Source organism: Haloechinothrix halophila YIM 93223 (assembly GCF_000504245.1).
In the GTDB taxonomy this organism is placed as follows: Bacteria; Actinomycetota; Actinomycetes; order Mycobacteriales; family Pseudonocardiaceae; genus Haloechinothrix_A; species Haloechinothrix_A halophila.
Window position 1 is genome coordinate 1,568,312 of the sequence record NZ_KI632509.1, and the last position, 113,293, is coordinate 1,681,604.

The 113,293-nt window shown below is 68.3% G+C and carries 104 protein-coding genes and 1 riboswitch (1 of these 105 only partly in view); of the genes, 48 read left to right on the top strand and 56 right to left on the bottom strand.

The features are described 5' to 3' along the window. Positions 1-1,599, bottom strand: the 5' portion of a protein-coding gene (locus tag AMYHA_RS07280) for a C69 family dipeptidase (RefSeq protein WP_231104647.1). Its footprint begins 51 nt before the window's first position; only the first 1,599 of its 1,650 coding nucleotides appear in the window; the start codon lies at positions 1,597-1,599; the stop codon falls past the left edge of the window. Between the two features lie 258 nt (positions 1,600-1,857). Here AMYHA_RS07280 and AMYHA_RS07285 point away from each other — a divergent pair, with 258 nt between their 5' ends. Further along, on the top strand, positions 1,858-2,289 hold the full coding sequence (locus tag AMYHA_RS07285; RefSeq protein ID WP_034269293.1) for a VOC family protein: 432 nt from the start codon (positions 1,858-1,860) through the stop codon (positions 2,287-2,289). 10 nt (positions 2,290-2,299) lie between these two features. On the opposite strand, the gene AMYHA_RS07290 is transcribed toward AMYHA_RS07285, so the two are convergent. Further along, positions 2,300-2,899 carry a YdeI/OmpD-associated family protein gene (locus tag AMYHA_RS07290; RefSeq protein WP_034269296.1) on the bottom strand — a complete coding sequence of 200 codons (600 nt, stop codon included), beginning with the start codon at positions 2,897-2,899 and terminating at the stop codon, positions 2,300-2,302. Between the two features lie 169 nt (positions 2,900-3,068). Here AMYHA_RS07290 and AMYHA_RS07295 point away from each other — a divergent pair, with 169 nt between their 5' ends. Beyond that, on the top strand, positions 3,069-5,663 hold the full coding sequence (locus AMYHA_RS07295; protein WP_157361888.1) for a penicillin acylase family protein: 2,595 nt from the start codon (positions 3,069-3,071) through the stop codon (positions 5,661-5,663). A gap of 47 nt (positions 5,664-5,710) precedes the next feature. Here AMYHA_RS07295 and AMYHA_RS07300 read toward each other — a convergent pair whose 3' ends face one another. The 4 genes from AMYHA_RS07300 to AMYHA_RS07315 all read right to left on the bottom strand — a co-directional run bounded on the left by AMYHA_RS07300 (position 5,711) and on the right by AMYHA_RS07315 (position 10,387). Beyond that, positions 5,711-7,138 (bottom strand): amidase family protein, encoded by a 1,428-nt coding sequence (locus tag AMYHA_RS07300; protein ID WP_034269300.1) that lies wholly within the window; start codon positions 7,136-7,138, stop codon positions 5,711-5,713. A gap of 80 nt (positions 7,139-7,218) precedes the next feature. Beyond that, complete coding sequence (locus AMYHA_RS07305) at positions 7,219-8,013, bottom strand: SDR family NAD(P)-dependent oxidoreductase (protein ID WP_034269302.1); 795 nt, start codon at positions 8,011-8,013, stop codon at positions 7,219-7,221. Then, positions 8,010-8,894 carry an SMP-30/gluconolactonase/LRE family protein gene (locus AMYHA_RS07310; protein ID WP_051399629.1) on the bottom strand — a complete coding sequence of 295 codons (885 nt, stop codon included), beginning with the start codon at positions 8,892-8,894 and terminating at the stop codon, positions 8,010-8,012. The genes AMYHA_RS07305 and AMYHA_RS07310 overlap by 4 nt, the downstream gene beginning before the upstream one ends. Then, positions 8,891-10,387 carry a M81 family metallopeptidase gene (locus tag AMYHA_RS07315; RefSeq protein WP_034269305.1) on the bottom strand — a complete coding sequence of 499 codons (1,497 nt, stop codon included), beginning with the start codon at positions 10,385-10,387 and terminating at the stop codon, positions 8,891-8,893. The genes AMYHA_RS07310 and AMYHA_RS07315 overlap by 4 nt, the downstream gene beginning before the upstream one ends. A 371-nt stretch (positions 10,388-10,758) precedes the next feature. Between AMYHA_RS07315 and AMYHA_RS27515 the strand changes: the two genes are divergently transcribed. Next, positions 10,759-12,738, top strand: a complete 1,980-nt coding sequence (locus AMYHA_RS27515) for a PA domain-containing protein (protein WP_034269307.1) — start codon at positions 10,759-10,761, stop codon at positions 12,736-12,738. A 160-nt stretch (positions 12,739-12,898) separates the two neighbouring features. Here AMYHA_RS27515 and AMYHA_RS07325 read toward each other — a convergent pair whose 3' ends face one another. Both AMYHA_RS07325 and gabT read right to left on the bottom strand, forming a co-directional pair. Beyond that, positions 12,899-14,326 carry an aldehyde dehydrogenase family protein gene (locus AMYHA_RS07325; protein ID WP_034269310.1) on the bottom strand — a complete coding sequence of 476 codons (1,428 nt, stop codon included), beginning with the start codon at positions 14,324-14,326 and terminating at the stop codon, positions 12,899-12,901. After that, positions 14,323-15,651 carry a 4-aminobutyrate--2-oxoglutarate transaminase gene (gene gabT / locus AMYHA_RS07330; protein WP_034269313.1) on the bottom strand — a complete coding sequence of 443 codons (1,329 nt, stop codon included), beginning with the start codon at positions 15,649-15,651 and terminating at the stop codon, positions 14,323-14,325. Before gabT ends, AMYHA_RS07325 begins: the two co-directional genes overlap by 4 nt. A 76-nt stretch (positions 15,652-15,727) precedes the next feature. Between gabT and AMYHA_RS07335 the strand changes: the two genes are divergently transcribed. Further along, entirely contained in the window at positions 15,728-17,182 is a 1,455-nt protein-coding gene (locus AMYHA_RS07335) for a PucR family transcriptional regulator (RefSeq protein WP_034269316.1), read from the top strand. A gap of 34 nt (positions 17,183-17,216) precedes the next feature. Here AMYHA_RS07335 and AMYHA_RS07340 read toward each other — a convergent pair whose 3' ends face one another. Then, on the bottom strand, positions 17,217-17,711 hold the full coding sequence (locus tag AMYHA_RS07340) for a DUF6410 domain-containing protein (RefSeq protein WP_034269319.1): 495 nt from the start codon (positions 17,709-17,711) through the stop codon (positions 17,217-17,219). 143 nt (positions 17,712-17,854) lie between these two features. Between AMYHA_RS07340 and AMYHA_RS07345 the strand changes: the two genes are divergently transcribed. After that, positions 17,855-18,091: a FitA-like ribbon-helix-helix domain-containing protein gene (locus AMYHA_RS07345; RefSeq protein WP_034269321.1), complete on the top strand. Its 237-nt coding sequence runs from the start codon at positions 17,855-17,857 to the stop codon at positions 18,089-18,091. Continuing rightward, complete coding sequence (locus tag AMYHA_RS07350) at positions 18,088-18,489, top strand: type II toxin-antitoxin system VapC family toxin (protein WP_034269324.1); 402 nt, start codon at positions 18,088-18,090, stop codon at positions 18,487-18,489. Before AMYHA_RS07345 ends, AMYHA_RS07350 begins: the two co-directional genes overlap by 4 nt. A gap of 20 nt (positions 18,490-18,509) precedes the next feature. Here AMYHA_RS07350 and AMYHA_RS07355 read toward each other — a convergent pair whose 3' ends face one another. The 3 genes from AMYHA_RS07355 to AMYHA_RS26880 all read right to left on the bottom strand — a co-directional run bounded on the left by AMYHA_RS07355 (position 18,510) and on the right by AMYHA_RS26880 (position 19,524). Further along, the gene (locus AMYHA_RS07355) at positions 18,510-18,986 is read right to left on the bottom strand and encodes a sigma-70 family RNA polymerase sigma factor (RefSeq protein ID WP_231104648.1); all 477 of its coding nucleotides are present in this window, start codon (positions 18,984-18,986) and stop codon (positions 18,510-18,512) included. Beyond that, positions 18,983-19,180 (bottom strand): type II toxin-antitoxin system HicA family toxin, encoded by a 198-nt coding sequence (locus tag AMYHA_RS26295; RefSeq protein ID WP_231104649.1) that lies wholly within the window; start codon positions 19,178-19,180, stop codon positions 18,983-18,985. Before AMYHA_RS26295 ends, AMYHA_RS07355 begins: the two co-directional genes overlap by 4 nt. 167 nt (positions 19,181-19,347) lie before the next feature. Beyond that, positions 19,348-19,524: a hypothetical protein gene (locus tag AMYHA_RS26880; protein WP_157361890.1), complete on the bottom strand. Its 177-nt coding sequence runs from the start codon at positions 19,522-19,524 to the stop codon at positions 19,348-19,350. Between the two features lie 210 nt (positions 19,525-19,734). On the opposite strand from AMYHA_RS26880, the gene AMYHA_RS07360 reads away from it, so the two are divergent. Then, complete coding sequence (locus AMYHA_RS07360) at positions 19,735-20,703, top strand: 2-hydroxyacid dehydrogenase (RefSeq protein WP_231104650.1); 969 nt, start codon at positions 19,735-19,737, stop codon at positions 20,701-20,703. Between the two features lie 147 nt (positions 20,704-20,850). Then, positions 20,851-23,733, top strand: coding sequence for a patatin-like phospholipase domain-containing protein (locus tag AMYHA_RS07365; RefSeq protein ID WP_157361892.1), 2,883 nt, complete (start codon positions 20,851-20,853; stop codon positions 23,731-23,733). On the opposite strand, the gene AMYHA_RS07370 is transcribed toward AMYHA_RS07365, so the two are convergent. The 5 genes from AMYHA_RS07370 to AMYHA_RS07390 form a co-directional block, all read right to left on the bottom strand. After that, positions 23,718-24,908 carry an MFS transporter gene (locus AMYHA_RS07370; protein ID WP_169732903.1) on the bottom strand — a complete coding sequence of 397 codons (1,191 nt, stop codon included), beginning with the start codon at positions 24,906-24,908 and terminating at the stop codon, positions 23,718-23,720. The two genes, AMYHA_RS07365 and AMYHA_RS07370, sit on opposite strands and share 16 nt — an antisense overlap. A gap of 10 nt (positions 24,909-24,918) precedes the next feature. Beyond that, positions 24,919-25,716, bottom strand: a complete 798-nt coding sequence (locus tag AMYHA_RS07375) for an ABC transporter ATP-binding protein (RefSeq protein WP_157362481.1) — start codon at positions 25,714-25,716, stop codon at positions 24,919-24,921. A gap of 116 nt (positions 25,717-25,832) precedes the next feature. Continuing rightward, positions 25,833-26,627, bottom strand: a complete 795-nt coding sequence (locus AMYHA_RS07380; protein WP_157361894.1) for an ABC transporter permease — start codon at positions 26,625-26,627, stop codon at positions 25,833-25,835. Next, positions 26,624-27,451, bottom strand: a complete 828-nt coding sequence (locus tag AMYHA_RS07385) for an ABC transporter permease (protein WP_051399630.1) — start codon at positions 27,449-27,451, stop codon at positions 26,624-26,626. Before AMYHA_RS07385 ends, AMYHA_RS07380 begins: the two co-directional genes overlap by 4 nt. Continuing rightward, positions 27,448-28,410: an ABC transporter substrate-binding protein gene (locus tag AMYHA_RS07390; protein WP_034269332.1), complete on the bottom strand. Its 963-nt coding sequence runs from the start codon at positions 28,408-28,410 to the stop codon at positions 27,448-27,450. Before AMYHA_RS07390 ends, AMYHA_RS07385 begins: the two co-directional genes overlap by 4 nt. Positions 28,411-28,512: 102 nt before the next feature. Between AMYHA_RS07390 and AMYHA_RS26885 the strand changes: the two genes are divergently transcribed. Next, positions 28,513-28,671, top strand: coding sequence for a hypothetical protein (locus AMYHA_RS26885; protein WP_157361896.1), 159 nt, complete (start codon positions 28,513-28,515; stop codon positions 28,669-28,671). A gap of 34 nt (positions 28,672-28,705) precedes the next feature. Here AMYHA_RS26885 and AMYHA_RS07395 read toward each other — a convergent pair whose 3' ends face one another. Both AMYHA_RS07395 and AMYHA_RS07400 read right to left on the bottom strand, forming a co-directional pair. Next, positions 28,706-29,683 carry a type IV toxin-antitoxin system AbiEi family antitoxin domain-containing protein gene (locus tag AMYHA_RS07395; protein WP_034269334.1) on the bottom strand — a complete coding sequence of 326 codons (978 nt, stop codon included), beginning with the start codon at positions 29,681-29,683 and terminating at the stop codon, positions 28,706-28,708. A 191-nt stretch (positions 29,684-29,874) separates the two neighbouring features. After that, a complete protein-coding gene (locus AMYHA_RS07400; protein ID WP_034269337.1) occupies positions 29,875-30,696 on the bottom strand; it encodes an IclR family transcriptional regulator in 822 nt (273 codons plus the stop codon). A 157-nt stretch (positions 30,697-30,853) separates the two neighbouring features. Between AMYHA_RS07400 and AMYHA_RS07405 the strand changes: the two genes are divergently transcribed. Further along, positions 30,854-32,026 (top strand): 4-hydroxybenzoate 3-monooxygenase, encoded by a 1,173-nt coding sequence (locus AMYHA_RS07405; protein WP_034269339.1) that lies wholly within the window; start codon positions 30,854-30,856, stop codon positions 32,024-32,026. A 1-nt stretch (position 32,027) separates the two neighbouring features. Here the strand turns inward: AMYHA_RS07405 and AMYHA_RS07410 are convergent, their stop codons facing one another. From AMYHA_RS07410 to AMYHA_RS07435, 6 genes are all read right to left on the bottom strand, one after another. Beyond that, positions 32,028-33,056, bottom strand: a complete 1,029-nt coding sequence (locus tag AMYHA_RS07410; RefSeq protein ID WP_034269342.1) for a LacI family DNA-binding transcriptional regulator — start codon at positions 33,054-33,056, stop codon at positions 32,028-32,030. Next, positions 33,049-34,680, bottom strand: a complete 1,632-nt coding sequence (locus tag AMYHA_RS07415) for a glycoside hydrolase family 13 protein (RefSeq protein ID WP_034269345.1) — start codon at positions 34,678-34,680, stop codon at positions 33,049-33,051. Before AMYHA_RS07415 ends, AMYHA_RS07410 begins: the two co-directional genes overlap by 8 nt. A gap of 10 nt (positions 34,681-34,690) precedes the next feature. Further along, complete coding sequence (locus tag AMYHA_RS07420) at positions 34,691-35,527, bottom strand: sugar ABC transporter permease (protein WP_034269348.1); 837 nt, start codon at positions 35,525-35,527, stop codon at positions 34,691-34,693. Continuing rightward, complete coding sequence (locus AMYHA_RS07425) at positions 35,524-36,531, bottom strand: carbohydrate ABC transporter permease (protein WP_034269351.1); 1,008 nt, start codon at positions 36,529-36,531, stop codon at positions 35,524-35,526. The genes AMYHA_RS07420 and AMYHA_RS07425 overlap by 4 nt, the downstream gene beginning before the upstream one ends. Further along, positions 36,531-37,820, bottom strand: coding sequence for an extracellular solute-binding protein (locus AMYHA_RS07430; protein ID WP_034269354.1), 1,290 nt, complete (start codon positions 37,818-37,820; stop codon positions 36,531-36,533). The genes AMYHA_RS07425 and AMYHA_RS07430 overlap by 1 nt, the downstream gene beginning before the upstream one ends. A 117-nt stretch (positions 37,821-37,937) precedes the next feature. Beyond that, positions 37,938-39,353, bottom strand: coding sequence for an alpha-amylase (locus tag AMYHA_RS07435; protein ID WP_034269357.1), 1,416 nt, complete (start codon positions 39,351-39,353; stop codon positions 37,938-37,940). A 229-nt stretch (positions 39,354-39,582) separates the two neighbouring features. Here AMYHA_RS07435 and AMYHA_RS07440 point away from each other — a divergent pair, with 229 nt between their 5' ends. The 3 genes from AMYHA_RS07440 to AMYHA_RS07450 all read left to right on the top strand — a co-directional run bounded on the left by AMYHA_RS07440 (position 39,583) and on the right by AMYHA_RS07450 (position 43,681). Beyond that, positions 39,583-40,614, top strand: coding sequence for an NAD(P)H-dependent flavin oxidoreductase (locus tag AMYHA_RS07440; RefSeq protein WP_034269359.1), 1,032 nt, complete (start codon positions 39,583-39,585; stop codon positions 40,612-40,614). Positions 40,615-40,650: 36 nt separating this feature from the next. Beyond that, the gene (locus tag AMYHA_RS07445; protein ID WP_157361900.1) at positions 40,651-41,274 is read left to right on the top strand and encodes an MBL fold metallo-hydrolase; all 624 of its coding nucleotides are present in this window, start codon (positions 40,651-40,653) and stop codon (positions 41,272-41,274) included. Positions 41,275-41,341: 67 nt separating this feature from the next. Continuing rightward, positions 41,342-43,681 carry a DUF6351 family protein gene (locus AMYHA_RS07450; RefSeq protein WP_157361902.1) on the top strand — a complete coding sequence of 780 codons (2,340 nt, stop codon included), beginning with the start codon at positions 41,342-41,344 and terminating at the stop codon, positions 43,679-43,681. A 100-nt stretch (positions 43,682-43,781) separates the two neighbouring features. Here the strand turns inward: AMYHA_RS07450 and AMYHA_RS07455 are convergent, their stop codons facing one another. From AMYHA_RS07455 to AMYHA_RS07500, 10 genes are all read right to left on the bottom strand, one after another. After that, positions 43,782-44,408, bottom strand: a complete 627-nt coding sequence (locus tag AMYHA_RS07455) for a class I SAM-dependent methyltransferase (RefSeq protein ID WP_034269361.1) — start codon at positions 44,406-44,408, stop codon at positions 43,782-43,784. A gap of 150 nt (positions 44,409-44,558) precedes the next feature. After that, the gene (locus AMYHA_RS07460) at positions 44,559-45,869 is read right to left on the bottom strand and encodes an HNH endonuclease (protein ID WP_034269363.1); all 1,311 of its coding nucleotides are present in this window, start codon (positions 45,867-45,869) and stop codon (positions 44,559-44,561) included. A gap of 138 nt (positions 45,870-46,007) precedes the next feature. Next, positions 46,008-46,601 (bottom strand): hypothetical protein, encoded by a 594-nt coding sequence (locus AMYHA_RS07465; protein ID WP_034269366.1) that lies wholly within the window; start codon positions 46,599-46,601, stop codon positions 46,008-46,010. 258 nt (positions 46,602-46,859) lie between these two features. Next, positions 46,860-48,434, bottom strand: a complete 1,575-nt coding sequence (gene fadD8, locus AMYHA_RS07470) for a fatty-acid--CoA ligase FadD8 (RefSeq protein WP_034269368.1) — start codon at positions 48,432-48,434, stop codon at positions 46,860-46,862. A 16-nt stretch (positions 48,435-48,450) separates the two neighbouring features. After that, entirely contained in the window at positions 48,451-49,644 is a 1,194-nt protein-coding gene (locus AMYHA_RS07475; protein WP_034269370.1) for a thiolase C-terminal domain-containing protein, read from the bottom strand. After that, positions 49,644-50,807: a thiolase domain-containing protein gene (locus tag AMYHA_RS07480; RefSeq protein WP_034269373.1), complete on the bottom strand. Its 1,164-nt coding sequence runs from the start codon at positions 50,805-50,807 to the stop codon at positions 49,644-49,646. Before AMYHA_RS07480 ends, AMYHA_RS07475 begins: the two co-directional genes overlap by 1 nt. Next, positions 50,804-51,874, bottom strand: a complete 1,071-nt coding sequence (locus AMYHA_RS07485) for a lipid-transfer protein (RefSeq protein ID WP_034269376.1) — start codon at positions 51,872-51,874, stop codon at positions 50,804-50,806. The genes AMYHA_RS07480 and AMYHA_RS07485 overlap by 4 nt, the downstream gene beginning before the upstream one ends. Then, on the bottom strand, positions 51,867-52,346 hold the full coding sequence (locus AMYHA_RS07490; RefSeq protein WP_034269379.1) for a Zn-ribbon domain-containing OB-fold protein: 480 nt from the start codon (positions 52,344-52,346) through the stop codon (positions 51,867-51,869). Before AMYHA_RS07490 ends, AMYHA_RS07485 begins: the two co-directional genes overlap by 8 nt. After that, the gene (locus tag AMYHA_RS07495) at positions 52,343-52,786 is read right to left on the bottom strand and encodes a Zn-ribbon domain-containing OB-fold protein (RefSeq protein ID WP_034269382.1); all 444 of its coding nucleotides are present in this window, start codon (positions 52,784-52,786) and stop codon (positions 52,343-52,345) included. The genes AMYHA_RS07490 and AMYHA_RS07495 overlap by 4 nt, the downstream gene beginning before the upstream one ends. Next, the gene (locus tag AMYHA_RS07500) at positions 52,783-53,610 is read right to left on the bottom strand and encodes an SDR family oxidoreductase (RefSeq protein WP_034269386.1); all 828 of its coding nucleotides are present in this window, start codon (positions 53,608-53,610) and stop codon (positions 52,783-52,785) included. Before AMYHA_RS07500 ends, AMYHA_RS07495 begins: the two co-directional genes overlap by 4 nt. Positions 53,611-53,877: 267 nt before the next feature. Here AMYHA_RS07500 and AMYHA_RS07505 point away from each other — a divergent pair, with 267 nt between their 5' ends. Beyond that, the gene (locus tag AMYHA_RS07505; RefSeq protein WP_034269389.1) at positions 53,878-54,777 is read left to right on the top strand and encodes an AurF N-oxygenase family protein; all 900 of its coding nucleotides are present in this window, start codon (positions 53,878-53,880) and stop codon (positions 54,775-54,777) included. A 4-nt stretch (positions 54,778-54,781) separates the two neighbouring features. Then, positions 54,782-56,323, top strand: coding sequence for an FAD-dependent oxidoreductase (locus AMYHA_RS07510; protein ID WP_034269392.1), 1,542 nt, complete (start codon positions 54,782-54,784; stop codon positions 56,321-56,323). Positions 56,324-56,407: 84 nt separating this feature from the next. Here the strand turns inward: AMYHA_RS07510 and AMYHA_RS07515 are convergent, their stop codons facing one another. Continuing rightward, positions 56,408-57,097, bottom strand: coding sequence for a potassium channel family protein (locus tag AMYHA_RS07515; RefSeq protein WP_051399633.1), 690 nt, complete (start codon positions 57,095-57,097; stop codon positions 56,408-56,410). A gap of 50 nt (positions 57,098-57,147) precedes the next feature. Here AMYHA_RS07515 and AMYHA_RS07520 point away from each other — a divergent pair, with 50 nt between their 5' ends. The 6 genes from AMYHA_RS07520 to AMYHA_RS07545 all read left to right on the top strand — a co-directional run bounded on the left by AMYHA_RS07520 (position 57,148) and on the right by AMYHA_RS07545 (position 64,728). Further along, on the top strand, positions 57,148-58,341 hold the full coding sequence (locus tag AMYHA_RS07520) for a low temperature requirement protein A (RefSeq protein ID WP_084037553.1): 1,194 nt from the start codon (positions 57,148-57,150) through the stop codon (positions 58,339-58,341). Between the two features lie 126 nt (positions 58,342-58,467). Continuing rightward, complete coding sequence (locus AMYHA_RS07525; protein ID WP_034269395.1) at positions 58,468-60,348, top strand: propionyl-CoA synthetase; 1,881 nt, start codon at positions 58,468-58,470, stop codon at positions 60,346-60,348. A gap of 31 nt (positions 60,349-60,379) precedes the next feature. Next, the gene (locus AMYHA_RS07530; protein WP_034276262.1) at positions 60,380-61,372 is read left to right on the top strand and encodes a pirin family protein; all 993 of its coding nucleotides are present in this window, start codon (positions 60,380-60,382) and stop codon (positions 61,370-61,372) included. Between the two features lie 114 nt (positions 61,373-61,486). Continuing rightward, positions 61,487-61,669: riboswitch (cobalamin riboswitch) on the top strand. Positions 61,670-61,793: 124 nt separating this feature from the next. Further along, a complete protein-coding gene (locus AMYHA_RS07535) occupies positions 61,794-62,861 on the top strand; it encodes a FecCD family ABC transporter permease (RefSeq protein ID WP_051399634.1) in 1,068 nt (355 codons plus the stop codon). Beyond that, entirely contained in the window at positions 62,858-63,697 is an 840-nt protein-coding gene (locus tag AMYHA_RS07540; protein ID WP_231104651.1) for an ABC transporter ATP-binding protein, read from the top strand. The genes AMYHA_RS07535 and AMYHA_RS07540 overlap by 4 nt, the downstream gene beginning before the upstream one ends. Then, a complete protein-coding gene (locus AMYHA_RS07545) occupies positions 63,694-64,728 on the top strand; it encodes an ABC transporter substrate-binding protein (RefSeq protein ID WP_034269398.1) in 1,035 nt (344 codons plus the stop codon). Before AMYHA_RS07540 ends, AMYHA_RS07545 begins: the two co-directional genes overlap by 4 nt. Before the next feature lie 210 nt (positions 64,729-64,938). Here the strand turns inward: AMYHA_RS07545 and xylB are convergent, their stop codons facing one another. Both xylB and xylA read right to left on the bottom strand, forming a co-directional pair. Beyond that, positions 64,939-66,360, bottom strand: a complete 1,422-nt coding sequence (xylB, locus tag AMYHA_RS07550; protein WP_034269400.1) for a xylulokinase — start codon at positions 66,358-66,360, stop codon at positions 64,939-64,941. Further along, the gene (gene xylA, locus AMYHA_RS07555; RefSeq protein ID WP_157361904.1) at positions 66,357-67,535 is read right to left on the bottom strand and encodes a xylose isomerase; all 1,179 of its coding nucleotides are present in this window, start codon (positions 67,533-67,535) and stop codon (positions 66,357-66,359) included. Before xylA ends, xylB begins: the two co-directional genes overlap by 4 nt. A gap of 64 nt (positions 67,536-67,599) precedes the next feature. Between xylA and AMYHA_RS07560 the strand changes: the two genes are divergently transcribed. From AMYHA_RS07560 to AMYHA_RS26900, 6 genes are all read left to right on the top strand, one after another. Then, positions 67,600-68,799 carry an ROK family transcriptional regulator gene (locus AMYHA_RS07560; RefSeq protein ID WP_034269402.1) on the top strand — a complete coding sequence of 400 codons (1,200 nt, stop codon included), beginning with the start codon at positions 67,600-67,602 and terminating at the stop codon, positions 68,797-68,799. A gap of 256 nt (positions 68,800-69,055) precedes the next feature. Beyond that, a complete protein-coding gene (locus AMYHA_RS26890; protein ID WP_157361906.1) occupies positions 69,056-69,397 on the top strand; it encodes a hypothetical protein in 342 nt (113 codons plus the stop codon). 147 nt (positions 69,398-69,544) lie between these two features. Continuing rightward, positions 69,545-70,987, top strand: coding sequence for an acyl-CoA synthetase (locus tag AMYHA_RS07570; protein WP_051399635.1), 1,443 nt, complete (start codon positions 69,545-69,547; stop codon positions 70,985-70,987). Positions 70,988-71,198: 211 nt separating this feature from the next. Then, complete coding sequence (locus tag AMYHA_RS07575) at positions 71,199-71,522, top strand: hypothetical protein (RefSeq protein WP_051399636.1); 324 nt, start codon at positions 71,199-71,201, stop codon at positions 71,520-71,522. Between the two features lie 6 nt (positions 71,523-71,528). Continuing rightward, positions 71,529-71,687 carry a hypothetical protein gene (locus tag AMYHA_RS26895; protein ID WP_157361907.1) on the top strand — a complete coding sequence of 53 codons (159 nt, stop codon included), beginning with the start codon at positions 71,529-71,531 and terminating at the stop codon, positions 71,685-71,687. A 19-nt stretch (positions 71,688-71,706) separates the two neighbouring features. Continuing rightward, positions 71,707-71,847 (top strand): hypothetical protein, encoded by a 141-nt coding sequence (locus AMYHA_RS26900; protein ID WP_157361909.1) that lies wholly within the window; start codon positions 71,707-71,709, stop codon positions 71,845-71,847. A 10-nt stretch (positions 71,848-71,857) separates the two neighbouring features. Here the strand turns inward: AMYHA_RS26900 and AMYHA_RS07580 are convergent, their stop codons facing one another. Together AMYHA_RS07580 and AMYHA_RS07585 are read right to left on the bottom strand one after the other, a co-directional pair. Beyond that, the gene (locus AMYHA_RS07580; protein WP_034269410.1) at positions 71,858-72,625 is read right to left on the bottom strand and encodes an SDR family oxidoreductase; all 768 of its coding nucleotides are present in this window, start codon (positions 72,623-72,625) and stop codon (positions 71,858-71,860) included. After that, entirely contained in the window at positions 72,625-74,124 is a 1,500-nt protein-coding gene (locus AMYHA_RS07585) for a PQQ-binding-like beta-propeller repeat protein (protein ID WP_034269413.1), read from the bottom strand. The genes AMYHA_RS07580 and AMYHA_RS07585 overlap by 1 nt, the downstream gene beginning before the upstream one ends. Before the next feature lie 66 nt (positions 74,125-74,190). Between AMYHA_RS07585 and AMYHA_RS07590 the strand changes: the two genes are divergently transcribed. The 9 genes from AMYHA_RS07590 (at position 74,191) to AMYHA_RS07630 (ending at position 83,284) form a co-directional block, all read left to right on the top strand. Continuing rightward, positions 74,191-74,733 (top strand): TetR/AcrR family transcriptional regulator, encoded by a 543-nt coding sequence (locus AMYHA_RS07590; RefSeq protein WP_084036917.1) that lies wholly within the window; start codon positions 74,191-74,193, stop codon positions 74,731-74,733. Between the two features lie 102 nt (positions 74,734-74,835). Next, a complete protein-coding gene (locus tag AMYHA_RS07595) occupies positions 74,836-75,399 on the top strand; it encodes a dihydrofolate reductase family protein (protein WP_034269419.1) in 564 nt (187 codons plus the stop codon). A 24-nt stretch (positions 75,400-75,423) separates the two neighbouring features. Continuing rightward, positions 75,424-75,840 carry a VOC family protein gene (locus AMYHA_RS07600; protein WP_034269421.1) on the top strand — a complete coding sequence of 139 codons (417 nt, stop codon included), beginning with the start codon at positions 75,424-75,426 and terminating at the stop codon, positions 75,838-75,840. A gap of 273 nt (positions 75,841-76,113) precedes the next feature. Beyond that, a complete protein-coding gene (locus AMYHA_RS07605; protein WP_231104652.1) occupies positions 76,114-78,552 on the top strand; it encodes a molybdopterin cofactor-binding domain-containing protein in 2,439 nt (812 codons plus the stop codon). A gap of 24 nt (positions 78,553-78,576) precedes the next feature. Beyond that, positions 78,577-79,053 carry a (2Fe-2S)-binding protein gene (locus AMYHA_RS07610; RefSeq protein WP_034269423.1) on the top strand — a complete coding sequence of 159 codons (477 nt, stop codon included), beginning with the start codon at positions 78,577-78,579 and terminating at the stop codon, positions 79,051-79,053. A gap of 244 nt (positions 79,054-79,297) precedes the next feature. Further along, positions 79,298-80,872, top strand: a complete 1,575-nt coding sequence (locus AMYHA_RS07615) for a DUF4331 domain-containing protein (RefSeq protein WP_231104653.1) — start codon at positions 79,298-79,300, stop codon at positions 80,870-80,872. A gap of 75 nt (positions 80,873-80,947) precedes the next feature. Further along, on the top strand, positions 80,948-82,273 hold the full coding sequence (locus tag AMYHA_RS07620; RefSeq protein WP_034269426.1) for a tetratricopeptide repeat protein: 1,326 nt from the start codon (positions 80,948-80,950) through the stop codon (positions 82,271-82,273). 172 nt (positions 82,274-82,445) lie between these two features. Beyond that, the gene (locus AMYHA_RS27810; protein WP_231104654.1) at positions 82,446-82,610 is read left to right on the top strand and encodes a hypothetical protein; all 165 of its coding nucleotides are present in this window, start codon (positions 82,446-82,448) and stop codon (positions 82,608-82,610) included. Between the two features lie 128 nt (positions 82,611-82,738). Then, entirely contained in the window at positions 82,739-83,284 is a 546-nt protein-coding gene (locus tag AMYHA_RS07630; protein ID WP_157361911.1) for a sigma-70 family RNA polymerase sigma factor, read from the top strand. A 15-nt stretch (positions 83,285-83,299) separates the two neighbouring features. Here AMYHA_RS07630 and AMYHA_RS07635 read toward each other — a convergent pair whose 3' ends face one another. The 7 genes from AMYHA_RS07635 to AMYHA_RS07665 form a co-directional block, all read right to left on the bottom strand. Then, complete coding sequence (locus tag AMYHA_RS07635; RefSeq protein ID WP_196776856.1) at positions 83,300-83,665, bottom strand: hypothetical protein; 366 nt, start codon at positions 83,663-83,665, stop codon at positions 83,300-83,302. Positions 83,666-83,787: 122 nt separating this feature from the next. Next, positions 83,788-84,510, bottom strand: coding sequence for a class F sortase (locus AMYHA_RS07640; RefSeq protein WP_034269437.1), 723 nt, complete (start codon positions 84,508-84,510; stop codon positions 83,788-83,790). A 37-nt stretch (positions 84,511-84,547) separates the two neighbouring features. Continuing rightward, a complete protein-coding gene (locus AMYHA_RS07645; RefSeq protein ID WP_034269439.1) occupies positions 84,548-85,330 on the bottom strand; it encodes a hypothetical protein in 783 nt (260 codons plus the stop codon). 310 nt (positions 85,331-85,640) lie between these two features. Beyond that, positions 85,641-86,057, bottom strand: coding sequence for a cupredoxin domain-containing protein (locus tag AMYHA_RS07650; protein WP_051399640.1), 417 nt, complete (start codon positions 86,055-86,057; stop codon positions 85,641-85,643). A 45-nt stretch (positions 86,058-86,102) separates the two neighbouring features. After that, positions 86,103-87,131: a fatty acid desaturase family protein gene (locus AMYHA_RS07655; RefSeq protein WP_034269442.1), complete on the bottom strand. Its 1,029-nt coding sequence runs from the start codon at positions 87,129-87,131 to the stop codon at positions 86,103-86,105. Then, entirely contained in the window at positions 87,128-87,742 is a 615-nt protein-coding gene (locus tag AMYHA_RS25595; protein WP_157361914.1) for an RNA polymerase sigma factor, read from the bottom strand. The genes AMYHA_RS07655 and AMYHA_RS25595 overlap by 4 nt, the downstream gene beginning before the upstream one ends. Before the next feature lie 203 nt (positions 87,743-87,945). Then, on the bottom strand, positions 87,946-88,560 hold the full coding sequence (locus AMYHA_RS07665; protein ID WP_169732904.1) for a GAF domain-containing protein: 615 nt from the start codon (positions 88,558-88,560) through the stop codon (positions 87,946-87,948). A gap of 327 nt (positions 88,561-88,887) precedes the next feature. Here AMYHA_RS07665 and AMYHA_RS07670 point away from each other — a divergent pair, with 327 nt between their 5' ends. Then, positions 88,888-89,625, top strand: coding sequence for a GAF and ANTAR domain-containing protein (locus tag AMYHA_RS07670; protein ID WP_034269445.1), 738 nt, complete (start codon positions 88,888-88,890; stop codon positions 89,623-89,625). Between the two features lie 86 nt (positions 89,626-89,711). Next, entirely contained in the window at positions 89,712-90,491 is a 780-nt protein-coding gene (locus tag AMYHA_RS07675) for a GAF and ANTAR domain-containing protein (RefSeq protein WP_084036923.1), read from the top strand. Between the two features lie 47 nt (positions 90,492-90,538). Here the strand turns inward: AMYHA_RS07675 and AMYHA_RS07680 are convergent, their stop codons facing one another. After that, complete coding sequence (locus tag AMYHA_RS07680; RefSeq protein ID WP_034276285.1) at positions 90,539-91,282, bottom strand: DNA alkylation repair protein; 744 nt, start codon at positions 91,280-91,282, stop codon at positions 90,539-90,541. Between the two features lie 193 nt (positions 91,283-91,475). On the opposite strand from AMYHA_RS07680, the gene AMYHA_RS07685 reads away from it, so the two are divergent. Then, positions 91,476-91,712 carry an LLM class flavin-dependent oxidoreductase gene (locus AMYHA_RS07685; RefSeq protein WP_051399644.1) on the top strand — a complete coding sequence of 79 codons (237 nt, stop codon included), beginning with the start codon at positions 91,476-91,478 and terminating at the stop codon, positions 91,710-91,712. An 89-nt stretch (positions 91,713-91,801) separates the two neighbouring features. Here AMYHA_RS07685 and AMYHA_RS27520 read toward each other — a convergent pair whose 3' ends face one another. From AMYHA_RS27520 to AMYHA_RS07705, 4 genes are all read right to left on the bottom strand, one after another. Beyond that, positions 91,802-93,436, bottom strand: coding sequence for a protein kinase domain-containing protein (locus AMYHA_RS27520; protein WP_051399645.1), 1,635 nt, complete (start codon positions 93,434-93,436; stop codon positions 91,802-91,804). Continuing rightward, entirely contained in the window at positions 93,433-93,675 is a 243-nt protein-coding gene (locus AMYHA_RS28485; RefSeq protein ID WP_456236140.1) for a hypothetical protein, read from the bottom strand. Before AMYHA_RS28485 ends, AMYHA_RS27520 begins: the two co-directional genes overlap by 4 nt. A 241-nt stretch (positions 93,676-93,916) precedes the next feature. Next, positions 93,917-94,660 (bottom strand): ABC transporter permease, encoded by a 744-nt coding sequence (locus tag AMYHA_RS07700; protein ID WP_034269454.1) that lies wholly within the window; start codon positions 94,658-94,660, stop codon positions 93,917-93,919. Further along, the gene (locus AMYHA_RS07705) at positions 94,657-95,409 is read right to left on the bottom strand and encodes an ABC transporter ATP-binding protein (RefSeq protein ID WP_051399646.1); all 753 of its coding nucleotides are present in this window, start codon (positions 95,407-95,409) and stop codon (positions 94,657-94,659) included. The genes AMYHA_RS07700 and AMYHA_RS07705 overlap by 4 nt, the downstream gene beginning before the upstream one ends. A 131-nt stretch (positions 95,410-95,540) precedes the next feature. On the opposite strand from AMYHA_RS07705, the gene AMYHA_RS07710 reads away from it, so the two are divergent. The 9 genes from AMYHA_RS07710 to AMYHA_RS07750 all read left to right on the top strand — a co-directional run bounded on the left by AMYHA_RS07710 (position 95,541) and on the right by AMYHA_RS07750 (position 106,688). Beyond that, positions 95,541-96,716 carry a sensor histidine kinase gene (locus AMYHA_RS07710; RefSeq protein WP_051399647.1) on the top strand — a complete coding sequence of 392 codons (1,176 nt, stop codon included), beginning with the start codon at positions 95,541-95,543 and terminating at the stop codon, positions 96,714-96,716. After that, complete coding sequence (locus tag AMYHA_RS07715) at positions 96,713-97,315, top strand: response regulator transcription factor (RefSeq protein ID WP_034269457.1); 603 nt, start codon at positions 96,713-96,715, stop codon at positions 97,313-97,315. Before AMYHA_RS07710 ends, AMYHA_RS07715 begins: the two co-directional genes overlap by 4 nt. A gap of 151 nt (positions 97,316-97,466) precedes the next feature. Further along, a complete protein-coding gene (locus AMYHA_RS07720; protein ID WP_051399648.1) occupies positions 97,467-100,367 on the top strand; it encodes a PQQ-dependent sugar dehydrogenase in 2,901 nt (966 codons plus the stop codon). A 39-nt stretch (positions 100,368-100,406) separates the two neighbouring features. Next, entirely contained in the window at positions 100,407-101,762 is a 1,356-nt protein-coding gene (locus AMYHA_RS07725) for a ThuA domain-containing protein (protein WP_034269460.1), read from the top strand. A 174-nt stretch (positions 101,763-101,936) separates the two neighbouring features. Beyond that, positions 101,937-102,671 (top strand): (Fe-S)-binding protein, encoded by a 735-nt coding sequence (locus AMYHA_RS07730; protein ID WP_034269463.1) that lies wholly within the window; start codon positions 101,937-101,939, stop codon positions 102,669-102,671. After that, a complete protein-coding gene (locus AMYHA_RS07735; protein WP_034269466.1) occupies positions 102,668-104,149 on the top strand; it encodes a lactate utilization protein B in 1,482 nt (493 codons plus the stop codon). The genes AMYHA_RS07730 and AMYHA_RS07735 overlap by 4 nt, the downstream gene beginning before the upstream one ends. After that, a complete protein-coding gene (locus AMYHA_RS07740; RefSeq protein WP_034269468.1) occupies positions 104,146-104,742 on the top strand; it encodes a LutC/YkgG family protein in 597 nt (198 codons plus the stop codon). Before AMYHA_RS07735 ends, AMYHA_RS07740 begins: the two co-directional genes overlap by 4 nt. Positions 104,743-104,903: 161 nt before the next feature. Beyond that, complete coding sequence (locus AMYHA_RS07745) at positions 104,904-106,175, top strand: competence/damage-inducible protein A (protein WP_034269470.1); 1,272 nt, start codon at positions 104,904-104,906, stop codon at positions 106,173-106,175. Positions 106,176-106,223: 48 nt separating this feature from the next. Next, entirely contained in the window at positions 106,224-106,688 is a 465-nt protein-coding gene (locus AMYHA_RS07750; RefSeq protein ID WP_034269472.1) for a GNAT family N-acetyltransferase, read from the top strand. A 14-nt stretch (positions 106,689-106,702) separates the two neighbouring features. Here the strand turns inward: AMYHA_RS07750 and AMYHA_RS07755 are convergent, their stop codons facing one another. The 4 genes from AMYHA_RS07755 to AMYHA_RS07770 all read right to left on the bottom strand — a co-directional run bounded on the left by AMYHA_RS07755 (position 106,703) and on the right by AMYHA_RS07770 (position 113,280). Continuing rightward, positions 106,703-107,839, bottom strand: a complete 1,137-nt coding sequence (locus AMYHA_RS07755) for an XdhC family protein (RefSeq protein ID WP_034269475.1) — start codon at positions 107,837-107,839, stop codon at positions 106,703-106,705. A gap of 9 nt (positions 107,840-107,848) precedes the next feature. After that, on the bottom strand, positions 107,849-110,575 hold the full coding sequence (gene ppdK / locus AMYHA_RS07760; RefSeq protein WP_034269478.1) for a pyruvate, phosphate dikinase: 2,727 nt from the start codon (positions 110,573-110,575) through the stop codon (positions 107,849-107,851). Between the two features lie 18 nt (positions 110,576-110,593). Continuing rightward, positions 110,594-111,586: an LLM class flavin-dependent oxidoreductase gene (locus AMYHA_RS07765; protein ID WP_051399649.1), complete on the bottom strand. Its 993-nt coding sequence runs from the start codon at positions 111,584-111,586 to the stop codon at positions 110,594-110,596. Between the two features lie 188 nt (positions 111,587-111,774). Then, positions 111,775-113,280: a purine-cytosine permease family protein gene (locus AMYHA_RS07770; RefSeq protein ID WP_157361919.1), complete on the bottom strand. Its 1,506-nt coding sequence runs from the start codon at positions 113,278-113,280 to the stop codon at positions 111,775-111,777. Positions 113,281-113,293 lie beyond the last annotated feature (13 nt).

The following is a 113,293-nucleotide window of genomic DNA, read 5'->3' on the forward strand; positions in this document are numbered from 1 at the left end:
CGGGTAGTCGTCGATGCCTTCCCGGAAGCAGAACACGATGTCGGTGAGGACGGCGTCGCGGTTCATGCTCTGACTCTCCGGCCGGTACGTCTCGCCAGGCGTGTCGCGACCGGTGGGCATGCGGATGCCCCACCTGTCTCGCGTCTGGGCCTCGACATCGGCGACGAGGTCCTCGCCGAGATCGAGCGCGTCGAGCAGTCGGTCGTTCACGTAGTCGGTCAGTCCCTGGCGAGCTTCGGCGTCGCGGCCTGCCTGGTACCGCAGCAGTGCCTGCCGCTCGACCCGGCGCTGTTCTCTGATCAGTCGCCGCTCGAACCGTTCGATGTCCGCGGTGACCGGCTTGAGGAACACGCGCGGGTGTTCGCAGGTGTGATACATCAGCCGCTTGAAGGTGCGGGTCGCGTAGCGCGTCGCTTCCAGCGGCGCGTAGTCGGCCGCGATGTGGGTCGATGCCGAATCGTGGGTCAGGTACCGGTGTTGCTTGTACTCCGGTGGGACGTCGTTGGCACCGATGTAGATCGGCACGTACGGCGTCGTCACCGCACCGGTGACCGCTGTCCACAGCGCGTTGAGATCGGCATGCTCGACGTCGGCCAGCCGCGCGACGTGCCCGTAGCCGGAGCGGTCGTGTGACCAGCGCGGGTCGCGGACGTAGGCCAGCATGTCTTCGAGCGACACCGGGCCGAGGTCCTCGCGCAGCTCTCGCTCCAGGTCGCCCTGCACGTTGTTGCCCCAGGGGTGCGTGGGCGTCACGACGCGATCGTTGGGCTGCCAGCCCGCGTAGACCTCCTGCGGGTCGAACTCGTCGTTCCGCTCGGGATCGAACCAGCCCTGCTCCACCGCGAAGTCGATGAAGTTGTCCGACGCCAGGTATTCGTCGGGGTGGTCTTGGTAGTCGAGCGGGAAAGGGTTGAGGTAACCGGGAAAGGACACCCGTGTCTCGTTAGGGCCCAGTCGCTCGGCGGCCCACAACCCTTGACTGCCACCGTAGTTGACGAGGACCCAGCCCTCGTCTTTGTCGGCGAACAGGTGCGAGTTGCCGCCGTAGGTCGAGTAGCCGTACTCGTCGATCAGTCCGCCGACGATCTCGACCGCTTCCCGCGCGGTCGACGCGCGTTCCATGGCGATGCGCGACAGGTCGCTGTAGTTCGGGCCACGCTGCGGTGTCTCGGTGTGCGCGAGCAGTCGCTGGCTGGATGGCGACCAGATGTCGCGCGCCGCGACACCGTGCTCGTTCAGCCCACCGTTGCTCAACGGTGCGGGGAACCCAGCCCACTCGGAATAGTTTGACGCGATGTACTTGTTCGTCTCGCTTGCTTGCGGGATCTCGGTCAACTCCCCAGGGTAGCCAGCCTCACCGGTCACGCCGACCGTCGTCGTCGCGCCGTCCGGGAACTGTTGCCGGGGCACGATCTCGAGCCAGTGGCTCGACGGCTCATGACCGAACCCGCCGAGCAGCACCGAGCCGTCCTCGGTCAGGTTCTTGCCGACGTAGAACCCGATGCTCTTGGTGCCGTCGTCGGCAAGCGGCCGGTTCTTGGCGGCGACCTGCATGTGGCCCTGCCCGAGGTCGGCGGAGGCGGTACTCAACGGAGCCACGAGCAGGGCCACCGCCACGGCGACCACCGACCTCGGCGTGGATTTTCTCGATAAATTTTGCGAAGTGCGCAGCATGTCCAACACATCCTCCTAGCTGGAACAGGAGCGACGAAACATACGTGCGTGGCGAGGCGGAATCAATGTGCGTGGTGAGTTGCTGCAATTTTGCCCGGAACCGGTGCGACCGCCGAGGCGGCACCGCGACCAGCGGCCAAGCAGCAGTCATAGTGTCGGCCGGTCGGCATAGGCTGCCGACTCATGGAGCAACGAATCAGCCTCATCACCCTGGGCGTCACCGACCTGGCACGCGCCCGCGACTTCTACGAACGCCTCGGCTGGCGCGGCCAGGAGGTCGAGGAGACGGTGTTTCTGCAGGCAGGCGGTAGCGCCCTTGTGTTGTGGGGCAGGGACAAGCTCGCCGCGGACTGCGGGATCGAGAACGAAGGGCCTGCTGGGTTCAGCGGCGTGGTGCTGGCGCACAACGTACGGTCGCAGGCCGAAGTGGACGACGTCATGCGGGACGCGGCGGCAGCGGGCGCCACCATCACCCGGCCCGCTGGCGAGACGTTCTACGGCGGCTATGCCGGGGTCTTCACCGATCCCGATGGTCATCCATGGGAGATCGCCTACAACCCCGGCTTCCCGCTCGCCGAGGACGGTTCGCTCACCATTCCGGACCTCGGCGCGTAGCGCCATGCTGTTATTCGTTCAGTGTTCGCCGCTGGGGATACAGCGTCTCGCCTCTGGCGAGCATCGCCACGAACTGGTCGATGCGGCGGGCCCTGGTCTCGGGACGCTTGGCCGTGGTGATCCGGTGCAGGATCGCGTAGCGGTTGCGGCTGGTGAGGACGTCGAACATCGCCTGTGCCTCCGGCTCCTCGGCTAACGCCGCCGTGAGATCGGCGGGCACCGACATGGTGGTTGAACCGTCGTAGGCGGCGTCCCAGCGGCCGTCCGCCTTCGCGCGCTCAACCTCGGCCACACCCGCGGGGTGCATGCGCCCCTCGGCACGCAGGCGTTCGATGATGCGCACGTTGCGCTTGGACCATGTGCTGCGAGGCCGCCGAGGTGTGAAGCGCTGCAGGTACGTGGCCTCATCGCGGCGTCGCACTTGACCGTCGACCCAGCCGTGGCACAGTGCTTCGTCCAGCGCCTGGTCGTAGCGGAGGCAGGTGGGCTCGGTCGTGCCTTTCTTGGCGAGCACCAGCCATACCCCGGGTGAGGTGGCGTGATGCTCACTGAGCCAGTCGCGCCACGCGGCGGGACCGGCGACGGTCAGTTCCTCCAGTTCGGCGGCCACGATGTGGAGTGTGGCAGAACGACTTGCGGCGCGGGGTGCGTATCGGGATATCAGCGCATACGGGACGTCCGTAGCTATTCGTGGACCTTGTCGTTAGACCACATCAGGAGAACATGAGCCGTGCTCGTGTCTTCCTGGGTTTGGTGGCGACACGGGGAAGGTCGATGTGGTGAAGCGACACGAAGCGCGGAATCGAGTGCGTCGCAGGATGGTCGCGGTGCTGGCGGTGCTGGCGCTCGGGATCAGCCTGGGGGCGCCATCGGCGGGTGCCCAGCAGCATCCGGACGACACCGTGAGTGGCGGCAATGTCATGCCACCCGGCAACACTGGGCACGTTCCCTCGACCGAACTGGTGACCGCGCTCAACGGCGAGTACCACCCGGAGAACGCCTCCGACCAGCGCGATCTCTACGTCGACTGGGGGCGCAAGGACTGGTCGTTCGCCACGCCGACCAGCTCCGGCGGCACGGGCAAGGACGCCATCGGCCCCGCGTACCACCCGGCGGATCGGGAGGATGTCAGCGTCCGCAGGGACGGCTGGGGCGTGCCGCGGATCTTCGGCGAGTCCGACGAGGCCGCGCAGTTCGGCGTCGGCTACGCCATGGCGGAGGACCGGCTGTTCCAGGCGGATGTCTTCCGGCACGTCGCGCGTGGCGAGATGGCGGAGTTCCTCGGCGGCCAGGAGTGGTACGACTACGACCGCGAGTGGCGCAAGGAGTTCTACACCGACGCCGAGCTGCTCACCATGCTCAACCGCTTCTACGACGAGCGGGAGATCGGCCTGTTGCAGGCCTACCTCGACGGCATCAACGCCTACATCGACGAGGCGCTGCGTGACCCGGAGAAGCTGCCAGCGGAGTACGCGGCGTTGCAGATCGTGCCGGAGAAGTGGGAGCTGCGGCACTCCGCCGCGGTGTTCGTGTTGCAGGCGCGGGACTCGGTGGAGAGCTTCGGCAAGGAGCTGTTCAACGCCGCGTTCCTCAGCGACCTCGAGCAGCGGCTGGGCCGCGCCGATGCGGAGCGGGTGTTCGGTGACGTGCGCTTCTATCGCGATCCGGGCGCCTACACCACGGCGCCCCGGTCGGCGGGCCGTTTCCCGTACGAGGGCGGCGGTTTCGACGGGCTCGACGCTCCCGGTGTCGCGATGCCGGACAACGACGAGGCTGCCGCCACGGTCGCCCAGCGCGACACGGTGATCCGCGACGCGCTCAAGCAGGTGGGCCTCGCCCGCAAGCAGGCGTCCAACGCCATCGCCGTCAGCGGGAAGAAGACCGCCGACGGGCGGCCGATCCTGCTCGGCGGGCCGCAGCTGGCCTACCTCGCGCCCGGCATCTTCTGGGAGTTCGAGGTGCACTCGCCGAACCAGGACGCGCGCGGCGTGGGCTTCGCGGGCACGGCGGGCACGGTGCTGATCGGCAAATCTCCGACGCACTCCTGGTCGATCACCTACGGCTACACCGACCAGGTGGACACCTTCCTGGTGCCGCTCGACCCGGCGCGTCCAGACACGCACTACCTGCGCGACGGCCAGAGCAAGCCGCTCGAGGGCTACACCTCGACGGTGCGGTGCCGCACCTACACGCCGGGCCTGATCGGGTCCGATCCGGAAAGCGCGACCTGCGACGGTCTGCCCGCCGGGCAGAGCGACGTCGAGGTGGAGCGGGTGCCGGAGTACGGGCCGGTGATCGGCAGGGTCGACGTCGACGGCGCGCCGCACGCGGTGGTGAAGGTGCGCGCCCACTGGAAGCGCGAAATCGCCAACGGCAAGCCGTTCCTCGCGTTCAACCAGGCGACGACGATGGCCGAGTTCCGTGAGGCGCAGCGGCATTTCACCATCAGCCTGAACGTGAACTACGTCGACGACCAGGGCAACGCCGGCTTCTGGCACGTCGCCAAGCCGCCGATCCGGGCCGACGGCACCGACGTCCGGCTGCCGACGATCGGCGACGGCCGGTTCGACTGGCAGGGCACCATGGCGCTGGACGACGTCCCGCACGCCATCAACCCCGCGCAGGGCTTCACCGCGAACTGGAACAACCAGCCTGGGCGCGGCTGGCACAACGGCGATCAGAACTACTGGGGCGACCTGCAGCGAGTGGAGATGCTCTCGCGCCGGATGGCGGAGCTGGCCAAGCGTGGCGACATCACACGGGACGACGTGTGGCGCGTGAATCGGGAGGCGGCGTTCGAGGACGGTCGCTGGCACGACTTCGTGCCGTTGCTCGAGCAGGCGTACGCCGACGGTGATGGGTCCACTGTGGACGCCGCGCTGGCGCGGGTGCGTGCGTGGGACGGGCAGCGCACCGCGTCCCAGGACGCCGAGGGCACCTGGGTCTACGACGACGCCGCGACGACGATCTTCGACGCCTGGATGCGGCAGCTCCAGCGGCGGGCGCTCGCTGACGACCTCGGGGAGGAGTACTACGACGGCGCGCGCAGGCTCGGCCCGGAGTTCGCGCCAGCGTATTACCACCTGTACTCGACGGTGCTGCTGAAGATTCTGCTCGGTGAACGAGCGCCGCTACGGGCCGAGCACGACTGGCTGAACGGCGCCGACCGCGATTCGGTGATCCGGGAGGCGTTCGATGCGGCGGTCGCCGAGCTGGAGCAGGAGTACGGCGGTGCGCCGGAGAGCTGGCGCGGGCCCGCGGTGATGACGACCTACCAGTCGTTGGGGCTGCTGTCGGTGGCGCCGCACCCATTCGCCAACCGGGGCACGTACAACCAGCTCGCGGCGGTGGACGTCCAGGGTTCTCGGGAGTAGGCCGAGTCGGTGGCCGTGCTGTCTGGGCTGTCCGGGTCGCGGCGCCGCTAGGGCGCGCTGAATCCGCCGGTCTCCTGTTCGAGCGCCTCGGCGAGGTCGAGCAGGAAGTGCTCCTCGTGCCAGCCGCCGATGAGCTGGACGCCGACGGGCAGCCCGGTCTCCGTCCGGGTGACCGGTGCCGCGACGGCGGGCAGGTGCAGGTCCGTTGCCAGCGACACCCAGTCGAACAGGTGTGGATAGGCGACATCCGTGCCGTCGACGTCGATGGTGCGCTCCGGCAGCGGACCCTTGTGCTGATGCGGGAACGCGGGCACCGCCGCGACCGGTGCCAGGATGGCGTCCCACTGGGTGAACCATTCGGCGAACTGGTCTTTCAGCGCTTGCCGGGCCGCCATCGCCCGCGCGACCGCGCGATAGGAGGCCGTGGAGTGGACAGCCATCGCCGTCATGCCATAGGGGTCGAGCGCGCTCTCGCCGGAGGCGATGTGCGCGTCCCTGGTCTGCTCCAGCTTCGCGTAGACCGCGGCGGGCAAGCCACTGCCGATGATCGGATACATCAGCGCGAAGTAATTCTCGATCAACTCGTCCGCGGCGAAGGGAAGCGTGGTGGCCTCGACGGTCGCTCCCTGCCCGCGGAGGTCGTCAGCGGCGCGTGCCACGACGTCGCGCACATCCCGCGACACGGGGAAGGCCGGATCGTCCAGCCACAGCGCGATGCGTGCCCCGCGGACATCGCGGGGCTGCCGAGGCGCGCTGTCGTGCAGGGCGTCGTAGAGCAGCCTGAGGTCATCCGCCGTGCGTGCCATCGGCCCGCCGACGCCGAGGTCGTGATCGACGTGGTGTCCCGGTGGCGGCGGGATGTGGCCTCGCATCGACAACACGTTCCACGTCGGTTTGAGGGCGTACACACCGCACCAGTTGGCGGGGTGGCGTAGCGACCCGCCGATGTCGGAGCCCAGCTCGGCTGGGGTGACGCCCGTGGCCAGCGCGGCCGCGGCGCCACCGGACGACCCGCCTGCCGTGCGTGCCTCGTCGTACGGATTGTTCGTCGTGCCGTGCACCGAGTTGTACGTCTGGACGTCGCCGAGCATGAGTGGGACGTTGGTCTTGCCCCAGATGACCGCACCCGCCGCGCGCAACGACGCGACGAGTGCGGCGTCCTCGCAGTGCGACGGCCGGTCGGTGAAGGCGGGATTGCCCGCCGTCGCGGGCATGCCGTCGACGTCGTAGCCGTCCTTGATCGTCATCGGCAGCCCCGCGAGCGGACCGAGCTGTTCGCCTCGTGCCCTGGCGTCGTCGATGGCCGCGGCATCGGCCCGCGCCCGCTCGAGGTCGGTCGCGATGACGGCGTTGATACTGCCGTGGATCGCTTCGTTGCGGCCGATGTGCTCGTCGAGCAACTCCCGCGCGGATACCTGGCCCGCGGTGAGTTGCTCGAGTAGCTCGCGTGCCGAGCGATAGATCGCGTCCGCCATTGCCCCACTCCCCGTCGTCGCCGTGATCCCGCTTGACTCTGGCCAACGACGGCGAGCACGTCAAGTGAGCGACAGTCGCGCTAGAGCGGTGTCCAGCCGCCGTCGACGGTGAGGGCTTGGCCGGTGATGAAGTCGCTGTCGGGGCCGAGCAGGAAGCTGACGACGCTGGCGACGTCGTCGGCCGTGCCTCTGCGTTGCAGGATCTGGTTGTCGAGGACCGTGGCCGTCACGGCGTCTTGGTCCGGGTAGGCTTCCAGCTCCTCCTCGGTCTGGATCGCCCCGGGGACCACGCAGTTCACCCGGATGCCGCGCTGGCCCAGTTCTTGTGCGAGGGAGCGGGTGAAGCCGAGGATGCCTGCCTTGGTGGTGGCGTAGTGCAGCGAGTTCGGGGCGCCGAGTCGCGCGAGCACGCTGCTGATCGTGACGATGCCACCCCCAGAGCCCGTGCCGCCCGGGCCGTCCGGTGCCGGTGGGTCGGTGCCGAAGGCGCGGCGACAGCACAGGAACGCTCCTTTCAGGTTGACGTCCATGATGCGGTCCCAGGTGTCTTCGGTGATCTCGGTCCACGACTCCCGCCCGGTCGCCGCGGCGTTGAGGACCAGTGCGGTCACTGGCCCCAGCTCCTGCTCGCACCGGGAGAACAGCTCGTCGACGGCGGTCGCGTCGCTGATGTCGGCCGGATACACCACGGCACGCCCACCCGCGTGCTCGATCTCAGCGGCGACGTGCTTGGCCACCGACAGCATCGCCTCGTCCGGATAACTGTTGATCGCCACCGCCATGCCGTCGGCGGCGAGCCGGCGCGCGGTCGCGGCACCGATACCGCGCGACGCGCCGGTCACGAGCGCGACACCAGCCGGCTCGCGCGGACTCATGGCGAGTCCCCGGTGAACCGCGGCGACCGGCGCCCTCGCGCGGGAAGGTCCACCGCGTACAGCAGACCACCACCGGGCGCGTTCTCGTGCGCCGCACTGGTGATGAACAACGTCGACAACGGCGTCGCGGGGGACCGGCTCCCGAACGCGCAGCTGGTCGGATAGCGGGTGGGCACGGTGACGATCCCGGTCTGCTCGCCGGTCGTCGCGTCGATGCGCCAGACCTGCCCGCACCCCCAGATCGCGAGCCAGATGTCGCCGTCGTCGTCGACTGTCAACCCATCCGGCAGTCCGACCTCGGGCGGGACTGTGCACAGCCGCCGCCTGTCACCGAGCGTGCCGGATACGACGTCGCAGTCCCACGCCGTGAGCGTGCCCGCCACGGAGTCAACGTGGTAGAGCACGCCCCCATCCGCCGACCAGTCGATGCCATTCGACATCCCGATGCCGGTGAGCACGGTGGTGACCGTCGTGCCGTCGAAGCGGAAGAGCGCGCCCCTGCCGCTGCCGTCCCGCACCGCCGACCCCGCCCAGCACGCGCCACCCGGATCGATCGCGCCGTCATTCATCGACATCGCCTCGTCGTGCAGGGTCGTAGCCAGCTCATCGACCCGCCCGCTCACCGGATCCAACACCCCGAAACCGTTACCAGTCACCGCGCACAACGTGCCGCCCGAACTCCGCTCAATCGCCGTCACCGTCCGGGTAACGCCGACAACCGACTCGACACCGTCCAGCCCGCGGGTGAACAACCGCCGCCCAGCCACATCCAGCCAACGCAACCCCACATCGTCATCCCACAACGGAGACTCACCGAGTTCGGCGACGCTCTGGGCCACCGGCGTTGCCGTTGACCGGAGCAGGGAGGATGTGCCGCTCATCGCTGCTCCATCCCGGTGCTGAACTCGGCGTCCTCGAACGGATACAGCGGCCTTCGTCGGTGCCGATAGGGGAAGCGTTCGATGCCCATGGCGGTGATGCCGTCGGTGTCGACGGTGAGCATGCGGTTGGCGATAGGGCCGTAGGCGGCGCGCGGTGAGTTGACGCCCTTGGCGACGACGATGTGATAGTCGGCCGGGTCGATCCCGAGGCACCGGTGCTGCTGGAGGCTGGACGCCAGGACCTGCCGTGACGTGAGCACCAGCGTGTGCCCGTCGGTAGTGTCGAGCACCGCTGTGGGGCCCATGTCGAAGAACCGGAAGCCACCGTGGGTCGGGCTCTGGTCCTCGTACTGACCGGCGGAGATGAGCCGGACGGTGCCCTCGACCGAAACTGGCTGCCCTGGCGAGTGCGGATGTCGCGCGCCGACGGTGGTGCGCACCCTCGCTCCGGTGCCCGCCACGGTGCATTCCGCCACGGCGGTGGGATCGGCGAGCGTCTGCAGGAACGACCCCGTGCCCCGGTGTTGCGCCGCGGCGAGCAGCACCGTCGAGTCGCCGGGGGCGCCGCCGCCGATGTTGTCGCCGACGTCGAGGAGCACGACGGGCCCGACCGCCTCGCGAGCCGCGGTGTCGAGGGCTTCGTCGACGCCGAGCTCGCGCGCCTGCAGCTCGGAGCGCGCGGCCCAGATCGCTTCCGCCAGCTCGGTGGCGGCCTGGACAGCCGCGTCCTGGTCGCCGTCGTGGCTGGCCAGTGCTGACATGCCCATGTACGGCACGTCCGCGTAGGGGAAGCCCTGGATGACGCTGGCGTCGAGCATGCCGGGGCGGCCAGCGATACCCGCGGCGGTGGCGATCAACTCGGCCATCGGTTCCTCCGACGTGTCCTGCCGGGTGATGTTGGCGACGAGCGGCAACGGCACGAGCGCCTGACGCGGCCTCACCTCGCCTCTTACGGTGCGGACCACGATGTCGGCGCAGGTCAGCGCCTGCTTGCGGGCATCGACGTGCGGGTTGGTCTGAAACACGGTGGCGACGTCGAGTGCGTCGATCAGCCGGGGAGACAGGTTGGCGTGCAGGTCGAAGGTGGCGCCGAGGACGACGTCATGTCCGACGTGCTCCCTGACCCGTGCGGCGATCTCGCCGTCGGCGTCGGGAATGTGCTCCGCGACGGCGGCACCGTGGAGCACCAGCAGCACCGCGTCCCATGGCCCGTGGTTCTTGATGCCGTCGAGCATGTCGGTGAGCAGATCGTCGAAGACCTCGCCGGTGATCGGGCCGGTCGGGTTGACGTAGGCGAACAGCAGCGGCACGACGTCGACGCCCTGCCACGCATCGGCCGCGAGGAAGCCACCCATGGTGGTGCCTGCCTCGCCGTGCTCGCGGACGATCTCGTCGCCGTGCAGCACGCCACCATCGGTGTAGAGGTCACGATCGGCCTTGACCGGGGAAAACGTGTTGGCCTCGTGGAACAGACCAAGGGTCGCGATCCGCATGAAGGAAACCTTCTGTCACTCCGCACTGTATCCCCAGCAATAAAACACATGTTTCATCTAACTGTGTGTCTATGTCAAACGGACTCGGCTGTCCTGAACGGATGCGTGCGGCGCGCTGGCTTCGCCGGGCACATGTCCGCGAGAAACGGTCAAAGCGCAACGAAACCGGCGTCAATCGCGCACTATCCCCGGCGAAGTCGAGTAACCGCGCTCCGCGGGCTGGGACGTCGCATTCCCGTCGAGTGGCGCCGTTTCGAAAGTCGCTCACTTTAGTCCGAATGGCGGTGTTGATCGTCACAACGACCGGATCAACTTATGGGCCGCCGGGTGAACGGACCCCGGCGGCCTATCGACACGAGGAGAGCGAGGGCATGAAAGCTACTTCTGCGAAACGATGGTGGCTACCACCCGTAGCCGCGCTCGTCGTCGCGCTACCGCTGGCGATCCCGGCATCGGCGCACGACGACAGCATCCAGGGTGACGGCGGCGCGCTGTATGGCGCCGCCGACGTCTACACGCGTCACCAGCTGTCCGGGCACCAGACGGCGGAGCCAGGCGAGTCCGGCCCGGACGCGCGCGCCGTTGGGTTCGACCATGTCTCGAGCTACACCTTCGACGAGGACGGCGACGGCGAGGTCGACACCGGAATCGGCTCGATCACCGACGTCTGGGAGCACGACGGTTACGCCTACGTCGGCACCTTCTACGAGCCGGACTGCTCGCGGTTCGGCACTCGCATCGTCGACATCAACGACCCGGCGAACCCGGCCTACGTCGGCAACCTGGAGTCCATGCCCAACACCAGGGTCAACGACGTCAAGGTGACGTCGATGGACAGCCCGCATTTCAGCGGAGACATCCTCGCCGCGACCCAGGAGCCGTGCTTCGAGACCCGCGGCGACGGCGGGAGCAAGGAGAACAAGGGCGGCGTCGTGCTCTACGACGTGTCCGACCCGGCCAAACCTGAGTTGCTGAAGAAGGCCTACATCAAGGGCCGTTCCGGAACCGATGGCAACTTCGGCGTGCACAACACCTACTTCTGGGAGTCCGACGGCCGGACCTACCTCGGCATCGTCGACGACGACAATGTTCGTGACTTCCACATCCTCGACGTCACCAAACCGGCCAACCCGGTCGAGGTGGCGGCGGTCGGCTGGCCGGACTGGCTTGACGCGACCACCGACCCGCAGGGCGCGAACGGCCTCGGTTCGTTCGCGTCGACGTTCCTGCACGACATCTGGGTGGAGGAGCACGATGGCAAGACCATCGGCTATCTGTCCTATTGGGACGCCGGGCTGATCCTGCTCGACCTGAGCGACCCGGCCAACCCGGTGTTCCTGGGTGACAGCGACTACGACACCACCGGTCCCGAGGGTGACGCCACTGGTGAAGAGGGCAATAGCCACGTCGCCGTGCCAGCACCCGCCGAGGACGGCCGGTACGTCCTGATGGGTGACGAGGACTTCTCGCCGCACCGCTCGGTGGCTACCTACGATCCCGCCGCGGGCGACCCGGTGGAGGTCAATGCTGCGGAGGGCGCCTTCACTACGCCGCTGGCCGAGCTCGACCCCAACCCACTGCCCGAGGAAATGGTCAGCGCGGGCGGTGAGCTGTGCTCGCAGAACGGCATCGACATGACCGGCAAGGTCGCGCTGATCTCGCGGGGTAGCTGCACCTTCCAGCTCAAGGCCGAGAACGCCAAGGCGCAGGGCGCCATCGGCATGGTCGTCTACAACGACGCCGCGCGCGGCGACTCGCTCGTGCTGATGGGCGGCAGCGGGATCGACGACTTCTTCGGCTTCTTCGTCGGCAACAGCGACGGCGTCGCCATGGAGAACGCGGTCGCGGCGGGCGCCACGACGTTCAACGTGCAGAACCTGTTCGACGGCTGGGGCTACCTGCGCTCCATCGACACCCGGACGGGCGAGGACAAGTTCGCCGAGGTGGACTCGTTCGCACCGCCGAGCACGTTCCAGGACCCGCCGCTGCCCGGTGACTACACGATGCACAACATCGTGATGGGCCCACAGGGCACGGAATTCGCCGACACCGCGTTCATCTCGTGGTACTCCGACGGCATGATCGCGCTGGATGCCTCCGACCCATCCAACCTGGACTGGACCGGGCAGTGGATCGGTTGCTACGGCCAGTCCGACTGCCAGCCGACACTGGACAGCAACGGCAACGCCCAGGCGGCCGCGACCAACTTCTGGGGCGTGTACCCGACCGTCATCGACGGCGAGGTCTACGTCCTCGGTAGCGACCGCAACAACGGCCTTGTCGTGCTCAAGCCGAGCCTCGGCGGCGACGCCGGTGAGGGCCTGCGGCCTGGCAACGGCGGCACGCCGTAACGGCTAAGTCCCTGACTCGGGCCGGGAGCGCTTCGGCGTTCCCGGCCCGTTGTCGTGTCCGGCCTGGCTTCGCCAGGGAAATGGTCGCGAGAACCGGACATGTAGTCCCTAATCCGGAGCGGATCGCGCCATTTCCCCGGCGAAGCCGATGGACTGCCCGCTACAGCTGGAGTCCGGTGAGGACGGTGACGCGCTCCTCGGTGAAGTCAGCCATCGCGGCCGCAGGGCCCTCGCGGCCGACGCCGGAGTCCTTCACCCCGCCGTAGGGCATCTGGTCAGCCCGGAAGCTCGGCACGTCGCCCACCACGACCCCGCCGACGTCCAGCGTGGCGGACGCCTGGAACGCGGTCGGCAGATCGCGGGTGAACACGCCGGTTTGCAGACCGAACCGCGAGTCGTTCACCCGGTGCAGTGCCTCGTCGACCGAGGTGACCGGGTTCAGGCAGACCACGGGGCCGAACACCTCGTCTGCCATCACGGATGCGTCCTCGCCGACGTCGGTCAGCACCGTCGGTTCCACGGTCGCGCCCTCGCGCCTGCCGCCGAGACGCCGCCGTGCACCAGCGGCGATCGCGTCGTCCACCCAGGACTCGACGCGCTCGGCGGCCGCGACGTCGATCAGCGGTCCGACGTGCGTGTGCTGCGAGCGCGGATCGCCGGTGCCCAGCGCACCGACCTGTTGCACAACCCGCTCGGCGAGGTCATCGAAGATGTCCGCGTGCGCGTACACCCGCTGCACCGCGATGCACGACTGCCCGGCCTGATACATCGCGAACGTGGCGATTCGCTTCGCGGCGAAGTCCAGATCCGTCCAGTCAGGACATACGACCGCCGCGGCGTTGCCGCCCAGCTCCAGCGCGACGTGCTTGCGTGGCACCGCGTCCCTGATCCGCCAGCCCACCGGCACCGAGCCGGTGAACGACACCACCGGCAGCCTCGGATCGCTGACCAGCTCGGCGGCGACCTCGTTGCCGACCGGCAGGATCGACCAACTACCGGCGGGCAGGTCGGTTTCGGCCAGCACCTCGCCGAGCGCCAGTGCGGTGAGCGGGGTCGCGGGGGCTGGCTTGAGCACGATCGGCGCACCGACCGCGAGCGCGGGCGCCACCTTGTGTGCCACCAGGTTCAACGGGAAGTTGAACGGCGTGATGCCGAGGACCGGGCCACGCGGCACCCGCCTCACCATCGCGATCCGCCCGGTCGCGCCGGGGTCGGTGTCGAGCCGCTGCAACTCGCCGGAGAACCGGCGGGCCTCCTCGGCGGCCCAGCGGAACGTCGACGCGGCCCGGCCCACCTCCGCGCGCGCCCAGGTGATTGGCTTGGCCGACTCGGCGGTGATCAGCTGCGCGAACTCCTCGGTGCGCTCGGTCAGTGCGCGCGAGACGTGGTCCAGCGCCGCGGCACGGGCATGGGCGGGCAGCGCTGCCGTCTCCGCACGGGCCTCGTGCGCGGCGGCTACCGCGCGCTCGACGTCCGGTGTGGACGGTACGCAGTGGACACCCGCCTTGGAACCGTCGTAGGAGTGGTAGACCGGGGCGGTCTCGCCGCTGGTCACCGGCTTGCCCGCGATCCAGAATGGCGTGCTCATCGGGTTGCCTCCTCGCGGGTCGCGGTTTCCAGTGCCGACAGACCCTCGTCCAGCAGGTCGGCGGGCAGTGTCAGCGGTGGCAGCAGCCGAACCACGTTGCCGTAGGTGCCGCAGGTCAACACCACGACCCCGGCCGCGTGACACGCCGTGGCGATGCGCTTGGTGATATCCGGATCGGGCTCGTGCGTGCCGGGGCGAACGAACTCCACCGCCAGCATCGCGCCCCTGCCCCGGACGTCACCGATGACGCCGGTCTCTTCGGCCAGTGCGCGCAGCCGGGGCAGGACCATGTCGCCGATCGACCGCGCGGCATCGGCCAGGTTTTCCGTGCGCATGGTCTCGATCGCGCCAAGTCCGGCCGCGCAGGCGATCGGGTTGCCGCCGTAGGTGCCGCCGAGCCCGCCGGGGGGCACGGCGTCCATCAGCTCGGCCCGTCCGGTGACGGCGGCCAGCGGGAGGCCGCCAGCGATGCCCTTCGCGGTCGCGACCAGGTCGGGCACGACGTCCTCGTGTTCGCAGGCGAACCACGCGCCGGTGCGGCAGAAACCGGTCTGCACCTCGTCGGCGACGAACACCGCGCCGTTGGCCGTGCACCAGCGTGACAGCGCGGACAGGAACCCCGGCGCTGGCTCGATGAACCCGCCTTCGCCCTGGATCGGTTCGATCACGACAGCGGCGACCGAGTCGCCTCCGAGCTGCTTCTCGATCCGATCGATCGCGGCGGCGGCCGCCTGTTCGCCGGTCAGGCCGTCGTGGCACGGGTAGGACCCAGGAACCCGGTACACCTCGGGCGCGAACGGGCCGAAACCGTGCTTGTACGGTACGGATTTCGCCGTGAGCGCCATGGTCAGGTTGGTGCGGCCGTGGTAGGCGTGGTCGAACACGACGACGGCCTGCCGTCCGGTGGCGACCCTGGCGATCTTCACCGCGTTCTCCACTGCCTCGGCACCGGAGTTGAACAGCACCGAGCGCTTCTCGTGGTCGCCGGGCGTGAGCTGGTTCAGCGTTTCGCACACCTCGACGTAGCCCTCGTAGGGCGTGACCATGAAACAGGTGTGGGTGAACCGCTCGGCCTGCTCGCGCACCCGCTCGACGACGGCGGGTGCCGCGTGGCCGACGTTGGTCACCGCGATGCCGGAGCCCAGGTCGATGAGGGTGTTGCCGTCGGCGTCAGTGAGCAGCCCGCCGTTCGCGGACGTCACGTACGCCGGCAGCACCGAGCCCACCCCGGCCGCGACGGCGCTGGTACGTCGCTGGTGCAGCGCACGCGATTCGGGGCCGGGGACCTCGGTACGGAGCCGGGAGGAAGTGGTCGTAGCCGTCATGCGCCTCAGCATGCGCCACGGGCGCCGGCCCGTCAGGGTGCCAAGTTGGACAAGATGACGGTTAGAATTCGACACTATGGCACTTGCCCTGCGCGACTTGGTGGCGCAACGTCCGCTTGACCTGCGGGTTCTCGCGAGTGAGCATGCGCTCGACCGGGAGATCGCCTGGGTACATCCGACCGAACTGGCCGACCCCACCGCGTTTCTCGACGGTGGCGAGCTGCTGCTCACCACCGGACTCACCATCGACGACGTCTCGGTGACCGACTACGTGCGACGCCTGGTGGCCGCCGGGGTCACCGGGGTCGGCTTCGGCAGCGGCCTCAGCCACGCCGAAGTCCCGCATGCGTTGATCGACGCCGCCGCCGAGCAGGGGCTGCCGCTGGTTGAGGTGCCGCACGGGACGCCGTTCATCGCGATCACCAAAGCCGTCTCCGCCGCCGTCGCAGCCGACGAGTACGCCGCTGTGGTGCGCACGGGGAAGGGGCAGCAGGAGCTGACGCGCACGGCGCTGAGCAGGCGCGGACCCGGCGCGCTGGTACGCAAGCTCGCGCGGCTGGTTGACGCCTGGGCGTTGTTGCTGGATTCCTCGGGTGTGGTGCGCGAGGCGGCGCCCGCGTCCGCACGGTCGCGCGCCGACGCGCTGCGCGCGGAGCTGCGACAGGTGCGGGCCGGGTCCCGGCTGGCGACCGTTGACGGCGACGAGGTGCTGCTGCAGGCGCTGAGCACGAGAGGGCGCGGGTTCCTCGCGGTGGGCGCACCGGCCGGGCTGGACAACGCCGACCGGCACATCGTGACCACAGCGGCGTCGCTGCTGTCGCTATCACTGGAACAGGACCGCGTTCACGGTGAGAGCCTGCGCGGGCTCCGGTCAGGGCTCGCCGCGCTGCTGCTCGCTGGCCAGCAGAAGCTGGCACTGGACACCATCGGCACGGTGTTTGGCTCGCTGTCGGGACCGCCGTGGCAGGTGGTGTCGCTGCTGGGCCACGCGCGGGCGCGGGCTGCGGCGATGGACGTGCTGGAAACCGAGCTGCCGCGGGTCTTCGCCGCCGAGCACGATGACGGGGTGCTCGTCATCGGTGACGACGTCGCTGGTGTCACCCGGCTCGCGGAACGCATCAGCGGCCTGCACGCGGGAGTAGCGTCCACAGCGGACATCGAGGCCGGCTACCGGCAGGCGCATCAGGCCGCGGACGCGGCGCGCACGGCGGGCAAACCCGTGCTGCGCTACGACGAACACGCTGCGGGAGGGCTCCTCGGACTGCTGGCGCCCGAGATGGCGCTGGCGTTCGCAGACCGGATGCTTGCCCCGTTGCGTGACCACGACGCGGCGGGGCGCGGTGAACTGCTGACGTCGTTGCGTTGCTGGCTGGAACACAACGGCCATTGGGACCGCGCGGCCACCCAGCTCGGGGTGCACCGGCACACGCTGCGCAACCGGCTGGCGAAGGTGACGCAGCTGATCGACCGTGATCTCGACAGCCCAGGCGTTCGCGCCGAGTTGTGGCTCGCTCTGCACGCCGAGGGCTGAGTGAGGGGTGCGTCGACGGCGCGGCCAGGAGTGCTTACGCCGTCTCGTCCCGCTCTTCCACCCGATCGATCGGGGAGTAGATCGGGCACCAGATCGCGTCCTCGCGTCGCAGCACGACGTTCGGCAACGCCAGCAGTTCGCACCCGCCGTAGCCGCGCGCCGCGGCGAGCAACATGGACAATCCAACGAAGACGAAGACGTCCCACCGATTCATCGGGGAGATGAACGTCAACACGGTCGCGACGCCGATCACCACCAGCATCACGATGGCTGTCGCGCCCGCTTGTTCCAACGACCAGCCCGTGCGCACCCGCCGGATGTCTGCCACATCCCGACGCTGATACAGCCAGTCGACACCAGCGGCCGCAGCGATCGCGATGACCGGGAACACGACCACGATCGCGAGCGCGTCCCACCACCCGATCCCGTTGTCCGGCCGGTCGAACAGGGTGGGCAGGACGATGAACGCGAGGCCACCAATGACGCGCGCCACGGTGCCCGCTGGGCCGATCTGACGGCGGTTGCTCATCGCGCTCCTCTTCGCTGTCGCTGCTACACGGTACGAGTTCGCTGGCCCAAGGTGCGTCAGTGACCCTGCCAGGATCGGGCCCCGGTACGTCCGCCCGAAGGCCCAGCAGCGCTATTTCAGCGCTATAGCGCTATCGTGGTGCTATGGCCACGATCCAGGTCCGGGATCTACCGGAAGAGGCGTACGAAACGATCCGGCGGCGTGCGCGCGCTGCCGGACAGTCCATCCAGGCATATATGCGTGATCAGATCGTCGATCTCGCCAGCAAGCCGACGAAAGAAGAGGCATGGGCTGCCGTCGAGTCGGCACTTGCCGCTGAAGACTCGCCGGGCGCGGAACTCGACGACATTATCGCTGACCTGGCAGCGGATCGCCGGTGAAAGATCAGGTCATTGACGCGTCCGCGCTCGCGTACGCGTTTCTCGGCAAGACGTCGACGGCTGCCGATCTCCGCACTCAACTGCGTGAGTTCCGATGTCACGCGCCACACCTGATCGATGCGGAGCTGGGCAATGTGCTGCGCAAACGCGCTCGTGCCGGGGACATCACGGCGGCGGAGGCGTTGACGGCGCTGCGAGCCGCACGGGTGATCATCGACTATCGCTACCCGCATACTGGCACGCTCGCCGAACACGCCTGGGGACTGCGTGACAACCTGTCCTTTTACGACGCGCTCTACGTCTCCCTCGCCACGCGTCTCGAACTGTCATTACTGACCGGAGACAAGCGACTCAGCAATGCACCTGGGCTTACGTGCGACGTCGAACTGTTGGGATGAAATGGCGGCGGACCTGTTCGTCACGGGCGCTCGGGTTCGACCGCGCTATTCGAGGCCGCCACCCGCGCAGACGCGGACGGAGCGGCCTTCGAGCTCGCGACCGCCTTGTGACCCGGCGTATCGCTCTTGCTGAGTAGCTGACTCACTCGCTGCGGCGACATGCCGAGTACGGCTGCGATCTCCCTGCCGGTCAGGCCGGTTTCGCTGAGTTTCCTGGCGACGTCTCGCTGCTGGGCCGCGGCTTTCTGCTGCTGTCGCGCGGCAGTCCTGACCTGCTCGCGCGCGGTGCGTACTTGCCGCGATAGGTCAGCATCGAGTTCTGGCACGACATCGACATCGAACGAGTTCTCATCATTGATGTCGAGCTTGAACGCGATGTACTCCCGTGCCATGCTCTCCGCCACGGAGAGTGAGCGCGCCTGTGTTACGCCGACGCCGTCAATGTGCAGCTCCCAGCCACGTGACCAGCGCTTGGCTGTAACGATGTACGTGGTCACTGCAACCATCCCTTCGGCAGGCAGCTCAAACTTCTGATTGTCTCGCGCACAACACCAGGGGAGACGATCTTGTGGTGCGGAACGACGGTCAGGTGCCTACCGCAGGGGCACACCCATTTTTCATGACTGCCTCGTGTCGATTTGTGGGTGCAGCCGTGTGTGGTGAGCGCCCGCTGGACGTCCCGGTACTTCATCTCCTTTACCACGCAGCGTAGTCTATCCCGGCTAGTCAATCAACATCAATGCGGTCTAGATGCTTAGGCGGTCCACGCCTCGTGAAGCGGCGTGAGGGAGATGACCTCGCATGCGTGTTGGATGTGTAGCCGCTATGGAGCGGCCAACGTCCTGCGCGGTACCGGTCCTACGCCGCCGCCAGTTTCCGCGACGCGAGTTGGTCCAGCAGGGAGTTCATCTCGCCCTCGGCTTCAAGCATCGTGGTGATATCACAGTCCACCCGTGCTTGCTTGAGCCGCAACCATGCCTGCCACACCTTGTGCTGCAGGTGCTCGGTTGAGGGGCGGTTCGTTGTGGTGCTCATGTCGCCTGCCTCGGTGTCGGGGGAACCATCTGGCTTCCTGTCGTTGTCAGCCGCGACTACGTTTCCAGCGTGTCGTAGCCAGTGTGGTTTTGTACCCGGAAAGCTACGTAATTTTGTTACGTATTCGGATCCAACGGCGGATCGGATGGGTCACGCCGCGAGTACTGGTCGCACGTGGCATTACCGCCCCGTCGTGGCATGGTGGAGCGCGTGACCGATCCCGTGATCGTGGTGACCAGGAAGTGGCCGGAATCGGTGGAGGCCGAGCTGTGCAAGCGCTACCCATCGGTGCGGCTCAACGCCGACGACGTCCCGCTCGACCAGGACGACCTGCGCGACGCGCTCCAGCATGCGGACGTCGTGCTGCCCACTGTCTCCGACCGGCTACCCGCCGAGCTGTTCCAGCCGCCCATCCGCACCCGGTTCCTCGGCAATTTCGGCGTCGGCTACCATCACATCGACGTCGATGCCGCCGCCGCGGCTGGCGTTGTCGTGACCAACACGCCCGGCGTGCTCACCGATGCCACCGCCGACATCGCCATGACGCTGCTGCTCATGGCCACGCGGCGGGCTGGCGAGGGTGAGCGGGAGCTGCGCGCTGGCGCGTGGACCGGCTGGCGTCCGACCCACCTGCTCGGCACCGAGGTCACCGGCAGGACGCTCGGCATCCTGGGCATGGGCCGCATCGGCGCCGCGGTCGCCCGCCGCGCGCGTCATGGCTTCGGGATGCCCGTCGTCTTCCACGACAACAAGGACGGCGTCGCGGTCGACGGCGTCCCCGACGCCACGCAGCTCGATTCGATCGACGAGGTGCTGGCGGCCGCCGACGTGGTGTCGGTCCACGTACCGGGACGTGCCGCCAACCGCCACCTCATCGACGCCACCCGGCTGAAGCGGATGAAACCAACGGCGTTCCTGATCAACACCGCGCGGGGCGACGTCGTCGACCAGCGTGCGCTCGCCGATGCGCTGTGGGACGGCACCATCGCCGGCGCCGGCCTCGACGTGTACGAGAACGAGCCAGACGTGCCCGCCGAGCTGCGGGCGCTGGACAACGTCGTGCTGCTGCCGCACATGGGCAGCGCGACGGTGGGGACCCGCACCGCGATGGGCATGCGCGTGCTGGACAACCTCGCGGCGTACCTCGATGGGCGCGAACCGCCGAACCGGGTGGCCTAGGTGTTCCCGCGCCGACGGCACTCCCGAGCCGACAGCGATCCCGCGTAACGAATCGGGCGAGTCGGTAACTTACCGCAGCCGGAAGGCGACTCTTGGGTGAACACCGAGCGTCACGCTTGGTCCTGACGGGTGCCAAAGGAGGCAGCCATGGACCGAGACAACCAGCCGCCGACCGAGCCGACCGGGCCAGCAACGCAACAGCCGACCTCGCCGCCGACCGGCCCCGGCCCCGCAGCGGGCCGGGTTCGCACACCCGGCAGGGCGGCCGCGATCAGCATCGCGCTCGCCGCGCTCGCGTTCCCGCTCGCGGGCTGGGGGCTCTATGCCGCGACCGCTCCTCGGGTGGATGTCATCGCCATCGCACTGGGCGGGAGCGGCCAGCCGCTCCCGCTGCCAGACGGCCTCCCCGGGGCACTGTGGTGGGACTTCGCGTTCCTCGCCTGCTACGGCGCCGGGCTGCTGCTCGGCTCGACGGCCGCGCGCTGGGTCGCCAGCACGCCACGTCAGCGCCGCATGGCAGGCTTCGCCCAGTTCGCCGCCGTGACGGTGGTCGTCGCGGGTGTCGTCAAGAACGTCCTGCTGCTGACACACACGACCAGCGCTATATGGCTCCTCGACATCGCTACCGCGGCCACCGTGCTCATGGTCGCCGCACTGCTACCCGCCGCGCCGGTCGCGCTCGCCGGCGCCGTCATCGTGCTCAAGCGGGCCCGGCCGCACCCCGCGTCGCGGATCATGGCGCTGCGCGCTGACGACGTCCGGCCCGGCGAGCCGCTCGAACTGGACGACCCGCCGGTGCTGCGGGAGACCACGGCGGATAGCGGCGACGCCGCGCGGTGGCGCGCCGGGTATCGGGTGCCCGGCGTCGACCCCGTCGACGTCAGCAGGCGTTTCGCCCAGGGGGATGACACCGTTGGCTTCTGTCTCTCCGGTGGCGGCATCCGAGCGGCGAGCGTCGCGATGGGTGCGCTGCAGACGTTGCGATCCGAGTTGCTCGGCGCCAGGTACTTGGTGTCGGTCTCCGGTGGCGGCTACACCGCCGGTGCGCTGCAGCAGGCGCTGACCGACGCCGTCAACGACGAGAGGTTCACCGGCACCAGCGATGACACGGTGCTGCGCGACCCGGAGCACGCTTACCAGCACGGCACCGCCGAGGAGAACCACGTCCGGCGCCACTCGGCCTATCTCGCCGACACCCCGTGGGAGGTGGTCGCCGCGCTGGGCGTGCTGGCGCGCGGGCTGCTGCTGTCGCTGTTCCTGCTGTTCGCGCCAGCTGTGGTGCTCGGTGTGCTCGCGGGCTGGTTTTACCGGACCGTGCCGCTCACGCCGATCGGCGACGTCGTTCCGCAGCCGCGCGCCGGGGCGCTGTACCTGCTCGTGGCATTGGTCGTCGTGGTGTTCCTGCTGTCGCGGTACGCGCAGGTCGCGGCGCGTACCCCGCAGGGGGAGCGGGCACAGCGGGCGGCCAGCGCGCTGACCGGTCTGACCCTGGTATTCGCCGCGCTCACGCTCGTGATTCCCAGCCTCATCGGCATCGCGGAGTGGATCCTTGCCGAGCGGGAGCTGACCATCGCGGTCGGCGGGCCGATCGGCACCGTCGTGCTGACTTACCTCACCACCCTCGTGTCGATCGTGTGGAAGCACCGGACGCGCATCACCGGTCGGTTCGGCAACCGCGGGAAGGACGGCGAGGTCGTCACCGGGGCAGTACCGAGCGGCTTGCTGCAACGGGTGCTCGTCGTCGTCACCCTCGGCGTGCTCGGCGCCGCGTGGCTGCTGCTGTTCGCCGGGTCGGCCACGGTCAGCGGCGATGCCGCGCTGTGGACGGCTGGCGTCGTCGGCGTGTTGCTGCTGGCGATCGGGATTGGCTTCGACGAGACGTCGCTGAGCCTGCACCCGTTCTACCGGGAACGGCTCGCTGACGCGTTCGCGGTGCGTGCCGTGCGCCGAGGCCGTGACGACCGGATTGTCGCCGTGCCGTATCGGAGCACGGAGCTGACCTCGCTGTCGACGTACGGCGCGAGAGGGGAGGGGCTCCGGTTCCCGCAGGTGATCTTCGCCGCCGCCGCGCATCTCACCGGGGAGTCGCGTACCCCGCCCGGGCTGAACTGCGTGTCATACACGATGAGCGCCGACTGGGTCGGCGGGCCAGACGTCGGCTGGACGGCGACGCCGTGGCTGGAGAACGTCGTCGCGGAGCGCTTCCGGCGTGACCTCACGGTCCAGGGCGCGGTCGCGAGCAGCGGGGCGGCGTTCGCCTCAGCCATGGGCAGGGCGGCGCGCTGGTACCAGACCTTGCTCGCTGTCTCCGGCGCGCGGCTCGGGACGTGGCTGCCGAACCCGGGCTACTTGCATGCCAGTGCGAACTCCGGCGACTGGGCGCGGCAGCCGTTGCCGACGGCGCGGCGGTTGCCGTACCTGCTCAAGGAGGTCTGTGGCATCCACTCGCACGACGACCGGCTGCTGCACGTCACCGACGGCGGTCACTACGACAACCTCGGTCTGGTGGAGCTGTTCCGGCGTCGCTGCACCATGATCTACTGCATCGACGCCAGCGGTGACCGGCCGCCGACCGCGACGGCGCTGGCCGAGGCGTTGCGGCTGGCGCAGCACGAACTGGGCGTGCGGGTGGAGCTGGACCAGCCGTGGCCTGGCGACATCGAACCGGGCAGCGGCACGGCGTTACCGCCGGAGAACCCGCTCAGCGCGCTGAACGCGCGGCTGGTGACGAGCCCGGTGATCCGGGGGACGGTGCTCTACCCGCCCGAGTCCGGACTCGACGGCGTGGCGGGCCGGATCGTGATCGCGAAGGCGCTGCTGTGGCCGGAGTTGCCGTACCCGCTGCTCGCGTACGCCGCGAAGCACCCGGAATTCCCGCACGACAGCACGGGCGACCAGTGGTTCGGCGAGGCGAAGTTCTCCGCGTACACCGAGCTGGGACGACGTCTTGGCGAGCGGGTCCTGCACCCGCGGGCCGCCGCGCGGGCCGCCGCCCGGCAGGCCGTCGGCACTGCTCAGTCGTCCACGTAAACACCGGCGCGGCCCGCGGCGATACCCGCCGCGCCGAGGGCAGCGGCGATGCCGAGCAACGCGAGCAGCGGCACCGTCCAGCCGCCGGTAACGTCGAGCAGCACGCCCATGACCAGGGGGCCGGACGCGCCGAGCGCATACCCGGCACCCTGGGTGAGCCCGGACAGCGCGGCCACCGACTCCGACCTACGCGCCCGCAGGATGACCAGTGTGAAGGCGAGTGAGATGCCCGCTCCCTGGGCCAAACCCGCGAGGACACTCCATAGTGGCCAGACGTCGGGCAGCAGGAGCAGCCCGGCCAGCGAGGACAGCCAGAGCGCGGCCACCAGCATCGCCAGCCCACGCTGACCGGCGAGCCGGGTGGCCAGCGGCGGGACGATGAGCGTCGTCGTGATGCCGATGAGCTGGAACAGCGACATGGCGGCACCGCCGGTCGCCTCGCTGGTTCCCGCGGTATCGACGAGGACGGTCGGCAGCCACGCGGTCATCGCGTAGTACAGCGTGGACTGGCAGCCGAGGAACAGTGCGAGTACCCAGGCGAGCGGGTGCCGTACCACCGAAGCGCGGCCGGTTTTCCGGCCAGCCACGGCACCGGCGCGCTGGGGCAGCGCCGTCGTCCAGGCGAACCAGGCAGCCACGGCGAGCACGCCCCAGCCGCCCAGCGCGATCCGCCACCCAGCGGCGTCCGCCACCGGTGCGGTCAGTGCCGCGGTGAGCGCGGCGCCACCGGCGAGCGCGGCGGTGTAGAGGCCGGTGACGCTGCCGACGCGGTCGGCGAAATCGCGTTTGATCACCACCGGCACCAGCACGTTGCCCACCGTGATGGCCACGCCGATCAGGACGGTGCCCGCCAGCACCGCTGGCTGGCCGTCGACAGAGCGCACCAGCGTGCCGAGCGCGATGCCAGCAAGGCCGATGCCGATCGCACGCTCCGGTCCGGTACGGGCGGCGAGCAGGGTGGCCGCTGGCGCGGCGATCGAGAAGCACAGCACCGGGATCGACGTCAGCAGCGATGCGGCGCCCGCGCTCAGCCCCAGCGCGTCCTGAATACGTGGCAGTACCGGCGAGACGGCCGCGATCGGCCCGCGCAGGTTCAGCGCGACGAGGATGGCCGCCGTGAGTAGCAGCCAGCGGCGCACCGGGACGCCATGACGTCGCGGAGTGCTGGTCGTCATTCCTCGGGCGCTACGACGTCGCGGTCGGTGTGCTTGGCCGGTTGCCCTGCTTCGCCTGCTGCACCCGCTCATAGACATGCGCCCGCAGCTCGGTGAAGCGGGGCAGGCTACGGGTGGTCAGCTGATCGCGTTCGGCAGGCAGGTCGATGGTGACGTCCTCGAGCACGACGGTCGGCGAGCTCGACAGGATGACGACCCGCTGGCCGAGGTAAACGGCCTCGTCGATGTCGTGGGTGACGAACAGGACGGTGACACCGAGTCGCTCCCACAGCGCGCGCACGAGGTCTTCCAGCTCGCCCCTTGTCTGGGCGTCGACGGCCGCGAACGGCTCGTCCATCAGCAGCACGTGCGGCTCGTAGGCGACCGCGCGGGCGATCGCGACACGCTGCTGCATGCCGCCGGACAGTTGCCACGGGTGCGCGGTGTGGAAGTCGGCGAGCCCGACGGCGGCCAGCGACTCCGTGGTCAGCCGTTTCCGCTCGGCGCGCGAGATGCCCTTCTCCTTCAGCGGCAGCTCGACGTTCTGCCACACGGTCAGCCACGGGAAGAGGCTGCGCCCGTATTCCTGGAACACCACCGCCATGCCTTCCGGTGGCCCTGATACCCGCTTGCCCTCGAGGACGACCTCGCCGGACGTCGTCTCGAGCAGCCCGGAGATGCACCGCAGGAGCGTGGTCTTGCCGCAGCCGGACGGGCCGACGAGGCACACCAACTCGCCGGGGTCGACGCCGAAGGTCAGGTCACGAACCGCCTCCACCGAACGCTTCCCGCTGGCGTAGACCTTGCGCAGGCCGCGGACGTCGAGCATGGGGGTGTGCTGTCCGGTGTCGTCGGTGCTCATGGCGGGCTCCGGAGTGCTGCGGGTGAGGGTGCTGACAATACTCATGATGTCGCTGTCCTTCGGGGTCTTTCTCGGGCTTTGGGTCATGCGCCGGACTGCTGGGTGTCTCGCTGGCCGAAGTACCAGGCAAGGACGCGGGTCTCGACCAGGCGGAACAGCAGCGAGAGCGCGACCCCGATCAGGCCGAGCAGGATGATGCCGCTCCACATCTGCGGCAAAGCGAAGCTGCGCTGGAACTGGATGATGGTGAAGCCGAGTCCGTTGCTCGCCGCGAACATCTCACTGATGACCATGAGGATGATCGCGATGGACAGCGCCTGCCTCGCGCCCGTCATGATCTGCGGGCTCGCGCCGCGCAGGATAAGCGTGGTCAGCCGCGTCCTGGTGCGGAACCGGTAGCACGCCGCGGTGTCGCGCAGTACCTCGTCGATGGACCGGACGCCCTCGACGGTGTTGAGCAGGATCGGCCAGATCGCCCCGGAGACGATGACCAGCACCTTCATGCCGTCGCCGATCCCGGCGAACAGAATGAGAATCGGCACCAGCACCGGCGGCGGGATGGCGCGGAAGAACTCCAGCACCGGTTCCACTGTGGCTCGCAGCGTCGTCGACGAGCCGATGGCGACGCCGATGCCGATGCCAAGCGCGAGCGCGGCGAGGTAGCCGACGCCGAGCCGCGCGAGGCTCGGCAGGACGTCGCTGGTCAGCTTGCCTTCCAGCCACGTGGGTCCGAACACCTCGACGATGGTGCGCAGCGGCGGCCAGTAGAAGTTGGTGCTGTTCGCTGTCGCCAGCCACCACGCGGTGATCAGTACGGCAGGCAAACCCGCGATGAGCAGCAGCCTGCGCCCTGCGCGCCAGAGCATGGACGTGGTCATGCGGCGACCTCCCTGCGGATGGACGGATGCCAGCGCAGCGCCCGCCGCTCGGTGAACCGGGCGGCGAGGTTGACGCCGACACCGATGACGCCGGTGACGATCACCAGCGCGTACATGGTGTCGACCGCGCCGGAGCTCTTGGCGACGGCGATGGCGTTACCGAGCCCGGGGCTGCCGATGATGAGCTCACCGGTGATCTCCAGGATCAGGGCGACGGCCGCCGCCAACCGGAAGCCGGTCATCACGTAGGGCAGCGCGGTCGGCCAGAGCACGGTGCGGACCTGCCGCCACAACGAGAACCGGTAGGACCGTGCGGTGTCGCGGGCGATCGGGTCGACGTCGGTGACGCCGTAGAGCACCTGCACCAGCACCTGCCAGAAGCTGGCGTAGACCACAAGCAGCAGCGTGGAGCGCATATCGGTGCCGAAAAGCAGCACGGCGAGCGGGATCAGCGCCACCGAGGGGATGGGCCGCAGGAATTCGATGGTGGACGCCGTGGCGGCGCGCAGCGCGGGAACGCTGCCGATCAGGATGCCCGCGCTGACACCGGCGGCCATCGCGATGGCCAGTCCGATGATCCAGCCGCGCAGCGTGGCGACAAGGGCGTCCCAGAAGGCGGGGCTGGCGAGTTGGTCGCTCAGCGCCACCGCCATCTCAGTGAACGGCGGCAAGAACCGGGCGTCAACGACACCCGCGCGAGGCAGGAGTTCGAGCAGCAGGATCAAACCGGCGAACCCGGCGGCGCCGAGTGCGCCGTGTGGGATGCCGCGCCCGCGGCGGGTGTCAGTCGCCGCGGGCGCGGTCGTCGGGGGTGCGGTCGTCATGGCAGCAGCTCGGCGACGTCCGGTGCGGTGTCGATGAGGCCATCGCTCACCGCGAGGTCGGCAAGTCGCTGCACCGGCTCGGTCTTGATCTCCGGGGACCATCGGGGCAGCGTCAGGTCCGCCGCTGTCCCGGTGTCGATGTCGGTGTAGCCGCCGAGGATGTCCCTGGCCTCGTCTGGGTGTTCCTGGGCGTAGGACAGCGACTCGTTCATCGCCTCGGTGAACCGGTCGACGAGGTTGGGGTTGGCGTCGATCAGCTGTTGCGAGGTGAAGTACGCGGCCACCATCAGGTCCTCGTGGGTCTCGGCGAAGTTCGCGGCGACGGTGCGCGCACCCTGGTCGGTGGCGATGGTCAGGAACGGCTCGACCACCCATGCCGCGTCGACCCTGCCTTCCTGCACCGCGGCGGGCATGTCAGGGAAGGGCAGCTCGACGAACTTGATCGTGGACGGGTCGCCGCCCGCCTGTCGCACCACTTCCCTGATGGTGGTGTCGCCGATGTTGTTCAGCGTGTTGACCGCGACGGACTTACCCGCAAGGTCGGCGGCGTCGCTGATATCGCTGTCCTTGGGTGCGACGACGCCACCGAAGTCCTCGCTGGGATCGCCGGTCGTGCTGTTGCCGGACGCGACGACCTGGACCGGCAGCCCCTTGGACCGCGCCAGCAGCAGCGAGGTCACATTGGAGAATCCGAATTGGAACTGACCGCTCATCACGCCGGGAACGATCGCGGCGCCGCCTTGGCTGCTCTCCAGCGTCAGGTCGATCCCCCGCTCCGCGAAGAAACCCTGTTCCTTGCCGAGGTAGATCGGCGCGACGTCCACGATGGGGATGACGCCGACGGTGACCGCGTCGTTGCCGTCCGGGCTTTGGGTATCCGAGCTGCCGGACCCGCATCCGGTGGCCAGCAAGGCCAACGTGGCGGCAGCGGCACTCGCTCGGCGGAATCGCTTCAGCATGGGACTTCCTGTTCGAGGTGAGGGCGGTGTGTGGGGCGTAACGTAAGGTCCTGTAACCGGCGCAACAACGCTTCGTTTCCACTGAGTGGAAGATGCCACGTTGTGCTGCTGTCTAACCGGATCCGGCTCGCCCGCGGCTGCGACGTCGCCGTGACTTCGTCGGTGGCGCGAAAGTCGATCTACTTCCCGCGCACTGTGACCAACGAGACCGGACGAATCGGGCACGACGTGGCCACAGCGCGCAGGGAGTTGATCAACTAGCGAGCGGTCCGCGTTGGTGTTCCCGGGCCGCGGTTCAACTGGCGAGTCGTCCGCGCTGGCGTTCTAGGCCGCGATCCAACGCCGCGCACAGGCGGTACGCCAATCGGCGCGGGTTGGTCGCGTCTTCCCAGCCCCAGCGGATGATCTCGTAGCCGAGGTCGGCGAGCCGTTCCTCGCGCCGCTTCTCAGCGCGCAGGTGCTCACGCATCGTCCACCGGTCCGGTGTCGCTGGCGATACGCCCTTGTCGGCTGGGCCAAGGTACTTCGCGAGGCCATCGGCTTCACCGACAACGCGCGCGTGCTCCCAGAGAAAATCTGCTCGCCCGATGGGGCCGGCAGCGTCGCCAAGCGTGACCTGGGTCCGGGGCATGGGCAGGCCTTGCTGATGGATAGCGATCCGCGACACCGACTCCAGGACGGACTCGCACGCGGCATCGGCGAATGTCACCGCGCGCCGGGCCCCGTCGATGCCCGGCCAGCCACGGCAGTCCCGCAATACCTGAATGAGTTCTCCTTGAGAGGCCAACCCGCTGTGCAGTGCCGCATCGGCCGCGACGACGCCGTGGGCGAATCCGCATTCCCTGGCCAGGTCGACGACGGTGCGGGCGGCTGAGGTGATGGGCACTCCGTGGCAGCGGACGCGGTGCTGTGGCGGGAGAGCGGTCGTCCGCAGTACGTAGTCGTCGCGGTGGCCGCTGGCTGACTCGATGGCGAGGACGATGTCCGTCGGTGCGCGACCGAGCAGGGGTAGCCCGAGTATCCTCGCGGCCGACGTCCCGGCCGCCACGGCATCGCGGTCGAGCGCCAGCAGTGTGCCGAACGCGGCGAGCGCGTGCTCGCGTTCGTCGTCTCCGGCGGAGGAGGCAAGGGCTGACGCTGTGGCGTAAACGCCGCGTCGCAGCGGTATCCACTCTCCGCGCCGGAGCAGCCGCCGGATGTCGGCGTCGGAGTGGCCCGCCGCGCGGGCATGCGCACGAGTGAATACCGCGCTGACAGCACTGTGATCATGCACGTACGGAACGTAGCGACAGCCTCTGACAATCTGCTGAAGTTGATCTACTTCCCGCGCGTTGTGGCCACGTCGTGCCCGATTCGTCCGTTCTCGTTGGTCATGGCGCGCAGGGAGTTGATCGACATTGCTGGGTGTCATCGGTGCGCGGCCAACTGCCGACGACCTCCAGCGCATCGACTGGCTTTGCGGCGTCAACGGCCGTTGCCGGTCGACAACGGCGGCAGGTCGTGCAGGAAGCCCGGTGCGGGGTCATCCGCGGTCTCGGTGAGCCGCCGCGCGATGGCGTTGGCCGCGTTGCGCAGGGTCGGAACCAACTTGGGTAGGTCAGCGCGAACCGAATGCACCACGATGCCGAGGGAGATAGCGGGCGCGCCCTGCTCGCTCGGCACGGGCACGGCGACCGAGCACGACCCGAGCGTCATCTCCTCGGTGGTTCGCGCGTAGCCGCGCTCGGCCGTGTTGCGCAGCTCGCGCAGCAGCCTGCCGCGCTCGGCGATGGTGTAGCGGGTGAATCGGGGTAGCGGCCGCTCACAGTAGGCCTTGATGAACGCCTCCTCGGCGTTGGCGAGCAGTGCCTTCCCGACACCGGTGGAATGCATCGGCAGCCGGGTGCCGATCCGCGAGATGATCGGCACCGACTGGTGTCCTGACAGCTTCTCGACGTAGAGGGCGTCGAAGCCATCGCGGACGGCGAGGTGGATGTTCTCCCTGGTGGCTTCGTAGAGGTCCTGCATGAACGGCAACGCGATCTCTCGCAGCCTGCTCGACACCGGGGCGAGCAGGCCTGCCTCCCACAGCCGCAGGCCGATGCGGTAGTAGCCGTCGTCGTCGCGGTCGAGCGCGCGCCATGCCTCCAGTTCGGCGGCCAGCCGGTGCGTGGTGGCCAGCGGGAGGTCGGCGCGACGTGCCAGCTCGGACAGGGTCAGCCGGGGATGCGTGATGTCGAACGCGCCGAGCAGGGCGAGCGCCCTTCCGGTCACCGACTGCCCTTGTTTCCCGCTGTTGCCTGCCATGACGTTCCTTCGGTGGTCTCCTGCTGGCCGGAAGACTGACCAGCCATCCAGGATGGATCCAGTGTCAGGGGTGATTCTGCCGCATCGGGGTAGTCAGCTTCCATTGAGCGGAAGCACGCTCTGGTCCGGGCCGCGCGGTACCGGGTTAGGTGGGCGCATGCGTACTCACGTCGGAATCGTCGGTGCGGGTCCGGCCGGGCTGATGCTGTCGCACCTGCTGGCCGCACAGGGCATCGACTCGGTCATCGTTGAGACCCGCAGCCGCACGGCGATCGAGGAGACCATCCGTGCCGGGGTGCTGGAGCAGGGCACGGTCGATCTGCTGACCAACACCGGCGTCGACTCCCGGGTGCTCACCGAAGGCGCCAGGCATGACGGCATCGAGCTGCGGTTCGGCGGCAGCGGTCACCGCATCGACTTCGCCGGGCTCGCGGGCCGGTCGGTATGGCTGTACCCGCAGCATGAGGTGCTCAAGGACCTCATCGCGACGCGGCTGAAGGCCGGTGCCGACATCCGATTCGAGGCCAGTGACGTCGCGTTGCGCGATGTCACCACCGACCCGGTCATCTCCTTCACCGACGCCGACGGCACGCCCATCGAGCTGCGCTGCGACGTGATCGCGGGGTGTGACGGCTCAGCGGGCATCAGCAAGCACACCATCCCGGACGCCGAGCGCACGGACTACTTCAAGGCCTACCCGTTCGGCTGGTTCGGTGTCCTTGTCGAAGCGCCGCCGTCGGCGCCCGAGTTGATCTACGCTCACTCCGAGCGCGGCTTCGCGCTCATCAGCACCCGGACACCCGAGGTGCAGCGCATGTACTTCCAGTGCGATCCAGCGGCGAACGCTGACGACTGGAGCGACGACGAGATCTGGGCCGAGCTCCAGGCCAGGGTCGCTGGCGACGGCTTCCAGCTCACCGAGGGCCGCATCTTCCAGCGCGGCGTCATCCCGATGCGCAGCTACGTCTGCCACCCGATGCGCTACGGCAACCTGTTTCTCGCTGGCGACGCCGCGCACACCGTGCCACCTACCGGGGCGAAGGGCCTCAACCTCGCCGTCGCCGACGTCGTCGTGCTCGCGAAGGCACTCGAGGAGTACTACGCGAACGGGTCCACCGAGGGGCTGGAGCGCTACTCCGCCACCGCGTCGCGCCGGGTGTGGCGCGCCCAGCACTTCTCATGGTGGATGACATCGATGCTGCACACACCGCAGGACGGCTTGCCGTTCGACTACCACCGCCAGCTCGGTGAACTCGACCTGGTCACCAGCAGCACCGCCGCCGCGACGCAGCTCGCCCAGGCCTACACCGGCTGGCCACTGGAGTACTAGCTCACGACTCCGGGCACGCCGCGGTTGACCCCCGCACCACCAGCTCCGGCTGGAACAGATACTCCCCGGTCGGCACGTCGACGCCCGCGATCTCGTCCAGCAACGTGCGAACCGCTGCCGTCGTCATGGCGGACACCTGCTGCTGGATCGTCGTCAACGGCGGATCGGTGAACGCGATCAGCGGGGAGTCGTCGTAGCCGACCACGGAGAAGTCCCGTGGCACGGACAGCCCGCGCTTGCGCGCCGCCCGGATCGCGCCGAGCGCCATCAGGTCGCTACCGCACACCACCGCCGTGCAGCCCTGGTCCAGCAGCGACGATGCCGCCGAGTGCCCGCCTTCCACGGAGAACAGCGAGTGCGTGATCAGCTTGTCGACGTCGGCTGAGCCGGACACCGGCGCCATCAGCCGCCGGAACTCCGCGGCTTTGCGCTGCGTGGGCACGAACCGCTCCGGGCCGACGGCCAGCCCGATCCGCTCGTGTCCTAGCTCGCGCAGGTGCGTCACCGCCAGCCGCACCGCGACGCCGTCGTCGTCGGAGAAGAACGGCGCGCGCACACCCGGCGCGTAGCCGTTGACGAACACCACCGGCACGCCGCGCTCGATCAGCCGGGTGTAGCGGCCATGGTCTGCGGTCGTGTCGGCATGCAGCCCTGATACGAACACGATCCCGGACACGCCCCTGTCGGTCAGCGTCTCCAGGTGCTCGTCCTCGGTCGCCCCGCCCGGCGACTGCGTGCACAGCACGGACTGGTAGCCGCGCAGGCTCAACATGCTGTCGATGACCTGCGCGAACGCCGGGAAGATCGGGTTGTCCAGCTCGGGGATGAGTAACCCGATCAGCCCCTTGGTGCGCTGCCGCGTCCGCAGCGGACGCTGGTAGCCGAGCTGGTCCATCGCCGCGAGCACTGCCTGCCGAGTGCTCGCGGCGACGCCTGGCTTGCCGTTGACGACACGGCTGACCGTCGCCTCGCTGACCCGCGCCTGCTCGGCGATGTCAGCCAGCCGCAACGCGTCGGGCTGCTCAGTCATCGGCGTCTCCGGTCCACCACGCGGCACTGTCCGGGGGCAACGTGACGGTCTCGCCAACGGCGTCGGCCACGTCGCGGGCGACGAACTCGTCGTTCGGGCTACTCGTCAACAGTAGTCGCCCCGGCCGGGGCACTATCACCGGCGACGCGCCGAAGTTGACCGTGCAGGTGAACCCGGGCTCGCGACGGAACACCAGCACAGCGCTGCCGGAGCCGGAGCTGGTGTCGGGGTTGGTGTCGGGGTCCACCCAGCGCAGCGGTCCGTCCGGCAGCTCCCGCCGCAATCGCAGCGCCTCCCGGTACAGCGACAACGTCGAGTACGGGTCGTCGGCCTGCGCCTCGACGGTCAGCGACGCCCACTCCGGCGGTTGCGGCAGCCAGGACGATGCGCCGAAGCCAAACGGCGGCTCGCTGCCCGACCATGGGATCGGCACCCGGCAGCCATCCCTGCCGCGCTCGGTGAAGCCCGAGCGAGTCCACTTCGGATCGGCGAGGACGTCGTCGGGCAGGTCGGTCACCTCTGGCAGTCCCAGTTCCTCACCCTGGTACACGTACGCCGAGCCCGGCAGCGCCAGCGTCAGCAGCGCCGCCGCCCGTGCCCGCCGCAAGCCGGTTTCCCCGCCACCGTATCGGGTCACGTGCCGCTCGATGTCGTGGTTGGACAGCACCCAGGTGCTCGGTGCGCCGACCCGGTCGACGGCGTCCAGCGACTCGTCGATCACCTGCCGGAACTCGTCCGCCGCCCAGCGCGCCTCGACGTAGTGGAAGTTGAACGCCTGATGCAGCTCGTCCTGGCGCAGGTAGCGCGCGAGCCGTTCCGCGTTCGGCGCCCACGCCTCGGCGACGCCGATCCGCTCGCCGGGGTAGGAGTCCAGGATCTTGCGCCACTCGCGGTAGATCTCGTGCACGCCGTCCTGGTCGAAGTACGGCAGCTCCGCGCGGCCGAGCAGCCCGATCTGCTGAGTACGACCGGTGTCAGGCAGGCCGTCCGCCTTGATCATGCCGTGGGCGACGTCGATACGCAGCCCGTCGACACCGAGGTCAAGCCAGAACCGCAGGATGTCGGCGAACTCCTCGCGCACCTGCGCGTTCTGCCAGTTCAGGTCGGGCTGGGCTGGGTCAAACAGGTGCAGGTACCACTGCCCGTCAGCCACCTGGGTCCACGCCGGACCGCCGAACACCGACTCCCAGTCGTTCGGCGGCTCGGCGCCGTCCGGACCGCGCCCGTCGCGGAAGATGTACCGGTCCCGCGCGGGCGACCCAGGCTCCGCCGCCAGTGCCTCCTGGAACCAGGGATGCTCGGACGACGTGTGGTTCGGCACGATGTCGGTGATCACCCGCAGGCCCAGCGCGTGCGCGTCCGCGATCAGCGCCTTCGCGTCGTCGAGGTCGCCGAACAGCGGGTCGACGTCGCGGTAGTCGGCGACGTCGTAGCCGCCGTCGGCCATCGGGGAGGTATAGAACGGCGTCAGCCACAGCGCGTCGACTCCGAGGTCGCGCAGGTGGCCGAGCCGCCCGCGCACCCCAGCCAGGTCGCCGACACCGTCGCCATTGGCGTCGGCGAAGCTGCGGACATAGACCTGGTAGATCACCGCGGTGCGCCACCAGCCCGAGTTCTGCGTCATCGATATCCTTTCAGCTCTTGACTCCGCCGGTGGTCAGACCGGCGATGAGATGGCGCTGGACCAGGAAGAACACCACGGCCGCCGGGATCATCACGAGCATCGACGCGGCGGTGAGCATGCCCCACTCCGCGGTGAAGTCGCTGACGAACGTCGCCATGCCGACCGGCAGCGTGTAGCGGCCTTCGCTTTGCAGGAACACGCTGGCGAACGCGACCTCGCCCCACGCGGTGATGAACGAGTAGAACACCGTCACCGCGATGCCTGGTTTGGACAGCGGCACGATCAGCCGCCAGAACGTGCCGAACGGGCTCAGCCCGTCGATGAGCCCCGCCTCGTCGATCGAGATCGGGATCGTGTCGAAGTACCCCTTGAGCATCCAGCCGCAATACGGCACGGCGACGGTGCACTGCGCCAGGATCAGCCCGCCGTACGAGTTGAGCAGCCCGAGGTCACTCAGCACGTTGTACAGCGGCACGATCAGCACCGCGGCCGGGAACATCTGCGTGATGAGGAACATCCACATCAGCGGACGCTGACCGGGGAACCGCATCCGCGACGCCGCGTAGCCCGCCGTCGCCGCGATGAACACCGCCAGCGCCGTGGTGCCCGCCGCGACGATCAGCGAGTTCGCGAACCACGTCGCGAACTGCGTGTTGGCCAGCACGTCGATGTAGTTGCCCAGGCCCAGCGTGCCGAGGGTGTCCGGCTGTGACCAGGTGTTGCGATCGGTCTGCAACGACGTCAGCCCCACCCACGCCACCGGGAACACCGCGGTCGCGCTCGCGAGGACAAGGGTGGTGTGCAGGGCGGCCGAGGACAGTCGACTTCTGGTGCCGCGCGCGCTCATGCCAGTCGCTCGCTTGTCTGCCGCTCAAGCCAGCGGCGGTAGAGGGAGGCGAACACCACCAGCATCGACGCGATGATCGCGCCGTAGGTGGCGGCACCCGCGTAGTCGCGGATGCCCTGGAACGCCCGCTCGTAGGCCTCGGTGACCAGGATGTTCGTCGCCCCGCCTGGTCCGCCGCCTGTCAGCAGCGCGATCACCGGGAACTGGTTGAACGTCCAGATCGTGCCGAGCAGGATCACCGTGCCGGACACCGGCCGCAGCCCAGGCAGCGTGACCGCGTGGAACCGCTGCCACGCGGACGCACCGTCCATTTCGGCCGCCTCGTACAGCTCCTTCGGCACCGTCTGCAGCCCGCCGAGCAGGGCGACCATCATGAACGGCACGCCGAGCCAGACGTTGACCATGATCACCGCGAACTTGGCGGCGACCGGTTCGCTGAGCCAGCCGACGCCGTTGAAACCGAGGCCCTGCAGCACGGCGTTGAGCACGCCGCCCTTGTCGTTGAGGATCAGCCGCCAGCCGAACGCCGCGACGAACGGCGGCACCGCCCACGGCAGGATCAGCAACATCCGGTACACCCCGCGCATCCGCATCGCCCGATTCAGCAGCAGCGCCAGGCCGAGGCCGAGGGCGTAGTGCAGCGTGACACAGGCGACCGTCCACTCCAGCGTCCAGACCAGTCGCGAGTAGAACGTGCCCTCCGCGCCGGAGAGAACGTCGATGTAGTTGCCGAGCCCGACGAAGTCGTAGGTTGGCTCGATCTCGTTCTCGCCGATGGTGCGGCCGACGTTCATCTCGTTCGCGTTGGTCAGCGACAGGAAGATGCCTCGGCCGAGCGGGTAGAGCACCAGCACGCCGAGCACCGCGACGACCGGTGTGACCATCGCGAAGGCGTACCAGTGTTTGCGCAGCCAGTTGGCGCGGAAGGGGTTGCGGACCCGCCGCCGGGGCGGCACCGGTGCTGGTGCCGCCCCGGCCTCAGGGCGTGTGGTCAGTGTCGTCATCACTCGAAGCCGGGGACCGCGCCCTTGGCCTTCTGCTGCGCCTGGCTCAGACCGTCCTCAATGGACGCCTGGCCACCCATGATCTGTTCGTAGAACGGGGTGAACGTGTCGTAGAGGTCACCCGCGCCCGGTGCCGCTGGCCGGGGGACAGCGCCCTCCAATGGCTCCTGGAACGCGGCGATGATCTCGTTGTTCGCCACCTCGGGCATGTCGTACACCGACGCGCGGGTGGGCAGCGTGTTGTTCTCCGCCGCCACGTGCGCCTGGCTCTCCGCCGAGTTGAGGAACTTGACGAAGAGGTACGACGCCGCGAGGTCCGGTGAGCCCGCGTAGACGACGAGGTTATGCCCGCCGACTGGGCCGCCCTGGCCTTCCGGTCCTGCCGGGACCGTGGCGATACCGAGGTTGTCCTTGTCCTTGAACGCCGTGCCGGACAGGATGTCCGAGACCGCCCACGGCCCATTGAGGATCATGCTCGCCTTGCCGCTCTTGAAGGCGTTCTGCATGTTGGTGTACTTGTTCGCGCTGGTGTCGATGGTGCCGACACCGTCGGCGGACAGCTCCTCCACGGTCTCGATCGCCGAGGCGACCTCGGGGCTGTCGATGGTGATCCGCTTGCCCGCGACGTCCGCGTAGTCGCCGCCCTCGCCGTAGACGAACGGCAGCAGAAAGTACGAGTCTGCGCTGAGGAAGATGCCGTCCGTGCCGGAGACCTCCTTCTCCAGCGTCGTAGCGGCGTCCTTGAGCTCGTCCCACGTCTCCGGCGGGCCGTCGATGCCAGCCTTCGCGAAGTGCTCCTTGTTGTAGAGCAGCGAGAGCGTGTCGGTGACCTCGGGGACGCCGTACGTCGTGTCCTCGTACTGCGTGCTGGCCATCGGCGTGTCGAGGTAGTCGTCCGCGCCGTCGAGGGCTGGTGTGCCGTCCAGCGGCTGCAGGTAGCCGAGCGCGGCGAACGTGGGGGTCCAGCCGACGTCGGCCCGCATCACGTCGGGCGCGCCGTCCCCGGCCTGCGCGGCCGTCTTGAACTTGTCGTCCGCGCCGTCAAACGGGACGTTGACGTACTCGACGTCGATCTTCGGGTACTTCTTCTCGAACTTCTCGATCAGGTCCTTGAAGGCGGGTGCCTCGTTCGTCGCGTCCGAGGTGTCCCACCAGGTGACGGTGCCGGACACCGACTGCGGGTCGTCGATCGCCTTGTCGGCCGCCTGTTGTTCGCTGCCGCCGCCACAGGCTGCGACGGTCAGCGCGGTGGTCGCGGCCAGCGCCGCGATGCTGCTACGTCGTGTCATGGTTCTCCTCATTGAGACCGGATGCCGAGACCGGATGCCGGAAAAGGTAGCCGGTCGGATGTAAGAGTTGCAAGAGTTTGCAGAAACTTTCAGAGCGCGAGAGGTGCCCGGTGCCGATCAGCGGTGGATCGCCACCGCGTCCTTTGCGCCGACGGTGACCGTCGCGTTCCCCGAGGCGTCCACGGTGATCTCGGAGCCGTCGCCGTGGATGACGTCGGTGTAGGTGCCCTCGGGCAGGCCGGTCTGGAACGTCCTGGTCAGCGGATCGTCGGAGTTATTGATCGTCACGAACCCCCGGGTGCCCTTGCTGAACGCGATCACGTCGGAGCCGTCGCTCCACCAGTTCCCCACCGGCAGGTGGGCCGCGGCGTTGTGCCAGCCGACCATGCCGAGCATCGCCCGGTCGCGGTGGAAGCACGTCCACGCGCCGCTGTCGCACTCGGCGTCGGTGACGTGGCCGCTGTCGGTGGCGGGCGGCGACTCGTCGCGCTCGGTGAAGGCGTAGCCGGAGAACACCTGCGGCGTGCCGTAACCCCAGGCCAGCGAGAACACGTTGGCAAGCGTGTACGCCTGTCCGTCCTTATAGGACAGTGTGCTGCCGTTGCGCTCGGTGTCGTGGTTGTCGGTGAAGGTCACCGATTTCTCGCTCGGTTGCAGGCCCCAGCGCTTGCCGAACGTGCGCAGGTTGGCGATATTTCCCTCGAACTGTTCCTTGAGCTTGTGGCCGTAGGTGAACTCGAGCAGATCGCCGTTGTCCTGGTACGGCGAGAGCCGCACCGCACCACCCGGGATGACCTCCTGGAACAGGTAGACGTCCTCGGGCAGCCGGTCGGCGATAGCGCCGATGTCGTCGGCGGGCATGTGCTTGGCCGCGTCAACGCGGAAACCGTCCACACCCATGCTGACCAGGTCGTTCAGGTATCCGGCGATGCGGTCGCGTACCGAGTCGTCACCGGTCTTCAGATCGGCGAGTCCGAGCAACTCGCAGTACTGCACCTCGGTCTTGTTGTCGTAGTCCCATACCTCGCCTGCCGGGTTAGGGCAGTCCTCCGGGTAGCTGTGGAAGTCGGGCCGGGAGTACAGGCCGTCGTAGGTGTACTTGTCGGGGAACGTCGAGCCGCCGTAGCCGGTGCCGCCGTCGTTCTGGCCGGTCATGTGGTTGATGACGGCGTCGACGTAGACGTTGACGCCAGCCGCGTCGCAGGCGGAGACCATGGCGGCGAACTCGGCGCGGTCGCCGAGCCTGCTGGTGAGCTCGTAGCTGACCGGCTGGTAGACCTCCCACCAGGGGTGGTCGTACTGCGGCAAGCTCGCTGACTCTTGCGGCGGCGAAACCTGTACGCCGCCGAAGCCGTTCGGGCCGAGGACAGTGGTGCACTCCTCGGCGACCGAGTCCCAGTTCCACTCGAACAGGTTCGCGATGACGTCGCGATTGGGATTGCCAGGTGGGGCGGCGGTTGCCGGTGCGGCGGCGAGCAGGCTGCCGCAGGTAACAGCGGTCGCGGCCAGTGCCGCGGGCAGGGTGAGACGCACGAGACCTCCAGTAGTGCGTGAACCAGTGGGGACGTGACGCGCGTCGCACAGAGAATGACGCGGTCTGCAAGTGATGTCAATAACTTGCATGAAACTTTCAAGCGCGCTGTTGGTCGTTCCCTGCGCCCGCGCCGGTGTGAGCGTTGACATGTCGCCCTGGGCGATCGACGGTTAGCGTGTCCCGGTCGAGTCGCCCATGCGGCCCTGTGGGTACGGGAGGGGAAGTCCGATGTTCGATCTCACCGAGTTGCGCACGCCCATCGTGGCGGCGCCCATGGCGGGCGGCACCTCCACGCCGGAACTGGCCGCGGCGGTGGGCCGTGCCGGAGGTCTTGGCTTCCTCGCGGCCGGCTACGCGACACCGCAGGCGCTCGCCGCACGGATCCGCGAGCTGCGCGAGCGCTCCGACGCGCCGTTCGGGGTCAACCTGTTCGTGCCGGGGCCGGTGCCGGACGTCGCTTCGATCGCCGCCTACCGGGAGGAGCTGGCCGCCGAGGCAGCGCGCTACGACGTCGACCTGCCGGAGCCCGATCCCAGTGATGACGACCGGTGGGACGAGAAAATCGCGCTGCTGCTGTCCGATCCGGTACCGGTGGTGTCGTTCACGTTCGGTGCGCCACCTGCCGACGTAGTCGCCGACCTGCACCGGGTCGGCACATATGTTGTCGCGACCGTTACGTCGGTGGCCGAGGCGCGTGCCGTCGCATCGCTCGGGGTGGACGCGCTGTGCGTGCAGGGGCCGGAGGCCGGTGGGCACAGCGGGATGCACGATCCGTACGGGCCGCCACCTGCGGTTCCACTGCTCGACCTGCTCGCCGCGACGCGGGAGACGACGTCGTTGCCCCTGATCGCCGCGGGCGGCATCGCTACCGGCCCCGACATCGCGGCTGCCCTCCGCGCGGGCGCGCAGGCGGTGCAGCTGGGAACGATGTACCTGCGCACGCCGGAGTCCGGGGCGAAACCCGCTCACAAGCGAGCGCTGGCCGACCCGCGGTTCTACGCCACGGTGATGACCCGCGCGTTCTCCGGACGTCCCGCGCGCGGGCTCCACAATCGGTTCATCGCGGAGCACGACGCCACGGTGCCGGTCGGGTATCCGCTGGTCAATCAGCTGACCCAGCCACTGCGGGCCGCCGCGGCATCCCAGGATGACCCGGACGGCATGAGCCTCTGGGCAGGCACCGGTTATCGCCACGCTCCGGACACGCCTGCCGAGACCCTGACCAGCGAGCTGTGGGAGTCCGCCCAGACGGCCCGGTAGCCGCGAGTTCCGCGCTCTAGTACTGCGAGTTCTGACTTGCGGTGGCGTAGCGATCGCACCGGTGCGGTGCGCGGCGACCGCGTCATCCTGTCGTGGGTCAGTGTCGCCACGCTGGCGGCGTCGATCCGTGGGCACGTCGTCCTGCTGGACAGCTACATCCACAAACGTGAGGACGAACCCAACTACGTGCCGACCACGCTCGACGAGCTGGTCGCGCTCGACCCGTCGCACGTGTTCATCGGCCACGGGCACTTCGACCACGCGGACACCGCGGGCGAGATCGCGGTGCGCACGGACGCGACTGTGGTCGACACCGGCGAACACTGCGCGCAGGCGCGTGAGCAGGCAGCGGCCTACAGCGGACCGGAAACCACGATCGACTGCCGAAGCATGGTTCCCGAGGGTGCAAGCCCTGGCTTCCGGGCCGACAGCGACCGGCTGCTGAATGGCGTCGGTGTCAGTGCGATCAAGCACGTGCATTCCGCCGCCGAGCCTCCGGATCCCAGCCGGGATGCGACCAACGTCGTGCTTCCCATACCGGATCCCGGGTCCGCGCTGCTGTATCCGCCCGGTCCCGGTGCGTTCGCGCACTCGCCCGAAGGCGACGAGGGTGGCAGCGTGCTGTCACGGCACGGTAAGTCGGAACTCACCGGTCTGTAAGCCGGGACTCGCGGCACCGGATCTCGGGACTCGCGCCCAGAGCCACAGATGCGATTACTGTTCGTGTTTGCCGTCACCGTGGCGCCGGGTCGGCGTTATGGAGGGCATGGGTGCGTTTGGCTGGATGTCCCGAGTCCGCCGCCGTGGTGCGGTCCTGTTGCTCGCGGCCGCGATGGCCGCCGGAACGGGCGGGCTGATCACGCCCGCATCGGCGGCGCCGAACGGCGGGTTGCGGATCGACGTCCTCTCCAACCGCGCGGATCTCATCTCTGGCGGTGACGCGCTGGTCGCGATCGCGCTACCGGACGACGTCGACCCGTCGCAAGTGCGGGTCCACCTAGGCAACCGCGATGTCACGGACGCCTTCGCGTTGCGGCCGAACGGCCAGTTCGCGGGGCTGGTCACCGACCTCCCGCTCGGCGACAACACGCTGCGGGCCACGGGCGGTGGCGCGTCGGACGACGTCGTCATCACCAACCACCCGAACGGCGGCCCGGTGTTCTCCGGCCCGCACGTTCAACCGTGGCGGTGTCAGGACGGCGCGCGGGACGAGAAGTGCAATCAGCCGCCCGAGTATCGGCTTCTCTACAAGTCGACCGACCCGACCAAGACCGATCTGCAGCCGTACGACCCGGACAACCCGCCGTCGGACGTCGCGACGACCACCACGGACCAGGGTGTCGAGGTGCCGTTCATCGTGCGGCAGGAGATCGGCTACCAGGACCGCGACCAGTACAAGATCCTGCAGTTGTTCCAGCCGGGCGAGTCGTGGCAGCCGTGGGCGCCGCAGGAGCAGTGGAACCACAAGGTGCTTGTCCCGCACGGCGGCAACTGCGGTACCGACCACGCCTCGGGCGAGGCGCCGCTCGCGGACTACTCCGGCTCTTTCAACGAGGTTCCCGGTTACACCGACAGCTACGTGACCGCGCTCGGCAGGGGATTCGCGGTGATGTCGACCGCGCTGAACAACCTTGGCCACAACTGCAACCTGCTCACCCAGGCCGAGTCGCTGGTCATGGCCAAGGAGCGCCTGGTCGAGCAGTACGGCACCATCCGCTACACGATTGGCACCGGCTGCTCCGGTGGCTCGATCGTGCAGAACACCATCGCTAACGCCTACCCGGGCGTCTATCAGGGGCTCGTCACCACCTGCTCGTACCCGGACGCGATGAGCACACTGGCGCAGTTCCTCGACTACCACCTGCTGCGGCTGTACTTCGAGGACCCGTCGAAGTGGGACGTTCCCTGGTCACCGACCCAGTTCGGCCAGGTCGAGGGACACCTCTCGCATGCCAACGCCGTCGTATCCGACGAGCTGTTCACCAAGCGACTGTCCGACCCGACCCACCCGTGCGAGGGTGTGCCGGACACCGAGCCAGGCGACGAGGGCACCCGCTACGACCCGGAAACCAACCCGGGCGGGGTGCGCTGCTTCCTGTTCGACTACATGATCAACGCGCTCGGCCCGAGGGAACCGGACGCTTGGGGTCCGCAGGAGCAGCGGATCGGACGCGGCTTCGGTGGCATCCCCGCAGGCAACGAAGGTGTCCAGTATGGACTGGAAGCGCTTGAGCGCGGCGAGATCACCCCGGCGCAGTTCGTCGACCTGAACGAGAAGGTCGGCACGCTCACCATCGACGGCAAGCCCACGCCCGGCCGGTACCCCGGCGACCGGCCCGCCCTGGACAACGTCTATCGCAGCGGGCTGGTCAACGCTGCCAACAATCTCTCCGGCGTCGCGATCATCAACCACGGTGGGCCCGATCCCGGTGCGGCGCACGACTATGGTCACGCATTCTGGACCAAGTCGCGGCTCGAGCGCGAGCAGGGCCACACCCGCAACTTCGTCATGTGGTTCGGTGAGGCGCCGCTGATCGGCGACCCGGACTGGGCGACAGAGGCGATGCTGGCGATGGACGAATGGCTGTCCGAAGTGGAGGCCGACGCCAGTGCCCAGCCGCTGCCGGACAAGATCGTCGACAACCGGCCGGACGACCTGCAGGACCGCTGCTCCAACCTGCCAGGACTGGAGCAGATCACGGTGCCCGGCGTCGGCACGGTCTGCGAGCGTCCGGAACGGCAAACACGTTATGGTACCCCGCGCACCATCGCGGGCGGCCCGGTCACCAACGACGTCAACGCCTGCCAGCTCAAGCCACTCCGGCGGACGGACTACTACCCGGTCGCGTTCACCGACGCGCAATGGCGGCGGCTGACCGAGACGTTCCCGGACGGCGTGTGCGACTACTCCGAACCCGGCGTCGGGCAGGGCGGCACCCGCACCTGGCAGACCTATCAGGACGCGGGCGGCGACGTCGTCTACGGCGGAACGTCGTTGGGTGCCCGGCCCGACGGGTCGGGCGTCGGCACGATGAGTGAGTCGTTCGTGCCGTTGCTCGACCAGTGACCCGGGTGACGCGGGCGGCGTAGTCGGCGCGGGTGGCTCGACCAGCGACGCGGCCGACGTCGAGCGTGGGTGGCTCGGCCAGGCGCGGGGCGGTGTGTGGTCAACGCGGGCTGTGCGGGCGCAACTCGGCGAACCAGCGGAGTTCGCGGTGCCAGGTCTCGGCGCAGGTCAGCCCGGCGCGTGTCGCCAGCGCACGTAGGGTGTCCACGCCGAGCCAGGCCCACGGGAACCAAGCGCTGTCGCCGTGGCGGCCTGCGATCCTGACCTGCTCGCGATGTAGCCCGAGACCGGGTGGTCCTGCCTCGATCAGCACGGTGCCATGCCGTGCGACCAGGCGGCGGGCCCGGCGCAGCAGGGCTTCCGGGTCGCCGCCGATGCCGATGTTGCTGTCCGCGAGCAGCACGTGGTGCCAGCGGCCCTCGCCTGGGACGGTGCCGAGGACGTTGCCGTGGATGGCGATGCCACCGCGCAGTCCGGTCAGCGTGACGGCCAGCGGTGAGCTGTCGATGCCGACGCTGAGCACGCCCCGTCGCAGTAGCGTGCTGGTCAACCGGCCCGGTCCACAGCCGACGTCGAGCGTGGGTCCGGTGCACCGTGCGAGCAGGGCTTCGTCGGCGGCGGAGGGTTCGTGGTGCCAGGCCTGTGCGCGCAACGGCAGCTGATCTCCGCCCGCTGTCTCCAGCCAGCAGTCGTGATCGAGCAGAGCCGCCGTGAACGTGTCGGGCACGACGCCGAGTCTTCGGCATTCCGGCCGGTGAGGGCACTGTTTCGGTGCTTACGGAATTCTCACGTCGTGGCGGTTGGATGGAGTCCGCGCATGCGGCTGTGCCGCGGCCAGTGGTGCTGGTCGCGGTGGGCCGGTGTGGTTGTGGGTTGGTCAGGTACCCAGGGGCTCAGTATGGGGTGCGGTGAACCGTCTCGGCTGACGCGCCGGATCAAGCCACGCGGGCGGGAGACATTCGGGTGTGCCGTCGGTGGCCATGCGGACCTCCCACCCGGCGTGGTGGACCAGCCGATGACACGCGGAGCACAGCAGGCAGAGGTTGTCGAGGGTGGTGGTGCCGCCGTGTTCCCACCAGTTGATGTGGTGGACTTGGCACCAGCGGACGGTGCGGGAGCACATGATGCAGCCGCCGTCGCGGGCGGCGAGGGCGCGGCGTTGGGCGCGGGTGGCGGTGCGCACCTCACGGCCGAGGTCGAGGATTTCGCCGGTGGAGCCGAGGACCGCGGGCACGAGGCGGGCGTCGCAGGCCAGGCGGCGGGCTTGTTCCGCGGTGACCGGGCATTCCCAGTTCAGGGTGGGGGTGTCGCCCAGCATCTGCTGCACCGCCCCATCCTCATCCATCAGGGGCTCACGGCGGAGTAGTTGATCCAGCGTCATCGACACCGTGATGACCGGTGTTTCGCCGGCTTCGGTGGGGCGTTCGGTGGCGCGTTGGGTGTAGTCGAGCAGTTCGGCGAACGCATCCCCCTGGCGTTGCCCGGTGGTGCGCTGATCCGGCATGCCCTCCACCGTCGGTCGGGGCTTGGCTAGCGCCGACAACAGGGTTTCCAGCAGCTGTCCGGATTCGGAGTCGAGGGTGCCCCGTAGTTTGAGGCGGTTGTGCCGGGTCCAGGACCACAACAGTTCGCGTTCGGGCTCCGCGAGTTCCTCGTCGTCGGTGGGTTCACGGCCGTCGGGGTCGACTAGGGCGAGTAGGTGGCGTCCGGCGCGGCGCACCACCGCGGGTTGTGCCTGCCGCGCTAGATCGATCAGCGTCTTCTCGTAGCTGGCGCGGTCGGTGTCGTCGATGTCGGCGGGCATGGCGGCCATGGTTTCGCTGATGGCGTCGACGTGGCCGGGGTTGAGCACACCCTCAGCCGCGGCCTGCGCGGCCATCGGCGCCGCCGCGGGCTTCTCACTCGTCCCCTCGCGAGTGGGGTGCAGCCGCTGGGCCCGCGTGGCACGTTTCTTCGCCTCGGTGGTGCTGATCCGCAGCAGGTCGCGCTGCAGTGTCGCCAGCGACGGATACCCATAGGTAGCGAACACCCCGCGCGACTGGATCTCGGCCAGCACCGCCGCCTGAGCAGCCTCGGCACGATTCCGCACCTCCTCGGCCGTGCGCAGCGCCTCGGCGAGTTCGGTGTCGGCCGCTTGCCACCAGCCGTGCGGGCCGGGCTCCGGAAGGAGGGCATCCGCGCTGCTCATACCCCCAATCCTAGACTCCTATCGAACGCCTGTTCTAGTCTTGGGTGTGGAACCCCTGTAGAACTTCCGCTGCACTTCCGTCGACATTTCCTCCCCGGGAGTGCGGCGCGTCCAGGCCTGTCGGTGCCGCTTCGGCCTTCACTCCAAACGCAGCGAACGCTCCCAGTCCACGGCCACCCGCTGCGGATTCTCGGGCAGCACTTTCACTCGAAGCCTGCGGCCGGGCGCGACCGAGCCCGTCGATGCCGCGGTGAGGTATTCCCCGGTTTGCACCGAGTACGGCGCGGCGCCGGGCACGGTGACGTCGAGTTCGAGATACACCAGACGCTCTAAGTCGTCGCCGCGCTTGCCGTCGGCTAGGAACGTGATGACGGCGTCGGCGTCGATGCCGGATCGCAGCACATGCTTCTTGTGTTTGGTCTCGCGGTGCGCGAGCGTTGACCGCTCCAGTGGCTCCGCCAGCGCTTCCTTGCGTTCGGCCATTTCGGCGAGGACTCGCTGCCGCTCCTCGGGAGTACGGTGCCGCAGTCGGAACCGGATCCCCATAAAAGCGAGCATCCCGCAGACCACGGCCAACGGCAGGCCAACCCACCGGTACCAGGTCGGTGCGTCCGTGAGCGCGGCGGCGATCACAAGAGCAATGCCGGCGACCGCGCCGCCGTAGACCAGCATCCGGAGCACCCACTTGCTCCAGCCGCTCGGCGTGGGTACCGCACTCGGCTCGGGTGTCATGGCGCGGCTCGCTTTCCGGACGGCCGCCGGAGGGTGCCGTGCACCGGCGCCGGGACCGTCGCGTCGCAACGACGGCCGCGGTGCCGGACGCGGTACCCTTCGGAGCGTCCGTGCGGTTTGTCGGATTTAGCGGAAATGCTACCGCAGCGGTTGCGCCGTCACCCGGTGAAATAGTCGGTGGCCATCTCCCACGCCTTTCCGGCGACCCGACGGCGTCGTGCCAGTGTCGCGAGGGAGTGTCCTGCCGGGGTCGGCCGGTCAGCCGTAGGTCGCCCGCAGCGCCTTCTTGTCCGGCTTGCCCAGCTGGGTCACCGGGACCGAGTCGGCCACGATGACGTTCTTCGGCGCGTGCACCGAGCCCTTGCGTTCCTTGACCGACGCCGTGATCTCCTCGGTCAGCCGAGCGATCGCGTCCTCGTCGCGGGGCGCGTCGTCGCGGAGCACGACGATCGCCGTGACCGCCTCGCCCCACTTCTCGTCCGGCGTGCCGATGACACCGACCTGTGCGACAGCGGGATGTTCGGCGACGACGTCCTCGATCTCGCGGGGGAAGACGTTGAACCCGCCGCTGACGATCATGTCCTTGGTGCGGTCGACGATGAACCAGAAGCCGTCCTCGTCCTCGCGGGCGACGTCGCCGGTGTGCAGCCAGCCGTTCCGAAAGGTCTCCGCCGTGACGTCGGGCAGCTTCCAGTAGCCCCCGGCGAGCAGCGGGCCCGCCACGCAGATCTCGCCGGGCTCACCCTGCGGGACGTGGTTGCCGTTCTCGTCGAGCAGTGCGGTGCGCAGGAACGCCGATGGCCTCCCGCACGAGGTCAGCCGCTTGTCGTCGTGCTCGTCCTTGGCGAGATAGCTAATCGCCATCGGCGCCTCGGACTGGCCGTAGTACTGCGCGAAGATCGGCCCGAACCGGTCGATGGCCTCGCGCAGTCGTGCCGGGTTGATCGATGCCGCGCCGTAGTACACCGTCTCCAGCGAGGACAGGTCTCGCGTGCGCGAATCGGGATGGTCCAGCAGCGCGTACAGCATGGTGGGCACCAGCATGGTCGCGGTGATCCGCTGCTCCTCGATCGTGCGCAGCACCTCGGCCGGATCGAACTTCGGCAGCACGACCAGCGAGCCGCCCTTCATCAGCGTCGGCGCGAAGAACGCGGCGCCCGCATGCGAGAGCGGAGTGCAGATCAGGAACCTCGGCTCGTCCGGCCACTCCCACTCGGCCAACTGGATCTGCGTCATCGTGGTCATGGCCCGCGATGTGCCGATGACGCCCTTGGGCTTGCCGGTGGTGCCGCCGGTGTAGGTGATCGAGATGATGTGGTCCGGGTCCAGCTCAGCGGCTTCGAGCGGCTGCGGCTGGAACGTCGCGGCGAGCGCGGCGATGTCGGTGCCGACGTGGGACAGCTCCTCCGGCACGGGACCGAGGGTGAGCACCTGCGTCAGGCTCGGCACCTTGTCCAGCAGGCCTTGTGCGCGCTCAACGAACGCGGGCACCGGGTCGATGATCAACGTCGTGATGCCAGCGTCGTCGAGGACGTACGCGTGGTCGTCCAGCGAGCCGAGCGGGTGCAGCGCGGTGCGGCGGGAACCCTGGATCTGCCCCGCGCCGATGATCATCAACACCTCGGGGCGGTTCAGCGCCAGCAGCGCCACCGGTGACGACGTGCCGAGCCCGAGTGACGCGAACGCCTGCACGTACTGGCTGAAGGCGTCGGCGGTCTGCGCGCCGGTCAGCGTCGTCTCGCCGAGTTCGAGCACCGGCTTGTCGCGGTGCCGCCGTAGCGCGGCGATGGTCAGGTGGCCGAGGTGGTTGGGCTGCCGCATGGTGTCGGTCATGGTTGTCTCCCTCTCGTCAGGGGGCGTCAGGGGCCGAGTACAGCGTCACCACGCAGGCGCCGCCGAGACCGAGGTTGTGCGCGAGTCCCCAATGGGCGCCGGGCACTTGCCGTTCGCCCGCCTGGTCACGCAGCTGCCAGCTCAGCTCGGCGCATTGGGCGAGCCCCGTCGCGCCAAGCGGATGTCCTTTCGAGATCAGGCCGCCGGACGGGTTGACCACCCAGCGCCCGCCGTACGTCGTCACGCCCGACTCCGCCAACGTGCCGCCCTTGCCCTCTGGGCACAGGCCAAGCGCCTCGTAACTGATGATCTCGTTGATCGAGAAGCAGTCGTGCAGTTCGATCACGTCCACGTCATCGATGCCGATCCCGGCCTGGTCGAAGACGTCGGCGGCAGCGCGGCGGGTCATGGGCGCGCCGACAACGTCGATCATAGAGCCCGACTCGAACGACGACGCGGTGTCGGTGACAAGGGACTGCGCCGCGATCCCCACCGCCTGCGCAGTCAACCCGCGTTCCCGCACCACGCGCTCGCTCACCACGACGGCCGCGGCGGCGCCGTCCGAGACCGGGGAGCACTGCGACCGGGTCAGCGGGCCGTGCACCGGCTTGTCGCCGAGCACACGCTCCAGCGAGTACGGCTCCTGGAACTGCGCGAACGGGTTGCGGGTGGAGTGCTCGTGGTTCTTCACGGCGACGCTGGCGAGTTGCTTCGCGGTGGTGCCGTGGCGGTGCATGTGCTCCTCGGCGGCGTGCCCGAAGAACTGGGTCATTGTCGGTGCGTCGCCCATGCCGTACCGAGGCACCATGACGTCGAGGTGCCGATCGATAGTGGACACGCCGTCGGCGGTGCCGGACATGGCGTCCTTGGTCATCTGTTCGAAGCCAACCGCGAGCGCCACATCGGACAGTCCACTCTCGACCCACTCACGGGCGAGCACCAGCGCGGTGGACCCGGTTGCGCAGTTGTTGTTGACGTTGACCACCGGGATGCCGGTCATGCCGACGTCGTAGAGCGCCCGCTCGCCCGCCGCCGAGGGCTGGAAGACGTAGCCGACGGCGGCGCGCTGGACGTCGTCATAGCTGAGGCCAGCGTCGGCCAGCGCGGTGCCGACCGCGTCGGTGACCAGCGCCGGATACGCTGGTCCGCCCCCTCCGCTTTTGCCGAACCGCGTCATCCCGACGCCCGCCACGAACGCACGCTGTGTCATCAGGCCGCTCCCGGTTCGCCGCTACCGACCACCCACAGCGCGTGGAACTGCGAGGCCCCGCCCATGGCGTGCCCGATCGCGCGGCTGGCGCCGTCGACTTGGTGCTCGCCTGCCATCTCTCGCACTTGGAGCGCGGCCTCGGCGAACCGCAGCAGTCCGGTCGCGCCGGTGGGGTTGCCGGACAGCACACCGCCGGACGGGTTGATCGGCAGGTCGCCGCCGAAGGCGGTGGTGCCGTCGTCGACCAGTTTCCAGCCGCCGCCTTCCTCGGCCAGCCCGATGTTCTCCAGCCAGATCGGCTCGTACCAGCTGTACGGGATGTAGAGCTCGGCGACGTCGACCTGCGCGGCGGGGTCGTCGATGCCCGCCTGCCGGTAGGCGTCAGCGGCGCATTCCTGGCCCGCCCTCGGGTTCACCTCGTCGCGGCCCGCGAAGTGGCCGGTCTCGGTGCGCCAGGCCATGCCGTGGATCCACGCGGGCGGCCGGGGCGCGCGTTCGGCGTGTTCCTCGCCGGTGACCACGATCGCGCAGGAACCGTCGGAGGATGGGCAGGATTCCAGGTATCGGATCGGGTCCCACAGCATCCGCGAGTCCCTGACCTCTTCGACGGTGATGTCGGGACGATGCACGTGCGCGTACGGGTTGCGGGTGGCGTTGAGCCGGTGGTTCACCGCGACCTGCCAGCCGATGTGCTCCGGCGCGTTCGAGCGCTGGATGTATTCGCGGATCACCGGCGCGAAGTGCCCGCCCGCTCCCGCGCCGAGTGGCGGGCTGAACGGCAGTCCACGCGAGAGCGCCCAGGTGAAGTTACCCTCGGACTCCTTGGAGTAGGCCACCACGAGCACCCGCTCCGCCAGCCCTGCCTGCACCAGGTGTGCGCCGTAGATCGCGGCGTGCCCGCCGACGCTGCCGCCGGTGAACACCCTGATGACCGGCAAGCCGACCGAGCCCATCGCGTCGGCCAGGTACAGCTCGGGGTTCATCACGCCGTCGAACAGGTCCGGTGTTTTGCTCAGCACCACCGCGTCGATGTCGTCGAAGGTCAGCTCGGCGTCGGCCATGGCCTCGGTGACGGCTTCGCGCACCATCCCGCCGATGCTGACCTCGCGGCGTTTGGCCTGCTTGCTCTGGCCGACGCCGGTGACGGCCACGTTGCGACTCATCCGTCTCCCTCCAGCAGGCAGACCAGGTTCTGTTGCAGTGCGGGTCCGCTAGTGGCGTGGGCGAGTGTCCGGTCGGCTCTGCCGTCGAGGATGTGCCGCGCGGCCTCGCCAACGCGGATCAGACCGGTCGCGGTAGCCGGACGTCCGGCGAGTGGCCCGCCCGATGGGTTCACGGCCGCCCCCTTCAGTCCAAGCGCGCCGGACAAGATCGCCTCCTGGTGGCTGTACTCGGTGTGCAGCTCCGCGACGTCCACATCGGACGCCGAGAAGCCAGCGAGTTCCGCGGCCCGGTGTGCCGCGCGCCCGGTGGATGGTGACTCGCTGAGGTCGCGGACGCCGGGGTAGTGGGTATCCATCCGATGATCGACACCGCGCAGCCACGCTGGACGTTCCGCGAGCCGCCTTGCCGCGTCACCGGCCGCGAGGATCACGACGGCAGCGGCGTCGCCGACCGGCGCGACGTCGTGTTCCCGCAGCGGCGAACTGACGTAGGGCGCTTCGAGCAGCTGTGCGGCGTCGACCTGCTCCGATCGTTGCGCCAGCGGGTTGTCCAGCGCTGACGCCAGGCAGCGGGAGGCTACCTCGGCCATGCCTTGCTCACTGGTGAGGCCGGCTTCGATCGTGGACCGCGCCTGTAATCCCGCGATCGCGTCGCGGTGCGGCGCGAGTGGCGCGAGGTAGTACGGGTCGAGCTGGGCTGGCATCACCTGGTCAAGATCGGCGGGCAGCGAACCCCTGCCGATGCCGTATACCAGCGCGATGTCGCCCTCGCCGAGCTGCAGCCAGGACCACGCCTCCGCCAGCGCCCATGCCGCGTCGGATTCCACATGCGACTCCGAGATCGGCGGCCAGGCACCCACCGCGTCCAGTGAGTCGATGTAGGAGAACGTACGGCCCTCGTAGAAGTCGTGGCTGCCGGACGCGACGAAGTCGACGTCGTCGCGGTCGATGCCCACGGTGTTGACGGTCTCCCGGATCACCGGAAGCAGGATGCCTGCCATGTCGTCGCGCCGGTTCGCGGCACGGCACGGCGACTGGGCCCAGGCCACCACGGCGACGTCACGCATCCGCGCCTCCTTCGGTCGTCGGGCGGAAGTGGCTGATGCTGAGCAGTGAGGTGTCCAGTTCGTCGTCGGGCACCCACACCGGCTCCACTTCGAGACCGATGTGGACGTCCTCGGGCTCGATCTCGCGCACCAGGTGCATCAGCCTGGTTCCCGCGCCGTGTGGCTGGATGTGGGCCACCACGTACGGCGGGTCGATCCGCTGGCCGGGGAACGGGAAGCTGACCACGCAGAACGTCGAGATCGCGCCGCGTCCGTCGAGCTCGAACGGTGCCTCCAGTTCGGTCAGGCAGCGGGAACAGAACTCTGGTGGCGGCAGGTACACCTGGCCGCAGCCCGCGCAGCGGCGCGCGATGAGCTTGCGTTCGGCGAGCCCGCGCAGGAACATCGAGCGGCCCGCCCCCGCGACGTAGGTGTAGTCCATCCGGAACGGGTTGGGGATGGTCGTGACGGGCTCCGGTAGCACGTTGGTCATGACGTCACCTCGAAGCACTCGATGTCGCTGAGCTGCCCGACGCGCTCGGTGCGCCAGCGCGCCCGTACCCGCATCCCGGTGGTCATGCGCCCGCTGTCGCCATCGACGTCGACAGCGTGGAACAGCGCACCGATGGTGCCGTCGATCGCGATCAACGCCCAGGCGAAGTCGTGCGGCACCGGGTCGCCCTCCCGGGATGGCACCCAGGTCCACGACGTCACGGTTCCGGTGTCGGCGACCGGTACCAGCTCGCCGGTCTCCGCGCCGGTGCCCGGCTCGAACTCCAGCGGCGGGCACAGCACGCCGCGCTCGGTCCGGACGCCGTACAGCTGACCGTCGCGCAGGCCGCCGAGGAAGGTTCCGATCGTCGGGCCGACCGTGCGCTCGAACGGGAACTCGACCGTGTAGGGCGCACTGAGGCTTTCCGCGGTGCCGGTCATCGCGCTCCTTTCCGTGGTGAGCGTGTCCGTTCCTCATAGGCGGCCCGTTCCGGCGAGCCGACGGCGGACAGCATGGGTGTCTCGGCGCGCAACATCCGTTGCAGCCATTCGGAGAAGCGGCGACCGGTGAGTGTGCTGAGCCGGAGCATGGGGCCGATGCGTCTCGGCACGTACACCTCGAACCGGGGACGTCGCAGCGTGGCGACGATCGCCGCGGCGACGTCGTCCGGGGTGATCGGCGCGAAGCCGGGCACCTCGGGCAGTCCCGCCGCCAGTTCGGTGCGGACGAATCCGGGCAGCACGCAGGAGACGTCGACATCGGACTCGCGCAACTCCGCCCTGATCGCCTCCGAGAAGCCGAGTACCCCGAACTTCGTGGCCGCATAGGTGGCGCCGCCGGGGAACGGGATGCGCGCGGCGACCGATGCGACGTTCACGATGTGTCCGCCGCGCGGCCGCATCCGCCGGGCCGCCTCCCTGCTGCCGTGGATGACCGCGTGCAGGTTGATCGCCAGGATCCGCGCGGTGGCGGTGTCCTGCTCGTCTTCGATGCGGGTGAGCGGCATGATCCCGGCGTTGTTGATCAGGACGTCGATCGGGCCGAGTCGCCGCTCCACGGTGTCGAGGAAGCTGGTCAGCGCATCTCGGTCGGTGACGTCAACCGGCAGCGCGAGCGCGTGGTCGCCGGCGTTCGCCGCTTCGGGATCGATGTCGCCGATCGCGACTGTGGCGCCCGCGCGGGTGAGGGCCGCCGCGGTCGCCGCTCCGATGCCGCGTGCTCCGCCGGTTACCGCGATGACCTTGTCCGCCAGCGAACGCGCCATGCGTACCTCCTGTGCCGACCAGCGAACTTCTTACGAACGTCAAAACTAGAACATGTTCCATTAACTGACAACCCCTGGAAGGCTGCCTTTTGGCACGCGGCTTCGCGGTGTTGTTGAAACATGTCCTACTGAATGCGCCTCGGTGGCGCGCGCATCTCGGCCGCGGCTCGAATGTGGCGTGGCGCACATTCGCTTTTCTCGCGCGAGATGTGAACGGTTAGTGTTACCAAGTGTCACGTTACTTCGAGTAACACTGTGGAGGCATCGATGCCAACCAGCACTCCGGTGCACGCCGACCAGCACGACGTCGCGCGCAGGCTGCTGCATTCGTCCGAGACGTTGTCGTACGATCCGGTCGAGGAGGTGGACTGGGAGACGCCGCTGGATACCGACCACCACGGCGCCAGTCCGGAGTGGAGCACGCTGTACGGCACGGCGTACTGGGACGAGATGACGCCGGCGCAGCAGCGGGAGCTGACCAGGCAGGAAGCGGCGTCGGTGGCCAGCACCGGCATCTGGTTCGAGATGATCCTGCAGCAGATGGTGCTGCGGGACTTCTACGCGAAGGACCCGACCGACCCGAACTTCCAGTGGGCGCTCACCGAGATCGCCGACGAGTGCCGCCACTCGATCATGTTCGCGCGCGGCGCGGCCAAGCTTGGCGCGCCCGCCTACCGGCCGAGCCGGGTCGTGGTCGAGCTGGGCAGGCTGTTCAAGACCGTCGCGTTCGGCGAGTCCGCCTACGCCGCGATCCTCGTGGCGGAGGAAGTACTCGACGTCATGCAGCGCGACTGGATGCGGGACGAGCGGGTCGCGCCTTTCGTGCGCACCATCAACAACATCCACGTCGTCGAGGAGTCGCGGCACATGAAGTTCGCCCGCGAGGAGACGAAGAAGCGGCTCGCGGGTTCCGGCAGACTGCGGCGGCAGATCGACGCGCTGGTCGTCGCCATCGCGTCGTACTTCATCGTCACCAGCATGGTGAACCCGAAGGTGTACGAGCACGCTGGGCTCGACGCCGAGCGTGCGCGGCGGGAGGCCAAGGCGAACGAGCACCACAAGTCGTTGCTGCGGTCGAGCTGCGCGGGGCTGATGGAGTTCCTGAACTCAGCGGGACTGCTCACCAAGGCGTCGATGTGGTTCTACCGGCGCGCGAACCTGGTCTGACGCCATGGCTTTCGCGATCACGCAGACCTGCTGCAACGACGCGTCGTGCGTGTCGGTGTGCCCGGTCAACTGCATCCACCCCGCGCCGGGCGAGCCGGACTTCGGCGATACCGACATGCTCTACATCGACCCGCAGGCTTGCATCGACTGCGGCGCGTGCGCGGACGCCTGCCCCGTCGACGCGATCTTCTCGGTGGAGAGCCTGTCGGAGCAGCTGAAGCCATACGCGGGGCTCAACGCGGCGTACTACGCGGATCAGGCTGCTGGCAGCGCTGACCCGAGCCCGAACTTCCACGTCTGGGATGAGCCGGTGTTCGATCGCGTCATCCCCGCCGACTTCGAGCCGCTCGACGTCGCGGTGGTCGGCACCGGTCCCGCTGGCATGTACGCCGTCGAGGACCTGCTGCTGCACACCAACTCGCGGGTCACGCTGATCGACCGGTTGCCAGTGGCGGGCGGCCTGGTGCGGCACGGCGTCGCACCGGATCACCAGGCGACCAAGAAAATCGGCGAGACGTTCGCGCGTTTCCACAAGCATCCCCGGCTGCGGCTGCGGCTGGGTGTCGAGGTCGGCCGTGACGTCACGGTGGACGAACTGGCGTCGCGTCACGACGCGGTGATCTACGCGGTGGGCGCCTCATCGGCGCGCGGCCTCGGCATCCCTGGCGAGGACCTGCCGGGCAGCCTCGCCGCGACCGACGTCGTGGCCTGGTACAACGGGCATCCCGACGCGCCCGCCGACGCCGTCGACCTCGCCGCGGAGCGGGTGGTGGTCGTTGGCAACGGCAACGTCGCGCTCGATGTCGCCCGCATCCTGACGATGGACCCGGAGGCGCTGGCCGGCACCACGATCTCCCCGGCGGCACTGGCATCGTTGCGGTCCAGCAAGGTGCGGGAAGTTGTCGTCCTCGGGCGCAGGGGGCCGGAGGACGCCGCGTACACCCGGCCGGAGCTGCTTGGCCTCGCGGCGCAGCAGGACGTCGACCTGGTGGTGGACGATCACGACCCGCGCATCGGGGAGGCCATCGACGCGGCGGCTGACGGCTCGAAGGCCGCGCTGCTGCGGGGTGTCCAGCGGGAGGCGGTGGACTGGTCGGCGCCACCGCCGCACGGGCAGCGTCGCATCGTGCTCCGGTTCCACTCCGCGCCGCGCGAGGTCGCCGGGGACACCCAGGTGCGCGGGCTCCGCGTCACCGGTCCGGCGGGCGGCGCCGGGAACGCCAGCGATGCCCGTGACGCCGGAGACGTCGAGGTCGCGGCTGACCTGGTGATCCGCGCTGTCGGTTACCGAGGCACCCCGGTCGACGGTCTGCCGTTCGACGAGCGCACCGGCACGATCCCGCACACCGGCGGTCGCGTCGACGGGCGTCAGCGTGACTACGTCGTTGGCTGGATCAAGCGTGGGCCGTCCGGTGGTATCGGCGCGAACCGGGCGTGCGCGAAGGAAACCGTGGGCACGCTGCTGGACGAAGCCATCGCGGGACGTCTGCCGCGTCGGGATCGGCCCGGTGTGGTCCGGCGGATGGCGCAACGCGTGCGCGGATAGGGCGGCGGGTCGCCGAGCGGCTGCGCCGGTAACGGCTTCCGGTGCGCCGAACTGCCATCAGCGCATCCGGGCCAACCGGCGTCCTCACCCGCGCTCGACCGAGCGTGGTCCGATCCAGGCGCTGACCAGTCGCGCGATCACGATCGTCAAGAACAAGGTCCCCGTGACGGTCTCGAACGATGCCAGGGTGCGGGCCCACGGCGTGACAGGCAGGATCTCGCCGTAGCCGAGGGTGGCCATGGTGACGTAGCTGTAGTAGACCATCTGCTGCCAGCTGACCGGCTCACCCGGCAGCTGCGGATCATGGAAACTGCCCGGCGCGAGGATCTCGATCGTGCTGAAGGTCGCGGCGAAGAACCCGCCGAGGATGAGGTACACGCACACGGCGGCGAGAACCAGCGCGAGCCCGGTGGCGCTGCTGCGGCGGAAGATGAACCGCAGTAGCGAGATCATCAGCGCGAGCATGAACGCCCCCACGGAGATCAGCATCCCGAGCGTGACGGGCGTGCTGTGCTGGGCGAACGAGTACCAGACGCCGAAGACGACGAAGATGGCCCCGATCGTGAGAATGACCGCACTGTGCTGGCCCTCCTCGCGCACGATGAGGATGCCGTAGAAGATCATGCCCGCGTAGAGCAGCATGTACAGGCCGGCCCAGAGCTCGCCGTACAGGGTGATCGGGTAGCCGAACTGCAGCAGGACGATGAACCCGAGCAGAATCCCGAGGTTCCGAGCGCCTGCCGTTGCGGTTGCCGCTGGTGCCGAAACGTTCATGATGGGATGAAAACAGCTGGTGGGTTCCGTGTCTTGTTGTGGTGATTCTGGTGACTGAGGAGACGACGTCGCGTTCGGGCGTGCTGCGACAGCGAGAGCCGGATGTCGCGCCCGACGTTGGCGCGATCGAGCTGTTCTTCGATTTGGTGTATGTCTTCGCGATCATTCAGCTTTCGCATTATCTGCTCGAACACGCGAGCTGGGAGGGCGTGCTCCAGACGGCGATCCTGTTCCTTGCCGTGTGGTGGGGGTGGAACTACACGGCATGGGCGATGAACTGGCTCGACCCGGACCATGCCGGTGTCCGCGCGCTGCTGGCGACGTTGATGCTGGCCGCGTTGGGCATGGCGATCGCGATCCCGGACGCCTTCGGCCACCGCGCGGGACTCTTCGTCGGCGCCTACCTGTTCTTGCAACTGGTGCGCAGCGGGTTCATGGTGTTCGCGTTCCGTCGCACGCTGATGGGCCGGAACTACACCCAACTGCTTGCCTGGAGCGTGTTCGCGGGCGTGTTCTGGGTCGCGGGCGTGTTCGCCGGGGACGACGCGCGCTTGCTGCTGTGGGGTGCGGCCGTCGTCATCGATTACCTCGCGCCGCTCGTGGGGTTCGCGCTGCCGGTGCTTGGTGCGACGAAGATGTCCGACTGGCCGTTGGCCGAGGGACATCTCGCCGAGCGCAACCGGCTGGTGTTCATCATCGCGCTCGGCGAGTCGATCCTGATCCTCGGCTTCACCCTGTCCGGCATCTCGCTGACCGCTCCCGTCGTGGTGGCGGCGGTGGTCGGGTTCGCCACGATCGTGTTGCTGTGGTGGCTGTACTTCAGCTACCGGCTGGGCAACGTGGCTGGCCGGCTGCGCGATGACGTCGATGCCACCACGATGGCCAGGGGAGCGTTCGCCTACGCACACGCCTTCATGGTGGCGGGCGCGATCGTGATCGCCGTCGGGATCGAGCAGGTCACCGTGCATCCGGTGCATCACGCCACGTGGACGATGACGGGGACCGTGCTCGGCGGGCCAGCGCTGTACCTGGTCGGCAACATCATCTTCAACCGTGCTCGCTCGGGTGTTATGCCACGGTCCAGACTGGTGGCGCTGGTCGCGCTCGCCGTGCTCGTACCGTTCGCGCCGATGCTGCCCGCGCTAGCGCTGAGCATCGCCGCCATGGCGGTGCTCGCGGTGCTCGCCGCCAGCACCGGTGAGCTGCGGGCCCGCCGGAGCCGGTCGGTGCGGTGCGCGTCGTGATGCCTCGCGGACGGCGAGTAGGGCCACGGCAGCAACTTCGGGTGGCGACCGCGTGGAGGGTAGCCAGCCGGGCGGGTATCGGTGTACTCCTGAACCACCGGATCGGTAGTCGAGAGGAGAACGTCGATGGGTGCGTATGCGGAGGTGTACGACCGGAGCCTGGCCGACCCGGAGGGGTTCTGGCTGGCGGCCGCTGAGGACATCGACTGGACCCGCGCGCCGACCAAGGCGCTGGACGACGGTCGCGCGCCGCTCTACCGATGGTTTCCTGACGGTGAGCTGAACACCGCCTACAACGCGCTCGACCGGCACGTCGAGGCTGGCCGGGGCGAGCAGCCGGCGTTGATCTACGACTCGCCGGTCACCGACACCAAGACGTCCTACACCTACCTCGAACTGCGCGACTACGTCGCCATCGTCGCGGGCGCGCTCAGCTCGCTCGGCGTCGGCAAGGGCGACCGCGTCATCATCTACATGCCGATGGTGCCGGAAGCCATCATCGCGATGCTCGCCTGCGCGCGCCTCGGCGCGATTCACTCCGTCGTCTTCGGTGGTTTCGCGCCCAAGGAGCTCGCGGCACGCGTGGACGACGCCCAGCCGACGGTGATCGTCGCGGCGTCCTGCGGCATCGAGCCGACGCGAGTGGTGGAGTACAAGCCGATCATCGAGGACGCGCTGGCCACCACGACGCACCAGCCCGACCACGTCGTGATGTTGCAGCGGCAGACCGCGACCGCCGAGATGACCGAGCGCGACGTCGACTGGCACGATCTCGTCGCGAGCGCGAGCCCGGTCGATCCGGTGCCGGTCGCGGCCACCGACCCGCTCTACATCCTCTACACCTCGGGCACCACAGGGAAGCCGAAGGGCGTCGTGCGCGACACCGGTGGCCACGCGGTCGCACTCGCCTGGTCGATGCGCAACATCTACGACGTCGCGCCCGGCGATGTCTGGTGGACGGCGTCCGACGTCGGCTGGGTCGTCGGGCACTCCTACATCGTCTACGGGCCGTTGCTGATCGGCGCCACCACGGTGCTGTACGAGGGCAAACCGGTCGGTACGCCGGACGCGGGCGCGTTCTGGCGGGTGATCTCCGAACACCGCGCCAAGGCGCTGTTCACCGCCCCCACCGCGTTGCGCGCCATCAAGAAGATCGACCCGAAGGCTTCCGAGGTGGCGAAATACGACCTGTCGGCGTTTGAGACGTTGTTCCTGGCTGGTGAGCGGCTCGACCCGGAGACCTACCACTGGGCGCACGACACCCTCGGCGTGCCGGTGATCGACCACTGGTGGCAGACCGAGACCGGCTGGCCGATCGCGGCCAATCCGCGCGGGCTGGAGACGTTGCCGGTCAAGCCTGGTTCGGCGACCGTTCCGGTGCCCGGTTACGACATCCAGGTGCTGGACCAGCGGGGCAACCAGGTGCCAGCCGGGCAGGAAGGCGCGATCGCGATCAAGCTGCCGCTGCCGCCGGGCACGCTGCTGACGCTGTGGGGTGACGACGACCGGTACGTCGAGTCGTATCTGTCCCGCTACGAGGGCTACTACCTCACCGGCGACTCCGGCTACCTCGACGCGGACGGCTACCTGTTCGTCATGGGACGCACCGATGACGTCATCAACGTCGCGGGTCATCGGCTGTCCACCGGCTCCATCGAGGCCGCTCTCGCGTCGCACCCTGCCGTGGCCGAGTGCGCGGTGATCGGCGTGCACGACGAGCTCAAAGGGCAGGTGCCGCGCGGGTTCGTGGTGCTCAAGTCCGGTGTCGACGTCGAGGAGAGCACCCTGCACGACGAACTGGTCGAGGCCGTGCGGCGCGATGTCGGGCCGGTGGCGGCGTTCCGGGATGTCTCGGTCGTCGACGCGCTGCCCAAGACCCGCTCCGGCAAGATCCTGCGCAAGACCATGCGCGGCATCGCGGACGGCAGGGATGAACCGGTGCCCTCGACCATCGAGGACGTCGGAGTGCTGGACAGCCTCCGCGCGGTGCTGCGTGCCGGGCGGTGATGCGCGTGCGGCGGTAGCCTCCAGTACCGAGATGAGCAACGTCGAGACCGATCCGATCGAGACCCGCTGCCGGGCGCGTGTCGAGTCCGCCGAGCCGCCGGAGGCCCCCGCCGTTGAGATCGTGACCTCGCGGGAGGTGCCCCTCGGCGGGACGCGCGCGATGCGCGTGCGCCGCACGCTGCCGCAACGGGCCAGATCGCTGATCGGCGCGTGGTGCTTTGCCGACCGTTACGGACCCGAGGACGTTCGTGACGTCGGTGGCATGGTCGTGCCGCCTCACCCGCACACCGGGCTGCAGACGGTGAGCTGGCTGTTCTCCGGCGAGATCGAACACCGCGACAGTTCTGGCGTGCGGGCCCTGGTTGAGCCGGGCGAGCTGAACTTGATGACCGGTGGCCACGGCATCTGTCACTCCGAGGTGTCCACGCAGGCGACGTCGGTGCTGCACGGCGTGCAGCTGTGGGTGGCGTTGCCGGAGGCGCACCGGAACGCGGACCGCGACTTCCAGCACCACGTGCCCGGCGTCGCCCATCACGACGGCGCTGACATCCGGGTGTTCCTCGGGTCGCTGGCGGGCATGTCGTCGCCGGTGCGGACATTCACACCACTGGTGGGTGCGGAGGTCACGCTCGCCCCGGAGTCCGCCGTCGAGCTGGACGTCGACGCGGCCTTCGAACACGGCGTGCTGGTCGACCAGGGGCCGGTCACCGTAAGCGGCACGTCCATCGCGCCAGCTCAACTGGGCTACGTTGGCATCGGCGCCACCTGTTTGCGGCTGGCGAATCCTTCGGCGGAACCGGCGCGGGTGGTGCTGCTCGGCGGCGCACCCTTCGATGAGGACATCGTGATGTGGTGGAACTTCGTCGCTCGCAGCCACGACGAGATTGTCCGGTTTCAGCACGAGTGGCAGCAGGAGTCGGAGCGATTTGGCCAGGTCGACGGCTACGTCGGCGACCCCGCGCGGCTGCCAGCGCCGCCGCTGCCGAAAGTGCGATTGCGGCCGCGCCGCCGTGCCGGGCGCTGACCGCGTTCAGCCATGTGGCGCGACGTGCCCGGGGCCGTCTCTCGCGGGAACGACACGGTGTCGATCGCGCCACACCCCTCGCCGTGGGCGTTGCCGCACGGACGGGGGTTGGCTAGGGTCCACCGTCGAGCCAGTCGCATCCGGTAGCGGATGCAGGGAATCCGGTGTGACTCCGGAACTGACGCGCAGCGGTGAGGGCGACGGGCGAGGCGAAACGCCACTGGACCAGCGGATCTGGGAAGGTGCCTCGTCCGGGTGACCCCGAGTCCGAAGACCTGCTGGCTCGCTGAGCCGATCCGAGCTTCGCGTACAAGCTCCCGAGCGCAAAGGTCATGTCACATGGACTGTTACCGCGGCGGGGTCACCGCCGATCCACCCTGCTGTTCGCCTGCCGTGCCGCCGGTGCACGACGGGACCAGCCGTGCACACGTTTGAGGACGTCCCGCAGCGCAAGTCCGCGCGACGGCTGCCAGCGCCGTTCGTCGTCCCCGTGCTGCTGGTGCTGCTCGCTGGCAGCGCCATAGCCTCGGTCGGATTCGGCGCGGAGCCGCTGGCCTGGTCCGTCGTCATCGACGCGCTGGCCAACCGGCTGACCGGTGTCACGGGCGATGCCACGTTCGACATCATCGTGTGGGAGATCCGGGTTCCCCGGACGCTGCTCGCGATCGTCGTCGGTGCTGGTCTCGCGGTCGCCGGGGTCGGCATCCAGACGCTGGTGCGTAACCCGCTGGCCGACCCGTACCTGCTCGGCGTGTCGGCCGGTGCCAGCGTCGGCGCGACCGCGGTGATCACGTTCGGCGTGCTGGCTGCCGCGGGGCTGTGGGCGCTGTCCATCGGTGCGCTGCTCGGCGCGCTGATCGCGGCGCTGCTGGTGTTCGGCGTCGCCATGGCCCAGGGTGGCCTCACCCCGCTGCGGCTGGTGCTGATCGGGACGGTGCTCTCCGCCGCGTTCTCCGCGATCGCCAGTTTCCTCGTCTTCCGCAGCGATAACCCGCAGGCCGCGCAGTCGGTGCTGTTCTGGTTGCTCGGCAGCCTCTCCGGCGCGGCATGGAACCAACTGCCGCTGGTCGCGGGCGCGGTCGTCGTCATCGGCGGGGTACTCGTCGCGGGTAGCGGCTGGCTGGACGCGCTCGCCACGAGCCCGGACACCGCCGCCGCGTTGGGCGTGCCGGTCAAGGCGTTGCGCGGCGGGCTGTTCGTGGTGCTCGCCGCCTTGGTGGGCGTGCTGGTCGCCGTCGCGGGCAGTATCGGGTTCGTCGGCCTCGTGCTGCCGCACATCAGCCGGATGCTGGTCGGCGTGCGCCACCGGGCCGTGCTGCCGGTCGCCGCGCTGTCGGGAGCGGTGTTCCTGATCTGGGTGGACATCGCCGCGCGCATCGCGGTGCGGCCCACCGAGATCCCGCTCAGCGTCGTGACCGGCCTGATCGGCGCGCCGGTGTTCCTGGTGCTGATGGGCCGCAGGCACTATCGATTCGGAGCCGACCAGTGAATCCCTTGACCCGTTCCGCACCGGCGGAAGCCCCGCCGGTCCAGGACACCGACACGCACCTCACCGTGTCTCGCCTCGCCTGCGCCGCCGGCAAGCGGGTCGTACTGCGCGACGTCGACTTCGCGGTCCAGCGTGGCGAGTTGCTGGCGCTGGTGGGCGCCAACGGCTCCGGCAAGTCGACGTTGCTGCGCGCGCTCGGCGGGGTCCGTAAGCCCGTCGCGGGCGAGGTGCTGCTGGACGACCTCCCGCTTGGACAGCTGTCGGCGCGGCGTCGCGCGCGGGCGATCACCCTGGTCGGGCAGGAGGAAGCGCTGCCCGCTGACCTGGTCGTCGGGGAGATGGTGGCGCTCGGCCGCACCCCGCACCGACCGCCGTGGGCAGGGGGCGACGCCACCGAACGCGCCGCCGTGCTGGCGGCGCTCGACCAGGTCGGCCTCGGCTACGCCGTGGACCACCCGGTGGAGCAGCTCTCCGGCGGCGAACGACGCCGCGCCCTGCTCGCGCGGGGACTGGCGCAGCAGACGCCGTTGATGCTGCTCGACGAACCCACCAACCATCTCGACCTGCGCCATCAGCTTGGCCTGCTCCGCACCGTGCGCGGGCTGGGCAAGACCGTCGTCGTCGCGATGCACGACCTCGACCTCGCGGCCACCTTCTGCGACCGCATCGCGGTGCTGCACGACGGCACCCTGCTGACCATCGGCACCCCGGCGGACGCGCTGACGCCGACCGTCATCCACGACGCGTTCGGCGTGCTCGCCACCCCGGTCACTCACCCCCTGACCGGGCGCACCCATCTGTTGTTCTCCCCCGACGAAACGGAGCCTCACCCGTGAGACCTGCTCGCATCCTCGCCCCCGCACTCGCCGCTGCCGCGGTGCTGTCCGCCTGCTCCACCGCGGAGTCGGACACGGCTTCTGGTGGCGACGTGACCGTGACCAACTGCGGCGAGGAGGTGTCGTTCCCGTCGCCAGCCGAGCGGTTGTTCGTCAACGACGGCAACATGATCTCGATGGTGCTCGCGCTCGGCGCCCAGGACCAGGTGGCGGCCGTGAGCAGCGTGCAGCGCGACGCGCCGGTGCTGCGCAAGCACTACGGTGACGCGGTCGACGGGCTCAACGACGTCGCGAAGACCTACCCGAGCAGGGAAACCGTGCTGGCGCAGCGGCCAGACGTCGTCGTCGCGGGCTGGAACTACGGCTACGACGAGACGAAGAAGCTCACCCCGGCGTCGCTCGCGCAGCACGACATCGACGCGTACACGCTGACCGAGAGCTGCCGCCAGGGCGCGGGCTCGGCGCGCGGCATCGTCGACCCGTGGACGGCGTTGCGCACCGACCTGCGCAACCTCGGCCAGATCACCGGCAGGCAGGACCGGGCTGACGAGGTCGTTGCTGACCTCGATGAGCGGCTGACGGCGCTGGAGGACGCGCCGGAGCCCGAGGAGCCGCCGACGATCTTCCTGTTCGACAGCGGCGACAAGACCATCTACTCCAGCGGCAACCTCGGCGCACCGCAGGCGATCATCACCGCGGGTGGCGGGCGCAACGCGCTGGAAGACCTCAAGGACACCTGGACCGAGGTGTCCTGGGAGCGGCTCGCCTCGGCGGAGCCGGACGCCATCCTGTTCGTCGACTACCCGCCACAGACGTTCGAGGAGAAGGTGCGGATCCTGCGGGAGCACGCGGCGACCAAGGACCTGGAAGCGGTGCGCGAGGAGCGGTTCCTCAACCTGCCGTACGCGCTGTGGACGTCGGGGCCGCTCAACATCGACGCCGCCGAGCAGGTGCGGGCGGCGCTGGAAGGCTGGGACCTCGTGCCGGACAGCGGCATCGCGCCGAAGAACGGCTCCGACGCGGTGGAGTGAGCCGCGATGCCACGCTGACACCGCTACTGGGCTCAGCTCGTCCGGTTCACTTGTTGATCAGGGACCCTGCTCGTAGGTCCATCATGACCGGACATAACGGACGCGATTTGGGCCTACGGGCAGGGTCGGTGATCAACTCCGGGGAGGGGCGCACCGTCGTCACGCTCGCATGGGTACGGCGCGACGCTGCGCCGTGAGACCTCGCCCGCCTCACGGCGCGAGGTCGCGAACCTCGGCGTAGCGCTCGCGGATGTGCGGCTCGGCGGGAACGTCGTGTACGGCAGGCGCCGTGGCCGACTCCCAGGCGGGCGGTTCCGCCGCGCCGGACAACGCCCAGGCGGCCTGGCGCGCCGCGCCGTCGGCGACGTACTCGCCGGACTCCGGTACCTCGACCGGCATGCCGAACACCTGCGGCGCGATCCGCCGCACCGCCTCGGATCGTGCGCCGCCGCCGATCAGCAGCAGCCGGGTGACCGGGACGTCGTGGGCGCGCAGCGCGTCCAGCGCGTCGGCCAGCCCGCAGAGCATGCCCTCCACGGCGGCCCGCGCGAGATGCTCCGGGGTGGTCGTGGCGAGCTGCAGTCCGTGCAGGGTGCCGGTGGCGTCCGGCCGGTTCGGTGTCCGCTCACCGTCGAGGTACGGGACCAGCGTGAGCCCGTCCGCACCGGGCGGCGCGGCCAGCGCGAGATCCGATAACCGGTCGTGGTCGACGCCGAGCAGCCGGCAGGCGGCGTCCAGCACCCGGCTGGCGTTCAAGGTGCAGGCCAGCGGCAGGTAGGCGCCGGTCGCGTCCGCGAACCCGGCGACCTTGCCGGACGGGTCGGCGGTCGGAGCCGCGCTGACGGCCGACACCACACCGGACGTGCCGATCGACACCGCGACGTCGCCGGGGCGCATATCCAACGCGAGCGCGGCGGCGGCGTTGTCCCCTGCTCCCGCGCCGACGAACGCGCCGTCGGCCAGCACGTCGGAGCCGCGCGCGAGCACCGACTCGGCGGGGTCAAGCACACGGGGCAGCCGGACCTCACGGCCAAGGGCGAGGTCGAGCAGGTCCTGCCGGTAGTCCCCGTCGCGCGGTGACCAGTAGCCGGTGCCTGACGCCTCGGAGCGGTCGGTGACCAGCGCGTCCAGGGTGGACCCGCCGTCGGGACCGTGCCCCGCGATGCGCCAGGACAGCCAGTCGTGCGGGAGCGCGACGGCGGCCACCCGCGCGGCGTTGTCCGGCTCGTGGTCGCGCAGCCAGCGCAGCTTGCTCGCGGTGAAGGACGCGACCGGCACCGAGCCCACCGCCTCGGCCCACGCCCGCTGACCACCGAGGTCGCGGATCAGATCCGTCGCGGCCGTCGCGGACCGCGTGTCGTTCCACAACAGCGCTGGCCGCACCACCGCGCCGTCGACGTCGAGTGCCACCATGCCGTGCTGCTGTCCAGCCACCGAGATCGCCGCGACGTCGGCCAGCCCACCGGCAGACTCGGCGGCGTCGCGGAAGGCGTCCCACCACGCGGCTGGATCGACCTCGGTGCCGTCCGGATGCTTCGCGCTCCCTGAGCGGACGAGCCGCCCGGTGTCGGCGTCACGGACGACGATGGTGCAGGACTGCGTTGAGGAGTCCACGCCAGCGACTAGGGTCATGACACTCCGACGAGGTGCTCGACGGCGAGCTGGTTGAGCTGAACGAAGCCGTAGTCCCGCTCGGCGGCGGCGTCGGCATCGAAGTCCTCGAACGCCGAGTGATCGGCCAACAGGTCAGTGATCGACTCGTCCGCGCCGAGGGTCGGCTCGGCCAGCTCGAACACGCCCGCGCGCCGCATCGCGTCCCGCACGCGGGGGTCGGCCCGGTATGCCGCGCTACGGTCGGCGAGCTTGCGATAGGTGTCCATATTGGCCTGTGCGGACTCCCACACGCCCCGCTCGGTCTCGGTGCGCGACGGCTTGTAGTCGAAGTGCCGCGCACCCTGGTAGCGCGGGCCGCCAGCAGGGAAGCCGTGTTCCAGTAGATCGACGGTGAAGAACGCGGACAGCAGGTCGCCATGGCCGAACACGAGATCCTGGTCGTACTTGATGGAGCGCTGGCCGTTGAGGTCGAGGTGGAACAGCTTGCCAGCCCACAGCGCCTGCGCGATGCCGTGGGTGAAGTTCAGGCCAGCCATCTGCTCGTGGCCGACCTCGGGGTTGAGGCCGACGATGTCACCGTTGTCGAGCCGGGCGATCAGGCCAAGCGCGTGCCCGATGGTCGGCAGCAGCAAGTCGCCGCGCGGCTCGTTCGGCTTCGGTTCCAGCGCGATGCGCAGGTCGTAGCCCTGCTGTTTGATGTGGGCGGCGACGGTGTCGATGCCCTCCGCGTAGCGCTCGTGCGCGGCGTGCAGATCCTTCGCGCCGTCGTACTCGGTGCCCTCACGGCCACCCCACATCACGAACGTGCGCGCGCCGACCTCGGCGGCCAGGTCGGCGTTGCGCAGCACCTTGCGTAGCGCGAACCGTCGCACCGAGCGGTCGTTCGACGTCAGTGCGCCGTCCTTGAACACGGGATGGGCGAACAGGTTCGTGGTGAGCATCTCGATGACCAGCCCGGTCTCATCGGCCGCCTTGCGCACGGCGGCGAGCGCTCGGTCGCGGGTGTCGTCGTCCGCCCCGAACGGGACGACGTCGTCGTCGTGGAACGTGAAGCCCCACGCACCGAGTTCGGCGAGCCGGTGCACCGCGTAGGACGGGTCCAGCACCGGGCGGGTGGCCGCCCCGAACGGGTCCTGCGCCTGCCAGCCGACCGTCCAGAGGCCGAACGAGAACGGGATCTGTTCACCGGGCACAGGGACCTCCTCCGTAGTTTGTATATCCACTGAACTTATTCACCGATGCCGCTAGGGTCAAGACGTGACCAGTACCGGACCCGCCCGCCAGGCGTCGCTGCGCGAGCGCAACCTCGCGACCATCGCGCGCGCCGTGATCGACGCCCCTGACCCGTTGTCAAGGGCGGACCTCGCCGCGTGCACCGGCATGACGCGGGCGACGGTGTCAACGCTGGTGGACCAGCTGGTCGAGGCCGGGCTGCTCACGGAACTGCCAGCGGTGGCGTCGGGCCCGGGACGCCCCGCCGTGCCGCTGGCGCCCGCCGCGCGCACGGTCGTCGGCCTCGGGCTTGAAGTCAACGTCGACTACCTCGGTGGCCGGGTGGTCGACCTGACCGGCGCGATCGTCGACGAGTTCGTCATCGCCGGGACCCTGCGCGGTAGCTCAGCCACGGCCACGCTGCGACGCCTGGGACACCTCGCCCGCGACCTCATCGCGCGGGTGGAGTCGCGCGGGATGCGGATCGCTGGTGCGCACCTCGCGCTGCCAGGTCTGGTGGACACTCGCACGAACCTGCTGCGGATCGCGCCGAACCTTGGCTGGTCGGACGTCGAACCGCTGCCACTGCTCGGGCTCCCGGCTGGGCTGCCTGCGACGGTCGGCAACGAGGCGAAGCTCGCCGCGCTGGCGCAGCTGTGGGGGTGCCCGGTCACGGAGCGGGCGAGCCGCACGTTCCTGTACGTCTCCGGCGATGTCGGCATCGGCGCGGCGATCGTCATCGACGGTGAGCTGTTCGGTGGCAGGCGCGGCTGGAGCGGCGAGCTGGGCCACATCACCATCGACCCGGCGGGGCCGCGGTGCGGCTGCGGCGCGACCGGCTGCCTCGAGCGTTACGCCGGGAAGGAAGTGCTGGTCACCGACGTCGGCCTTGGCATAGACGTCGCCGACGACGTCCTTGTCGACCGGCTCAGCGCCGCCGACGACGCTGCCCGTGCCGCCGTGACCACGGCAGGGGCCGCGCTGGGGCAGGCCATGGCGGACGCGGTGAACCTCCTGGACATCGACACGGTGCTGCTCGGCGGTGTCTACACCGGTCTGGTGCCGTTACTGCGGCCGACGATCACCGAGCAGCTGCGGACCAGGGTGCTGGGCGCGCCATGGGCGCCGGTCGACGTCGCCCCGGCGCCGGTGGCGAACCATGCCGCGCTGACCGGCGGGGCGGCGACGTCCCTGCGCGCCGTCGTGGCCGACCCGATGCCGTGGATCGCGGCGGCGGCCGGGTGAGGCAGCTGCCGCCGACGGAAAGTTGATCACCTAGACACCAGTGCGGCCGGGTGTTACCGATTAGGCCGTTTGGCTGTCTTGTGGTTGCTCGGGCGGTAACAACTAGCATGCGATGCGGGGTCCGCCGTGCCGTCGAAGCCGGCGCGAGAAGAGGGTGCGGGTGAGGTTGTCAGGTTCGCGGTCGGCCGGTCGGCACCGCGCGAGGGGCTCGATTGGTGGGTTAGCGGTACTCGGGCCGTTGGCCGGTGGGCTGACGATGTCGGCGCTGGTCACGGCCGCTGTCTTGCTACTCACTGGCGGTTCGGATGTCGATGACGCGCCGCCTGGCGACGCCACGACGTCATTCACCTCGACACGAGCGGTCACCAGCGAGGTCCCGACGACCAGCGCGCCCGCCACGACGAGCACGTCGCAGGAGACGGCGAAGTCCGCGACGCGGTCGGACACCGGCGCCTCGCCGCCAACAACGACCGATGCTGAGCCAGCACGGCCCGCGACGACAACGACGACTACGCCGCCGCCCACGACGACGGAAGCCGAAACTGATCACTGCCCAGGCAACCAACCGGAACACGTCCGGCGGAAGGTGTGCGACTAATCCGCGACGCTCGGCATGCCGGTCGGCTGGAGTCGTCGCGGCTTGGCCGGGCCGCGCACCGGGGTGCCATGGGTTAGCCTCGCTGCCGGATGCCACGCGGGTGCTCACGGTGCGGCGGCCGCTGGAGAACGGCGAGGTGGATGACCGATGGCGAACGTGACACGGGACCTGGTCGAGCGCGCTTCGCCGGACCAGACCGCGTTGATCACCATCGACGCCGCGCGGAATCGCCGGGTGTGGACATTCGGTGAGCTGGCCGACGGCGCTCGTGCCACAGCCGCCAGGTTCGCCGAGCTTGGCGTGGGTCGCGGCGACGTCGTCTACACGCTGTGCGGGTCGCGCAACGAGTGGGTGCTGACCATGCTGGCGTGCCTGCGGCTTGGTGCGGTGATGGCGCCGTGCAGTCCGATGCTGCGCGCCGACGACCTGCGTACCCGCGCGCGGACCGCCGAGCCGCGACTGGTGGTCGCCGGCGACCGGCACCTCGACGTCCTCGCCGAAGCGGGGCTCGACGGCAGCGTGCTGCCGCTGTCCGCATGGGACATCGAACCTGGCGCCGCGGACGTGCCACCTGCCCAGGACCTGCCGGACGACGACCCAGCGTTCCTGCTGTTCACGTCCGGTTCCACGGGAACGCCCAAGCCGGTGTGGCACGGCCAACGGTACGTCTGGGGGCAGCGCCTGCAGGCCGAGCACTGGCTGGGCGCCCGTCCCGGCGACATCGTGTGGAGCACCGCTGCGCCCGGCTGGTCGAAATCCACCCGCAACGCGTTCCTCGCGCCGTGGCTGATGGGCGCAGTCGCGGTGCTGTCCGAGGCGCGGTTTGACGTCGAGCAGCGGTTGGCGACGGTACGCGCCGAGGGCGTGACCGTGCTGTGCATGTCGCCGACCGAGTGGCGGATGCTGCTGGCGGCCGGGGAACCGCCCGCGCTGCCGTCGCTGCGGAGGTTGGTCGCGGCGGGGGAGCCGCTGGACAAGGAGACGATCGCCCAGTGGCGTGCCGCGACCGGGCTGACCATCGCGGACGGCTACGGACAGACCGAGACCGGACACATCGCGGGATCACCGCCCGGTTCCGACGCGCCGCAAGGATCGGCGGGACTGCCGCTGCCCGGGGTAGGCACGCGCCTGCACGATGGCGAGCTGCAGGTGGATGCGGCGACGCTGCCCACGCTGTCGCTGGTGCCAGACACGGACTTGGTTGACGGCAGGTGGTGGCCGACCGGCGACCTGTTCGAGCAGGACGACGACGGCTGGCTGTTCTTCACGTCGCGCGCGGACGACGTGATCCTGTCGTCCGGTTACCGCATTGACCCTGTCGAGGTGGAGACGGCGTTGCGCGGCCACGGCGCGGTGCGGGACTGCCTGGTGGCGGGGATACCGGACGCGCAGCGGGGTGAGGTCGTTGCCGCGTTGGTCGTGGTCGACAGCGACCCTCCGGAGGATCTGGCGGCGGTGTTGCAGCGGCACGTCCGCGCGGTCACCGCGCCGTACAAGTACCCGCGCGTGATCCGGTTCGTCGACGCGCTGCCCCGGACGACGACCGGCAAAGCCGCGCGAGACAAGGGACGGGAACTGTTGCGGGCGTGACGGCCGACCAATTTGGTGGCGCGCCAAGCATTTCGAACAACCGTGAGCGCCTGGTCCGCGGTGGCACACCAGCGGCGACACAGCCAAGCTGCGCAGGAAGAACGGCACGCTGGTCGACAGGTGCTCCTGGGGCAGTTCGGGTCCGGGCTACAAGTACTGCTGAGGCCGACGCCGATGCGCTGCGCAACCGGTGATCGGTCATACTGGGTGTATGGCAGAGGAACGGGTGCTCTACAGCGAGCGTCGGCCCTACGTCGTGGCGGACAGCCTCGACGAGCTGGTGGGGCCGACGGTCGGTCTGGTCGAGCTGCCGTTGCGCCTGGACTGGTCCGAGCAGGGCACCTACAACCTGGACGAACCCCGCGAGCTGAACCTCATGTACGAGCGGGTTCTCCGGGAAGCCATGGACGTTCAGGACCTGCGTCGCTACCTCAACGGGCCGATGCTGCGCGCGGTGTGGCGGCAGCTGTTCTTGCCACAGCGCGTGCGGGACCTCTGGGAACAGGGCTTCCCCGAGCTAGCGGACGTCTCCTGAACGCCGATGGACCCGCTGCATGAGCGCCTGGCACGCGTCGGGCTCAGCGCGATAGGCCGGTACGGCTTCTGCCTGGCTGGCGGGTACGCCGTTCAGGCCCACGGGCTGATCAACCGTCGCTCCGAGGACGTCGACCTCTTCACCACGGCTCGCCGTCGACCATGATCCGGGATTCCGCAGGGACATGTTCGCAGACGCACTGCAGGCTGTGCAGCGTTTGCCGCACTCGGCGTTCGCCGCGTACGGCATGTCGGACAGGGACGCGGAGGCTCTCGTCTCTCGTATCGTCAGCTACGCCAAGCAGGTCAACGATACGGCAGGCTGACGCCGACGCCTTACGTCCCTGTCGGGAACAGCATCGCCTCGGTGCCGCCGTCCACGGTCAGTGTCGTGCCGACGATCAGCCGTGCGCGTTCGGATAGCAGGAACGTGATGGCCTCGGCCACCTCCTCCGGCCGTCCTGGGCGGTCGATCGCGGACGGGTAGGCGTCGGCGAACTGGCCGAGCCTCGGATCGCCGCGCAGCTGCTTCGTCATCGCGGTGTCGACGAGGCCTGGCGCGACGGCGTTGACCCGGATTCCAGCGCCGATCCACGCGGGCTTGACGCCTTCACGACGCGCCCACCAGGCCAGCGCTGCCTTTGTCGCGGGATACACGTGCACGGCGTCGTGCGCGGCGGCGGCCTCGCGGGTTTTCGGTTCGTCTCCTGCCAGGCATAGGTCAGCGACCTCGCGAGCCCAGCCGGGCTGGCAGGTAACCGAGTTCGAGCTCAGCAGTACCACGGCGGCCGGGCCCGCCAATAGCGGCCGCAATGCGCAGCACAACTCGACGGCGCCGAAGTAGTTCAGCGACACGACGTCGGCCGGATCGGTGTCGGTGAACCCGCCGATCCCAGCGCATGGCACCACACCGGCGAGCCCATCCGGGGCCAGGGCGACGATCTGCTCAAGGGCGGCGCTACGTCCAGCCATTGTGGACAGATCGATCGTCACGTCAGCCGGGTTGCGGTCGACACCGATCACCCGGTGACCGTCTTCGCGCAGCCGGGACGCCGTCGCGGCACCGATCCCGGATGCCGACCCGGTCACCACATACGTCCCCATCACGACGAGTCGCTGTCGGTCACGCGCATGACTCCGGCCAAGGTAGCGAGATACGCGGCTCCGTCTGGTCCGAGATAGATCGAGGCGTAGTGGTTGTTCCACAACAGACCGGTGCCGCCCAGCCGCTTCCAAACGGTCCGTCCAGTGTGGATGTCGATGGCGGTGAAGTACCACGGGTCCGCCCGCACGCCTTCCGGTTTGGTGTAGACGTAGAGCAGGCCGTTCGCCAGCGACGCCTTCGGCACGTTGGTCGGCGCGATCTCATCGGACGTCCACCGCGTCGCACACCCTGACCGGGAGAACTCCACACGTGCGATGCCTGGCGCCGTGCTTCCACCGAACATTGTCGACAGCGGACTCGTGTAGCCGTAGTTGTTCTCCACGATGACCGACCGGCCTGCCGCGACGATGCTGTTCTCCGTGGCGCTCGTCCCTTCCTCGAACACCGGTACCGCGCACACTCGCCGCCGTGGCCGGTCCTTCGCCGTCCGATGGTAGGCGATCACGTGCATCCTCGGGTCGGCGTTGTCGGTGATGACCACGAGGTCGTCGCCCACCAGCGTCGGCGTCGTGCCGGAGCCCTGCGACAACTGGCCAGGCTTGTGCCTTGACCCGCGGTCGTACTCCTCGCGCCACGTCACGCGCGGCTCGCCGTCCGGCCCTCGGTCGAACCGGTACAACGCGTGGGTGCTGACGATGAAGACGCCGCCGGTCTCGTCGACGGCGAAGGAGTTCACGATCTGCTCGCCGGACAGGCGGATCGACCGCACATCGCCGGATTCCGGGTCGACGGTGCCGACTCCGCCGCCCTGCGTGACGAACCAGATGTGGCCGCTCCAGTCGGGAAGCTGCGCGACAAGGCAGTCGCCGTCAGGAATGTGCTCGCCGAGGTCGTAGGTGCGTTCGAGGGCGAACCCTGGTGGGCCGTCCTGCTGGCCGACCACCCAGATCTGGGCGTTCGTCGTCGCGATCACCGCCCGGTCGCGGTGGTCGAGGTAGAAGTACGCCCCGGCGCAGATGTCCTCGAGCGGGCTCTTCTCCGGGTTCAGCTGGCGCGGCGGCAGCGGGTGTGCGCCGAGCACGGCCAGACTCTCCGGGTCAAGCAGCATCAGCCGCGACCCCTCCAGCCCGCCGCACAGCGCGACGATGCGGCCCGCGCGGTCGAAGGCCATCGTGGCGCACTCTTCGATGCCGTACGTCGCGGAGTTGATTCGCGGGTCCTCGCCGAGCGGGCCGCTGTGGGCGTACGCGTCGGAGGCGTAGGCGTCGTTGTGCATGCTGTTCGACCCGTTGTCCGCGAGGTACGGATGCTCGGGAATCGGCCGCGACGCCACGGGATTGGCCACGGCCGGGGCGCCCTCGAACCGGGGCACGAACAGGTCGGCGGGTCCTGGCGGGATCGGCACCCAGGTGTGCGCCGATGCCGCGGGCACGCCCGCGGCCGCGATCGCGACCGTCGCGCACAGCGCGACCACCCGTGTGATCAGCGTTCTCGTCATGACCCCTCCTGTGTAACCCACTGGTTACAAGTCAGATGAGTGTAACCGCGTGGTTATAGTGGGTCAATGCGACGTCCACAGGGCCGAGACGAGGTCATGGCCGCCGTGCTGGCAGCCGCGACGGAGCTGCTGGCTGAGTCGGGGCCGCAGGACATCACCGTGCGGCGGATCGCCGAGCGCGCGGGAGTCAACCACGCGCTGGCGCATCGGCATTTCGGCACCAAGGAGGAGATCGTCCGGCAGGCGCTGCGCGTCCAGGCGGACACCGTCGCGGAAGACCTGGCTGGCCACGTCGCGCGGGATACCGACGTTGCTGAGCTGATGTCGGTGTTCGCGAACTACCCGACTTACTGGCGCTCGCTCGCGCATGTGGCGCTGCACGACCCGACGCTGGCCGAACAAGGTGCCGCACCGACTACCCAGTTGTTCGTGGACCTGCTGCGCAAGGCCGGTGACGAGCAGGCGCGGGTCAGTGCGGCCGTCACCGCGTCGCTGATGCTTGGCTGGCTCGCGTTCGGCGACTTCGTCGTCACCGCGACCGGCGCTGACCGCGCGCGGACCGATCGTGCGGTGGCGAGCGCTGTCAGCGCGCTGCTGGGAAAGCGGTGATCACGGGCGGAGCGTGGATGCGGTCCGTACCGAATGTCGGTGGGCTTGGCTACCGTGATCGTGGCAGCCACACGAGAGTTTCGATCACGGGGAGATGTGCCAATGGGGGAGCTCATTGTTGATGTGTTCGTCAGCGCGGACGGGTACGCACGTGGGTCGCGGTCGCCGGGTTACTTCGGTTTCGGCGGACCCGACCTGGAGTCGTGGATCAGCGAGCAGCTGAACCGGCCGCAGCGCCTGGTGATGGGACGGCGCACTTACACGATGCTCGACAGTCTTCCGGAGGAAGCGCGCGACGACGGCTGGCACCGCATGGCCGCCACGCCGACGATCGTGTTCTCCAGAACGCTGCGATCGGTGGCATGGCCGGGGGCCAGTGTCTGCGCTAACGATGTGTCGGATGAGGTGGAAAAGCTCAAACAGGACGGCGCGGAGAATCTGCGCACCGTTGGCAGCCTGTCCCTCGCACGGCAACTGCTCGCGGCTGGCCTGGTCGATCGTCTCCGGCTCGTTGTCTTCCCACTGCTTGTCGGCGAATCCGGGCGGGAGCCGGCTTTGGCTGGGATGCCTGACGTCGCACTTGACCTCGTCGACCACGCCATCCTGGACGGCGGAATCGCGTACTACGACTACCGTCCCGCGGGTCCGCCGCCCTACGCCGAATGACGTCGAGACACAGCAGGGGAGTCGATGAGGACGTTGCATCTCAGCTTGCGTGTGGCCGATCTCGAGCGGTCGATTGCGTTCTACACCGCCGTGCGCTACGAGGTGGTCGGCACCGTTCCCGATACGCCGCTCGGGCACCTGACCATGCTCAAGCTCCCCGATGACGAGTTCGTCGCCGTGGAACTCGTCCATGACCCGAGCACGACTGGCGTCGATAGCGGCAACGCCCTCAGTCACTTCGTCATCAGCGTGGCATCGATGGCTGCCACCATCGCGCAGCTCGCGGACCAGGGCATTGACGTCGACGCGCCGACATCCCCTGATGGCTCGGCGGACTTCCTGACGACGTGGCTCACCGACCCGGACGGCAACCGCATCGAGCTTGTCCAGTGGCCAGCCGGTCATGCGGAAGGCATCACCGCAGCCGACTTCCAGGCGTAAGACACGGGAGAGTTGCGGCCCCGGTCACGTGAACCTGCTCGGTTCCGCTGCGTCACGCATGGGGCCATAAACGCCCATAAATCGGTTGAACGCCCAATTACCGGCAGTACTTCACTCGAAAGTGCTCATTTTGTAGTGCCACAAATGCGCGGCTCAGCGGATAGCGTTTCGGCAGTCCGCGTCCGACGGCTCGCTCGTGACGTCGTTGTGAAAGGAAGTTCGATGGCAGGTCAACACCGTTCTGGGGAGCCGGGTCGGCCAAAAACCGGCGACATGGGTCGTCGTCGCTTTCTCGGCTATCTGATCGCCGCGCCGACGCTGGCGGTCGGCGTGAAACTGGGCGAGGCGGGCTTCGATCCGGAGCCAGCCGTGGCCGAAGCTGGGCTGCCGTCGGTATTGCCCGAGGTGCAGGAGGTCTACGACCTCAGCGACCTGCTGCTGGACTCCACGCGGCCGACGGCCAACTTGATCACCGTGGTCGTCAACGAGGACGGCACCGTGTCGTTCGCCATGCCGCGCTCCGAGAACGGCCAGGGCGTGACAACCATGGCGGCGATGCTCATCGCCGAGGAGATGGACATCCCTGTCGAGGACGTCAAGGTCGAGCCCGCCGACGCTCGCCCTGAGCTGCTGTTCAATCAGCAGACCCAGGGATCGAACACGGCCATCACCATGTACACCCCGATTCGGGTGGCCGCGGCGCTGGCGCGGGGCAGGCTGCTCGAGGCCGCGGCGATCAAGCTCGGCGACGAGGCCACCAACCTGCGTACCCGCGCGGGCCGGGTGATCTCGAAGGCCGGTTCGAGCATCCCGTTCGCCGAGTTGGCCGCCGAAGCGGCAAGCACCGAGACCCGCGAGGCGCTGACACAGCTGAAGCCACGGGAGGAATACACGGTCATCGGCACCGAACAGCGCCGCGATGACATCGTCGCCGCTGTCACCGGGCAGAAGACGTACACGACCGATATCGACTTCCCCGAGGCCTTGCCCACCATGATCGCCCGGCCGCCGACGATCAAGGGCACGGTGGAGTCGGTCAACAACCTCGATCAGGTCAAGAACATGCCCGGCGTCTCCGATGTCGTCACGATCTCGACCGATGCTTCTCCGCGTACTGGCCCCAGCCCGTCCGGTGTCGCGGTGCGCGCACGCACGTTCGGCCACTGCATCGAGGCTATCCGGGCGCTGGACATCACCTGGGGCCCCGGATCAGTCGACGGCGAGTCGGACGAGTCGATCCTGCGGCAGATCCGCGACGCGCAGGCGCCGTTCAACGCGCCATCACCGACGCCGCTGGACCAGGCGGCGGGCGAGGTCCCGCTCGTGACGGAGCCGCTGGGCAACGTCGGTCCCACCGAGGCCATCGAGGAGGAGTTCGTCTTCTACTGGCGGAGCAACGCCGCGATGGAGCCCAACGTCGCGGTCGCCGATGTCCGCGAGGACAGTGCCGAGGTCTGGACTCCGACGCAGGTCCCGATCTGGACCCAGCAGCAAGTCGCGGAGGAGCTGGGGCTGCCGGTCGGCAAGGTCACCGTGCACGTCATGCGCGGCGGTGGTGGCTTCGGGCGGCGGCTGTTCAACGAAGCGCCGCTCGAGGCGGTGCGGGTCTCGAAGCAGACCGGTAAGCCGGTGCGCCTGATGTGGCACCGCGCGGACGAGTGCAGGGCGGGTCGGGCACACCCGATGTGCACCTCCCGGATCCGCGCGACCTACAGCAAGAGCCTCGGCAAGGTGGTCAGCTTCGAGCAGCGGCACACCGGCGTTTCCACCGACTACACCGAGGTGTTCGGCGAGATGCTGACGTCGAACGCGGCGCGGCTGCCGTTCTCGAACGAGCTCTCGGTGTCGCAGAGCGTTTTCTACCTCACCGTCAACGTGCCGTATGACTTCGGCGGCATCGTCCTTGGCTACAACGAGATCTTCGCCTTCGACAAATTCGCCACCGGCAGCGTGCGCAACCTGAACAACGCGGACGTCCGGCCCGCGCAAGAGCTGATGGTCGACCGCCTCGCGGCGAAGCTGGGCAAGGACCGGCTGGAGTTCCGCCTGGCGCACCTTGAGGAGGGACGTGCCAAGCGGGTGCTGGAGAAGGTTCGCGATGCGGGCGAATGGGGCCGCGAGCTGCCGAAGGGTGTCGCGCAAGGCGTAGCCGTGCACGAGGAGTACAAGGGCGTCATGGCGGTGCTCGCCGAGGTTGACGCCCGGCCGCGGACCGCCAACCGTCAGATCCGGGGCGCGACCACCGGGCCGCGCGTGACCAGGGTGACTATGGCGGTCGACGTCGGCCTGCCGATCAACCCGCTTGGCCTGCGGGCGCAACTGGAAGGCGGGATCATGACCGGGATCTCGCACGTGTTCACCGGGAGCCTGCACCTGCGGGATGGGAACTTCCAGGAAGCGAGCTGGGACGACTACCGCTACACCCGGCACTGGAACGCGCCGCCTGAGGTGAACATCATCGTGATCCCGCCGGAAGGCGAGCGTATCGGCGGTGCGGGCGAGTTCGCTGTCGGTGCGTCGACGGCCGCTGTCGCCAGCGCCTATGCGGCGGCGAGCAAGACGATGCCGACGACGTTCCCGATCGGCCACGAGAAGGGCTTGCCGTTCACGGTGAAGTCGTTCGAGCCACCGGTTCCGCCATCGCCCAAGGACGGCCTCCGCGCGTACCCGGCGCCGTCCGCGGCCAAGGGCGCGTTCAACCCCGCTCGGTAACCCGCGCAACTGCTAGGAGCTTCCGTGCCCAAACACACCTTCAAGGTCAATGGCCGTCAGGTGACGGTCGACATCGAAGACGACACGCGGCTGCTGTGGGTGCTGCGCGACGTTCTCGGCATCACCGGGCCGAAATACGGCTGCGGCATCAACGTCTGCAAGGCGTGCACCAGCCACATCAACGGCAAGGCGTTCAACCCCTGCTCGGTGCCGGTGTCCAAGATCGGCCCCGACGACGAGATCACCACGATCGAGGGGCTGCCCGCCACGGTCGGCAAGGACCTGCACCCGATGCAGGAGGCCTGGATCGACCGGGACGTGCCGCAGTGCGGCTACTGCCAGCCGGGGCAGATCATGGCCGCCGTGGACAAGGTGCGCGAGGTCAAGCACAAGGGCGGCACGATCACCGACGAGGACATCGACGAGATCCGCAACATGTGCGCCTGCGGTACCTACTTCCGTATCCGGGAGGCCATCAAGCAGGGTGCCGAGGGCATGTAACGGTTCGGCAATCGAAATCACATTTCCTCACCGCGAAATTCAGCAACAGGTTGACGTCAGATTCACCCGAATGCGCAGTGTCCACTGGGCCGTCCGCTTCGAACAGTGAAGTGTAAGGACTTCGCCTGCCGTGTGCCCCGTTCGACAGGCGTCCGTATCTGTGTAGCTCGGTCGCGAAGGTTGCTGACGGCGGCCGATGGAGGGAATGCGCATGTCATCCTCGCGTCCCACACGCCGCCGGCGTGTGGCCACTGCTTTAGTCGCTGCCGGTAGCACGGTGCTCGCATCCGTGCTGGTCGGCATTTCGTCCGGACCGGCGGGCGCGTCCAGTCACAGGGAAGCGCCGCTGATCCTCGGCGACCCGCCGGTCGACAACACCGACGTCTACGCGTTCGTCAGCCCGGACGACCCTGACATGGTCACTGTGGTGGCGAACTGGTTCCCGTTCCAGGAACCGGATGGTGGACCGAACTTCTACCCGTGGGCGACCGACGCCCATCACGACATCAACATTGACTCCGACGGGGACGCCAAACCCGATCTGACCTACCGGTGGACCTTCAGCACCGACGATCGCCGAGGCAACTCGACGTTCCTCTACGCCAACGGCCCGGTGACCTCGCTCGATGACGAGAACTTACTTTTCCGGCAGTCCTACACGCTCGAGGTAATCGACCACAGGGGCCGGTCAACGGAGTTGATCAGTTCCGGCCAGGTGGCGCCGTCCAACGTCGGGCCCGCGTCCATGCCGGACTACGAGGCCCTGCGTGACCAGGCGATCACCGACCTGCCCGACGGCGGCAAGAGCTTCGCGGGCCAGGCCGACGACCCGTTCTTCCTCGACCTACGCGTGTTCGACCTGCTCTACGGTGGCGACCTGTCCGAGACCGGCAGGGACACGCTCGCCGGGTTCAACGTCAACACCATCGCGCTACAGGTGCCGAAGTCGGAGTTGGCGCTCAAGGGCGACGCGGATCGCAACCCCGTGATCGGTGTGTGGAGCGACACCGAGCGCACATCGCTCACTCTCAGGAAGGAAGGCAAGGAGAAACAACTGGGTCGAGACGTGCAGGTCTCCCGCCTGGGCAACCCGCTGATCAACGAGGTCATCCCGGCCGCGGGCATGAAGGACGGCTTCAACGCCTCCGAGCCCGTCGAGGACGCGGACAACGATGCGTTGGTCGGACGGGTCACCGATCCCGAGGTGCCCAGGCTGATCGAGGCCATCTACGGCATACCGGCACCGGAGACGCCGCGCAACGACCTGGTCGAGATCTTCCTGACTGGTATCACCACCAAGAGTGGTGACGAGATCGACGTCGACCTGAACTCGCAGCTCAACAACTCCGACGTTGACGCCGACCGGTTCCGGCCGTCGGAGATGCTGCGGCTGAACACGTCGATCCCACCCGCGGAGGAACCCAACCGTCTCGGTGTGCTTGCCGGAGATCTGCAGGGCTTCCCGAACGGGCGGCGTCTCACCGACGACGTCGTCGACATCTCGATCCAGGCGCTGGAAGGAGCGGTGCGCACCGGCGAGATCGTGCCGGCACTCGCCGCGGGAGACAAGGTGGACGCCAACGACCGCTCGTTCGGCACCACGTTCCCGTACGTCGCGCTGCCGCACAACGCCGCCTCGAGCGACGGATCCTCCGGTGGTGCATCCGCCGTGCCACCAGCCGGTGGCGGCAGCGGAGGAAGTTGGACGCCTGCTGCGGAGCCCGTGCTCGGTGCGCTGGTAGCGGTCATCCTGATCGGCTCGGGTGTGTGGCTGCTGCGCCGCAGGCCGGACCGGGGTCTTGCCGGGGTGTCCGGCTGACCGCGACCGACTAGTGCAACCCCCCCGGGTGCTGCCATGCAGGCAGCACCCGGGCCTTACGGGAAGGACCCGCCAATGTCACGGGCCGCCAATGGCAAGCGCGGAAAGTTCGCCATCGCGGCGATCGTCGCGGGGGGTGTGCTGCTCGCGATCAACGCCCCCGCGCTGTTCTCGGCGGATGGCGACACCGCGCCGACAGACATGCCGCGGCAGGTCGTGTCGCTGGCAGACCAAGGTAGCCAGACGATCCAGTCGATGCGCACCAGGCTGGCACGCGTCCCGCAGGATGCTGAGACCTGGGCTCAGCTCGGACTTGCTTTCATCGAGCAGGCCAGGATCACCGGTGATACCGACTACTACGCCGACGCGGACGAGGCGCTGGACCGGTCGCTGCGAGAGCAGCCGGAAGACAACGGGACGGCGTTGATCGGGAAGGCCGCGCTGGCCAACGCACGGCACAACTTCTCATCGGCCCGGGAATGGGGCGAACAGGCCAAGACGGTGCTGCCGGACACCGCCGAGGTCTACGGTGCGCTCGCCGATGCGCATACCCAGCTCGGCAATCCGGATGCGGCGACCGCGGCCGTCCAACGGATGCTTGACCTCGAGCCGGGCGTGGCGTCGTTCACCCGGGCCGCCTACGACCTCGAGCAACACGGCCGAGTCGAGGACGCACGCCGCGCGCTGGAACGCGCATTAGGCGCTGCTGGCCGGCCAGCCGACGTCGCGTTCAGTCGCTATCTGCTCGGCGAGCTGGCTTTCGCATCTGGGCAGCTCGCCGAGGCGGCTGACCAGTTCCGCAAGGGCCTGCTGGTTGCCCCGCGCAACATCCCCCTGCTCGAGGGACAGGCGATGATCGACGTCGCCCGCGGTGACATCGATCAAGCCCTCACGAGCTACCAGGAGATCGTGTCGCGGAGTCCGTTGCCGGAATACCGGCAGGAGTACGCCGCCGTGCTCAGTCTGGCCGACCGGCAGGCTGACGCCGAGAAGCAGTACCGGCTGATCACCCAGCGGTTACGTGAGCTCGAAGCCGACGGCGCCAATGAAGCACTGACGGCGTCCGAGGTCGCGGCCGACCGGGGCCGCGAGGCCGAGGCCCTGCGGTATGCCCGGCAGGAATGGGAACGGCGCAAGCACACGTCGGTGGCCGACGCGCTGGCCTGGGCGTTGCACCTCAACGGGCGTGACGCCGATGCGTTGACCTACGCCAACCGTGCTGTCGCACTCGGTGAGCGAAACGCGGACTATGCCTTCCACCGAGGGATGATCCTCGCCTCGCTCGGCCGCACGGCCGATGCGACCGCCGCGCTGGAGCGGGCTCTGCGCATCAACCCACACTTCTCACCGGTCGATGCACCCTTGGCTCGCGAAACCCTCAAGACCTTGCGGAGCAAGTGAAGCCGGTATGCGTGGGCTGAGCTGTCTACTCGCGGCGACGATGATCGTTGCCGGCTGCACGCCGGGGGGTGACCCTGAACCGGGCCCCCGGTTCGATAACGAGCGCGGAGCCGACATCACCTGTATGCGTCACCAGGAAGAAGGCCCCGGGGCCCGCTATACCGACGACACCATGCGACGCAGCGAAGAAACCATGACCCTGCTGCGCTACTACACCTCACACGGGCGCAAACCGTACTGCGACGGCGCTGGACCGACTGACGTCGACCGCGCGTGGGCCAGGCTCTACGTCGAGCTCGGGGCAGATCCCAGCAACCTGGGCGCCAGGTTGCGCTGAACGTGATTCCGCCGCTGGTTGACCAAACCCGAGTCCGGTCGACTCCGAATGCCTTGATGGCGTGGGAGTAGCGCGCCCGTTCGCATGCGGTTGCCGACGCGAGGTAGCTGCGGGTGGAGGCGGTGTCGATGGACGATTTGCTCGGTCGGATCGCGCAACACGACTGTGCTGCGTTCGACGTCTTGTACCGCGCGGGCTTCCCGCTGGTCTTCCGCGCGGTGCTTGCTGTGCTCAACGACCATGCCCAGTCCGAGGAGGTGACGCAGGAGGTCTTCTTCGAGGTCTGGTGCACCGCAGCCCGCTACCAGCACAGCCGGGGCGACGCCGAAGGATGGATAGTGACCATCGCTCGCCGCCGGGCGATTGACCGCGTACGCAACGCCCAGTCCGCCAGAGCACGCGACCACAAAGTGGCCGGGCAGTTGAACAGCGTCACCGCACCGGATGCCGCAGACGAAGCGCAGCACCTCCTGGACCGCGCCGCGGTTCGGGACGCGCTGGGCACCCTCGACGACCAGCAGCGAGAACTGCTCGTGCTGGCCTACGGCCATGGCATTTCCTGCCGCGAACTCGCCGAACATCTGGACGTTCCGGTGAGCACGGTCAAGGCCCGCGCGCGCCGGGCACTCGCCGAGCTACGTCGCCGCTTCCACAACGTGTCGGCGACGCGGTGAGAAGTCCCGCGCCGCTCAGCGTCTATGACTGGGCACGGGCTCCGCGGCGGATCTGGAGCCAACGGCGACGCCGATCACGGCGGTGAGCGCGGCGATGCCTTCCGCGACGGCGCTCAACGACTTTTCGAAGAACCAGATCGGCTCGTACATCGCGGGGATGGGTCCCAACTGCGGCACGTCGACGTAGCGGTAGAGCAGCACGGCACCGAACGCGCTGACGGCGATCAGGAAAGCGACCGCGAACGATGGCCGACTTCGGCGGACGAGCACGTACACCGCGGCGAGCACGGCGACAACGGCTTGGATTCGGAAGACCGTGCCGCCGCCGATGCCGTCTGGGAACGCCATCTGGTAGTCCGATGCGAGACGAAAATGGACCACGGCGTCGATTACGAGCCCGACTGCTGTCACTCCCGCCAGCCCCCAGAGTGTGATGTTTTGTCGGCCATTGGTATTCATGGCAGCCTCCGAGTCGTCCGGTTCGAGAAATAGATGCTTGAGCGTTATGTGGTGGGGTGGCTGGATTGGAGGGTGGCGTAGGTGACGATGTTGTCTTCGTAGCTGCCTTCTTCGAGGTCGAATTCGCCGCCGCAGGTGATCAGCCGTAGTCCCGCGTGGTCGATGTTGCCGTACACCTCGTGGGTGGGGAATTCGTTCTTGGCGTACCGCTCGGTGCGGTCGACCCGAAACACCGCGGTGGTGCCGTCGGCCCGATCCACTGTGACCTTGTCACCCTTGGCCAGTTTGGTGAGTTCGAAAAACACCGCTGGCCCGTATTCTGCGGAGTCGACGTGGCCAAGCAGGATTGACGGTCCGGCTTCGCCCGGGGTCGGGGATTGGTTGAACCAGCCCGCCTTCGAATCCGGTTCTTCCGGCGGAACCTCCAAGCTTCGGTCATCCTGCAGGCCGAGATGCAGCAACCGCGAACGCACTCCGATGGCTGGGACGGCTAACGCTACCGGCTTGGACGGCTCCAGCACCGGCCCCTTGATGTCCGGCTCGGCCCCGCCCGTAGCGGGCTCCGTCGTTGGCTCCTGCTCGGACGGCGCAGAGGACTGCGACCGGGTCAGGGATCCGGCGGCGCCATCGGACAGCTGCGGCGGCGATTGCTGGGTCACCACACCCAGCACGATCGCGAGCCCGCCGAGTACGGCCAGCACGAGCGCCACCGCCACGGCGATCTTGCCGCGGCGATAGCCACCCGTGGTCGGTGTCGACTCACTCATCGGCACGACACCGACTGTTCACCTGTGCTGGGCATGCTCAGCTCTGCTCGCCTGATTCGCGACGCCGCAGGGCAAGCGCACCGGCACCGGCAGCGCCTGCCAGCGCCAGGCCGCCCAGGCCGAACAGCCACTCGTTCTCGATTCCGGCGGTGCTGCCACCACCGGTGTCGGCGCCACCTTCAGGCGTGGCTCCCATCTGCGATGCGCTCAGGGCGCCACACAGCGCCGGCGCCGTCGCGGCCAGCGGCAGCGAGTCGTCGAGCGGGCTCTTGGCGTTGGCGGCCTCATCGCTCAATGTGGATGGGTCCAGCCCGTGCACGACGATCACACCGGTGCCGTTGCGCACCGATTCGGCCGATTCCTGGTTCAGCTCGAACGTGCGCTCGTAGTTGGCATTCGGCCCACCGGGGAAGCGCTCCACCGCGAGGCCCGAGTCAGCGCCGGTGTCACCCTCAGTGGTCAGCGACGTGCCGATCTCACCGTAAGCGGGTTGCCCCTCAGGGGTGTCCACCACACCGTCACCGTTCTCGTCGAATGACTGATCAGGGCACTGGCCCTTGCCGGCGATGTGAATGTGCTGGGCGTGCGGGAACGGTCCGTCTTGAAACGTTTCGGCCAACCCCGAGTAGGACACCGTCACCGTGGCTTGGTCACCGTTGAACTGCAGCGAGGCCTGTCCCGAGCCGCCGGAGTCGTTCAACGGCTCCAGCGTCGTCTGAAACGACTCCGAGCCGCCTTGTGCCATCGCGGACCCGGGGAAGAACAGGGCGAGACTCAGCGTCCCCGCGATCGCCAATGGCCGCAGAATCTTGGTTTGCATCGGAAACTCCTTACATCACAATCGGAGCGAGGCTCACGCACCCGCTCCTGGACTACCCACACCAGGCGGGTTTTCGATTCACAACATCCCCTGATCAAGCACCCCACTCGTGCGCGTGGCTCGGTGCGCTGATCGACTGGGATTTGCGTCGTTTCTCCGGTAACTCCTTTCGTGTGCGGATCACTCTTCGAACGTGTCCGACCGAGGGGTGCGACAAACGTCGCGTCGGCTACAGATCGGCCGCCGACGAGAAATCACTCGATCGAGTGGCTGGGCTGGGCTGGGTAGGGTCGAGCCTCGGCCTCGTGGGTCATTCGACGACCAAGGTCCCCGTCATGCTGGGATGGAAGGTGCACTCCAGGGGATAACTGCCGGGCTCGGACGGCGCGGTGAACGTCGCGGTCTCGCCGCCCTGGATGTTGGTGTCGAAGCCGCCTTGCTCGGTCGCGGTCACCGTGTGCGCGGTGTTGTCCTCGTTTGTCACCGTGATCTCCGCGCCCGGCGCCACCGAATCGGGCAGGGTGAACTCGAAGTCCTTGATCCTGATCTTGGCAGGCGCCGCGGCCGCCTCGGTGGTCTCGTCGGTTTCGGCCACGGTCGTCTCGCCTGGCTGCGTCGTCGGCGCCGGTGTCTGGGGCTGGCTCGGTTCATCGGTGGAACCGCAGCCGGCTAGTCCGAACAGCGCGGCCGCGACCGCGGTGGTGAGCAGTGTTGATCTGATCTGCAATTGACACCTCGAGAGATTCGGAGCTTCGTCCGCAGAGATTCGGTGCTACGCCGCCGCGCGTAGTGGTGCGCCGAGCGCATGCAGGTGGTGCAGCACGTGCCAGTAGGAGCGCAGCAGCCCGCACTGGCTGTAGTCGATGCCGTGGTCAAGGCAGAACCGGTGCACCAAGGGTTGTGCCTTGCGCAGGTTGGGCCGCGGCATCGTCGGGAACAGGTGATGCTCGATCTGGTAGTTGAGACCGCCGTACACGAAGTCGATCCAGGGGCCGCCGCGCACGTTGCGGGAGGTCAGCACCTGTCTGCGCAGGAAGTCCAGCGAGACGCCACTGGTCCAGGTCGGCATGCCTTTGTGGTTGGGGGCGAACGAACATCCCAGATAGATCCCCATGAGCCCCTGGTGCACGGCGATGAACGCCACCGCGGTGCCAGGGGACAGCACCAGGAACACCGCGGCGAGATAGCCGCCGATATGCGCGAGTAGCAACCCTGCCTCCAGCTTGCGCGATGCCACTTGCCCGCGCCAGACGGCTTGGGCGCTGGAGACGTGCAGATTGATGCCTTCGAGCAGCAACAGCGGGAAGAACAGATACGCCTGGTATTTCGTCATCCAGCGCAGGATGCCGCGTTTGGCACGTGACTGACCTGGTGTGAACGCGAGGAAGGGGATGTCGATGTCGGGATCGTCCTGCTCGTGGTTCGGGTTCGCGTGATGACGATGGTGTTTACTGACCCACCAGCCGTAGCTCATGCCGACGATGCCACCGTGGACATATCCGATCGCGTCGTTCGCTCGCTTGCCGCGAAAGATCTGCCGGTGTCCCGCGTCGTGGCCGATGAACGCAAACTGGGTGAATATCACCGCGAAAAACACCGCTGTGAACAGTTGCCACCACGAGTCGCCGACGAGAACGAAGAGCACACCGCCACCGGCCAACACCAGCAGATTCACGGTGATGCGCAGGATGTAGTAGCCGCGTCGTCGATCAAGCAGTCCGGCATGCTTGACACTGCGGGTCAGCTCGGCGAACTCAGTAGCCCGCATCGGGGGCCGCTGCGAGGCCTGGATAGGCGTCATGCCTTATCACCTCCCTGAGGCATCGCCGGGGAACGCAACTGGGCGGTCAATCGCCGCAACGCGCTGGTCAGTCGGATGGCAGCGTCCGCGACCGAGATGCCCACCCTGGTGGCCGCCTCGGCCACGGTGTCACCGCTGAAAGCTACTGCCTCGAGTACTACGCGCTCGCCGCCAGGAAGAGACGTCAGACAGCTGGCCGTCCGCGACCGCATCACTTCGGCAAGGGCCCACTCAGTGTCATCGACGAGGCGCTCGCTGTGAGGGATTGTGTGCAGCTCCGGGGCATGTCGCGAACGCAGCCCGTACTCACGCCGCCAGTGCAGCGCCTCAGCCCTGGCCAGCGCAGCCAGGGCACACCGCAGCCCACCACCGTGGATCGCCGCCACGACCGTGTCCGGATGGCGCCACACCCCAAGAAAGACCGTCTGGGTGATGGTTTCGGCGGCGTCGCGGTCGCCCACGATTCCGTGTGCGACTCCATAGACCGTTGCGCTGAACTGATCGAACAGTTCATCCAGTGCATTCGGATTGCCGCTACGCAAGTAGTACGACACCTGCTGCTCCCACGAGGTCGGAGCATTTGTCGTGTCGTTGGCTACTGAAGACCGCATTGCTACTCCCGGCTTCTACTCAACATCCGCCGGGGTCACGGGCGGCATACAACTTACTGATACCCGCTACAGGGGTGCCGCAAACTGCGCAGGCAGCTACTGCGACCAGTCCACTCTATAAACCTTCATTCGGCCCAGTGCGGCCTGCACGACACGCAGGAGAATGTCGAACTCCTGTTCGGTCCAAGTGCGATCGCGCGTCATCAGGATGCCTTGGCTTGCTCGATCGCATCACGGCCCACCCGAGCGTCGTCCAGTTGGGCGTGCTGGATCGCACTATTCAGCGCGTTCGCCGCGTGCGTGGCGAACACCCCGCCGATCATCGTGTCGTCGGCGGTGAATGCCCGCGTTCCCACGGCGTAGAGGCTGAGGGCGCCCAACGGTCTGTGCTCCTGCACGAACAGCCGGAACGAGAGCATGCTGCCCACGCCCAATGCGCTGGCTCGCAAAGCGAAGATTGGCCAACGATGCTCGTCTTCCATAGCGCGAACGTGCACCGTGTTCCTGCCGTGGATGGCCGCAGCGCCAGGACCCTGTCGCAGATGGGTCTGCAAATGCTCGAGCTCGTTCGCGATCACATGAGTCGTCGCATCAGGAAAGAATTCACGGGGCTCGCGGTACCGGGCAATGCTGGCGAAATCCGCTCCGGGCACAGCAGCACACACCGCTGCGGTGATGCCGGCCAGGATATGCGCCAAATCAGGCACGGTTCCCGAATCGCGGGTCATGTGGCTCGTCGTCGGGGTAGCCGTATACGAATAGCCAGGCGATGGCTCGACGTCGGAGCTGTGCGAGATGGTGCGCTGCTGTTCTGACATGAACGTCCCCTGTGCCGTGTTCGGACCATGTGGTTCGACTGGCAGGGTCAGGGGCAGTCTGCGCCTGTCGCGCTCGAGCGATCCCGAGGCGACACATACTGTTTGTACCATAGAATGGCCGACTTGTTCTAGGTGCGCACTACCCGGCGAGGCGACGACTTCGACTCGTGAACAGCCTGATCGAGCAGCATCGGCAGCCGGGGTAGGGTGCCGGTCAAGCCCTCGGCCTGAGCCATGACCCCGGCGCGGCCGGGATGTCGTGACGTTGCGAGCGACGGAGGTCGCTGATGTGGCCGAGCGTGCCGCCTGCCTTGGTGTTGGTGCGGCATGAGTGAGCCGGACGAGGGCATGGGCCGGTCGGACGATGACGTGCGTGCTGCTGTGGTCTCGGCGTTGCGGCGGGAGAGCCCGGATATCGATCCGCTGGTGCGGGTGTGCCGAGCGTGTGTGGCGTTGTTGCCGGTGGATGGGGCATCGGTTTCGGTGATGAGCGGTAGCCAGCATCGGGAGACACTGCACGCCAGCGATGCGGTGATGGCGCGGCTGGATTCGGTGCAGTTCACCATGGGTGAGGGGCCGTGTTTCGAGGCGTTCGACGAGCGCCGTCCGGTGCTGGTGCCGGATCTGGCGCGGGACGGGGCGGGCTCGTGGCCAGCGTTCGCTTCCGAGATCGCCGATCAGCAGGTCGGGGCGGTGTTCGCGTTCCCGATCCAGAGTGGAGCGATCACCATCGGTGCCATGGACATGTACCGGCGCGAGCCTGGGCTGCTGAACGCGGGGGAGTTGGCGACGGCGTTGCGGGTGGTCGATCTGGCGGCCGTAGCCATCGTCGGCGCGTCCTCCGGTGATGGCACCGACGCCGATGTGCGCGATCTCGCTCCGTTGCGCCGCGACCGTGCGGAGGTGCACCAGGCGACCGGAATGCTGATCTCCCACCTCGGCGTCCCGCCGGAACTGGCGCTCGCGCGGCTGCGCGGCTACGCGTTCGGCACTGGGCGGCTGGTCGAGGACGTTGCCCGCGAAATCGTCTCCCGCAGGCTACGGTTGGAAAGTATCGATATTTGACCCCGGCCGTGACCGGGTCGATGCATGATGGATGGTGGCCAACTGTCCGTTCTACCTTGGGCGAGGAGACGAATGGAGTCCTGGAGATGAATGACCCAGCCTTATCCGGTGTGCCCCGGGAGCTACGGCTGCTGCAGGCGTTCGTTGACGCTGCCGACACCCTGGTTGACGATTACGACGTCACCGAAATGCTGCACCAGTTAGCCGTTCGCTGCGTGGAGCTGCTCGACGCTGGCGCGGCCGGATTCATGCTGTCGGATCAGCGGGGGAGCCTGCAGGTACTGGCATCGTCCGATGAACGCACACAATTGCTGGAACTGTTCCAGCTACAGGCTGACGAAGGGCCATGCCTCGACAGCTTCCGCACTGGCCAGCCGGTCCTGGTATCGGATTTGTCTGAATCTGAGCAGCGTTGGCCACAGTTCGTGCCCGAAGCCATGCGGGAAAACTACCGCGCGGTGCACGCGCTGCCGATGCGGCTGCGCCAGCAGACCATTGGGGCACTGAACCTGTTCGGGCACCAGCCGGGTCCGATCAACGAGCAGGACCTGCTGGTGGCGGGCGCCCTGGCCGACGTGGCCACCATCGGCATCCTGCAGGAGCGCGCCATCCACCGCGGCGAGGTCGTCACCGAACAACTGCAAGACGCGCTGAACAACCGGATCACCATCGAACAGGCCAAAGGCCTGCTCTCCCACGCCCACGGCGTCGACATGAACCAGGCTTGGGAACAGCTACGCACCTACAGCCGTGGCAACCGCACTCGCGTTAGCGACGTCGCGTACCGGCTGGTCACCGGCGAGCTACCGCCCGTCGCGCTGCTGCCTGGGCGAGGTGCGGGGCCGGAACACGCGAAACTCTCGTAGCGCGTCCTGTCGTGAGTGGTGATCAGGGTTAGAACGCCGATTGCCACTCACGACTCGCGTGACCGCCTCGGCCGGGCGGCGAGGACCCGTTCACGGTGCTCTTCGGGTAGGTGTTTCACGGCCTCGCGGACGGTGACCCCGGCGGCGCGCGCGGCGCGTGGCCGCAGCCATTCGGTGACGAGGTCCGGCCGTTGCTTGCCTGTTTCTCGCAGCACCCATCCGATCGCCTTGCGGATGAAGAACTCGCGCTCATCGAGCAGCTCGTCGGCGATTTCGGTGAAGCGGTCGACGTCACCGGCGCCACGGCGCAGCTGCGGCAGGTGCACGAGGAGACTCGCCCGCCGCAGCCACATGTCCGCATCGCTGGCCCAGCGTCGCACGATCGGATCCCAGGCTTGGGGGTCGCGCTCGACCAGCGTGCCGACCACGCGGATGGCCACCGGGTCTACGAGCGCCCAGGTGTGGGATTCCCGCAGCAGCCGTTCGAGTAGCGGGACGTCGTTCGCGGACAACGCGGTGTTCGCCAGGTCGAGCAACTCCGCGGCGAGCATTCGGCGTTCGTGCACCGGTTGTTCCCACAGCGCCTCAACGAGCATCACGAGCTCGTCGTGAGTCAGGTCCGGCCGCTCGCGGTGGACGGCTGTGGCGACCTTGCGGATCTCGGGGACGCTCACGCCGAGATGTTCGAGATCGCTCTTCAGGTAGCGGCGCTCGCCGTCGGCGCGCTCTGGACGGGCCACCGCCCGCAGACGGTCATCGAGCTCGTCCGCCACCGCCCGAGCTGTGCTCATACGTTCGACATGAGCAAGCCGTTCGACCATGTCCGCACCCTACTGGGCCGCACCGTCCGGATCATGCGATACACGAAACCGGCCGGGACACGTACCCTACGGCCATGCGCTCGGCGCTCTGGTTACCGATCTTTGACGATCTTGCCGATCCTGGGGTTCTCGCACGCTTGGCGGCCGAGGCGGAGGAGGCCGGTTGGCACGGGGTCTTGCCCGCCGCCGTCCGACCAAGGTCGCCCGGGAAACCGCGACGCTGGATCGGCTCAGCGGTGGCCGCGTCACGCTCGGAGTCGGTCTCGGCAGTGACCGCTTCGGCAGCGAGTTCGCCAAGACTGGCGAGCAGCCCGATGAGAGGTTGCGCGGCCAGATGCTCGACGAGTCGCTGGAAATCCTCACGGCCGCGTGGTCCGGCGACCCGGGACGTCGTCGTTGACGCGCTGACCAAGCACACCGAGGCGGCGTAGGAGTTGTCCCCAACTCGACAGGATGCTGCCTCGCCGCGGCGGTGAATTCGGCACGAGGTCACTCACCCGCCGTGCCGTCGTCTGTTGCGCCGCCATCCGTCGCGCCGTCGTCTGTCGCGCTCTCGTCCGGCGCGCCCTCACCCGCCGCGCCCCCCTCCGTCGGGATCACGTCCGGTTCCGTCTGCTCGGTCGTGGTGGTTGGTTCTTCGGTCGTGGTCGTCGGCTGCACGGTCGTGGTAGTTGGCTCCTCGGTCGTGGTCGTCGGCTGCTCGGTGTCGCTCTCCGGCTCGGTCGTTGTCGGGCCGGTCTCGTCCTCGCGCAGCAGCCTGTCGTCGTTGATCAGCAGCCGCTTGGGCGAGGTGATGAGGGTCAGCGAGTGCACCTCGTTGCGGACGGTGTCGTCGCCGAGGTCGAGCTCGATGCCGACCCTGACAGTGTCCGAGCCGATAGCGCGCGGCTCGTCGACGATGTCGACGTCGTCCACGTCCGACCAGTGGTCCAGATAGCTCTGCTTGCCTTGCTCCCGCAGCGCGGGGCCCAGCCGCTCCCACGCCTGCTCAGCCTGGTCGGGTAGCAGGTCGTAATAGTCCGCGACGGCTTCCTCCATCGCCGCTGGCGTGAGTTCGACGGTGTCCGAACCGGGGTCGCCACCGTCAAACAGGAAGTAGGCGGCAAGCCCGATCCCCGCCAGCAGCGCGACCACGAGGGCGGCGATCGCCCAGCGCCGCCCTGAACGCTTCGGTGGTCCAGCCGGTACCGGCTCGGCGTACTCCGCGGCCGGGGGAACGCCGGGTAGCGTCGGCGGGTTCATCGCGCGGGTCGGCGTCTGGCCTCCGGGCCAGGCGCCGAGCACCGCCGTCGACTGCTGACCGGCCGCGGCCTGGGTGAGCATCTGCTCGGCCTCCCGCACGCTGGCCCGCTTGGCCACGTCCAGCTGCATCATCCTCTGCAGAGGACCGGTCAGCACGCCCGCCTGCTGCGGCGGCGGGAACTGTCCGGCTGCCACATTGTGCAGCAGGGCCAGCGAGTTCTCGCCCGCGTTGCCGAACGGCGGCGTGCCTTCGACCGCGGCGTACAACGTGGCACCCAGCGAGAACACGTCCGAGGCTGGCGAGGGCTTGGTGCCCCGCGCGACCTCGGGCGCCAGGTACGCGGGTGTTCCTGCCACCATGCCCGTCTGCGTGACGGCGACGTCGCCCGCGGCGTGCGAGATGCCGAAGTCGGTGATCTTGGCTGAGCCGTCTTCTTCTGCGATGAGGATGTTGGCCGGCTTGACGTCGCGATGGACTACGCCCGCGTCGTGCGCGGCCGCCAGTGCCGACGCTGCCTGCGCGCCGATGCGTGCGACTTCCGCCGCGGGCAGCTGCCCGCGCTCGGACATGAGCTCCGCCAGGCTGCGCGACGGCAGGTACTCCATCACGAGCACCGGTAGGTCGTCATCGACGACGACGTCGAACACGCTGATGACGTGCGGGTGGTGCAGCCGCGCGGCGACCCGGCCCTCCCGCATCGCCCGCCTGCGTGCCTCGTCGGCCCGCGCCGGTTCGAGCCCGGGCTGGATCAGCAGCTTCTTGACCGCGATCTCGCGATTCAGCCGCTCGTCACGGGCCTGCCACACCACGCCCATCGCCCCGGTCCCGATCAGACGTTGCAGCCGGTACCGCCCCGCGATGAGGTCGCCGGGTTCAGTCATCGAGGTTCACGTCGTGAGTCAGCACTGGTCCAGGTTAACCAGTATCGCCAGGACCCGCGGGTGAGCATGCTCGTCGGGGCGGAACCTTCCCAGCGGCGCCTGCCGATGGCGTCGTCTCCGGAGAGGCGTCGCGTCAGGTACACCGGGATGGTCGAGGCGAGGACCAGCACGGCGGCGGCCACGTTGACCACCGGCACCTGGTTCGGGCGGAAGATGTCTTTCATGATCCAGATCGGCAACGTCTCCAGGCTCGTTCCCAGCGTGAATGTGGTGGGGATGATTTCGTCGAAGGACAGCGCGAACGCGAACAGCCCTCGTACTTGGCGAGGCCACGAAGCCGATAGTACGGCAACTCGCGCTACAAGCCGTGTCCCCGCGTGCCCGGCGACCACCGTGGTGCGGCCGACGTCCGCGGTAGAAGTCGAGCGCTAACCTGCCGGTCTGGTGACCGACAGGTTAGCCGTGCGCGTGACTGACTAATCACCCACGGGCGTGCCAACGGAATGTGCGTGCGGCGATCGCGGCGGCCATCGCCGTCAGGGCGAGCAGCCATGCGACGTTGGGGAGGGCTGCGCCGAGCGCGCCTCCGAGACCAGCGCTGCCGTGTGCGCCGTCCCAGCCGATCCGCACGAGTTGGGCGATCGCGCCACCACCGGTCGCCGGTATCCACCAGCTGAGCTCGCCCGGTGCGGTGGTGCTCGCCCAGATGCCACCGCCGATCAGCGCGGTCGACGCGGGCAGCAGGGCGACCGACACTGCCTCGACCGTCCGGGTGAACGCAGCTGTCACGAAGGCGAGAGCGCACCCGAACGCACCACCGAGCACGAGCGCGATCCCGAGGACTAGCGGCTGTTTCGGCGCGCTGCCTGTGGCGTACGCGGTCATGGCGAGCAGTACGGTCGCCTGACCTGTGAACAGGACCAGCGCGGGGGTGAGTGTCCCCGTGAGGATCGATCCGATGGGCGCCGTTGACAGGCGCCACCGTTCCAGAAGGTGCTGTTGCCTTCGCGCGACCAGCGTCGTGGTGGCCACACTCAGCACGGTGAACGCGATCAGCACGAGCAGTTGCAGAACAGCGCCGAACGACGCGAAGCCGGTAGGCGAGTCTGAGACGATCCACAGCACGCCGAGGGCGAACGGAATGAGTACCGCGTTGACCAGCGCCGTGCGGTTGCGGGTGAGCATGATCAGTTCGGCTCGTGCGAGTGCGACTGTCGTCGTCATCGGGACGCCTCCTCGGGTGATGTGGTGCTGACCTGGTGAAAGACGTCCGCCAGGGTTGTCATGCGGTGCGCTGTCAGTACCTCGTCCAGGGTTCCGGAGACCGCGACGCGGCCCCGGTGCACGATGGCGAGCCGGTCCGCGAGCGTGGCGGCTTCCTCCAGATAGTGGGTGGTCAGCAGGATGCTTGTGCCACGCCGCAGGAGGTCGCGCAGCAGCTCCCAGGTATCCGCTCTTGTCTCCGGATCCAGTCCGCTGGTTGGCTCGTCGAGGATGAGCAGCTCGGGGTCGGTGGCCAGCGCTGTGGCCAGCTCGAGCTTGCGGCGTTCGCCGCCGGACAGCCTGCCGATTCGCACGTCACGGCGATGCGCGAGGCCCACTCGTGCGAGGTTGTTGTCCGCAGGAACGTGCGTGGCCGCCGCGTCGGTTAATCGGTTCCACAGCTGGAGGAACTCCAGCGGGGTCAACTCCTGCGGCAGCGCGGACTCCTGGAGCACGATGCCGACTCGGGCAGTGACCATGCGGCGCTGACGCCATGGGTCCATCCCGAGCGTCCGCAGAGAGCCGCCGCCGGGCTGACGCCTGCCTTCCAGCACATCCAGGGTTGTGGTCTTCCCCGCGCCGTTCGTGCCGAGCAGAACAAACAACTCGCCAGCGTGCACGTCGATATCAATGCCCCGCAGTGCCTCGAACGCGCCGTAGTCGTAGCGCAGACCGCGTGCGATGAGTGCGGGTGAGTGTGCCGTAGTCATACCGGTAACGGTGCTGCTGGATCGCTGCCGGTGGCAGTACCACAACCGCACGACTTCTGGTGCGGCCGTCACGCGTGTCGATGACACATGGCACCGGTGCCCGAGGCGTTGTTTACGGCATCATGACGAGAATGACGGATTCAGCGAGCAACGTCGAGCGGGCGCGGCGCTTGACGTGGTGGTCTACCGTCGGGCTCGTCGTCGCGGTCGGCGCAGCGCTGGTTGCCGCGATCGTGGCCACCGAACCACGCGTCACGCTGGCCGCGATCGCCGTCGCGGGCACGGCCGCGGGTTCGGTCGGTGCGGCCTGGCTGCTGCATCGCCGTCTCGCGTCCGATGGTGAGACCGGCCTCCCGGCCGGTCCCGCGGCGCTGGCCGTCGCGGGCGCGTTGATCCTCACGGTCGCGTCCCCGTGGGCCACATCTGGCCCCACCAACACCTGGACGATCGTGGCGGGCATGGTGACCGGCGCGATCGCATGCGCGACGCTTCCGCGATTGCGGTCACGGATCGTGCTCGTGGCGACGGCAACCACGATCGCCGTTGCTGTCGCCGCCCGCTTCGTCGCGCGTGGTGATGTCTCCCTGCCGGATCCGGCGTTCGGTGCGGTACTGATCGTGTTGATCTCCGTGGCACTGCTCTCTGGCGACTGGTACTTCGACATCGTGGTTCAGCTCGAACATGCCCGCCGGGTGGACGGCGAACTCGCCGTCATCGATGAGCGCCTGCGGTTCGCGGCGGATCTGCACGACGTGCAGGGGCACCACCTCCATGTCATCGCGCTCGAAAGCGAGCTGGCGGCGCGGTTGGCCGAGACCGACCCGCAGGCCGCTGCCGCTCGTATGCGGGAGGTGCACCAGCACGCGCAGGCCGCCATGGAAGAGACTCGGGACCTTGTGCGCGGCTACCGCATCACACCGCTGACTACCGAGATGACGAACGCGACCCGTGTACTGGCAGCCGCGGGGATCGAAGGACGTCTGCACCCGGGCAGCGAGTCGGCGGTGGACGCGGTCCCGAGCGAAGGGCGGCAGCTACTCGGCCAGGCTGTCCGCGAAGCGACGACCAACGTGCTTCGACACAGCCACGCCAACGAAGCCACCGTGGCACTCTGGACCGACAGGGACGGTGTGCGGCTTCGGGTGCGCAACAACGGCGCGATGGTTCCCGCGTCCGAGCCAGGCACCGGGCTGACCACGTTGGCCGAGCGGCTGGCGGCATCCGGCGGCGCGCTGGAGTGGCATCGCGATGGCGAGTGGTTCACCGTGACAGCACTGCTGCCCGACGGGGAGGGAGCGCGGACATGATCCGGCTGTTGCTCGCCGATGACGAGGACCTTGTGCGTGGCGCGCTCGCCGCTCTGCTTGAGCTCGAACCGGACATGACCGTTGTCGCGCAGGTCGCGACCACGACCGAGGCCGTAAGCGAAGCCAGGGCACATCATCCCGACATCGCGGTGCTCGACCTCGAGATGCCGCCGGCTGATGGTCTGCGGGCCGCTGAGGAGATCCGTGCGGAACTAGCTACCGAGATTGTTCTTGTGACGCGGCACGCCCGTCCCGGCGTGCTGCGCAGAGCCCTGGCGACCGGTGTCAGCGGGTTCGTGCCGAAAACAACGCCTGCCGCACGCCTCGCGGAGATTCTGCGGGGAGTCTCGTCCGGTCGGCGCTACGTTGACCCGGAGATCGCGGCGTCGGCGTTGACCGAGCACACCTGCCCGCTGACCGCACGCGAACTCGACGTCCTGCGCGCGGCTCGTACCGGCGACTCCGTGCAAGCCATCGCCGCGTGGGTCCATCTCGCGCCAGGCACCGTTCGCAACTACCTCTCATCGGCGATGAGCAAACTTGGCACCACAAGCCGTCACGCCGCTGCCTATCGGGCATGGGAAGAAGGCTGGATTTGAGTACCGCGATCGTCACGGCGCCGATCGCGATGAGGTTCATGATCCCGAGGTGCCGTCCGCACCACTTCTGCTGAATGAGTAATCGTCTTATGAAGATCGACTAGCTACTTTTGATTGACACCCGTTAGAAGTATTTCTAAGGTGCCAGGTCATGAACCTCGCATCGTCGCAGCGCAGCGCCGTGATTCGGGTCCGCCGGCTCGTCGTTCTGGTGCTGTCAGTCGTGCTGGCATACGGCGTGCTCACGCCAGTAAGCGCGGGCGCCCAGGAAGATGAACCGCCGCCGGATGACAAATTCGAGCAGATCACGCTGGCCAGCGGGCAGTCGCAGGTTGGCGAGGCGATCGCGTTCGCGGTGCTGCCCGACGGTCGGGTGCTGCACACCGCCCGGGACGGCAGGGTGTTCCTGAGCAGCGAAACCGACGGCACGTCGGTGGCGGCCCGGATCCCGGTGTACCAGCACGACGAGGAGGGGCTGCAGGGCATCGCGCTGGCGCCGGACTTCGCGCAGTCGCGGTGGGTCTACGTGATGTACGCGCCGCCGCTGGACACACCGACGGATGACCCCGCGACGCCGGGTACCAACGAGGGGGACGCGCCCTCGGAGGGCAGCCAGCAGGACTTCAAGCGTTTCGAGGGTGAGACCTACGTGTCGCGGTTCCAGTTCTCCGGCGGCACGCTCGACCTGGACAGCGAGCAGGTCATCCTGCGGATCGCCGCTGACAGGGGCATGTGCTGCCATGTCGGTGGTGACCTGAACTTCGACACCAGGGGCAACCTGTTGATCTCCACCGGGGACGACACCAACCCCTTCGAGTCCGACGGCTACACCCCGATCGACGAGCGGCCTGAGCGCAATCCGTCATTCGACGCGCAGCGCACGGCGTCGAACACCAATGACCTGCGCGGCAAGATCCTGCGCATCCATCCCGAGACCGACGGTAGTTACACCATTCCGGAGGGAAACCTGTTCGGCGCCGGAGGGAAATACCCCGATGCCGACCCGGCGAAGGTCCGGCCGGAAATCTACGCGATGGGCTTCCGCAATCCGTTCCGGTTCAGCATCGACCCCGCGACGGGCTGGCTCTATGTCGGTGAGTACGGCCCGGACGCGGCCAGCGAGTCGGAGAGCCGAGGGCCAGGCGGCCTGGTCGAGGTCAATCAGATCAGGGAGGCGGGCAACTACGGCTGGCCGTACTGCAGCGGACCCAACTTCGCCTACAACGACTACGACTTCGCCACCGGCGAGTCCGGTCCGAAGTTCGACTGCGACGCCCCGGTCAACGAATCGCCGCGCAACACCGGGCTGCGCCAGCTGCCACCCGCCGAGCATCCGTGGCTCTGGTACGACGGCGGCACCGTGCACTACAACGGCAACTCCACCGACGAGTTCGGCAACGGGGGCGAGGCACCCATGGCCGGCCCGGTCTATCGCTACGACCCAGACCTGGTTTCCGACACGAAGTTCCCGGAATACTTCGACGGCCACTTCTTCATGGGTGACTGGAGCCGAGGCTGGATGAAGGAGATCGAGATCGGCCCCGACGGCGAGCCCGCGCGGATCCACCCGTTCTTCGACTCCGGCTCCGTGGCCGCGCCGATGGACTTCGAGTTCGGCAAGGACGGCTCGTTGTACGTGCTGGACTACGGCAGCGGCAGCTACAGCGGCAGCTATACCGGTGGCAGCCCGGACGCCGCCGTCTACAAGATCAACTACGTCGAGGGTTCCCGCTCGCCGATCGCGGCGATCTCGGCCGACCGCACCAGCGGCACCGCGCCACTGACCGTCGAGTTCTCCAGCGAGGGCAGCCGTGACCCCGAGGGCGACCCGCTGAGCTACGCGTGGGACTTCGACGGCGATGGCACGACCGACGCGACGGAGCCGAATCCGACGCACGTCTACCGGAGCAACGGCGTGTTCACCGCGCGGCTGACCGTGACCGATGGTGCTGGCAAAACCGGAACGGCGACACAGGACATCGTCGTGGGCAACGATCGTCCCACCGTGACGCTGACCGCTCCCGCCAACGGCGGCGTGTTCGACTACGGCGACCGGCTCGACTTCACCGTCGAGGTCACCGATCCTCAGGACGGTGACATCGACTGCGGCGAGGTCCACGTCGAGACGGCGCTCGGTCACAACGAACACGCCCACGGCGACCAGAGCTTCACCGGCTGCTCCGGAACGGTGACCGTCCCCGCCAAGTGGGAGCCGGACACCCAGTCCAGTTTCTACGTCGTCTCCGCCAGCTACACCGACACCGGCGGAGCCGACGACACCCCGGCGCTGACCGGTGGCGACGTCGCGGTGCTGCAGCCACGCACCAAGCAGGCCGAGCACTTCACCCGGCAGAATGGTGTGGCCGTGGTGGACGCCGCCGATCCCACCGGGGGCGGTGGCAAGGCCATCGGTGAGCTGGAAAACGGTGACCACGCGTCGTACGAACCGGTCAACCTCACTGGCATCGACCGGATCGACCTGCGGGTCGCGGCCGATACGGCAGGCGGCACGATCGAGATCCGCCGGGACGCGCCGGACGGTGAGCTACTCGGCTCCGTCGACGTCCCGGGCGATATCGATCCGGACGCCTGGGCGACCTACAGCGTGCCGGTGACCGACCCCGGCGGAACCCACGAGCTGTTCCTGGTGTTCCGCAACCCGCTACTGCCGCCGAACCCGCTCGTGCCGGGCAGCATGATGTCGGTCAACTACCTCACGTTCGTGGGCACCGGGCTGCCCGATGCCGCGCCGCCGGACACCACAGCACCGGCGATCACGGAGCTGGCTCCTGCCGACGGCTCGTCCACAACGGACAGGCAACCGGAGATCGCCGCCACGGTGCGCGACGACCGTTCCGAGCTCACCGCGTCGCGGCTGAGCCTGTACCTCGACGGACAGGCCGTTGCGTTCAGCTACGACGAAGCCACCGATCGAATCAGCCACGTGCCGCCGAAGAAGCTGAAGTTCGGCACACATCGGGTCCGGGTGATCGCGGAGGACGCCGCGGGCAACATGTCGAGCCGCACCTGGAGCTTCACGGTTGTGAACTGACCACCCGTTCGCTGAACACCGCACACCCCTGGAGTAGAGATGCGTGCTCGACTCGCCGCACTCGCGGCCTTACTGCTCACCGGCACCGCGGTGCCCGCTGCCTCGGCAGCTACCTCGGCGGACGGCACCGCGGCAGCCGAACCCGATACCGAGCCGCCACGCGTGCTGGTGTGGGGCGGCACCTACGGGTTCCGCCACCCAAGCATCACCACTGGCGAGCGGACGATGCTGGAACTCGCGCAGGCGACGGGTGAGTTCTCGGTGACCGTGACCGAGAACCCAGCCGACCTGTCCATGGCCACGTTGCGCGACTACGACGCGCTCATGTGGATCAGCACGACGGGCAAGGCGCCGATCACCGAGCAGCAGCGCGACGAGGTCATGCGATGGTCAGCGTGCGGCGGCGGCAACCTGGGTATCCACGCGGTGCTGGACAGCGAGTACGGCTGGCCCGAGCACGCCCAGCTCTTCGGCGCGCAGTTCGATTCCCATCCGCACGGTGCGGGCGCACCACCGGCGCGGGTGGTCGTCGAGCAGCCATCGGATCCGACGGTCGCTGGCTGGTCGGACGCCGACTCGTTCCCGATGCGGGACGAGTACTACCGGTGGCGCGGCGCGCGCGGCGTCCCCGGTATCTCGCTGCCGCGCGATCTCCCCGGCACCGAGGTGCTGCTCTCTCTCGACGAGACGTCAGTGGCCGACGGCGTGCAGGAGGGCGACCAGCCCTACGAAGATAACCAACCCATCGCCTGGAAACGGACCTACGGCGATGGACGGGTGTTCTACAACAACATGGGACACAACGAGAGCACCTGGTCAGTGCCCGCCTTCCAGCTCTCCCTCGTCAACGCCATCGAGTGGTTGGCCGGTGTCCGCCCCGACCCTGAGTGTCTCGACGCGGACGCGCCACTGCCCGACGGGCCGCAGCCGCCCGCCGCGGAACCACGGCAGATCGGCAAGCCGTGTCCGATACCGGCGATGCGAGAGACCAACGCGACCGAGGACTTCCGGGCCGTGCACACCACGGACACGCAAGCCTTGAACGGCGGCATCCCCGGCAACTTCGCCTGGGGCGCGCAGACATGGGTCGTCGACCTGAGCCCCAGCCGGGCACGAACCGCAGACGTCACCATCGACCTCGACTGGTCGCTGCCCACCGACGACTACGACCTCAGCGTGACAACCGGGTGGGGCTACTACGGCTCCGACAATCCCGTGGGCACGGCGCGGGAACAGGTCGTCATCGACGATGTGCCGCACTGCGCCATCCTGCAGGTGGCCGGGGACAACATGTTCGCACCCTCGATGTCCGGAACGACGGCGACCATCGACGTCGCGCCCGATCCCGCTCGGCCGCCCGCACCGGGCACCGGCCCCAGGGCCCGGCGAGAGTAGTCCTCACGACGTGCGGCGGTATGAGCCCACCGGATCTCGTACGGCGTGGGATGATGCGGAAGCATGCGTCTACGAATGAGGACTGCTGGCAGGTCCGAATCATCGGATCCTGGGACTGCTGGCAGGTCCGAATCATCGGGCATGAGGACTGCTGGCAGGTCCGAATCATCGGACATGAGGGTCGCGCTGCTGGTCACCTGCATCAACGACGCTATGTTCCCGGACACCGGCAAAGCGGTGGTGCGGCTGCTGTCCCGGCTGGGGGTGGACGTCGAATTCCCGAGTGGACAGACCTGCTGCGCCCAGCCGATGGTGAACACCGGTTACCTCGATGAGGCGATCCCGGTCGTGCGGTCGTTCGTAGACGCCTTCGCCGACTACGACGCGATCGTGGCGCCGTCCGGCTCCTGCGCCGGGTCGGTGCGACACCAGCACGGCATCGTCGCCCGGCGTAGCGGCGACGACGGCCTCGAGATGGCGGTGGCGGAGACGTCAGCGCGGGTGTACGAGCTGTCCGAGTTCCTGGTGGACGTGCTCGGCGTCACCGACGTCGGTGCGTACTTCCCGCACGCGGTCACCTATCACCCGACCTGCCACTCGCTGCGGATGCTCGACGTCGGAGACCGGCCGCTGCGGCTGCTGCGGGCCGTGCGCGGGCTGCGGCTGACAGACCTGCCCGCCGCCGAGGAGTGCTGCGGGTTCGGCGGCACGTTCGCCGTCAAGAACGCCGACACCTCGGTGGCGATGGGTGCCGATAAGGTCCGCCATGTGCGCGAGACGGGTGCGGAGGTGCTCGTCGCGGGGGACAATTCCTGTCTGCTGCACATCGGCGGGATGCTGTCCCGGCAGCGGTCCGGTGTCCGGGTGCTGCATCTTGCCGAGGTGCTCGCCAGTACGGAGGAGCGATGAGCGCGACATTCGTTGGCATGCCTGCCTTTCCGGACGCGGCGAAGGCAGCGCTGGCCGACAGCCAGCTCAGGGGCAATCTCGCGCACGCCACCGGGACGATTCGCGGCAAGCGGGCGCAGATGGTCGGTGAGGTGGCCGAATGGGAGGAACTGCGTCAGGCAGGCGCGGCCATCAAAGACAACGCCCTGCACAATCTGGACGAGCACCTGCTGCGGCTGGAGCGGTCGCTGACCGAGCGTGGCGCGACCGTGCATTGGGCGCGTGACGCCGCCGAGGCGTGCCGCATCGTCGCGGGCATCGCCCAGGACAACGGCATCGACGAACTTGTCAAGGTCAAGTCGATGGCGACCCAGGAGATTGGACTGAACGAATCCCTTGCCGAGCAGGGGATCGCGGCGTGGGAGACGGACCTGGCCGAGCTGATCGTGCAGCTTGGCGACGATCTGCCCAGCCACATCCTCGTGCCAGCGATTCACTGCAACCGAGCGGAGATTCGCGAGATCTTCCTGCGGCGGATGGCAGCGGCGGGCCGGGCCGCGCCCGATGACCTGACCGACAACCCCGCCGACCTGGCCGGGGCGGCCCGGCTGCACCTGCGGGAGAAGTTCCTGTCCGCGCGGATGGCCGTTTCCGGTGCCAACTTCGCCGTCGCCGACACCGGCACGCTGATGGTCGTCGAGTCCGAAGGCAATGGCCGGATGTGCCTGACGCTGCCCGAGATCCTGGTGTCTGTCGTCGGGATCGAGAAGGTCGTGCCCAGCTGGGACGATCTGGACGTCTTCCTGCAGTTGCTGCCCCGGTCGAGCACGGGCGAGCGGATGAACCCGTACACCTCGACGTGGACCGGTGTCACGCCGGGCGACGGGCCACAGGAGATGCACGTCGTGCTGCTGGACAACGGCCGCACCCGCGCGCTGGCCGACGAGGTGGGGCGGCAGGCGCTGCGCTGTATCCGGTGCTCGGCATGTCTGAACGTGTGCCCGGTCTACGAGCGCACCGGAGGCCATGCGTACGGGTCGGTGTATCCGGGGCCGATCGGGGCGATTCTCAACCCGCTGCTGCGCGGAGTCGGCCACGACGAGCAGGTCGACTCGCTGCCGTACGCGTCCAGCCTGTGCGGTGCGTGTTTCGATGCGTGCCCGGTGCGCATCGACATCCCGGAGGTACTGGTGCACCTGCGGTCGAAGGTGGTCGACGCGCATCGCGGCCAGCCGAAGCCGGAAGCCGTGGCGATGAAGGCCGCGTCCTGGGCGCTGGCCGACGCACGCAGGTTGGGGCGGCTGGAGCGGGTCGCCGGGGCCGCTGGACGTCTACTGGCGCGGGTGCTGCGCCGCAGCGCGCCTGGTGGCAGACGAGTGCTGGGCTCACTGCCAGGCCCCGGATCTCGGTGGACCGGTGCTCGGGATCTGCCAGCACCACCGGCGGAATCGTTCCGGGGGTGGTGGCGGCGCACCCGCACGGAGCGGAGTGAGTCGTGAGCAGCGCACGCGAGGAGATCCTGGCGTCGATCCGGTCCGCGCTGGCCGACGCGCCGCCCGACGTCGATGTGTCGCGCGGCTATCGCGATGTTCCGGCGCCTGCTGACCTCGTCGAGCTGTTCGCCGAGCGAGTGGCCGACTACCGGGCCACCGTCACCCGGTGCGCGCACGCCGACGTCGCCGGTGCCATCCGAGCCGCACTCGGCGATGCTTGCCGCGTCGTCGTGCCCGGTGATCTGCCATATCCGATCGATGACGCGCTGGACGACGACCTGTCGGCGTCCGAACTGGACACCGTGGATGCCGTGGTCACGACGGCAGCGATCGGGATCGCGATCACCGGCACCATCGTGCTCGACCACGGTCCCGGTCAGGGCCGCCGCGCGGTGAGCCTGGTGCCCGATCGCCACGTCTGCGTTATCCGGACCGACCAGATCGTCGCGGGCGTGCCGGACGCCATCGCCCGTCTCGATCCGGAGCGGCCGCAGACCTGGATCAGCGGTCCATCGGCGACCAGCGACATCGAGCTGAACCGGGTGGAAGGCGTCCACGGGCCAAGACAGCTCCACGTCGTGGTCGTCCACCCGGACTGACCGGCGCGCCCGCTGTCAGCGCGAATGTCGTGATGGCGACGGGTCGCCGAGCGCGTATGTCCTGATCCCACATCAGGTGGATTGCCGTCTCTCGCCCGTGTCCGTCGGCGATATGGCCCCTAGGGCTCCGATGTCGCGCGCGGATTGGGAGAATGATTGTCGTGAACGTTCGTGGTGCGGTCTTGGTCACTGGTACCGAAGTGCTCAGCGGTGCGACTCGCGATCGCAACGGGCCGTGGATCTCGCAGCGGCTTGGCGCGCTGGGGGTGGAGGTCGAGGGCATCCACCAGGTCGGCGATCGACCTGAGGACCTGCTGGCGACGCTGGAGTTCCTGCGCGGGCGCGGTATCGATCTGGTCGTCACTTCCGGCGGACTCGGGCCGACAGCCGACGACCTCACCGCCGAGGTCGTCGGCCGCTTCGCGGGCCGCCCACTGCGCCTCGACGAGAAGATGGAGCGCACGATCGAGGCGATCCTGGCCGAGTTCGCGCGCCGGTTCAACTTCGACCCCGAGTCGCTGCGTACGGCCAATCGCAAGCAGGCGATGGTGCCCGAAGGCGCGGTGCCGATCGACCCGGTCGGCACCGCACCGGGCCTCGTCGTGCCCGCTGGCGATCAGGTCGTGATTGTGCTGCCCGGCCCCCCGCGCGAGCTGCAGGGAATGTGGGAGAACGCGATCGCGGCGGCACCCGCGCGCGAGATGCTGGCTCGGGCCGAGCCGTACCAGGTACTCGCGTTGCGCCTGTTCGCGGTGCCCGAGTCCGAGCTCGCGGCCAGCCTGCGCGAGATCGGCGCCAGCACCGATCTCTCCGCGCTGGAAATCACCACGTGCCTGCGCGGCGGCGAACTCGAGGTCGACGTGCGCTACCGCGACGGCGCCGAAGACGCGGCCGCCGCGCTTCGCGCCGGATTGGTCGAGCGCCACGGGCCGTGTGTGTTCAGCGAGACCGGCCAGTCCGTGACCGACGTCGTCGTCGGTCTGCTCGACGGACGCACGATCGCGGTGGCTGAGTCGTGCACGTCGGGTCTGCTCGCCGCCCGGCTGACCGAACGCCCCGGCTCCTCGGCCTACTTCATGGGCGGTGTCGTCACCTACTCCAATGATGCCAAGGCCGAGCTGCTCGGGGTGCCCGCCGAGCTGATCGCGCGCACGGGCGCGGTGTCGACCGAGGTGGCCGAGGCGATGGCCGACGGCGCGATCGAGCGCTTCGGCGCCGACATCGGCGTCGGTATCACCGGCATCGCCGGCCCGGACGGCGGCACGCAGGACAAGCCGGTCGGCTATGTCTGCATCAGCGCCGCGGTACGCGGCGAACGCCGGACACGCGACCCGGTGCTGCCCGGTGGCAGGGCCGACGTCCGCGAACGTTCGGTCACTGCCGCCCTGCACCTGGTGCGCAACCTCCTGCTCGGCGAGCAGCTCCCGCGCTGAGCCGAAGCTCGAGGACAGGAGTTTGGCCAGCCCAGTACGATCCTGGTCATGATCGCGGATGGGTTCGTGCCAGTCGGCTTCGATCCGCCGACTTCATTCGTCACCGACCTGTTCCACCTCGCACCGCTGGGGCCGCAGCACAATTCGGCCGATCACGCCGCGTGGATGTCGAGCATCGAGCACATACGCTCCACTCCCGGTTATCCCGACGGCAACTGGCCACCACGCAACGGCATGACGCTCGAGGAGAACCTCACCGACCTTCGCCGCCACGCCGACGACTTCACACGAGGGGCCGGTTTCACCTTCACAGTGCTCGACCCACGCGACAACGACGTCATCGGTTGCGTCTACCTGTATCCCTCGGACTCCGATGAGTGGGACGTCACGGTGCAGTCCTGGGTGCGGGCAGACAGATCGGACCTCGACGCACCACTCGCCGACGCCGTCGCACGCTGGCTTGCCACGGACTGGCCCTGGAGGCGTGTGGACCGCTGCGGTCGTCCGATGTAGGACCGCCTTCGTGGTCAGGCTGGGTTGGCCGACAGTGTTACGGCGTCACCGTGAATCCGCCCTGAGGTTGCCGAGAGGCGGCGGCCGCTTCCGTTCCTTTTCATCGCGATGATCTCCGCGGCGATTGACACCGCCGTCTCCTCGGGAGTGCGAGCGCCGAGGTCAAGGCCAATGGGCGAAGCCAACCTGGAAAGCTCGACGTCGCCTAGCCCGAGCTCGCGTAGCCGCGCGAGCCGGTCGTCGTGGGTGCGGCGGGAGCCCATCGCACCGATGAAGCCGGCATCGGTACGCAGTGCCAGTTCCAGCAGCGGAACGTCGAACTTCGGGTCGTGCGTGAGTACGCACAGGACGGTGCGACCGTCGATGAGTCCGTCGTCGATGGCCTCCGCGAGGAATCGGTGTGGCCAGGACACGACGACGTCATCGGCCTCAGGAAAACGCTTGCGTGTAGCGAATACCGGCCTGGCGTCGCATACGGCGACGTGGTAGCCGAGGAACTTGCCGATGCGGGCGACGGTGGCGGCGAAGTCGATCGCCCCGAATACGAACATCCGCGCGGGTGGCGCGAAGGACTGCACGAACACCGCGATGTCGTCTCGCCTGCGTTCGCCACGTGGTCCGTAGTGCCGGATGGCGGTGACGCCCTGGTCGAGCATTCCCGCCATGTCGTCGGCGACGGCGGCATCCAGTGCCGGATCGCCGAGACCGCCGGCAACGCGATCGGGCCAGACGATGAGTCTCTTGCCGAGACGGTCACCAGAACCCGTTACCGTCGCCACGGCAACGGGGACTGCCGCGTTGATGGAGCTCGCGACATCACCGAATTCAGGGAACGACGCGACGTCCACCGGCTGCACCAGTACATCAATGGTGCCGCCGCACGTCAGCCCGACGGCGAACGCGTCGTCGTCGGAGACGCCGTACCGCTGCGTGACCGGTTGACCGGTCTCAAGTACTTCTCGGCCCAGCTCGTAGACCGCACCTTCGACACAGCCGCCGGAAACGCTGCCCACTGCTTCCCCACCATCGGATACGGCCATGGCGGCACCTGGCTGCCGCGGCGTGGAGTGGAACGCGTTGATGACGGTAGCCAGCGCGAAGCGTGTTCCCTCCGCGTACCACTGGTCGATATCCGGCAATACATCGCGCATTCGGGACTCCTACCGGTCATCGCTGACCGTTTCGTTGCGGACCACTGCTCGCCCGGCCTCCAGTCGTGCCACGGGAACCCGGAATGGTGAGCACGAGACGTAGTCCAGTCCTGCGTGTTCGAAGAACTGGATGCTGTCCGGGTCGCCGCCATGTTCGCCACACACGCCGAGCTCGAGAGCCGGACGTTGAGAGCGCCCTTCGGCGGCCGCGAGACCCACTAACCTGCCGACCCCTTCCGTGTCGATCGACTCGAACGGCGAGACACCGAAAATCCCTTTTTCCAAGTAGGCGGAGAAGAAGGATCCCTCGACATCGTCCCGGGAGAACCCCCAGGTCGTCTGTGTGAGGTCATTTGTTCCGAACGAGAAGAACTCGGCGGCGTCAGCGAGTTCTCCTGCGGTGAGCGCTGCTCGTGGCAGCTCGATCATGGTTCCGATGGGGAGATCGAGCGGTACGCCGGTACGTTCGCTGATCTCACGTAGCACGGCGCGTGCCTGGTCCTTGGCAAGTTCGAGTTCTTGGACCGAGCCAACCAGTGGAATCATGATCTGTGGTCGCGGGTTGCCGCCAGCCATGATTCGCTGAACGGTTGCCTCGGCGATCGCTCGAATCTGCGTTGTGAACAGTCCTGGGATCACGAGGCCGAGGCGGACGCCCCGCAGACCAAGCATGGGATTCCGCTCGTGTAGACGCCGCACCGCGGTGAGCAGATGCCTGGTGTGCGTGAGCTCCTCGCCGCGCTCATCCGCGACGGCTACGTGAACGGCCAGTTCGGTGAGATCCGGGAGGAACTCGTGCAGCGGAGGATCGATGAGCCGGATTGTGACCGGCTGGCCGTCCATCGCGGTCAGGAGGGCGACGAAGTCAGCTTCTTGTAGCGGCGCCAGCGATTCGAGTGCGGCTTCCTGGTCGGCCGTTCCGTCGATCCCGACGCTGGCGAGAATGACATCTTCGATGGCTTTGCGACGTTCACCGAGAAACATGTGTTCGGTGCGGCACAAGCCGATGCCTTCCGCACCCATTCGTCGTGCCCGCATGGCGTCCTCTGGCGTGTCCGCGTTGGCGCGAATGTGCAGACGTCGTCTGTGATCGGCGTGCCGCATCAGGCGATGCACCGCTGTCACCAGATCGTCGTGCGCCTCGGTGGGATCGAGCTCGCCAGCGAAGTAGCGCGTAACCGGAGATGGCGTGACAGGTACGGCGCCAACGAAGACCTCACCTGTGGCGCCGTCGATGGACAGCGTGTCTCCTTCATTGATCACAACGCCGTTGTTGGCGGTCAGGTGACCAGAGCGCTCGTCGACGGCGAGTTCGTCCGCACCACACACGCACGTCTTGCCCATCCCACGCGCGACTACCGCAGCGTGCGACGTCTTCCCTCCCCGACTGGTCAATACGCCCCTGGCCGCCATCATCCCGTCCAGGTCGTCCGGGTTGGTCTCGCGGCGCACGAGGATGACGTCTTCTCCGTTGGACGCCCAGTGGGCCGCTTGAGTAGAACTGAACACGACCCTGCCGACGGCGGCACCGGGTGATGCGGCGATGCCAGTCGTCAGCCGTTCCCGTGCATCCGAATCCTCGAAGCTCGGGAACATTAGCTGTGCCAAATGTGTCCCGGTCACGCGGGTCAGAGCCTCGTCGAGGTCGATGACGTGTTCGTCAACCAGCTGAGTAGCGATACGAAACGCTGCCGCCGCGGTTCGCTTGCCGATCCTGGTCTGCAGCATCCACAGCTTGCCGCGCTCGATGGTGAACTCTATGTCGCAGAGATCTCGATAGTGGCTTTCCAGCGTTGCCATGATCGTCAGCAGTTCGCCGTGACTGCGCTGGTCCGTCCGCTCGGGTTCGGAGAGCGGCAGCGTGTTGCGGATGCCAGCTACGACGTCTTCGCCTTGCGCATTGGGCAGATAGTCGCCGTAGACCCCGCGCGCTCCACTAGCTGGGTCGCGAGTGAAGGCCACGCCGGTGCCGCTGTCCGCGCCGAGGTTGCCGAAGACCATCGCGCATACGTTGACCGCTGTGCCGAGCTCGCTTCGTATGCGCTCCTGCCGACGATAGGAAACGGCGCGCGGCGCATTCCACGATTCGAACACGGCGTGGATCGCCATGCGCAGTTGCATGGTCGGATCTTGCGGGAATTCCTGGCCAGAGTGCCGTGTGATGATGACCTTGTACTCGTCGACCAGCCGTGCCAGGTCGTCGGCGTCGAGCTCGAGATCATCGGACACATCCGCTCGCCGTTTGGCGTCCGCCATAGCGTCGTCGAAGTGTGACCCCTCGATATGGAGAACTGTCTTGCCGAACATCTGCAGCAATCGACGGTAGGAGTCAAACGCGAATCGTTGACTGCCGGACTGCTCGGCCAAGCCATGCACGGACTCGTCATTCAGCCCAACGTTGAGAACGGTTTCCATCATCCCCGGCATCGAGAATTTCGCGCCGGATCGAACGGAAACCAGTAATGGGTCGTCTGCCTGTCCGAGCCGCTTGTGCATACGCGACTCGAGAGCGGTGAGGTGTTCGACCAGCTCATCTCGCAGTTGTGGTGGCTCGTGGCCAGTTTCCAGGTAGTGGCGGCACGCTTCGGTCGTGATCGTGAATCCTGGTGGCACGGGCAGGCCGAGGTTGGTCATCTCGGCAAGATTCGCCCCCTTGCCGCCAAGCAGATCCTTCCAATCTCGATGACCTTCGGCGAAGGCATACACAAACCGGTGGCGTTGGGCTGATGTCGTCACAAAAGTCCTTGTCAGGGGTTAGCGGTTCAAAGCGGGGAACACGGCATCCGCGCAGAACTGAAGCTGTTGTGCTGCCGCGTCTCCATCGACGGGAGACAGCACCACGCTGGTGGCGCCCGCGGCGAGCAGGCGTTCGATCCTTTCGGTTACTTCGTCCGGGTCGCCCGCGACCGCCAGCTCGTTGACCCATTCGTCCGGCATCTCCCGAGCGAGTAGGTCGGCCCCACCCCGCTCGAGGAGTTCACGGAGCTGGTCGTTGTAGCCGAAGGGAGCTGTCAGGGCGTTGTGCGGTCCCACGGCGGAGAGATACAGCGCGACCTGCTGCCGAACCGCGGCTTTGGCGCTCTTGCTGTCCTTGTTGATACTGAAGAGTGCGAACGTGGGGATCAGGTGATCCTTTCGTCCGCCCTCATTCATGCCTGCCGTGATGTGCTCGGTTGCGAAATCGAGGTACTTGGTTCCGCAGAGCAGGCTCATGACCGTGCCGTCGGCGATCTTGCCCGATAGCTTCAGCGATTTCGGGCCAAGTACGCCGGTGAGGATCGGGACCTCGACTTCCGGCCGATGCGCGAGGGAGACCGAATGAAAAGCGAACTGCTTTCCCTCCGCATCGATGGTTTCGCCGTTGAGTAGTCCGCGGACGGAGTTCACGCACTCGGTGAGCGCGGTCAGTGGTGACTTCGCCGTGACACCCATTTGGTCGGTCCAGAACGGCACGCCGTGCCCGACCCCGGGCAGGAAGCGTCCAGGGTGCGCGAGAGCAAGGGTCGCGATCTCCATGGCCGTGACCGCGGGATGCCGGACGACCGATGCCGCGACCCCCAGCCCCACCTTGACCTGACTCGTCGCGCCGAGAGCGAGAGCCGCACCGGTGAAGCCGCCGTAGCAGAAGTAGTCTTCCGCGACCCACACCTCGGAGTATCCGAGGTCTTCTGCCTGCCGCGCGAGCGGCCCGATCTGATTGGGGGCAGTAGCGGTGGCGATGAACGCGCCGACGGGGATGCCGCTCATGGAGTCTCCTTAGCTCGATATCAGCTGGTTGGCCAGTACTCGCAGTGTCGCGCGCTCAGGCCCGGCGAGCACCGGCGTAACGCGCAAACATCCCCTCCACGGATTGCCGGTCTGCACAATCCGCTGTTCCCCTCGCCGGGACCGGGCATGCGCGGACGACCAGCGCATGCCCGGTCCCGGTCGCCTGCTCAGTCCGATACCGATAGCTGTTGTCGGTCCCCTGACACCGGCTTCGAGGCTTCGCGGTGGGCGGCCTTGAGGAATGCCCCGCTTGCTTGCGCGCAGGCGGCGCAAATGGCCTGGTGTCCTGAGCTCGGATCGCGGTCCATCTCAAGGGCCACATAGGCTTTCGCGCACCGATGGCAGCGCACTCGTGCCTCCCAGACATCGCCGACCTCGGTTCGGGGGTCGTGGGATCGACGCAGTTCCGCGACATCCGTCTTGCCAGTCGACAACGCTATCCATTCCCCGATCGCGGAGATCACGAAGGCGGCGGGTAAGGCCCAGGTCGCTGTCCACGATGTCTGCTCATCGACACTGAGCATGATCATTCCGATTCCGGTACCGACTGCCCACGCGCTGAACGAACGCCAGTTGACGGGTCGGACCCGGCCGGGGCGCCATTCGGGGCCGGTGTTCTGGTGACGCTTGCGGGTACAGGCGAGGAACACGAGCGCGCAGGCCGTCCAGGACACGCACAACACCGACTGGTAGCGCAGCGCGGCGAGAATGTAGGTGAACACATCGCTGAGCATGATTACGTAGACGATGGCGCCGACGATCAATGCCCAGGCGATCCTCGGCAGCTTCAGTTTGAATACCTTGGCGGAAACGTTCTCCAGGTTCGTCGTCGCCAGGTAGAAGTTCGCGGTATTGATCCGGGTTTGACTCACCCACACGAACAACAGCCCCCAGATGCCCATGAGCTGGACGATGCCGACGACGCCGGAGATCTCGGAGAGCGGTCCGTCGGTGGGAATAGTGAGCGCGATGAAGATCCCGATGATGCCGTTGATCAGGATCGTGAACAGGTAGAACCCTGGCCCGAAGGTGAACCATCCGTTGATCCGGGAGTCGCGCTTAGTGGTTCGCGCGAAGCGCGCGAAATCCCACGTCGCCATCATCAGCACCCAGTCGCCCAGGTAGACAGTGAATGCCCACCACCATCCGGGACCGGAGACGGCGATGGTGTCCGGCTGTTGCGTGAGCCAGTTCGCCGAGACGTCGAACTTGATGGTCGCCCAGATGGTGACCGCGCCAAGGCCGAGGACGTAAAACGGAAACAGCAGCCCGTTGAATTTGTCGAGGAACACGCGAAGGCCACCGAAGACGAGTGGCACGCTGTACAGGACGACGACCAGGTACCACAGCTTGATGTCCATGGCGCCGAAATAGTGCTGGAACGCTACCGCGATCACCGAGCCTTCGAAGACCGCGAAATATGTGGCGATGATGGCGATCGTCAATGGCGCGATCACGCCGCCATTGCTGCCGAACAGGCTGCGGGAGAACAGGCTCACCGTCGTTCCGGTGCGTGCGGCATAGACCGAGAGCACGTAGTTGATCGCTCCGTAGACCACTACTGAGAGAACCATGCCGATAATCGCGTCCTTGGTGCCCACGGTCAACGCGACGAGCGCCGCGATGATCAACCAGAACATCGCGCTGGCCAGCGCCCACCAAGCGCCAAACATTGACAACGGCCCG

What these genes read in the sequence shown, in the direction of transcription:
- AMYHA_RS07420 (WP_034269348.1), bottom strand. Translation starts at nt 35,527, where the DNA reads ATGAGCGCGCGCGGCACCAGAAGTCGACTGTCCTCGGCCGCCCTGCAC.
- AMYHA_RS07595 (WP_034269419.1), top strand. Translation starts at nt 74,836, where the DNA reads ATGGGGGAGCTCATTGTTGATGTGTTCGTCAGCGCGGACGGGTACGCA.
- AMYHA_RS07715 (WP_034269457.1), top strand. Translation starts at nt 96,713, where the DNA reads ATGATCCGGCTGTTGCTCGCCGATGACGAGGACCTTGTGCGTGGCGCG.
- gabT (WP_034269313.1), bottom strand. Translation starts at nt 15,651, where the DNA reads ATGACGGCTACGACCACTTCCTCCCGGCTCCGTACCGAGGTCCCCGGC.
- AMYHA_RS26295 (WP_231104649.1), bottom strand. Translation starts at nt 19,180, where the DNA reads ATGAAGTACCGGGACGTCCAGCGGGCGCTCACCACACACGGCTGCACC.
- AMYHA_RS07700 (WP_034269454.1), bottom strand. Translation starts at nt 94,660, where the DNA reads ATGACGACGACAGTCGCACTCGCACGAGCCGAACTGATCATGCTCACC.
- AMYHA_RS07380 (WP_157361894.1), bottom strand. Translation starts at nt 26,627, where the DNA reads ATGACCACGTCCATGCTCTGGCGCGCAGGGCGCAGGCTGCTGCTCATC.
- fadD8 (WP_034269368.1), bottom strand. Translation starts at nt 48,434, where the DNA reads ATGACCGACACCATGCGGCAGCCCAACCACCTCGGCCACCTGACCATC.
- AMYHA_RS07310 (WP_051399629.1), bottom strand. Translation starts at nt 8,894, where the DNA reads ATGAGCGGCACATCCTCCCTGCTCCGGTCAACGGCAACGCCGGTGGCC.
- AMYHA_RS07655 (WP_034269442.1), bottom strand. Translation starts at nt 87,131, where the DNA reads ATGACGCCTATCCAGGCCTCGCAGCGGCCCCCGATGCGGGCTACTGAG.
- AMYHA_RS07405 (WP_034269339.1), top strand. Translation starts at nt 30,854, where the DNA reads ATGCGTACTCACGTCGGAATCGTCGGTGCGGGTCCGGCCGGGCTGATG.
- AMYHA_RS07315 (WP_034269305.1), bottom strand. Translation starts at nt 10,387, where the DNA reads ATGCGGATCGCGACCCTTGGTCTGTTCCACGAGGCCAACACGTTTTCC.
- AMYHA_RS07575 (WP_051399636.1), top strand. Translation starts at nt 71,199, where the DNA reads ATGGCAGAGGAACGGGTGCTCTACAGCGAGCGTCGGCCCTACGTCGTG.
- AMYHA_RS07705 (WP_051399646.1), bottom strand. Translation starts at nt 95,409, where the DNA reads ATGACTACGGCACACTCACCCGCACTCATCGCACGCGGTCTGCGCTAC.
- AMYHA_RS07580 (WP_034269410.1), bottom strand. Translation starts at nt 72,625, where the DNA reads ATGGGGACGTATGTGGTGACCGGGTCGGCATCCGGGATCGGTGCCGCG.
- AMYHA_RS07465 (WP_034269366.1), bottom strand. Translation starts at nt 46,601, where the DNA reads ATGACACCCGAGCCGAGTGCGGTACCCACGCCGAGCGGCTGGAGCAAG.
- AMYHA_RS27810 (WP_231104654.1), top strand. Translation starts at nt 82,446, where the DNA reads ATGCGACGCAGCGAAGAAACCATGACCCTGCTGCGCTACTACACCTCA.
- AMYHA_RS07525 (WP_034269395.1), top strand. Translation starts at nt 58,468, where the DNA reads ATGGGTGCGTATGCGGAGGTGTACGACCGGAGCCTGGCCGACCCGGAG.
- AMYHA_RS07400 (WP_034269337.1), bottom strand. Translation starts at nt 30,696, where the DNA reads ATGGCAGGCAACAGCGGGAAACAAGGGCAGTCGGTGACCGGAAGGGCG.
- AMYHA_RS07425 (WP_034269351.1), bottom strand. Translation starts at nt 36,531, where the DNA reads ATGACGACACTGACCACACGCCCTGAGGCCGGGGCGGCACCAGCACCG.
- AMYHA_RS07620 (WP_034269426.1), top strand. Translation starts at nt 80,948, where the DNA reads ATGTCACGGGCCGCCAATGGCAAGCGCGGAAAGTTCGCCATCGCGGCG.
- AMYHA_RS07500 (WP_034269386.1), bottom strand. Translation starts at nt 53,610, where the DNA reads ATGGCGCGTTCGCTGGCGGACAAGGTCATCGCGGTAACCGGCGGAGCA.
- AMYHA_RS07670 (WP_034269445.1), top strand. Translation starts at nt 88,888, where the DNA reads ATGAGTGAGCCGGACGAGGGCATGGGCCGGTCGGACGATGACGTGCGT.
- AMYHA_RS07505 (WP_034269389.1), top strand. Translation starts at nt 53,878, where the DNA reads ATGCCAACCAGCACTCCGGTGCACGCCGACCAGCACGACGTCGCGCGC.
- AMYHA_RS07495 (WP_034269382.1), bottom strand. Translation starts at nt 52,786, where the DNA reads ATGACCGGCACCGCGGAAAGCCTCAGTGCGCCCTACACGGTCGAGTTC.
- AMYHA_RS07755 (WP_034269475.1), bottom strand. Translation starts at nt 107,839, where the DNA reads ATGCGCGATGTATTGCCGGATATCGACCAGTGGTACGCGGAGGGAACA.
- AMYHA_RS27520 (WP_051399645.1), bottom strand. Translation starts at nt 93,436, where the DNA reads ATGACTGAACCCGGCGACCTCATCGCGGGGCGGTACCGGCTGCAACGT.
- AMYHA_RS07490 (WP_034269379.1), bottom strand. Translation starts at nt 52,346, where the DNA reads ATGACCAACGTGCTACCGGAGCCCGTCACGACCATCCCCAACCCGTTC.
- AMYHA_RS07460 (WP_034269363.1), bottom strand. Translation starts at nt 45,869, where the DNA reads ATGAGCAGCGCGGATGCCCTCCTTCCGGAGCCCGGCCCGCACGGCTGG.
- AMYHA_RS07710 (WP_051399647.1), top strand. Translation starts at nt 95,541, where the DNA reads ATGACGGATTCAGCGAGCAACGTCGAGCGGGCGCGGCGCTTGACGTGG.
- AMYHA_RS26895 (WP_157361907.1), top strand. Translation starts at nt 71,529, where the DNA reads ATGGACCCGCTGCATGAGCGCCTGGCACGCGTCGGGCTCAGCGCGATA.
- AMYHA_RS07530 (WP_034276262.1), top strand. Translation starts at nt 60,380, where the DNA reads ATGAGCAACGTCGAGACCGATCCGATCGAGACCCGCTGCCGGGCGCGT.
- AMYHA_RS07750 (WP_034269472.1), top strand. Translation starts at nt 106,224, where the DNA reads ATGATCGCGGATGGGTTCGTGCCAGTCGGCTTCGATCCGCCGACTTCA.
- AMYHA_RS07605 (WP_231104652.1), top strand. Translation starts at nt 76,114, where the DNA reads ATGGGTCGTCGTCGCTTTCTCGGCTATCTGATCGCCGCGCCGACGCTG.
- AMYHA_RS07430 (WP_034269354.1), bottom strand. Translation starts at nt 37,820, where the DNA reads ATGACACGACGTAGCAGCATCGCGGCGCTGGCCGCGACCACCGCGCTG.
- AMYHA_RS07570 (WP_051399635.1), top strand. Translation starts at nt 69,545, where the DNA reads ATGGCGAACGTGACACGGGACCTGGTCGAGCGCGCTTCGCCGGACCAG.
- AMYHA_RS07480 (WP_034269373.1), bottom strand. Translation starts at nt 50,807, where the DNA reads ATGAGTCGCAACGTGGCCGTCACCGGCGTCGGCCAGAGCAAGCAGGCC.
- AMYHA_RS07370 (WP_169732903.1), bottom strand. Translation starts at nt 24,908, where the DNA reads ATGACGACCAGCACTCCGCGACGTCATGGCGTCCCGGTGCGCCGCTGG.
- AMYHA_RS07305 (WP_034269302.1), bottom strand. Translation starts at nt 8,013, where the DNA reads ATGAGTCCGCGCGAGCCGGCTGGTGTCGCGCTCGTGACCGGCGCGTCG.
- AMYHA_RS07645 (WP_034269439.1), bottom strand. Translation starts at nt 85,330, where the DNA reads ATGCAAACCAAGATTCTGCGGCCATTGGCGATCGCGGGGACGCTGAGT.
- AMYHA_RS07600 (WP_034269421.1), top strand. Translation starts at nt 75,424, where the DNA reads ATGAGGACGTTGCATCTCAGCTTGCGTGTGGCCGATCTCGAGCGGTCG.
- AMYHA_RS07300 (WP_034269300.1), bottom strand. Translation starts at nt 7,138, where the DNA reads ATGGCGGACGCGATCTATCGCTCGGCACGCGAGCTACTCGAGCAACTC.
- AMYHA_RS26900 (WP_157361909.1), top strand. Translation starts at nt 71,707, where the DNA reads ATGTTCGCAGACGCACTGCAGGCTGTGCAGCGTTTGCCGCACTCGGCG.
- AMYHA_RS07730 (WP_034269463.1), top strand. Translation starts at nt 101,937, where the DNA reads ATGAGGGTCGCGCTGCTGGTCACCTGCATCAACGACGCTATGTTCCCG.
- AMYHA_RS07770 (WP_157361919.1), bottom strand. Translation starts at nt 113,280, where the DNA reads ATGTTTGGCGCTTGGTGGGCGCTGGCCAGCGCGATGTTCTGGTTGATC.
- AMYHA_RS07735 (WP_034269466.1), top strand. Translation starts at nt 102,668, where the DNA reads ATGAGCGCGACATTCGTTGGCATGCCTGCCTTTCCGGACGCGGCGAAG.
- AMYHA_RS07515 (WP_051399633.1), bottom strand. Translation starts at nt 57,097, where the DNA reads ATGAACGTTTCGGCACCAGCGGCAACCGCAACGGCAGGCGCTCGGAAC.
- AMYHA_RS07765 (WP_051399649.1), bottom strand. Translation starts at nt 111,586, where the DNA reads ATGAGCGGCATCCCCGTCGGCGCGTTCATCGCCACCGCTACTGCCCCC.
- AMYHA_RS07675 (WP_084036923.1), top strand. Translation starts at nt 89,712, where the DNA reads ATGAATGACCCAGCCTTATCCGGTGTGCCCCGGGAGCTACGGCTGCTG.
- AMYHA_RS26890 (WP_157361906.1), top strand. Translation starts at nt 69,056, where the DNA reads ATGTCGGCGCTGGTCACGGCCGCTGTCTTGCTACTCACTGGCGGTTCG.
- xylB (WP_034269400.1), bottom strand. Translation starts at nt 66,360, where the DNA reads ATGACCCTAGTCGCTGGCGTGGACTCCTCAACGCAGTCCTGCACCATC.
- AMYHA_RS07590 (WP_084036917.1), top strand. Translation starts at nt 74,191, where the DNA reads ATGCGACGTCCACAGGGCCGAGACGAGGTCATGGCCGCCGTGCTGGCA.
- AMYHA_RS07485 (WP_034269376.1), bottom strand. Translation starts at nt 51,874, where the DNA reads ATGCGTGACGTCGCCGTGGTGGCCTGGGCCCAGTCGCCGTGCCGTGCC.
- AMYHA_RS26880 (WP_157361890.1), bottom strand. Translation starts at nt 19,524, where the DNA reads ATGAGCACCACAACGAACCGCCCCTCAACCGAGCACCTGCAGCACAAG.
- AMYHA_RS07680 (WP_034276285.1), bottom strand. Translation starts at nt 91,282, where the DNA reads ATGAGCACAGCTCGGGCGGTGGCGGACGAGCTCGATGACCGTCTGCGG.
- AMYHA_RS07365 (WP_157361892.1), top strand. Translation starts at nt 20,851, where the DNA reads ATGGACCGAGACAACCAGCCGCCGACCGAGCCGACCGGGCCAGCAACG.
- AMYHA_RS07720 (WP_051399648.1), top strand. Translation starts at nt 97,467, where the DNA reads ATGAACCTCGCATCGTCGCAGCGCAGCGCCGTGATTCGGGTCCGCCGG.
- AMYHA_RS07385 (WP_051399630.1), bottom strand. Translation starts at nt 27,451, where the DNA reads ATGACGACCGCACCCCCGACGACCGCGCCCGCGGCGACTGACACCCGC.
- AMYHA_RS07285 (WP_034269293.1), top strand. Translation starts at nt 1,858, where the DNA reads ATGGAGCAACGAATCAGCCTCATCACCCTGGGCGTCACCGACCTGGCA.
- AMYHA_RS07325 (WP_034269310.1), bottom strand. Translation starts at nt 14,326, where the DNA reads ATGAGCACGCCATTCTGGATCGCGGGCAAGCCGGTGACCAGCGGCGAG.
- AMYHA_RS07585 (WP_034269413.1), bottom strand. Translation starts at nt 74,124, where the DNA reads ATGACGAGAACGCTGATCACACGGGTGGTCGCGCTGTGCGCGACGGTC.
- AMYHA_RS25595 (WP_157361914.1), bottom strand. Translation starts at nt 87,742, where the DNA reads ATGCGGTCTTCAGTAGCCAACGACACGACAAATGCTCCGACCTCGTGG.
- AMYHA_RS07725 (WP_034269460.1), top strand. Translation starts at nt 100,407, where the DNA reads ATGCGTGCTCGACTCGCCGCACTCGCGGCCTTACTGCTCACCGGCACC.
- AMYHA_RS07340 (WP_034269319.1), bottom strand. Translation starts at nt 17,711, where the DNA reads ATGAGCAACCGCCGTCAGATCGGCCCAGCGGGCACCGTGGCGCGCGTC.
- AMYHA_RS07630 (WP_157361911.1), top strand. Translation starts at nt 82,739, where the DNA reads ATGGACGATTTGCTCGGTCGGATCGCGCAACACGACTGTGCTGCGTTC.
- AMYHA_RS07510 (WP_034269392.1), top strand. Translation starts at nt 54,782, where the DNA reads ATGGCTTTCGCGATCACGCAGACCTGCTGCAACGACGCGTCGTGCGTG.
- AMYHA_RS07345 (WP_034269321.1), top strand. Translation starts at nt 17,855, where the DNA reads ATGGCCACGATCCAGGTCCGGGATCTACCGGAAGAGGCGTACGAAACG.
- AMYHA_RS27515 (WP_034269307.1), top strand. Translation starts at nt 10,759, where the DNA reads ATGAAAGCTACTTCTGCGAAACGATGGTGGCTACCACCCGTAGCCGCG.
- AMYHA_RS07415 (WP_034269345.1), bottom strand. Translation starts at nt 34,680, where the DNA reads ATGACGCAGAACTCGGGCTGGTGGCGCACCGCGGTGATCTACCAGGTC.
- AMYHA_RS07335 (WP_034269316.1), top strand. Translation starts at nt 15,728, where the DNA reads ATGGCACTTGCCCTGCGCGACTTGGTGGCGCAACGTCCGCTTGACCTG.
- AMYHA_RS07410 (WP_034269342.1), bottom strand. Translation starts at nt 33,056, where the DNA reads ATGACTGAGCAGCCCGACGCGTTGCGGCTGGCTGACATCGCCGAGCAG.
- AMYHA_RS07375 (WP_157362481.1), bottom strand. Translation starts at nt 25,716, where the DNA reads ATGCTCGACGTCCGCGGCCTGCGCAAGGTCTACGCCAGCGGGAAGCGT.
- AMYHA_RS07640 (WP_034269437.1), bottom strand. Translation starts at nt 84,510, where the DNA reads ATGAGTGAGTCGACACCGACCACGGGTGGCTATCGCCGCGGCAAGATC.
- AMYHA_RS07475 (WP_034269370.1), bottom strand. Translation starts at nt 49,644, where the DNA reads ATGACACAGCGTGCGTTCGTGGCGGGCGTCGGGATGACGCGGTTCGGC.
- AMYHA_RS07665 (WP_169732904.1), bottom strand. Translation starts at nt 88,560, where the DNA reads ATGTCAGAACAGCAGCGCACCATCTCGCACAGCTCCGACGTCGAGCCA.
- AMYHA_RS07440 (WP_034269359.1), top strand. Translation starts at nt 39,583, where the DNA reads ATGTTCGATCTCACCGAGTTGCGCACGCCCATCGTGGCGGCGCCCATG.
- AMYHA_RS07390 (WP_034269332.1), bottom strand. Translation starts at nt 28,410, where the DNA reads ATGCTGAAGCGATTCCGCCGAGCGAGTGCCGCTGCCGCCACGTTGGCC.